The 113,781-nt window shown below is 67.6% G+C and carries 109 protein-coding genes, 1 tRNA gene and 1 riboswitch (2 of these 111 only partly in view); of the genes, 51 read left to right on the plus strand and 59 right to left on the minus strand.

The genetic code is table 11. The annotated features are described in order from the left end of the window. A protein-coding gene (uvrA, locus tag G6N47_RS20475) for an excinuclease ABC subunit UvrA (protein ID WP_083132839.1) crosses the window boundary here: on the minus strand, positions 1-2,298 show its 5' portion. It extends 606 nt beyond the left edge of the window; the window shows 2,298 of its 2,904 coding nt (coding positions 1-2,298); the start codon lies at positions 2,296-2,298; its stop codon lies off the left edge, out of view. A gap of 47 nt (positions 2,299-2,345) precedes the next feature. Between uvrA and G6N47_RS20480 the strand changes: the two genes are divergently transcribed. Genes G6N47_RS20480 through lnt form a run of 3 tightly spaced genes read left to right on the plus strand, consistent with a single transcriptional unit; the run spans position 2,346 to position 6,037 of the window. Further along, complete coding sequence (locus G6N47_RS20480; protein ID WP_083132840.1) at positions 2,346-3,017, plus strand: MBL fold metallo-hydrolase; 672 nt, start codon at positions 2,346-2,348, stop codon at positions 3,015-3,017. A gap of 42 nt (positions 3,018-3,059) precedes the next feature. Further along, on the plus strand, positions 3,060-4,559 hold the full coding sequence (locus tag G6N47_RS20485) for an Hsp70 family protein (protein ID WP_083132841.1): 1,500 nt from the start codon (positions 3,060-3,062) through the stop codon (positions 4,557-4,559). Next, complete coding sequence (gene lnt, locus G6N47_RS20490; RefSeq protein ID WP_083132842.1) at positions 4,556-6,037, plus strand: apolipoprotein N-acyltransferase; 1,482 nt, start codon at positions 4,556-4,558, stop codon at positions 6,035-6,037. The genes G6N47_RS20485 and lnt overlap by 4 nt, the downstream gene beginning before the upstream one ends. Here lnt and G6N47_RS20495 read toward each other — a convergent pair. Beyond that, the gene (locus G6N47_RS20495) at positions 5,990-6,433 is read right to left on the minus strand and encodes a universal stress protein (protein ID WP_045383227.1); all 444 of its coding nucleotides are present in this window, start codon (positions 6,431-6,433) and stop codon (positions 5,990-5,992) included. The two genes, lnt and G6N47_RS20495, sit on opposite strands and share 48 nt — an antisense overlap. 287 nt (positions 6,434-6,720) lie before the next feature. Here G6N47_RS20495 and G6N47_RS20500 point away from each other — a divergent pair, with 287 nt between their 5' ends. After that, entirely contained in the window at positions 6,721-8,286 is a 1,566-nt protein-coding gene (locus G6N47_RS20500) for a mannosyltransferase (protein ID WP_083132843.1), read from the plus strand. Positions 8,287-8,357: 71 nt separating this feature from the next. On the opposite strand, the gene G6N47_RS20505 is transcribed toward G6N47_RS20500, so the two are convergent. The 3 genes from G6N47_RS20505 to uvrB are packed head-to-tail and all read right to left on the minus strand — an operon-like array spanning position 8,358 to position 12,802. Further along, positions 8,358-9,227, minus strand: coding sequence for an SCO6745 family protein (locus tag G6N47_RS20505; RefSeq protein ID WP_083132844.1), 870 nt, complete (start codon positions 9,225-9,227; stop codon positions 8,358-8,360). A 9-nt stretch (positions 9,228-9,236) separates the two neighbouring features. Then, on the minus strand, positions 9,237-10,637 hold the full coding sequence (locus G6N47_RS20510) for an MFS transporter (RefSeq protein WP_083132845.1): 1,401 nt from the start codon (positions 10,635-10,637) through the stop codon (positions 9,237-9,239). Further along, complete coding sequence (uvrB, locus tag G6N47_RS20515) at positions 10,634-12,802, minus strand: excinuclease ABC subunit UvrB (protein ID WP_083132846.1); 2,169 nt, start codon at positions 12,800-12,802, stop codon at positions 10,634-10,636. Before uvrB ends, G6N47_RS20510 begins: the two co-directional genes overlap by 4 nt. A gap of 124 nt (positions 12,803-12,926) precedes the next feature. Here uvrB and G6N47_RS20520 point away from each other — a divergent pair, with 124 nt between their 5' ends. From G6N47_RS20520 to G6N47_RS20545, 6 genes are read left to right on the plus strand one after another with little or no spacing between them, the layout of a single operon-like run. After that, positions 12,927-13,367, plus strand: coding sequence for a DUF402 domain-containing protein (locus G6N47_RS20520; protein WP_083132847.1), 441 nt, complete (start codon positions 12,927-12,929; stop codon positions 13,365-13,367). Between the two features lie 29 nt (positions 13,368-13,396). Continuing rightward, positions 13,397-13,957 (plus strand): DNA polymerase ligase N-terminal domain-containing protein, encoded by a 561-nt coding sequence (locus tag G6N47_RS20525; RefSeq protein ID WP_083132848.1) that lies wholly within the window; start codon positions 13,397-13,399, stop codon positions 13,955-13,957. Continuing rightward, on the plus strand, positions 13,918-14,919 hold the full coding sequence (gene ligD, locus G6N47_RS20530; RefSeq protein ID WP_083132849.1) for a non-homologous end-joining DNA ligase: 1,002 nt from the start codon (positions 13,918-13,920) through the stop codon (positions 14,917-14,919). Before G6N47_RS20525 ends, ligD (G6N47_RS20530) begins: the two co-directional genes overlap by 40 nt. Then, a complete protein-coding gene (gene ligD / locus G6N47_RS20535) occupies positions 14,919-15,818 on the plus strand; it encodes a non-homologous end-joining DNA ligase (RefSeq protein WP_083132850.1) in 900 nt (299 codons plus the stop codon). Before ligD (G6N47_RS20530) ends, ligD (G6N47_RS20535) begins: the two co-directional genes overlap by 1 nt. After that, a complete protein-coding gene (locus G6N47_RS20540; protein WP_083132851.1) occupies positions 15,811-16,590 on the plus strand; it encodes an Fpg/Nei family DNA glycosylase in 780 nt (259 codons plus the stop codon). The genes ligD (G6N47_RS20535) and G6N47_RS20540 overlap by 8 nt, the downstream gene beginning before the upstream one ends. A gap of 49 nt (positions 16,591-16,639) precedes the next feature. Continuing rightward, positions 16,640-17,050: a hypothetical protein gene (locus tag G6N47_RS20545; protein WP_083132852.1), complete on the plus strand. Its 411-nt coding sequence runs from the start codon at positions 16,640-16,642 to the stop codon at positions 17,048-17,050. A 46-nt stretch (positions 17,051-17,096) separates the two neighbouring features. Here G6N47_RS20545 and coaE read toward each other — a convergent pair whose 3' ends face one another. The 5 genes from coaE to polA form a co-directional block, all read right to left on the minus strand. Further along, complete coding sequence (coaE, locus tag G6N47_RS20550; RefSeq protein WP_083132853.1) at positions 17,097-18,200, minus strand: dephospho-CoA kinase; 1,104 nt, start codon at positions 18,198-18,200, stop codon at positions 17,097-17,099. A 6-nt stretch (positions 18,201-18,206) separates the two neighbouring features. After that, positions 18,207-19,652: a 30S ribosomal protein S1 gene (gene rpsA, locus G6N47_RS20555; RefSeq protein ID WP_083132854.1), complete on the minus strand. Its 1,446-nt coding sequence runs from the start codon at positions 19,650-19,652 to the stop codon at positions 18,207-18,209. Between the two features lie 101 nt (positions 19,653-19,753). Continuing rightward, positions 19,754-21,256 carry a carotenoid oxygenase family protein gene (locus G6N47_RS20560; RefSeq protein WP_083132855.1) on the minus strand — a complete coding sequence of 501 codons (1,503 nt, stop codon included), beginning with the start codon at positions 21,254-21,256 and terminating at the stop codon, positions 19,754-19,756. A 17-nt stretch (positions 21,257-21,273) separates the two neighbouring features. Next, complete coding sequence (locus G6N47_RS20565) at positions 21,274-21,903, minus strand: TetR/AcrR family transcriptional regulator (RefSeq protein ID WP_083132856.1); 630 nt, start codon at positions 21,901-21,903, stop codon at positions 21,274-21,276. A 2-nt stretch (positions 21,904-21,905) separates the two neighbouring features. Further along, complete coding sequence (gene polA / locus G6N47_RS20570) at positions 21,906-24,569, minus strand: DNA polymerase I (RefSeq protein ID WP_139799609.1); 2,664 nt, start codon at positions 24,567-24,569, stop codon at positions 21,906-21,908. Between the two features lie 164 nt (positions 24,570-24,733). Here polA and G6N47_RS20575 point away from each other — a divergent pair, with 164 nt between their 5' ends. Together G6N47_RS20575 and G6N47_RS20580 are read left to right on the plus strand one after the other, a co-directional pair. Further along, positions 24,734-25,174 carry a Zn-ribbon domain-containing OB-fold protein gene (locus G6N47_RS20575; protein ID WP_083132858.1) on the plus strand — a complete coding sequence of 147 codons (441 nt, stop codon included), beginning with the start codon at positions 24,734-24,736 and terminating at the stop codon, positions 25,172-25,174. Then, complete coding sequence (locus G6N47_RS20580; RefSeq protein WP_083132859.1) at positions 25,171-26,367, plus strand: lipid-transfer protein; 1,197 nt, start codon at positions 25,171-25,173, stop codon at positions 26,365-26,367. Before G6N47_RS20575 ends, G6N47_RS20580 begins: the two co-directional genes overlap by 4 nt. Here the strand turns inward: G6N47_RS20580 and G6N47_RS20585 are convergent. Next, on the minus strand, positions 26,364-26,993 hold the full coding sequence (locus tag G6N47_RS20585) for an ANTAR domain-containing response regulator (RefSeq protein WP_139799600.1): 630 nt from the start codon (positions 26,991-26,993) through the stop codon (positions 26,364-26,366). The two genes, G6N47_RS20580 and G6N47_RS20585, sit on opposite strands and share 4 nt — an antisense overlap. A gap of 100 nt (positions 26,994-27,093) precedes the next feature. On the opposite strand from G6N47_RS20585, the gene G6N47_RS20590 reads away from it, so the two are divergent. The 9 genes from G6N47_RS20590 to G6N47_RS20630 all read left to right on the plus strand — a co-directional run bounded on the left by G6N47_RS20590 (position 27,094) and on the right by G6N47_RS20630 (position 36,037). Further along, a tRNA-Leu gene (locus tag G6N47_RS20590) sits at positions 27,094-27,167 on the plus strand. A 10-nt stretch (positions 27,168-27,177) separates the two neighbouring features. Continuing rightward, complete coding sequence (locus tag G6N47_RS20595; protein ID WP_083132861.1) at positions 27,178-27,669, plus strand: DUF488 domain-containing protein; 492 nt, start codon at positions 27,178-27,180, stop codon at positions 27,667-27,669. Between the two features lie 9 nt (positions 27,670-27,678). After that, the gene (locus G6N47_RS20600) at positions 27,679-28,998 is read left to right on the plus strand and encodes an adenylate/guanylate cyclase domain-containing protein (RefSeq protein ID WP_083132862.1); all 1,320 of its coding nucleotides are present in this window, start codon (positions 27,679-27,681) and stop codon (positions 28,996-28,998) included. 50 nt (positions 28,999-29,048) lie between these two features. Beyond that, positions 29,049-29,639 carry an HdeD family acid-resistance protein gene (locus G6N47_RS20605; RefSeq protein ID WP_083132863.1) on the plus strand — a complete coding sequence of 197 codons (591 nt, stop codon included), beginning with the start codon at positions 29,049-29,051 and terminating at the stop codon, positions 29,637-29,639. A 103-nt stretch (positions 29,640-29,742) separates the two neighbouring features. After that, positions 29,743-31,188 carry a cytochrome ubiquinol oxidase subunit I gene (locus G6N47_RS20610; protein WP_083132864.1) on the plus strand — a complete coding sequence of 482 codons (1,446 nt, stop codon included), beginning with the start codon at positions 29,743-29,745 and terminating at the stop codon, positions 31,186-31,188. Between the two features lie 20 nt (positions 31,189-31,208). Then, positions 31,209-32,255: a cytochrome d ubiquinol oxidase subunit II gene (cydB, locus tag G6N47_RS20615; RefSeq protein ID WP_083132865.1), complete on the plus strand. Its 1,047-nt coding sequence runs from the start codon at positions 31,209-31,211 to the stop codon at positions 32,253-32,255. A gap of 71 nt (positions 32,256-32,326) precedes the next feature. Further along, on the plus strand, positions 32,327-33,907 hold the full coding sequence (cydD, locus tag G6N47_RS20620; RefSeq protein ID WP_232080373.1) for a thiol reductant ABC exporter subunit CydD: 1,581 nt from the start codon (positions 32,327-32,329) through the stop codon (positions 33,905-33,907). Further along, positions 33,894-35,543, plus strand: a complete 1,650-nt coding sequence (gene cydC / locus G6N47_RS20625) for a thiol reductant ABC exporter subunit CydC (RefSeq protein ID WP_083132867.1) — start codon at positions 33,894-33,896, stop codon at positions 35,541-35,543. Before cydD ends, cydC begins: the two co-directional genes overlap by 14 nt. Beyond that, positions 35,540-36,037, plus strand: a complete 498-nt coding sequence (locus tag G6N47_RS20630) for a DUF4190 domain-containing protein (protein WP_083132868.1) — start codon at positions 35,540-35,542, stop codon at positions 36,035-36,037. The genes cydC and G6N47_RS20630 overlap by 4 nt, the downstream gene beginning before the upstream one ends. Here G6N47_RS20630 and G6N47_RS20635 read toward each other — a convergent pair. From G6N47_RS20635 to G6N47_RS20685, 11 genes are all read right to left on the minus strand, one after another. Continuing rightward, the gene (locus G6N47_RS20635; protein WP_083132939.1) at positions 36,034-37,431 is read right to left on the minus strand and encodes a bifunctional lysylphosphatidylglycerol flippase/synthetase MprF; all 1,398 of its coding nucleotides are present in this window, start codon (positions 37,429-37,431) and stop codon (positions 36,034-36,036) included. The genes G6N47_RS20630 and G6N47_RS20635 overlap by 4 nt on opposite strands. 118 nt (positions 37,432-37,549) lie before the next feature. After that, on the minus strand, positions 37,550-38,392 hold the full coding sequence (locus tag G6N47_RS20640) for an acyl-CoA thioesterase II (RefSeq protein ID WP_083132940.1): 843 nt from the start codon (positions 38,390-38,392) through the stop codon (positions 37,550-37,552). A gap of 28 nt (positions 38,393-38,420) precedes the next feature. Further along, on the minus strand, positions 38,421-39,839 hold the full coding sequence (pyk, locus tag G6N47_RS20645; protein ID WP_083132869.1) for a pyruvate kinase: 1,419 nt from the start codon (positions 39,837-39,839) through the stop codon (positions 38,421-38,423). A gap of 29 nt (positions 39,840-39,868) precedes the next feature. Then, positions 39,869-40,282, minus strand: coding sequence for a DUF2752 domain-containing protein (locus tag G6N47_RS20650; RefSeq protein WP_083132870.1), 414 nt, complete (start codon positions 40,280-40,282; stop codon positions 39,869-39,871). Continuing rightward, positions 40,272-40,616, minus strand: coding sequence for an NINE protein (locus tag G6N47_RS20655; RefSeq protein ID WP_083132871.1), 345 nt, complete (start codon positions 40,614-40,616; stop codon positions 40,272-40,274). Before G6N47_RS20655 ends, G6N47_RS20650 begins: the two co-directional genes overlap by 11 nt. 35 nt (positions 40,617-40,651) lie before the next feature. Beyond that, positions 40,652-42,427: a prolipoprotein diacylglyceryl transferase gene (locus tag G6N47_RS20660; RefSeq protein WP_083132872.1), complete on the minus strand. Its 1,776-nt coding sequence runs from the start codon at positions 42,425-42,427 to the stop codon at positions 40,652-40,654. After that, on the minus strand, positions 42,424-43,236 hold the full coding sequence (gene trpA, locus G6N47_RS20665; protein WP_083132873.1) for a tryptophan synthase subunit alpha: 813 nt from the start codon (positions 43,234-43,236) through the stop codon (positions 42,424-42,426). Before trpA ends, G6N47_RS20660 begins: the two co-directional genes overlap by 4 nt. Continuing rightward, positions 43,233-44,489 (minus strand): tryptophan synthase subunit beta, encoded by a 1,257-nt coding sequence (gene trpB / locus G6N47_RS20670; protein WP_083132874.1) that lies wholly within the window; start codon positions 44,487-44,489, stop codon positions 43,233-43,235. Before trpB ends, trpA begins: the two co-directional genes overlap by 4 nt. A 2-nt stretch (positions 44,490-44,491) precedes the next feature. Continuing rightward, complete coding sequence (gene trpC / locus G6N47_RS20675; protein WP_083132875.1) at positions 44,492-45,310, minus strand: indole-3-glycerol phosphate synthase TrpC; 819 nt, start codon at positions 45,308-45,310, stop codon at positions 44,492-44,494. Positions 45,311-45,400: 90 nt separating this feature from the next. After that, complete coding sequence (locus tag G6N47_RS20680; RefSeq protein WP_083132876.1) at positions 45,401-46,003, minus strand: TIGR02234 family membrane protein; 603 nt, start codon at positions 46,001-46,003, stop codon at positions 45,401-45,403. Beyond that, positions 45,996-47,525 (minus strand): anthranilate synthase component I, encoded by a 1,530-nt coding sequence (locus tag G6N47_RS20685; RefSeq protein WP_083132877.1) that lies wholly within the window; start codon positions 47,523-47,525, stop codon positions 45,996-45,998. Before G6N47_RS20685 ends, G6N47_RS20680 begins: the two co-directional genes overlap by 8 nt. Before the next feature lie 62 nt (positions 47,526-47,587). On the opposite strand from G6N47_RS20685, the gene G6N47_RS20690 reads away from it, so the two are divergent. Continuing rightward, positions 47,588-48,046: a peroxiredoxin gene (locus tag G6N47_RS20690; protein ID WP_083132878.1), complete on the plus strand. Its 459-nt coding sequence runs from the start codon at positions 47,588-47,590 to the stop codon at positions 48,044-48,046. Positions 48,047-48,049: 3 nt separating this feature from the next. Here G6N47_RS20690 and G6N47_RS20695 read toward each other — a convergent pair whose 3' ends face one another. The 9 genes from G6N47_RS20695 to hisD are packed head-to-tail and all read right to left on the minus strand — an operon-like array spanning position 48,050 to position 55,743. Continuing rightward, complete coding sequence (locus G6N47_RS20695; RefSeq protein WP_232080257.1) at positions 48,050-49,324, minus strand: MFS transporter; 1,275 nt, start codon at positions 49,322-49,324, stop codon at positions 48,050-48,052. 47 nt (positions 49,325-49,371) lie between these two features. Beyond that, positions 49,372-49,719 (minus strand): phosphoribosyl-AMP cyclohydrolase, encoded by a 348-nt coding sequence (gene hisI, locus G6N47_RS20700; protein ID WP_083132879.1) that lies wholly within the window; start codon positions 49,717-49,719, stop codon positions 49,372-49,374. Beyond that, positions 49,716-50,489, minus strand: a complete 774-nt coding sequence (gene hisF, locus G6N47_RS20705) for an imidazole glycerol phosphate synthase subunit HisF (protein WP_083132880.1) — start codon at positions 50,487-50,489, stop codon at positions 49,716-49,718. The genes hisI and hisF overlap by 4 nt, the downstream gene beginning before the upstream one ends. A 1-nt stretch (position 50,490) precedes the next feature. Then, a complete protein-coding gene (locus tag G6N47_RS20710) occupies positions 50,491-51,291 on the minus strand; it encodes an inositol monophosphatase family protein (protein ID WP_083132881.1) in 801 nt (266 codons plus the stop codon). Positions 51,292-51,296: 5 nt separating this feature from the next. Beyond that, positions 51,297-52,049, minus strand: a complete 753-nt coding sequence (priA, locus tag G6N47_RS20715; RefSeq protein ID WP_139799601.1) for a bifunctional 1-(5-phosphoribosyl)-5-((5-phosphoribosylamino)methylideneamino)imidazole-4-carboxamide isomerase/phosphoribosylanthranilate isomerase PriA — start codon at positions 52,047-52,049, stop codon at positions 51,297-51,299. A gap of 55 nt (positions 52,050-52,104) precedes the next feature. Next, positions 52,105-52,719 carry an imidazole glycerol phosphate synthase subunit HisH gene (gene hisH, locus G6N47_RS20720; RefSeq protein WP_083132883.1) on the minus strand — a complete coding sequence of 205 codons (615 nt, stop codon included), beginning with the start codon at positions 52,717-52,719 and terminating at the stop codon, positions 52,105-52,107. Next, the gene (gene hisB / locus G6N47_RS20725) at positions 52,716-53,324 is read right to left on the minus strand and encodes an imidazoleglycerol-phosphate dehydratase HisB (protein ID WP_083132884.1); all 609 of its coding nucleotides are present in this window, start codon (positions 53,322-53,324) and stop codon (positions 52,716-52,718) included. Before hisB ends, hisH begins: the two co-directional genes overlap by 4 nt. Beyond that, on the minus strand, positions 53,321-54,445 hold the full coding sequence (locus G6N47_RS20730; protein WP_083132885.1) for a histidinol-phosphate transaminase: 1,125 nt from the start codon (positions 54,443-54,445) through the stop codon (positions 53,321-53,323). Before G6N47_RS20730 ends, hisB begins: the two co-directional genes overlap by 4 nt. Further along, positions 54,442-55,743: a histidinol dehydrogenase gene (gene hisD / locus G6N47_RS20735; RefSeq protein ID WP_163659816.1), complete on the minus strand. Its 1,302-nt coding sequence runs from the start codon at positions 55,741-55,743 to the stop codon at positions 54,442-54,444. The genes G6N47_RS20730 and hisD overlap by 4 nt, the downstream gene beginning before the upstream one ends. Before the next feature lie 62 nt (positions 55,744-55,805). Here hisD and G6N47_RS20740 point away from each other — a divergent pair, with 62 nt between their 5' ends. Further along, on the plus strand, positions 55,806-56,216 hold the full coding sequence (locus G6N47_RS20740) for a nitroreductase family deazaflavin-dependent oxidoreductase (protein WP_083132887.1): 411 nt from the start codon (positions 55,806-55,808) through the stop codon (positions 56,214-56,216). Between the two features lie 42 nt (positions 56,217-56,258). Here G6N47_RS20740 and G6N47_RS20745 read toward each other — a convergent pair whose 3' ends face one another. After that, the gene (locus G6N47_RS20745) at positions 56,259-56,684 is read right to left on the minus strand and encodes an SRPBCC family protein (protein WP_083132888.1); all 426 of its coding nucleotides are present in this window, start codon (positions 56,682-56,684) and stop codon (positions 56,259-56,261) included. A 91-nt stretch (positions 56,685-56,775) separates the two neighbouring features. Between G6N47_RS20745 and G6N47_RS20750 the strand changes: the two genes are divergently transcribed. Further along, entirely contained in the window at positions 56,776-57,615 is an 840-nt protein-coding gene (locus tag G6N47_RS20750) for a helix-turn-helix domain-containing protein (protein WP_083132943.1), read from the plus strand. Here the strand turns inward: G6N47_RS20750 and nadC are convergent. Genes nadC through nadA form a run of 3 tightly spaced genes read right to left on the minus strand, consistent with a single transcriptional unit; the run spans position 57,552 to position 61,026 of the window. Beyond that, a complete protein-coding gene (gene nadC / locus G6N47_RS20755) occupies positions 57,552-58,409 on the minus strand; it encodes a carboxylating nicotinate-nucleotide diphosphorylase (RefSeq protein ID WP_083132942.1) in 858 nt (285 codons plus the stop codon). The two genes, G6N47_RS20750 and nadC, sit on opposite strands and share 64 nt — an antisense overlap. Next, the gene (locus G6N47_RS20760; protein WP_083132889.1) at positions 58,409-59,977 is read right to left on the minus strand and encodes an L-aspartate oxidase; all 1,569 of its coding nucleotides are present in this window, start codon (positions 59,975-59,977) and stop codon (positions 58,409-58,411) included. The genes nadC and G6N47_RS20760 overlap by 1 nt, the downstream gene beginning before the upstream one ends. Continuing rightward, positions 59,974-61,026, minus strand: a complete 1,053-nt coding sequence (gene nadA / locus G6N47_RS20765; RefSeq protein WP_083132890.1) for a quinolinate synthase NadA — start codon at positions 61,024-61,026, stop codon at positions 59,974-59,976. Before nadA ends, G6N47_RS20760 begins: the two co-directional genes overlap by 4 nt. Positions 61,027-61,075: 49 nt before the next feature. Here nadA and G6N47_RS20770 point away from each other — a divergent pair, with 49 nt between their 5' ends. Beyond that, on the plus strand, positions 61,076-61,768 hold the full coding sequence (locus G6N47_RS20770) for an NUDIX hydrolase (RefSeq protein ID WP_083132944.1): 693 nt from the start codon (positions 61,076-61,078) through the stop codon (positions 61,766-61,768). A 42-nt stretch (positions 61,769-61,810) separates the two neighbouring features. Beyond that, positions 61,811-63,148, plus strand: coding sequence for a lipase family protein (locus G6N47_RS20775; RefSeq protein WP_083132891.1), 1,338 nt, complete (start codon positions 61,811-61,813; stop codon positions 63,146-63,148). Here G6N47_RS20775 and G6N47_RS20780 read toward each other — a convergent pair. From G6N47_RS20780 to bioB, 3 genes are read right to left on the minus strand one after another with little or no spacing between them, the layout of a single operon-like run. Further along, positions 63,114-63,740 carry a DUF2567 domain-containing protein gene (locus G6N47_RS20780; protein ID WP_179966403.1) on the minus strand — a complete coding sequence of 209 codons (627 nt, stop codon included), beginning with the start codon at positions 63,738-63,740 and terminating at the stop codon, positions 63,114-63,116. The genes G6N47_RS20775 and G6N47_RS20780 overlap by 35 nt on opposite strands. Beyond that, positions 63,737-63,964: a biotin synthase auxiliary protein BsaP gene (bsaP, locus tag G6N47_RS20785; protein WP_083132945.1), complete on the minus strand. Its 228-nt coding sequence runs from the start codon at positions 63,962-63,964 to the stop codon at positions 63,737-63,739. Before bsaP ends, G6N47_RS20780 begins: the two co-directional genes overlap by 4 nt. 13 nt (positions 63,965-63,977) lie before the next feature. After that, entirely contained in the window at positions 63,978-65,012 is a 1,035-nt protein-coding gene (gene bioB, locus G6N47_RS20790; RefSeq protein ID WP_083132893.1) for a biotin synthase BioB, read from the minus strand. A 43-nt stretch (positions 65,013-65,055) separates the two neighbouring features. Between bioB and G6N47_RS20795 the strand changes: the two genes are divergently transcribed. The 7 genes from G6N47_RS20795 to G6N47_RS20820 all read left to right on the plus strand — a co-directional run bounded on the left by G6N47_RS20795 (position 65,056) and on the right by G6N47_RS20820 (position 73,092). Further along, the gene (locus G6N47_RS20795; protein ID WP_083132894.1) at positions 65,056-65,673 is read left to right on the plus strand and encodes a TetR family transcriptional regulator; all 618 of its coding nucleotides are present in this window, start codon (positions 65,056-65,058) and stop codon (positions 65,671-65,673) included. 17 nt (positions 65,674-65,690) lie between these two features. After that, positions 65,691-65,867, plus strand: coding sequence for a hypothetical protein (locus tag G6N47_RS29225; protein WP_169717271.1), 177 nt, complete (start codon positions 65,691-65,693; stop codon positions 65,865-65,867). Positions 65,868-66,014: 147 nt separating this feature from the next. Then, positions 66,015-67,823, plus strand: a complete 1,809-nt coding sequence (locus G6N47_RS20800; RefSeq protein WP_083132946.1) for a hypothetical protein — start codon at positions 66,015-66,017, stop codon at positions 67,821-67,823. Further along, positions 67,823-68,182 carry a cupredoxin domain-containing protein gene (locus G6N47_RS20805; RefSeq protein ID WP_083132895.1) on the plus strand — a complete coding sequence of 120 codons (360 nt, stop codon included), beginning with the start codon at positions 67,823-67,825 and terminating at the stop codon, positions 68,180-68,182. The genes G6N47_RS20800 and G6N47_RS20805 overlap by 1 nt, the downstream gene beginning before the upstream one ends. Next, on the plus strand, positions 68,179-69,513 hold the full coding sequence (locus tag G6N47_RS20810; protein ID WP_083132896.1) for a hypothetical protein: 1,335 nt from the start codon (positions 68,179-68,181) through the stop codon (positions 69,511-69,513). The genes G6N47_RS20805 and G6N47_RS20810 overlap by 4 nt, the downstream gene beginning before the upstream one ends. Positions 69,514-69,535: 22 nt before the next feature. Beyond that, on the plus strand, positions 69,536-71,701 hold the full coding sequence (locus G6N47_RS20815) for an adenylate/guanylate cyclase domain-containing protein (RefSeq protein ID WP_083132947.1): 2,166 nt from the start codon (positions 69,536-69,538) through the stop codon (positions 71,699-71,701). Further along, on the plus strand, positions 71,698-73,092 hold the full coding sequence (locus G6N47_RS20820; protein WP_179966404.1) for a mechanosensitive ion channel family protein: 1,395 nt from the start codon (positions 71,698-71,700) through the stop codon (positions 73,090-73,092). Before G6N47_RS20815 ends, G6N47_RS20820 begins: the two co-directional genes overlap by 4 nt. On the opposite strand, the gene G6N47_RS20825 is transcribed toward G6N47_RS20820, so the two are convergent. From G6N47_RS20825 to G6N47_RS20840, 4 genes are read right to left on the minus strand one after another with little or no spacing between them, the layout of a single operon-like run. Then, positions 73,089-73,598 (minus strand): 2'-5' RNA ligase family protein, encoded by a 510-nt coding sequence (locus tag G6N47_RS20825; protein ID WP_083132897.1) that lies wholly within the window; start codon positions 73,596-73,598, stop codon positions 73,089-73,091. The genes G6N47_RS20820 and G6N47_RS20825 overlap by 4 nt on opposite strands. Beyond that, positions 73,598-74,278, minus strand: a complete 681-nt coding sequence (gene bioD / locus G6N47_RS20830; RefSeq protein ID WP_083132898.1) for a dethiobiotin synthase — start codon at positions 74,276-74,278, stop codon at positions 73,598-73,600. Before bioD ends, G6N47_RS20825 begins: the two co-directional genes overlap by 1 nt. After that, positions 74,275-75,417, minus strand: a complete 1,143-nt coding sequence (locus G6N47_RS20835) for an 8-amino-7-oxononanoate synthase (RefSeq protein ID WP_083132899.1) — start codon at positions 75,415-75,417, stop codon at positions 74,275-74,277. The genes bioD and G6N47_RS20835 overlap by 4 nt, the downstream gene beginning before the upstream one ends. A 6-nt stretch (positions 75,418-75,423) precedes the next feature. Then, on the minus strand, positions 75,424-76,716 hold the full coding sequence (locus tag G6N47_RS20840; protein WP_083132900.1) for an adenosylmethionine--8-amino-7-oxononanoate transaminase: 1,293 nt from the start codon (positions 76,714-76,716) through the stop codon (positions 75,424-75,426). On the opposite strand from G6N47_RS20840, the gene G6N47_RS20845 reads away from it, so the two are divergent. The 6 genes from G6N47_RS20845 to treZ all read left to right on the plus strand — a co-directional run bounded on the left by G6N47_RS20845 (position 76,715) and on the right by treZ (position 86,357). After that, a complete protein-coding gene (locus G6N47_RS20845; protein ID WP_232080259.1) occupies positions 76,715-77,140 on the plus strand; it encodes a hypothetical protein in 426 nt (141 codons plus the stop codon). The genes G6N47_RS20840 and G6N47_RS20845 overlap by 2 nt on opposite strands. A 189-nt stretch (positions 77,141-77,329) precedes the next feature. Next, positions 77,330-77,911 carry an NlpC/P60 family peptidoglycan-binding protein RipD gene (ripD, locus tag G6N47_RS20850; RefSeq protein ID WP_083132901.1) on the plus strand — a complete coding sequence of 194 codons (582 nt, stop codon included), beginning with the start codon at positions 77,330-77,332 and terminating at the stop codon, positions 77,909-77,911. 57 nt (positions 77,912-77,968) lie between these two features. Continuing rightward, complete coding sequence (locus tag G6N47_RS20855; protein WP_083132902.1) at positions 77,969-80,134, plus strand: acyltransferase family protein; 2,166 nt, start codon at positions 77,969-77,971, stop codon at positions 80,132-80,134. A gap of 30 nt (positions 80,135-80,164) precedes the next feature. Beyond that, positions 80,165-82,342 (plus strand): glycogen debranching protein GlgX, encoded by a 2,178-nt coding sequence (gene glgX / locus G6N47_RS20860; RefSeq protein ID WP_083132903.1) that lies wholly within the window; start codon positions 80,165-80,167, stop codon positions 82,340-82,342. Positions 82,343-82,345: 3 nt separating this feature from the next. Next, entirely contained in the window at positions 82,346-84,643 is a 2,298-nt protein-coding gene (gene treY, locus G6N47_RS20865; protein ID WP_083132904.1) for a malto-oligosyltrehalose synthase, read from the plus strand. After that, positions 84,636-86,357, plus strand: a complete 1,722-nt coding sequence (treZ, locus tag G6N47_RS20870; protein ID WP_083132905.1) for a malto-oligosyltrehalose trehalohydrolase — start codon at positions 84,636-84,638, stop codon at positions 86,355-86,357. Before treY ends, treZ begins: the two co-directional genes overlap by 8 nt. Positions 86,358-86,428: 71 nt before the next feature. Here treZ and ilvA read toward each other — a convergent pair whose 3' ends face one another. Together ilvA and G6N47_RS20880 are read right to left on the minus strand one after the other, a co-directional pair. Further along, positions 86,429-87,718, minus strand: coding sequence for a threonine ammonia-lyase (ilvA, locus tag G6N47_RS20875; RefSeq protein WP_083132906.1), 1,290 nt, complete (start codon positions 87,716-87,718; stop codon positions 86,429-86,431). Positions 87,719-87,746: 28 nt separating this feature from the next. Next, positions 87,747-88,184, minus strand: coding sequence for a nitroreductase family deazaflavin-dependent oxidoreductase (locus G6N47_RS20880; protein WP_083132950.1), 438 nt, complete (start codon positions 88,182-88,184; stop codon positions 87,747-87,749). Between the two features lie 90 nt (positions 88,185-88,274). Here G6N47_RS20880 and G6N47_RS20885 point away from each other — a divergent pair, with 90 nt between their 5' ends. Then, a complete protein-coding gene (locus G6N47_RS20885) occupies positions 88,275-88,466 on the plus strand; it encodes a hypothetical protein (protein WP_179966405.1) in 192 nt (63 codons plus the stop codon). Here the strand turns inward: G6N47_RS20885 and fadD11 are convergent. After that, positions 88,463-90,277 (minus strand): fatty acid--CoA ligase FadD11, encoded by a 1,815-nt coding sequence (gene fadD11, locus G6N47_RS20890; RefSeq protein ID WP_083132908.1) that lies wholly within the window; start codon positions 90,275-90,277, stop codon positions 88,463-88,465. The genes G6N47_RS20885 and fadD11 overlap by 4 nt on opposite strands. Positions 90,278-90,343: 66 nt before the next feature. Here fadD11 and G6N47_RS20895 point away from each other — a divergent pair, with 66 nt between their 5' ends. Next, a complete protein-coding gene (locus tag G6N47_RS20895) occupies positions 90,344-91,582 on the plus strand; it encodes a metal-dependent hydrolase family protein (protein ID WP_083132909.1) in 1,239 nt (412 codons plus the stop codon). Here G6N47_RS20895 and G6N47_RS20900 read toward each other — a convergent pair. Continuing rightward, on the minus strand, positions 91,561-91,944 hold the full coding sequence (locus tag G6N47_RS20900) for a MerR family transcriptional regulator (protein WP_083132910.1): 384 nt from the start codon (positions 91,942-91,944) through the stop codon (positions 91,561-91,563). The genes G6N47_RS20895 and G6N47_RS20900 overlap by 22 nt on opposite strands. A gap of 51 nt (positions 91,945-91,995) precedes the next feature. Between G6N47_RS20900 and G6N47_RS20905 the strand changes: the two genes are divergently transcribed. Continuing rightward, positions 91,996-92,442, plus strand: a complete 447-nt coding sequence (locus G6N47_RS20905; protein ID WP_139799613.1) for a PPOX class F420-dependent oxidoreductase — start codon at positions 91,996-91,998, stop codon at positions 92,440-92,442. Positions 92,443-92,535: 93 nt separating this feature from the next. Here G6N47_RS20905 and dnaE read toward each other — a convergent pair whose 3' ends face one another. After that, positions 92,536-96,123, minus strand: a complete 3,588-nt coding sequence (gene dnaE, locus G6N47_RS20910) for a DNA polymerase III subunit alpha (RefSeq protein ID WP_083132912.1) — start codon at positions 96,121-96,123, stop codon at positions 92,536-92,538. Between the two features lie 110 nt (positions 96,124-96,233). Between dnaE and G6N47_RS20915 the strand changes: the two genes are divergently transcribed. From G6N47_RS20915 to G6N47_RS20925, 3 genes are all read left to right on the plus strand, one after another. Then, positions 96,234-96,449, plus strand: coding sequence for a dodecin family protein (locus tag G6N47_RS20915; protein ID WP_083132913.1), 216 nt, complete (start codon positions 96,234-96,236; stop codon positions 96,447-96,449). A gap of 118 nt (positions 96,450-96,567) precedes the next feature. Continuing rightward, positions 96,568-96,975, plus strand: a complete 408-nt coding sequence (locus tag G6N47_RS20920; protein ID WP_083132914.1) for a group I truncated hemoglobin — start codon at positions 96,568-96,570, stop codon at positions 96,973-96,975. Positions 96,976-97,009: 34 nt separating this feature from the next. Further along, entirely contained in the window at positions 97,010-97,768 is a 759-nt protein-coding gene (locus G6N47_RS20925) for a class I SAM-dependent methyltransferase (protein WP_083132915.1), read from the plus strand. Here the strand turns inward: G6N47_RS20925 and G6N47_RS20930 are convergent, their stop codons facing one another. Beyond that, positions 97,769-98,695 carry an RluA family pseudouridine synthase gene (locus G6N47_RS20930; protein WP_083132916.1) on the minus strand — a complete coding sequence of 309 codons (927 nt, stop codon included), beginning with the start codon at positions 98,693-98,695 and terminating at the stop codon, positions 97,769-97,771. Further along, positions 98,695-99,264, minus strand: coding sequence for a signal peptidase II (lspA, locus tag G6N47_RS20935; RefSeq protein WP_083132917.1), 570 nt, complete (start codon positions 99,262-99,264; stop codon positions 98,695-98,697). The genes G6N47_RS20930 and lspA overlap by 1 nt, the downstream gene beginning before the upstream one ends. Before the next feature lie 17 nt (positions 99,265-99,281). On the opposite strand from lspA, the gene G6N47_RS20940 reads away from it, so the two are divergent. Then, on the plus strand, positions 99,282-100,187 hold the full coding sequence (locus G6N47_RS20940) for an asparaginase (protein WP_083132918.1): 906 nt from the start codon (positions 99,282-99,284) through the stop codon (positions 100,185-100,187). On the opposite strand, the gene G6N47_RS20945 is transcribed toward G6N47_RS20940, so the two are convergent. Further along, complete coding sequence (locus G6N47_RS20945; RefSeq protein ID WP_083132919.1) at positions 100,152-101,528, minus strand: DNA polymerase IV; 1,377 nt, start codon at positions 101,526-101,528, stop codon at positions 100,152-100,154. The genes G6N47_RS20940 and G6N47_RS20945 overlap by 36 nt on opposite strands. A gap of 85 nt (positions 101,529-101,613) precedes the next feature. Between G6N47_RS20945 and G6N47_RS20950 the strand changes: the two genes are divergently transcribed. Continuing rightward, a complete protein-coding gene (locus G6N47_RS20950; RefSeq protein WP_179966406.1) occupies positions 101,614-102,087 on the plus strand; it encodes a hypothetical protein in 474 nt (157 codons plus the stop codon). 1 nt (position 102,088) lies between these two features. Here G6N47_RS20950 and ileS read toward each other — a convergent pair whose 3' ends face one another. Further along, positions 102,089-105,190 (minus strand): isoleucine--tRNA ligase, encoded by a 3,102-nt coding sequence (gene ileS / locus G6N47_RS20955; RefSeq protein WP_139799602.1) that lies wholly within the window; start codon positions 105,188-105,190, stop codon positions 102,089-102,091. A gap of 206 nt (positions 105,191-105,396) precedes the next feature. Continuing rightward, on the minus strand, positions 105,397-105,855 hold the full coding sequence (locus tag G6N47_RS20960; RefSeq protein ID WP_083132920.1) for a winged helix-turn-helix transcriptional regulator: 459 nt from the start codon (positions 105,853-105,855) through the stop codon (positions 105,397-105,399). Positions 105,856-105,916: 61 nt separating this feature from the next. Between G6N47_RS20960 and G6N47_RS20965 the strand changes: the two genes are divergently transcribed. Then, a complete protein-coding gene (locus G6N47_RS20965; protein ID WP_083132921.1) occupies positions 105,917-106,765 on the plus strand; it encodes a class I SAM-dependent methyltransferase in 849 nt (282 codons plus the stop codon). A 6-nt stretch (positions 106,766-106,771) separates the two neighbouring features. Here G6N47_RS20965 and G6N47_RS20970 read toward each other — a convergent pair whose 3' ends face one another. After that, the gene (locus G6N47_RS20970) at positions 106,772-107,146 is read right to left on the minus strand and encodes an amino acid-binding protein (RefSeq protein ID WP_083132922.1); all 375 of its coding nucleotides are present in this window, start codon (positions 107,144-107,146) and stop codon (positions 106,772-106,774) included. Positions 107,147-107,191: 45 nt separating this feature from the next. Between G6N47_RS20970 and G6N47_RS20975 the strand changes: the two genes are divergently transcribed. Next, on the plus strand, positions 107,192-107,953 hold the full coding sequence (locus G6N47_RS20975) for a lipase family protein (protein WP_083132923.1): 762 nt from the start codon (positions 107,192-107,194) through the stop codon (positions 107,951-107,953). Here G6N47_RS20975 and G6N47_RS20980 read toward each other — a convergent pair. After that, a complete protein-coding gene (locus G6N47_RS20980) occupies positions 107,944-108,213 on the minus strand; it encodes a hypothetical protein (RefSeq protein ID WP_139799603.1) in 270 nt (89 codons plus the stop codon). The genes G6N47_RS20975 and G6N47_RS20980 overlap by 10 nt on opposite strands. 74 nt (positions 108,214-108,287) lie before the next feature. Between G6N47_RS20980 and G6N47_RS20985 the strand changes: the two genes are divergently transcribed. After that, entirely contained in the window at positions 108,288-108,989 is a 702-nt protein-coding gene (locus G6N47_RS20985; RefSeq protein ID WP_179966407.1) for a TetR/AcrR family transcriptional regulator, read from the plus strand. 50 nt (positions 108,990-109,039) lie between these two features. Here G6N47_RS20985 and G6N47_RS20990 read toward each other — a convergent pair whose 3' ends face one another. From G6N47_RS20990 to G6N47_RS21005, 4 genes are all read right to left on the minus strand, one after another. Further along, positions 109,040-109,273 carry an Rv1535 family protein gene (locus tag G6N47_RS20990; protein ID WP_083132926.1) on the minus strand — a complete coding sequence of 78 codons (234 nt, stop codon included), beginning with the start codon at positions 109,271-109,273 and terminating at the stop codon, positions 109,040-109,042. A gap of 256 nt (positions 109,274-109,529) precedes the next feature. Continuing rightward, positions 109,530-109,699: riboswitch (M-box (ykoK) riboswitch) on the minus strand. Positions 109,700-109,786: 87 nt separating this feature from the next. Next, positions 109,787-111,226 carry a flavin-containing monooxygenase gene (locus tag G6N47_RS20995; protein ID WP_232080260.1) on the minus strand — a complete coding sequence of 480 codons (1,440 nt, stop codon included), beginning with the start codon at positions 111,224-111,226 and terminating at the stop codon, positions 109,787-109,789. 2 nt (positions 111,227-111,228) lie between these two features. Then, on the minus strand, positions 111,229-111,855 hold the full coding sequence (locus tag G6N47_RS21000) for a TetR/AcrR family transcriptional regulator (RefSeq protein WP_232080261.1): 627 nt from the start codon (positions 111,853-111,855) through the stop codon (positions 111,229-111,231). Beyond that, complete coding sequence (locus G6N47_RS21005; protein ID WP_083132927.1) at positions 111,852-112,967, minus strand: NAD(P)H-dependent flavin oxidoreductase; 1,116 nt, start codon at positions 112,965-112,967, stop codon at positions 111,852-111,854. The genes G6N47_RS21000 and G6N47_RS21005 overlap by 4 nt, the downstream gene beginning before the upstream one ends. A gap of 57 nt (positions 112,968-113,024) precedes the next feature. Here G6N47_RS21005 and G6N47_RS21010 point away from each other — a divergent pair, with 57 nt between their 5' ends. Further along, the gene (locus G6N47_RS21010) at positions 113,025-113,450 is read left to right on the plus strand and encodes a PaaI family thioesterase (RefSeq protein WP_083132955.1); all 426 of its coding nucleotides are present in this window, start codon (positions 113,025-113,027) and stop codon (positions 113,448-113,450) included. 70 nt (positions 113,451-113,520) lie between these two features. Here G6N47_RS21010 and G6N47_RS21015 read toward each other — a convergent pair whose 3' ends face one another. Beyond that, on the minus strand, positions 113,521-113,781 hold the final stretch of the coding sequence (locus G6N47_RS21015) for a carboxymuconolactone decarboxylase family protein (protein WP_083132928.1). The gene runs 303 nt beyond the window's last position; only the last 261 of its 564 coding nucleotides appear in the window; its start codon lies beyond the right edge, outside the window; its stop codon occupies positions 113,521-113,523.

The following is a 113,781-nucleotide window of genomic DNA, read 5'->3' on the forward strand; positions in this document are numbered from 1 at the left end:
GTTCATCTCGATCTTGATGGTGCCGTCACCCGAACAGGCTTCGCAGCGGCCGCCTTTGACGTTGAACGAGAACCGACCCGGCTGGTAACCACGCACCTTGGCCTCGGTGGTGGCGGCGAACAGCGTGCGGATCTTGTCGAACACCCCGGTGTAGGTGGCCGGGTTGGACCGCGGGGTACGCCCGATCGGCGACTGGTCAACCCGCACCAACTTGTCGACGTGGTCGAGGCCGGTGACCCGGGTGTGCCGGCCGGGGACTTGCCGGGCGCCGTTGAGTTTGTTGGCCAGCACCGCGGCCAGGATGTCGTTGACCAGCGTCGACTTTCCGGAACCGGATACCCCGGTAACCGACGTCAGCACCCCGAGCGGGAACGCGACATCGATCTCGCGCAGGTTGTGCTCCCTCGCACCGACGACGGTGAGTTGCCGCTTGCCTCTCTTGTCTACGGGCCGCCGAATTGCCGGTGTCTCAATGCTTTCCCTGCCCGACAAGTAGGCGCCGGTGATCGAGTTCTTGTTCCGCAGCAGTTCGTCGTAGGGCCCGCTGTGCACGATCTGGCCGCCGTGCTCGCCGGCGGCAGGGCCGATGTCGACGATCCAGTCGGCATGCGCGATGGTGTCCTGGTCGTGCTCGACGACGATCAGCGTATTGCCCAGATCCCTGAGCCGCGTGAGGGTTTCGATGAGACGGCGGTTGTCGCGCTGATGCAGTCCGATCGACGGCTCGTCAAGCACGTAGAGCACGCCGACCAGCCCGGAGCCGATCTGCGTGGCCAAGCGGATGCGTTGCGCCTCACCGCCGGACAGCGTGGCCGCGGCCCGCGACAGCGACAGGTATTCCAGCCCGACGTCGAGCAAAAACCCAAGTCGCGACTGGATCTCCTTGAGGACCTGCCCGGCGATGGCCTGCTCGCGCGGGCCCAGCGTCAGCTCCCGAAGGAAATCCGCGCAGTCCGAGATCGACAGCTCGCACACCTCGGCGATGGACTTCTTGCCGTGCTCCCCCGCCGCCAGCGTGACTGCCAAGATCTCCGGCTTGAGCCGTGTCCCGCCGCACTCGGGGCACGGCACGTCGCGCATGAAGCCCTCGTAGCGCTCCTTCATCATCTCGGACTCGGTCTGGTCCATCTTGCGCTGCAGGAACGCCAGCACGCCTTCGAAGTCGGCGTAGTAGGAGCGGGTGCGCCCGTAGCGGTTGCGGTAGCGCACGTGCACCTGCTCGTCGCAGCCTTCCAGGATTGCCTTGCGCGCCTTGGCCGGCAGCTTGCGCCACGGGGTGTCGACGTCGAAGCCCATCGACTCGCCGAGGCCGGCCATCATGCGGGTGAAGTACTCGGCGGTGTGGCCCATCGACCAGGGCGCCACCGCGCCCTCGGCCAGGGTCAGCTCCGGGTCGGGCACCACCAGGTCCGGGTCGACCTCCTTGCGGATGCCCAGCCCGCTGCACTCCGGGCAGGCGCCGTAGGGCGAGTTGAACGAAAACGACCGCGGCTCAAGGTCATCCACGGCCAGCGAGTGTCCATTAGGGCAGGCCAGCTTCTCGGAGAACCGCTGTTCGCGGTTGTGCGCGTCGTGTTCGTGGTCGACGAACTCCAGCACCACGATGCCGTCGGCCAGGTTCAGCGCGGTCTCCACCGAATCGGTGAGACGCTGCTTGGCGCTGGCCTTGACCGTCAGCCGGTCGACCACGACCTCGATGTCGTGCTTCTCCTGCTTTTTCAGCTTCGGCGGGTCGGTCAAAGGGTGCACGACGCCGTCGACGCGGACCCGGCTGTAACCCTGGGCGTTGAGCTTCTCGAACAGGTCGACGAACTCGCCCTTGCGGGTGCGCACCACCGGGGCCAGCACCTGGAATCGGGTGCCCTCCGGCATGGCCAGCACCTGGTCGACGATCTGCTGCGGGGTCTGGCGGGCGATCCGGTGCCCGCAGACCGGGCAGTGCGGGGTGCCGGCGCGGGCGTACAGCAGCCGCAGGTAGTCGTAGACCTCGGTGATGGTGCCCACGGTCGATCGCGGGTTGCGGTTGGTCGACTTCTGGTCGATGGACACCGCCGGGGAGAGCCCCTCGATGAAGTCGACGTCCGGCTTGTCCATCTGGCCCAGGAATTGGCGGGCATAGGCCGACAGCGACTCCACGTAGCGCCGCTGCCCCTCGGCGAAGATGGTGTCGAACGCCAGCGAAGACTTTCCCGACCCGGACAGGCCGGTGAAGACGATCAACGCATCACGCGGCAAATCAAGATCAACGCTGCGCAGGTTGTGCTCACGCGCACCCTTGACGATCAGGCGGTCACTCATCGTTTCCCATGCTAGGTGTCGGTACCGACAGCAGTACGGTGGCGCCTATGACAATCCTGGACGACAACTACACGGGCCACGTCGAACCTGGCACCGCGGCACGTCGCACCCTGCCGGGCGCGACGATCGTGAAGGCGTCAGTCGGACCGATGGACAACAACGCCTACCTGGTGACGTGTTCCCAAACCGGAGAAACCCTGCTGATCGACGCCGCCAACGGCGCCGACGTCCTCATCGACCTGGTACGACGCTACGCACCGAAGGTATCGCTGATCGTCACCAGCCACCAGCACTTCGACCACTGGCAGGCGCTACAAGCCCTGGCCGAAGCCACCGGCGCGCCGACCGCCGCCCACGAGATCGATGCCGACGCGTTGCCGGTCAAACCGGACCGGCTGCTCAAAGGCGGCGACACCGTGCACATCGGCGACCTGACGTTCGACGTCATCCATCTGCGCGGCCACACCCCAGGGTCGGTCGCGCTGGCCCTCGACGGCGCGGACGAAACCACGCACTTGTTCACCGGCGACTGCCTGTTCCCTGGCGGCGTCGGAAAGACATGGCAGCCCGGCGATTTCGAGCAGCTGCTCGACGACGTCACCACCCGGGTGTTCGACGTGTACGACGACTCGACCGTCGTCTATCCCGGCCACGGCGACGACACGACGCTGGGCGCCGAACGGCCTCACCTCGGCGAGTGGAAGACGCGCGGCTGGTAATCAACCACGCGAAACGCGCTGCAGCGCCTAAGCTTAAGCGCGATGAGGGTGGGCATCGATTTCGGCACAACGCACACGGTCGCGGCGGTCGTCGACCGCGGCAACTACCCCGTGGCGTCGTTCGACGGGTCCGACACCTGGCCGTCGCTCATCGCCGCCAACGAGGACGGCGAACTGCGCTTCGGTTTGGATGCGGCCGCGGTGCGCCACCAGCCCGGCTGGTCGGTGCTGCGCTCGTTCAAGCGGCTGCTCGGCGACGCCGGGCCCCGTACCACGGTCGAGCTGGCCGGGCGCCGCTACCGGCTCGCCGACCTGTTCGCGCGCTTTTTGACCCAACTGAAAACCGATCTGGAACAACGCTCCAACGTCGACCTGACGCCGGGCGAGCGGATCGAGGCCGCAATCAGCGTCCCGGCCAACGCGTCGAGCGCCCAACGCTTCTTGACCCTCGATGCATTCGCGCAGGCGGGCTTCGAGGTCATCGCGCTGCTCAACGAGCCGTCGGCGGCGGGCTTCGAGTATGCCCACCGCTACCGCTCGACGATCACCGCCAGGCGCGAGTATGTGCTGATCTACGACCTCGGCGGCGGAACCTTCGACGCGTCGCTGCTGAAGATGACCGGCCGCCACAACGAGGTGATCACCAGCGAGGGCATCCAGCGCCTCGGCGGCGACGACTTCGACGAGGCCATCCTCGAACTCGTCCGCACCGGCGGCAAACTCGGCCCACTCGACCACACCGCCCGGCACCTGCTGCTCGAAGAGTGCACCAGCCGCAAGGAAGCCGTCGGCCCGAACACCCGCCGCTTCCTGGTCGATCTCGACGCGGTCGGCAAGCCGCCGTTCTCCTGCCCGATCGACGACGTCTACGCGGCCTGCGCGCCGCTGGTCGACAAGACCATGACGGCCCTCTCGCACGTGCTGGAGGACCTCGAGTGGTCGGAGGTGGCCGGCATCTATGTGGTGGGCGGCGCGGGCAGCTTCCCGCTGGTCGCGCGGATGCTGCGGGCGTCGTTCGACGAGAAGCGCGTCAAACGCTCACCGCACCCGTTCGCGGCGACCGCCATCGGCCTGGCCGCATTCCTCGACAAAGAAGCGGGATTCGCGCTCTCCGAGCGTCTTTCGCGGCATTTCGGCGTGTTTCGTGAGGCGCACGCCGGCGAGGACGTCAGCTTCGACCCGATCGTGTCCAAGGGCGTGCAGCTGCCCACAGACGGCCAGTCCCCGCTCGTCGTCACGCGAAGCTACCGCGCGGCGCACAACATCGGCCACTTCCGGTTCGTCGAGTGCAGCCGGCTGCGCGACGGCCACCCCGACGGCGACGTCACGCCATACGACCCGGTCTTCTTCCCGTTCGACCCCGAGCTCAACGACGAGCCCGACCTCCGGCGGCGGCCGGTCAGCCGGCGCGACGACGGACCCGACGTCGAAGAGCGCTACGTCGTCACGCCGGGCGGAGCCGTCGAGGTCACCCTCACCACGCGACCCGATCGGTTGACTCGTACGTTCCGGCTCGCGCGCCACGGCCCCGCCAGCGCGTGAGATACCTGCCCGGCTGGGCAGCGGCGCTGGTTGCCGGCGCATTGCCGGCGTTCGCCTTCCCTGCGCCCTCCTGGTGGTGGCTGGCCTGGTTCGTGCTCGTCCCGTTGCTACTCGTCGTGCGCGCCGCGCCGACGCCCGTCGACGCCGCCGTGCGGGCGTGGTGCGGCCTGATCGGCTACGTGCTGAGCACCCAATATTGGCTGCTGCCCGTTAGCGGGCCCGCGCTGGTGCTGATGGCCGTTGGTGTGGGGGCACTGTGGCTGCCGTGGGGCTGGGCGGCGCATCGATTGCTGTCGCGATCGCCACCGGCCGCGCTGCTCGTCCTACCCAGTGCGTGGGTGGCGGGCGAGGCGGTGCGGTCCTTGCCGGGTCTGGGCGGTCCGTGGGCTGCGCTGGGCGCCTCGCAGTGGAACCAGCCCGCGACGGCGGCCTCGGCAGCCGTCGGCGGCATGTGGCTGACAAGCTTCCTGATCGTCGCGGTGAACACGGCGATCGCCAGCGTGATTCTGCAGCGGCGCCGCGCGGTCCCCCTGGTCACGGCGGTGGTGTGCGCAGGCCTCGGCCCAGCCTGGTTGGTGCTGGGGCCGGCGCCTACGGCGGGCGCGACGGCACGGGTGGCGCTGGTGCAGCCGGGTGTCGTCGACGACTCCGCCGCCCGGCAAGCAGCCTCCGAAGCGTTGACCGCGACGCTGGCGGGCCAGCGCCTTGACCTCGTCGTCTGGGGCGAGAGCAGCGTCGGCGCCGACCCGGGCGGCCACCCCGAGGTCGCGCAGCGGCTGTCCGACCTGTCCCGACGGGTCGGTGCCTACCTGCTGGTCAACGTCGACGCGCCCGCCGCGAGCGGCGGGATCTACAAGTCTGCGGTGCTGGTCGGGCCGACCGGATTGCTGGGTTTCTACCGCAAGACTCGGCTGGTGCCGTTCGGCGAATACGTGCCGCTGCGGCCGCTGCTCGGCTGGCTCACCCGGCACACCAAGGCTGCCGCCGAAGACCGCCGCAGCGGCGACGGACCCGTCGTGCTGCACGCCGGCTCACTCGCACTCGGGCCGTTGATCAGTTTCGAAGCGATCTTCCCCGACCTCCCGCGCCGCGAAGTTCAACGCGGCGCCGAGCTGCTTGCCTACCAGACGTCGACGTCGACGTTTCAGGGAAGCTGGGCCCAGCCGCAGTTGGCGGCGGCGGTGGCGATGCGCGCGATCGAAGTGGGCCATCCGGCGGTGCATGCCGGATTGTCCGGCGACAGTTCGGCTTTCGACGCGCGCGGCCGCACACTCGCCTGGCGTTCGTCGAGCTATCGCGGTGTGGTCGTCGTCGACGTTCCGCTCGGATCGAACACCACTGTGTACCAACGGCTGGGTGATTGGCTGCCGGCGTTGGCATTTACGATCCTCGCCGGCGCCGGAGTCGTGGCTATCGTGCGGTCGCGCGGCTCAAGGAGTGGTGTGCACGATCAACACGTCGACCTTGGCCCGCCGTGAGACGTTGGCCGGCACCGATCCCAGGAGCCGGCCGGCGATCGTGCTCAAGCCGACGTTTCCGACCACCAGCAGGTCGGCGTTGACTTCTTCGGCGAGGCCGACCAGCGCGTCGACCGGGGCACCGACGACCGATCGCTCCTCGATGTTCTTGGCGCCTGCGGCGTGCGCCCGGTCTTTGGCCTCGCGCAGGATCGCGTAAATCGGCGCGCTGCCCGACACCTTGTAGCTTTCGTCCTTCAAGACGTCGGCGGCCCGCGGGTCCTCGTGCTGGGGCAGGTACGCCGTCGCGATGATCAGCTTCGCGTCCGCCCCGGCGATGTTGCCTGCCCGGTCGACCGCGCGCAGCGATGAGTCCGAGCCGTCGGTTCCCACCACCACGGTCTTATAGGCGCTCATTTACCCTCCCAGGTGTCGGTTGCTACGCCAACCCAAGACAGTATCGCTTTGCCGGATGCCAGGGTTGGATTTGCGACACACCACGCAGGCGGCCATGACCGGTGTGATCCAGCCCCGCGACTGGCGCTGTGGCGCCTGCCGCGGTCGAAGGGGTCTCGATGTGACTGGGATACCCTGCCCACCAGTGCATTTCACTAGGCAGTGCCGCCACGGGCCAGCGGGCGTGGTTGATCGGCCCCACTATTGGTAATGAGGTTCACCACAGGAGCCTTACAGTGACAGGAATTATGGCTGCCCCGATAGTCGACGAGCCCGCGGCCGCGATCGCCCCCAGCGGTCCGCGCCCGCGGCCCCGCGGCAGGGTCCTCGACCCGTTGCTGATTGCGCTGCTCGCGGCCGTCCTCAGCGGCGCTGCGGCCAGCCGGCCGTCGTTGTGGTTCGACGAGGGGGCGACGATCTCGGCGTCGGCGAGCCGCTCGTTGTCCCAGCTGTGGCGGCTGCTGGGACATATCGACGCCGTGCACGGGCTGTATTACCTGCTGATGCACGGCTGGTTCGCGGTGTTTCCGCCGACGGAATTCTGGTCGCGGGTGCCGAGCGCGCTGGCTGTGGGCGCGGCCGCGGCGGGTGTGGTTGTCTTCGCCAGGCAGTTTTCGCCGCGCAGCACCGCGGTCTGCGCGGGCATCGTGTTCGCGATCTTGCCCCGGGTGACGTGGGCAGGTATCGAAGCTCGCCCCTATGCGCTGGAAGCGACTGCCGCCGTGTGGCTGACGGTCTTGTTCATCGTGTCGGCGCGACGCAACCGGCCGTGGCTGTGGCTGCTCTACATGCTGGCGTTGATGCTGTCGATTCTGTTGAGCATCAACCTGTCGCTGCTGGTGTTGGTCTACGCCGCGGCGCAGCCGCTGCTCGCGCGCGGGAAGCCCGCCGTTATCTGGTGGACGGCCACTTCGTTGGGCGCGCTGGCGCTCATGGCGCCATTCGTGGTGTTCGCCCACAGCCAGGTTTGGCAGGTCAAGTGGATCACGACGCTGAAGCGGAACCTGTTCCTCGATGTCGTGCATCGCCAGTATTTCGACCACAGCGTCCCGTTCGCCATTCTCGCCGGCGTGGTGGTAATCGCGGCCATCACGCTTCGGCTGGCCGGCCGTGCGGCTCCGGCGGGCGATATGCGTCGCCTGCTGATCATCTGCGTCGCCTGGATCGTCCTGCCCACGGGCGTGATCCTGATCTACTCGGTGTTCGGCGAACCGATCTACTACCCGCGCTACCTGATCCTCACCGCGCCTGCTGCCGCCGTCGTGCTGGCCGTCTGCATCGTCACCATCGCCCGCGGGCCGTGGGCGATCGCCGGCGTACTGATCCTGTTCGCGGCGGCCGCGTTCCCGAATTACCTTTTCACCCAACGCGGTCCGTATGCGAAAGAAGGCTGGGACTACAGCCAGGTGGCCGACGTCATCACCGCTCACGCGTCGCCCGGTGACTGCCTGCTGGTCGACAACACCGTGCGCTGGTTGCCCGGGCCGATCCGCGCGCTTCTGGCGACCCGGCCGGCGGCCTTCGCGCCGTTGGCCGACGTCGAACGCGGCGCCTATGGACCCGATCACGGCACGCTGTGGGACGGTCATGTCGCAGTGTGGCTGGTACTGCCCCGGTTGGCCAAATGCACTACAGTGTGGACGATTTCGAGTCGTGACAAGACGCTGCCCGACCACCAGAGCGGCAGGTCGCTTGCCCCTGGGCCGCTGTTGGGACATGCGCCGGCCTATCAATTCGCGGGCGAACTCGGCTTCCACATCGTCGAACGCTGGCAATTCCATTACGCGCAGGTGACGAAATCCATTCGGGGCTAGCGGGTCCGGCCGTACCGCGAGCGTGCACGCTCGCGCTGGGCGATCGCAACCGCGGTGCAGCCGTTGTTGATTTAGCGGGCCTGGCCGTGCCGCGGACCGAATACCCCGGCGGGAAACACTTCCGCGGCCCGGACGGCCTCACGGATCACCGCCGCGAAGCCGATCAGCTCGTCGGCCTCATCCGCCGACAATGCCCGCCACGGCGCATATCCCAACTCGTCGGTCAGATCCTCGATTTTGGAGCGGAGTTCGGTGCCGGCCGGCGACAACTCGCCTGCAGCGCGCATGATCCCGCGCGCAATCAAGTCCTCGGTGACCGCAGTCCACTCGTCGGTGCTCCACCCTCGCAACCGCCTGGCGGATTCGGCGCTGAAGCCGATTCCCGTTGCGGTATGGGTGATTAACGCCTCCAGTCCGCTCAGTCCCTCGGTGACCAGGACAGCGATGTGCCCGTCGCCGCGGTACTCGCGCAACAACGTGATGGCGTGCCACAGCTGCACGACGGGAACGTCCGGCCACGGCAGTTCGGCGTGGCCCGCGTAGAGGGGCCGGCCGTCGGCGTTGGGAATCGACTCGGCGACACGGCGCAGCAGCGACGCGGCGCGCGCCAATTCCCTTGACTCGCTGAGTTGTTCACCGAGCACCCGGGGCAGTGCTGTCGCGACGATCTCGTAGCGAACCCGGGTCACCGTCTGCGGCGACGCCAGCTCCCAGGCGGCCGGTATCGCGCTGGCCACCAGCCGCGGGTTGAAGTTATAAAACGTCGCCGCAACGACATTCGCCGGCACAGCGCCCATCGGCGCGGAGCGGCTGGCGAAATAATGGGTGCGGAAATCCAGGCCGAGGTCGCCGAACTTCTCGTTGGCGTCCGGCACGAAGTAGACCAGCGCGTGCACGGCGTCTAGAGAGCGAGTCAGCCGTCCGGCGGCGAAGGCGTCCACGGCACGACCCTAACTCTGGCCGCGAGTGGCCCGGTAGGAGGCCAGCACACCGAGTGCGGCCAGCACCGCGAACACCGCGAACAGCCATCGGGCCGCCATGACTGCCCCGCCCCCGGCGCTGTTGACCACCACACCGGCCAGTCCGGCGCCGAATGCTCCCGAGATCAGCTGCACGACGTTGATGGCGGCTGCCGCCTCGCCGCCTTCGCCGGGATCGTCGACGCAGTCCATCGCCCACGCCGACAAGTGCGGCCAGGCCACGCCGATCCCGGCCCCGGTGACCAGCAACGCGAACGCCCAGACTGCGACGACGCCGAGCGGCGCATTGTCGACCTGGGTGATCGCGCCCAGCCCCAGGCCGACCGCCATGACCAGCGGGGCGGCCGCGACGACACGGGCAACAACGCGTGGGCTGTTCAGCGATGCGCTGACGATCTCGCTGACGGTCCAGCCGACCGCCAGCGCGGCCCCGAGAAAGCCGGCGACCACCGGAGTCAGGTGGGCCAGTCGCTGACCGAAAAGCGGCACATACATGTCGACCATGGCGGCGGCCATCAGCAACGTCAGGGTCACGTAGATCCACTTCAGCGGCCCCGGACCAAAAGCGCTGGGCGGCAGCACGGCTGAGGACACCCGCCGATCGACGACAAGGAACAGCCCAGCCAGCAGCAGGCTGGCAACGAGCAGTCCGGCGGTCGCGACGTTGTTGTGCGGAACTTCGGCGACGCTGACCGCCAGCGCGGCAGTGCCGAGCAACAGCAGCGACCACACCGGCACCTTGAGCGTCGGCGGCGCGTTGCCCCGGTCGACCCGGCCCGCAGCCAGCACGACCGGGACCAGCAGGCCCATCGCCGCGGTGAGTACCGCCATCGCGCCGAACGCCCAGCGCCACAGGCCGAACTGGGCGAAAAAGCCGCCCATCGCCGGCCCGACCACCGTGGCGACTCCCCACATGGCCGACACCAGCGCCGACGCCCGAGTCCACAGCTCACGCGGCAGCGCGGCGTTGATCACCGCATAGCCCAAACCGGCCAGCAGGCCGCCGGCCGCGCCCTGCAGGGTGCGGCCGGCCACCAGGACTTCCATGCTGGGGGCCGCGGCGCATACCAGGCTGCCGAGCGCGAACACCACCAGTCCCAACAAGTACGACCGGCGGGCCCCGATCCGCTGCAGCGCGGTGTAGACGGTGGTGGCCGCCACCACCGACCCCACCAAATACAGCGTGGTCACCCAGGCGTACAGCCGCTCGCCGCCAATGTCGGCGACGGTGCTGGGCAGCAGGCTGATCGTCAGGAACTCGTTGGTGGCGTACAGCGCCACTCCGCCGGCCAGCAGCGTCGACGTGGCCAGGTATCGGCGGCCTAGCAGTAGCCGCCAACTGCCTGTGCTGGATATCGCGCTGTTGGTCACTTCAAGCCGGCGGCGTCCATCCCGCGCAGTTCCTTCTTCAGGTCGGCGATCTCGTCGCGGAACCGCGCGGCCAGTTCGAACTGCAGATCCCGCGCCGCGGCCATCATCTGCGCGGTCAAATCCTTGATCAGGTCGGCCAATTCGGCCCGCGGCATATTGGTCGTGTCGCGGCCTTCGACGATGCCTGCGCTGACCGCCCGCCCCGGCTCACCCTGCGCCCGCCGGCCGCGCGAAATACTGCGCCCCGAGCCGAGCTCGACGGTCTCGGTGTCGTCGGCTTCGGTGTAGACGCGGTCGAGGATGTCGGCGATCTTCTTGCGCAGCGGCTTCGGATCGATGCCGTGCTCGCGGTTGTAGGCGATCTGCTTGGCCCGCCGCCGCTCGGTCTCGTCGATGGCCTCGCGCATCGAGTCGGTCATGGTGTCGGCGTAGAGGTGCACTTCGCCGGAGACGTTGCGGGCGGCGCGCCCGATCGTCTGGATCAGGCTGCGCGTCGACCGCAGGAAGCCCTCCTTGTCGGCGTCGAGGATCGACACCAGCGACACCTCGGGCAGGTCCAGGCCTTCGCGAAGCAGGTTGATGCCGACCAGCACGTCGAACTCGCCGAGCCGGAGCTGGCGCAGCAGTTCGACCCGGCGCAGCGTGTCGACCTCGGAGTGCAGGTAGCGCACCCGGATGCCCATCTCGAGCAGATAGTCGGTGAGATCCTCGGCCATCTTCTTGGTCAGCGTCGTCACCAGCACCCGCTCGTCGGCCTGGGCGCGTTTGCGGATCTCGCCGATCAGGTCGTCGATCTGGCCCTTGGTCGGCTTGACCACCACCTTGGGATCCACCAGCCCGGTCGGGCGAATCACCTGCTCGACGAACTCGCCGCCGGTCTGGCTGAGCTCGTACGGGCCCGGGGTGGCCGACAGGTACACCGTCTGCCCAATCCGGGACGCGAACTCCTCCCAGGTCAGTGGGCGGTTGTCGCACGCCGACGGCAGCCGGAAGCCGTACTCGACCAGGTTGCGCTTGCGGGACATGTCGCCCTCGTACATGCCGCCGATCTGCGGCACGGTGACGTGCGACTCGTCGATGACGAGCAGGAAATCCTCCGGGAAGTAGTCCAGCAAAGTGGCGGGCGGCGATCCCGGGCCGCGACCGTCGATGTGTCTCGAGTAGTTCTCGATACCCGAGCAGAAGCCGACCTGGCGCATCATCTCGATGTCGTAGTTGGTGCGCATCCGCAGCCGCTGAGCCTCCAGCAGCTTGCCCTGGCCCTCCAGTTCGGCCAGCCGTTCGGCCAGCTCCTGCTCGATCGTGGAGATCGCGTGGGCCATCCGCTCCGGGCCGGCGACGTAGTGCGTGGCCGGGAAGATCCGCAGCGAGTCCACCCGGCGGATCACCTCACCGGTCAGCGGGTGCAGGTAGTACAGCGCCTCGACCTCGTCGCCGAAGTATTCGATGCGGACGGCCAGTTCCTCGTACGACGGGATGATCTCCACGGTGTCGCCGCGGACGCGGAACGAGCCGCGGGTGAACGACAGGTCGTTGCGGGTGTACTGCACGTCGACCAGCAGCCGCAGCAGCGCATCCCGCGGCACCTCCTCGCCCACCCGTAGCTCGACGGACCGGTCCAGGTAGGACTGCGGGGTGCCCAGGCCGTAGATGCACGACACCGAGGCGACGACCACCACGTCGCGCCGCGAAAGCAGCGCCGACGTCGCGGAGTGCCGCAGCCGCTCCACGTCGTCGTTGATCGAGCTGTCCTTCTCGATGTAGGTATCGGTCTGCGCGATATACGCCTCGGGCTGGTAATAGTCGTAGTACGACACGAAGTACTCAACAGCGTTGTGCGGCAACATCTCCCGCAACTCATTGGCCATCTGCGCTGCCAGCGTCTTGTTCGGCTCCATCACCAGGGTGGGCCGCTGCAGCCGCTCGATAAGCCACGCGGTGGTGGCCGACTTGCCGGTGCCCGTGGCGCCGAGCAGCACCACATCCTTCTCCCCCGCCTTGATCCGGCGCTCGAGCTCGTCGATGGCGGCCGGCTGGTCGCCGGCCGGGTCATGCGGGCTGACCACCTCGAAGCGGCCACCGGCGCGCACCAACCCCTCCACGTCCTCTGCGGCAGGGCGGTACTCCGAGTGCGCGACCACCGGGTGTTCGGTAGCGAAAGCCATACCGAAAGCCTAGAACCACACACCGACAGGCACTGTTCCCTGCGGTTATCCTGACGCTATCCATCCGCCGAAGCACGAGACATTCGACCTGGTAGCCCGGACCAACACCGATCCGAAGGGCATCGTGCGGGCCGTCGACGAGTACACGGTGCGCCCCTGGGGCCTGTACATGGCCCGCCCGGCGCCGGGGCGCGCGCAATTCCACTACCTGCAGTCGTGGCTGCTGCCGTCGTTGGGCCTGCGGGCCACCGTCTTCCACTTCAATCCCGGTCACGAACGCGACCACGACTACTACCTCGACGTCGGCGAGTACACACCGGGCCCGACGGCGTGGCGTTCCGAGGACCACTACCTCGACCTGGAGGTCCGCACCGGTATGGGTGCGCAGTTGAGCGATGTCGACGAGCTGCTCGTCGCCGTCCGCCACCATCTGATCAGCCCCGAAGCCGCCGAGCAGGCGGTGCGGCGTGCGGCCACCGCCGTCGACGGCCTGGCCCGGCACGGCTACGACCTGCAACGCTGGCTGGCAACCCAGGGGATGGAACTGACCTGGCGCGCTGCGTAGTGCGCGACGGTCGCGGGTACTTCCCCGATATGGCACTCACCGAATACCGGCAGAAGCGGCGGTCGGGCCGCAGCCCCGAGCCACGGGCGCGACGGCGGACGCGACAGCGCCGCGGTGAACCGCACTTCGTCATCCAGCATCACGCGGCCCGCACCGACCACTACGATTTCCGGCTCGAGATCGACGGCGTGCTCGCATCATGGGCAATACCCAAGGGCCCGTCAACGAACCCGAAGGACAAGCGGATGGCGCGCCGCACCGAGGACCACCCGCTGGATTACGAGGAGTTCGAGGGCATCATCCCCGAAGGGGAATACGGGGCCGGCGGCGTGATCGTCTGGGACCGCGGCACCTACACCAACGCCAGCGACCAGGAGATGGCGGAGGGGCTTGACCGCGGGCACCTGTCGTTTCGGCTGAACGGCGAGAAGTTGCGCGGCGGCTACGCGCTCACCCGGATGCGCGGGGGCGATGACGAGGCGTGGCTGCTGGTCAAACGCAAGGATGACGACGCCGACGCCCGCCGTAACCCGGTGCGCAGCCAGCCCGAATCGGTGCTGTCCGGGCGCACCCTGGACCAGCTGTCGTGACCGGCCTGCCCGACGAGCCGGTGCCCGACTGGCGGGCGCCCATGCTGGCCACTCTGACCGACCGTCGGTTTTCCGACCCGCACTGGATCTTCGAGCGCAAATTCGACGGCGAGCGGTGCCTCGCCTTCCGCGACGGCGACCAACTGCGACTGCTGTCACGGAATCGCCAGCCGCTCAACGGAACCTATCCGGAATTGGCCGACGCTCTCGCGGCGCAACGCACAGCCCAGTTCGTGGTGGATGGCGAGGTGGTGGCATTCCGGGGCCGGCGGACCAGCTTCGCCCGGCTACAGGGACGCCTGGGTATCACCAACCCCAAACAGGCCCGGGCAACGGGGATACCGGTGTTCTACTACATTTTCGACCTGCTGCACGTGGACGGCCATCGCACCACCGAACTGCCGCTGACATTGCGTAAACGACTGCTGCGCAAGGCGTTCCAGTTCGCCGACCCGCTGCGGTTCACAACCCACCGGGTGCGGAACGGCGAGGAGGCTTACCGCGCCGCCTGCGCGCGCGGCGACGAGGGTGTGATCGCCAAGCTGGCCGACGCGCCGTATACGGGTGGCCGGTCGACGAATTGGCTGAAGTTCAAGTGCGTCCGCGACCAGGAGTTCGTGGTTGGCGGCTACACCGCGCCGAAAGGCAGCCGGCTCGAGCTGGGTGCGCTGCTCGTCGGCTACTACAAGGGACGCGACTTCGTCTACGCCGGCAAAGTGGGTACCGGATTCGACGATGCGACGCTGCGCAGCCTGCACAGGCGGCTGTCAACTGTCGAGCAAGACGCGTCGCCCTTTACTCGAGGCGTACCACGTGATCGCGAAACTCGTTGGGTGCGTCCAGAACTCGTTGTCGAGGTGGGGTTCAGCGAGTGGACCCGGGACGGCAAACTGCGCCATCCGCGCTACATCGGCCTGCGGACCGACAAAGAAGCTCGTGAGGTGGTCAGGGAGACACGCTGATGGCTCGCTTGAAGGTCGAGATCACTCACCCGGACCGGGTGTTGTTCCCCGCCGACCGAATTACCAAGGGTGATGTCGTCGACTACTACTCCGAGGTGGCGGACGTGATGGTGCCGCATCTGAAGGGTCGACCGCTGACTGTTCAGCGGTTTCCGCGTGGGATCGACCAGCCGGGCTTCATCCAGCAGGACTTCGCCGGTTCGATGCCGGATTGGATGGACAGTGCGCAGGTCAGCAAGGAGGACGGCACGGTGGTCCATCCGGTGGTCGAACACCGGGAAGCGCTGGTGTGGCTCGCGAATCAGAACTGCATCACGCTGCATTCCTGGCAGTCACGTCGCGGGCGTCTGGACACACCGGACCAGCTGGTCTTCGACCTCGACCCGTCGGGAAGTGAGTTTCCCGCCGTGCGTGCCACAGCTCGCGCACTCGCGGATGTGCTCGACGATCTCGGGCTGGTGCCCTACCTGCAGACGACCGGATCACGCGGACTGCACGTGGTGGTACCAGTGAGCGGCAACACGGACTTCGATACCGTTCGCCAGTTCGCCCGTGACGTCGCGGATTTGGTGGCGGCCGACGATCCCGAGCATCGGACTGTCGAAGCCCGGAAGAACAAGCGCGGTGGCCGGGTCTACCTCGACGTCATGCGAAATGCCTACGCGCAGACCGCGGTCGCGCCGTACTCGATTCGGGCCCGGGACGGCGCGCCGGTGGCCACCCCGCTCGAATGGGACGAGCTGAATACCCGCGGCTTGCGGGCGGACCGGTTCACGATCCGCGACCTGCCGAAGCGGCTCGAGGGACAACGCGATCCGTGGGCGGACATGCACCGGCACGGCCGGTCGCTGACCCGCCCACGCCAGCGGCTGTCGAAATGGCTTGGCGCCCATGCCTGAACTGCCGGACGTGGAAGGCTTCCGCCGCGAGCTGGCCGACACTCTGCCCGGCCGGCGGGTGCGGCACGTCGAGGTGCGCGACGCTGGCGTGCTGCGCAACACCAGTCCCCGGTCGCTCGGACGGGCATTGCGCGGCCGCCGCTTCGACGCCCCACGGCGGCACGGCAAATGGCTGATCCTGCCGACCGACGGCCCGACGCTGCTGGTGCACAGCGGCATGACAGGCCGCCCATACTACACATCCGGTGGCGACGAGCCAGATGGCCCCGTGCGGCTGGCGGTGGCGCTGGATCGCGGCGAGCTTCGCTACGCCGACCTTCGCAAGCTGCGCGGGGTGTGGCTCGCCACCGGCGACGACGACGTGGCCCGCGTGACGGACCCGCAGGGACCCGACGCCCTGGACATCGACCTGCCGACGTTCCGGGATGTGCTTTCTGGCCGACGCGGCGGGCTGAAGGCGACACTGATGGACCAGTCGGTGATCGCGGGGCTGGGCAACTTGCTCACCGACGAAATCTGCTGGCAGGCAAGGCTGCATCCATCCCGCGCGATCGCCGGCCTGGACGCCGACGAAATCAAGCGGATGCACGCCACCATGCGGCGGGTGCTGCGCACCGCGGTCCGCCACGGCTGTGTCCCCGCGCTGCCGCGGTGGCTCACCGGCGCGCGAGACGAGCCGGACCCCAGTTGCCCGCGCTGCGGTGCGCGGTTGAAGCGCGGGCGGGTCGGCGGGCGCACCTCGGTGTGGTGCCCACGCTGCCAGCCTGCCTAGCCGGCAAAAGCATGGCCGTCACGCAATACGTGGCGGTAATCTGGCAGACATGAACTCCGCCAAGCGCAGATGGATGGCGGTCGCCGCGTTGACTGCCGCCGCCATCGGCCCACAGTTAACTCCCCCGATCGCGTCCGCCGACCTGCACAACGTCACCTACATCGCCCGCATCGACGGGGTCGCGCCTGGTGGGCAGGCCACCTTCCGCATCCACGACAACGAGACCAGCAGCACCGGGCTGAGCTCGTTGCCCGGAAACGCCTTCGAAGCCAACACCGTCCTGACCGATCCGAGCAGGGCGGGCATGCAGGTGTCAGTCCCGTGGCCGTATTCGGCGAATGTCCATTGCGAGATCGACGTCGACGACAACGTTGCCGCGCAGGTCGACCAGTCTGTTGCGCTGACGCTGGCCAACAACGACCCCAACAGGGTGGTGTCCTGCGGCGCACCATTGACGTAGCGGCGATCGCAAGCGCGGCGCAGCGGGTCGCCGCGCATGTTCAGCGTTAGGGCCGCCAGCCCGTCGCCTCAGCCCATTCCCACGCGCGGCGATAGGTGTCCTGAAAGTAGTCCGGCATATCGGGATTGGCGCGCAGCCAGTCCACCAGTAGCAGGGCATACTGCTGATTGGGCCAGCCGTCGACCCGAAGGTGCACGCTGGTCGGCCGACCGGGGTCCGCGGAGCCGTGAATTCGCTTGCGCCATAGGACAGGATCGTCGGTGAGCGGCGCGTCCGCAGTGATGTCGTCGATGCGCGGATAACCCGCTGACACTAATACCTCAGCGAGTTCGTCTGCAGTAGTGAGAGATTCGACAGTGATCTGGATGTCGACGACGTCCTTTGCGGCAAGGCCTGGCACGGCCGTGGGGCCGGTGTGATCGACTCGCAACGCTTTTGCGCCGCAGGCGGCTTGGAGCCTCGCCACAATGCGCCGGCCCTGCTCGGCCCAGGCCGGATCGGCCGGCACGGGTTCTTCTGTCGGCGGACGGGTCACCCGGCCCGCGCTGAGATTGTGTGCGAACGGCGCGATCCGGTGATTCCACACCTCGCGGGCCCGCTCCACCAGCTCCTCCGGTGTGCCGGAGTTGTCCAGCCACACATCGGCGACGGCGCGACGTGCTTGGTCGTCGGCCTGCGCGGCGATGCGGGCGCGGGCGTCGTCTTCGGCCATGCCGCGTTGTTCTACGAGTCGGCGCACCCGCACTTCGGCGTCGGCGTGCACGACGACGACGAGCGGGAATAGCGGCGCCATCTGCGACTCCACCAGCAGCGGAATGTCTTCGACGATCACGGCGTCGTCGGGTACAGAAGCGATGATCTCGGCGCGCCGCTTGCCGACTAGCGGATGCACGATCCCGTTGAGCGTCTTGCGACGTTCCTCGTCGCCGAATGCCTTGGCCGCCAACGCTGGTCGATCCAACGCCCCGTCGGGCAGCAGAATGTCGTCGCCGAACGCGTCGACGAGCGCCGCCAGCCCCTCGGTGCCCGGTTCGACCACTTCGCGGGCGATCACGTCAGCGTCGACGACGATCCCACCGCATTCCGCGAAAGTCGCGGTTACCGACGACTTTCCGGCGCCGATGCCGCCGGTCAGACCGATGCGCAGCATCGGCAGTTATGCGCTGCCGGCGAGCTTCTCCCGCAGCGCGGCCAGTTGCGCGTCGCTGGCCAGCGAACCGCCGCTGGACTGATCGTCGTCTGACGACCCGTTGGCCGGGCCTGAACCGTGCTCGGCCTCGGCGTGCTCGGCGGCGGCGAACTTCTCCATCTGCGCGGTGTGCATCTTGTGCCGGCGCTCGGCCTCGGCGTAGCGGGCCTCCCATTCGGCGCGCTGCTTTTCGAAACCTTCGAGCCACTCGTTGGTTTCGGGGTCGAAGCCCTCGGGGAAGATGTAGTTGCCCTGCTCGTCGTAGGAATCGGCCATGCCGTACTTGGCGGGGTCGAACTCCTCGGTGTAGTCCTCGTTGGCCTGCTTGAGGCTCAACGAGATCCGGCGCCGCTCCAGGTCGATGTCGATGACCTTGACCATCGCGTCGTCGCCGACGGCGACCACCTGATCGGGTACCTCGACGTGCCGCTCAGCCAGCTCCGAGATGTGCACCAGGCCCTCGATGCCCTCCTCGACGCGCACGAACGCGCCGAACGGCACCAGCTTGGTGACCTTGCCCGGCACGATCTGGCCGATGGCGTGCGTGCGGGCGAAGTGCCGCCACGGGTCTTCCTGGGTTGCCTTGAGCGACAACGAAACCCGCTCGCGGTCCATGTCGACGTCGAGCACCTCGACGGTGACCTCGTCACCGACCTGCACCACCTCGGACGGGTGGTCGATGTGCTTCCAACTCAGCTCGGAGACGTGCACCAGACCGTCCACCCCGCCGAGATCGACGAACGCGCCGAAGTTGACGATCGAGGACACCACACCCTTGCGGATGGCGCCCTTCTGCAGCTGGTTGAGGAACTCGCTGCGCACCTCGGACTGGGTCTGCTCGAGCCACGCCCGGCGGCTCAGCACCACGTTGTTGCGGTTCTTGTCCAGCTCGATGATCTTGGCCTCGATCTCCTTGCCGATGTACGGCTGCAGATCACGCACCCGGCGCATCTCGACCAATGACGCGGGCAAGAAGCCGCGCAACCCGATGTCGAGGATCAGGCCGCCCTTGACGACCTCGATGACGGTGCCCTTGACGGCCTCGTCCTTCTCCTTGAGCGCCTCGATCGTGCCCCACGCGCGCTCGTACTGCGCGCGCTTCTTGGACAGGATCAGCCGGCCTTCTTTGTCCTCCTTGGTGAGAACCAGCGCCTCGACCTTGTCGCCGACGGACACCACCTCGTTGGGGTCGACGTCGTGCTTGATGGACAACTCGCGGGAGGGAATGACCCCTTCGGTCTTGTAGCCGATGTCGAGCAGGACCTCGTCCCGGTCAACCTTGACTATGGTCCCTTCGACGATGTCGCCATCGTTGAAGTATTTGATTGTTTTGTCGATGGCGGCGAGAAAGTCCTCGCTCGAGCCGATGTCGTTGACGGCTACTTGGGGCGAGGTGACGGTGGGACTCGGCATATGGGGGGTTGCTCCGGACAGGTTGAGGTCGTAGGGACAGTTGTGATACCCGTCGAGGCTACTCGACGGTGCTCACGCAGGCCAAACCCAACCCGGCGCGTTCAGCCCGCACGGCGTGCGACTCGGCTGGTGAACGCCCCGTGATAGCTCATCGGGACGTGGAACGGCAGCCACGCCTCACCGATCGGCCCGTCGTCGACATGGGCCGCGTCAAGCACCATCAACCTGCTGCGATGCTGCGATTCGTCATATCCGACGGTGAGCAGCCAGCCGTCGTCCTCCGCGGTGCCGCCCGGTCGGGGCACGAACGTCGGCTCCACCAGCATTTGCCCGGCCGGGCAGTAGGCCTGAACCGCGCCGGTGCCGTGATCGACCCGAGCGACGCCTTGGCCCTCAAATCGGCCCGGGTCCTGCACCGCCACGTAGGACACCGTGTGCGGCATCGTCGAGCGCCGCTGGTCGATCTGCGGAAACTCGCAGCCGAAGCCGGCCAGCGGCTCACGGGTGATCGCGTCCGACGGCGTGATCCGGAACCGGGTCAGTACCACCGCGTCCTCGATCGTTCCGTAGCCGTCGAGTTGCGCGATGTCCGAGCGAATGTGCGCGGTGTAGTTCTTCATGCCGTCGTAGGTCTGCGGTGCGAACCGCGGCAGTTCGACGACGACGTCGTCGCCGTCGTCGTAGGCGTTGGTGAAATGCCAGTGGTAGAACGGTTCGGTCTCGACCACCCGGACCCGGCTTCCGTCGCGCGGGGCCAACACGAAGTACGACGGCGTATCGGGCTTGAAACGCATGGAATCCCAATAGGATTGGTAGCCCGTCAATGCCCACGGATTGATCCGCAGCGGCGACACCACGAAGATCGCGTAGCGCTGAGTCAGCGCCATGTCGTGCACGACGCCCATCGCCGGCAACGGCACCGCCCGAAGATAACGGGTCACGCCGTCCGCGCCGGTCTCGTACAGCCGCAAGCGCACCCGGGGCACCGCCTCGGCGAGCAGGTCGCGCAGCCGCATCCCGCGGATGTCGATGCGCGGGAAGTACGGGTCGAAGCCGAAGTTGACCTTGGTGCCCGCGATCGGGTCGTAGGTGTAGTGCGCCGAATACGCCCGAACCGGCCCTTTGAGGACCCCGCCAAGGTCGCACGGGCCGCGGGTGTCGAGGGTGTCGAGATCCAGCGCATGCGGCGGCCCGCCCTCCCACAGCGCCAGCAACTGGCCGGGGTTGACCATGACGCTGGTGTTGGCGGTGTTGGCCGGCAGTCGCAGCGCATTGCCCAGCACGCCTCCGCGTCGCTGGTGGGCGAAGCCGCGATCCACCACGCGCCCAGCCGCGGTCGACCTCAGGTAGTGCTTGGTGCGCACGAACCGGTTGCGAAACCGCACGGTTGAGCCGTCCAGGATGAACGCACTGACCATGCCGTCGGCGTCGAAAACGCTTTCCACCTGCGAAGACCCGACGTTCCAGCGGCCGGATCCGTTGCGGTACAGGGTGCCGACGAGGCCGTCGGGCAGCGCGCCGGTGATTTCTGTCACGTCGACGTCGCACTCGCCGACGATGCTCTCCCAGTAGCGCGAGGGGGTATGAACGTCTGCCAGAACCATAAAAGACAGTCTGTCTATTATGGCTGGCCGCTGTCAATACTCTTGATGTCGTCCGCTTTGAACGGCAGCGCGGCGCCGCCGTCCCAGCACAACGCCGTGAGGTGCTCGACGAGTGCGTCGCGCGACATGGCCCCGGTGCGGCACCACCATTCGGCGGCGGCCACCGCGGATCCCACGATGGCCCGCGACCAGGGGGCGGCCGCCAGGCGGGCATGGTCGGAGTCGAACACCGTCGCCAGCATCTGCTCCACCGCAGTGGCAAGTTGCTCGAAGACACTGCTCGACGGGTCGCCGCTGAGCGCGCGGTACAGGTTGGGCTCGGCGTGCATCCACGCGCAGATGACGTCGAAGAACAACGCCATCCGCTGCCGAAGATCCGTGGAACCGGCTGCGCGCGTGGTGATTTCACCGAGCAGACGCTGCGCGGTGCGTTGGCTCAGCGCCGCCAGCAGCGCGTCGCGGTTGGGGTACATGGCATACACCGCGGACCGGACGAAGCCGGCCTCGCCGGCGACGTCGCCCAGGCCCACCGACGGCCCCTTGGCACGGATTGCCCGCTCGGCCGCGTCGAGCAGCGCGGCGCGCCGCTCGTCGGGATCCACTCGGGAGCCGGCCGGACGGCCACGACGGCGCTTGACCGGGCGCATGGTCAGTGCGCCGCTGCGTCCCAGGTGCGGCCGTAGCCCAGCGACACCTCGAGCGGCACGTCGAGCGGGTAGGCGCCGCACATCTTGTCGCGCACCAGCGCCTCGAGCTGTTCGCGCTCCCCGTCGGCCACCTCGAACAGCAGCTCGTCGTGGACCTGCAGCAGCATGCGCGACGTGAGCCGGGACGCTTTGAGCGCCTTGTCCACCTCGATCATCGCCACCTTGATGATGTCGGCGGCGCTGCCCTGGATCGGGGCGTTGAGCGCGGCCCGCTCGGCGGCCTCGCGGACTTGGCGGTTGCTGCTGTCGAGCTCGGGCAGGTAGCGTCGCCGGCCCAGCACGGTCGAGGTGTAGCCGTCCTTGCGGGCCTGCTCGACGACGGCATGCAGGTAGTCGCGGACGCCGCCGAACCGGGCGAAGTAGGCGTCCATTTGCTCCTTGGCTTCTTCGGTGGAGATCTTCAGCTGCTGCGACAGGCCGTAGGCGCTCAGCCCGTAGGCCAGCCCGTAGGACATCGCCTTGACTCGGCGCCGCAGCTCGCCGGTCACCTCGTCGATCGGCACGCCGAAGGCGCGCGAGGCGACGAAGGAGTGCAGATCCTCGCCGGTGCGGAACGCCTCGATCAGCCCTTCGTCGCCGGAAAGGTGGGCCATGATCCGCATCTCGATCTGGCTGTAGTCGGCGGTCATCAGCTCGCCGTAGCCCGCGCCCACCACGAACGCGTCGCGGATCTGGCGGCCCGCGTCGGTGCGGATCGGGATGTTCTGCAGGTTCGGTTCGGTCGACGACAACCGGCCGGTGGCCGCGATGGTCTGGTTGAACGTGGTGTGGATACGGCCATCGGCGGCAACGGAATTCAGAAGTCCGTCGACAGTGACCTTGAGCCGGGTGACGTCGCGATGAGCCAGCAGATGCTGCAGGAACGGGTGACCGGTCTTGTCGAACAACGACTGCAGGGCGTCCGCGTCGGTGGTGTATCCGGTTTTGGTGCGCTTGGTTTTCGGCATCTCCAGCTCGTCGAACAGCACCACTTGCAGTTGCTTGGGTGAGCCGAGGTTGATCTGCTTGCCGATCACCGCGTAGGCGGCCTCGGCGGCGTCGCGGATCGCGTCGCCGAATTGGCTTTGCAGCGAGGACAATTGGTCGAGATCGACGGCGATGCCGGCGGCTTCCATGCCCGCCAGCACACCTTGCACCGGCAGTTCCATGTCGGCCAGCAAGGCCTGCGAGTCGATGCGGGCCAGCTCGGCGTCCAGCGCGTCGGCTAAGTCGGCGACGGCCTGCGCCCGCAGAATTGTGGTCTGCACCGCCTGGTCGTCGACGCCATCGGTGTCGTCGAGTAGCGAAAGTTGCTGCTGCTCAGGGGTTTCCGCACGTAGCTCGCGGCGCAGGTAGCGCAGCGACAGGTCGTCAAGGGTGAAGCTGCGCTGGCCCGGCCGGACCAGGTAGGCGGCCAGCGCGGTGTCGGACGTGATGCCGTTTAGGGTCCAGCCGCGCCCGGCCAGGTCGTGGATGGCCAGCTTGGCCTCGTGCAGCGCCTTCGGCTTGTCGTGGTCGGCGAGCCAGGCGGCGAGCGCGGCCTCGTCGTCGGGGGTCAGCGTGGCGGTGTCGACGTAGGCGCCGTCACCGTCGGCGGCGGCGACGGCCAGCGCGGTGGTGTCGCCGTCGTAGGGAACGTTCGTACCGACCACCGCCAGCCCGCAGCGCCTCCCGTCGCCGGCATGCTCGGCCAGCCACTGCCCGACCGTGCCGGGCTCCAGCGCGCCGCCGCGCACGTCGAATCCCTCGTCGACCTCGGGCTCGACGGCGGCCAGCGTCTCGAACAGCCGGTCCCGCAGCACCCGGAACTCCAGGTGGTCGAACAGCCGATGGATCTGGTCGCGGTCCCACGGCTGCATACGCAGCGTGTCGGGAGTCTGCGCCAGCGGCACCTCGCGGATGAGCTCGGTGAGCTCGCGGTTGCGCACCACGCCGGCCAGATGCGCGCGGAGCGCGTCGCCCACCTTGCCCTTGACGGTGTCGACGTTGTCCACCAGCGCCTGCAGTGAGCCGTATTCGGCGATCCACTTGGTCGCCGTCTTCTCCCCCACCCCGGGGATGCCGGGCAGGTTGTCACTGGGATCGCCACGCAGGGCGGCGAAGTCGGGATACTGCTTGGGCGTCAGCCCGTACTTTTCGACGACGGCGTCCGGGGTGAACCGGGTCAACTCGCTCACACCCTTACGCGGATAAAGCACCGTCACGTCCTCGCTGACGAGTTGCAGCGAGTCGCGGTCGCCGGTGACCACCAGCACCCGGTAGCCCTCTTTTTCGGCCTGGGTGGCCAGGGTGGCAATGATGTCGTCGGCCTCGAAACCGGGTTCGGCGAGCACCGTAATGCCCAGGGCGGCAAGGACTTCCTTGGTGACGTCGATCTGGCCGTGAAACTCGTCAGGGGTCGACGTGCGGTTGGCCTTGTACTCCGGGTAGCGATCGGAGCGAAACGTCTGCCGCGACACGTCGAACGCGGCGGCCACATGCGTCGGCGACTCGTCGCGCAGCAGGTTGATTAACATCGCGGTGAACCCGTACACCGCGTTGGTGGTCAGTCCGCCCGCGGTCTTGAAGTTCTCCGCCGGCAGTGCGTAGAACGCCCGGAACGCCAGCGAATTGCCGTCCAGCAGCATCAACGTCGGCTTGCCGTCAGCGGCCTGGCCGGCTTGCGTCTTGGCGCTTGCGGTCTTCGCTGGGCTCACGGCTTTCACTCTAGGCATCGGGTCCGACGCTGAGTCCACGGCCGCGAAACTGGAACACGTTTCAGTTTTGCTGTCGTTCTCGGTACGCTGGCCGCGTGTCAGCAGCTATCCGCCAGGAACCGGCCGTCGACGGCTGGTTCGCGACCGACGACTCCGGCGCGCCGCATCTGATCGGCGCGAAATGCCCGCAGTGCGGCACCTATGTGTTTCCGCCGCGGGCCAACAATTGCCCGAACCCGGCCTGCGACGGCGACCAGTTGGAGCAGGTGCCGCTGTCGCGGCGCGGCACGGTGTGGAGCTACACCGAGAACCGGTACGCCCCGCCGCCGCCGTATCCGTCGCCGGATCCGTTCGAGCCGTTCGCGGTCGCCGCGGTGCAATTGGCCGACGAAGGCCTGATCGTGCTGGGCAAGGTGGTCGACGGCACGTTGGCCGCTGACCTCGAGGTCGGCATGGAGATGGAGCTGACCACCATGCCGCTGTTCACCGACGACGACGGCGTCGAGCGGATCACGTACGGCTGGAGGCGCGCATGAGCGAGCCGGTCTACATCCTCGGTGCGGGCATGCATCCGTGGGGCAAATGGGGCCGCGACTTCACCGAATACGGCGTGGTGGCCGCGCGCGCGGCGCTGGCCGAGGCCGGTTTGGACTGGCGGCAGATCCAGCTGGTGGCCGGAGCGGACACCATCCGCAACGGCTACCCCGGGTTCGTCGCCGGGTCGACGTTCGCGCAGAAGCTCGGATGGAACGGCGTGCCGGTGTCGTCGTCGTATGCGGCGTGCGCCAGCGGCTCGCAGGCGCTGCAGAGCGCCCGCGCGCAGATCCTGGCCGGCTTCTGCGACGTCGCGCTGGTGATCGGCGCCGACACCACGCCGAAGGGGTTCTTTGCGCCGGTCGGCGGCGAGCGCAAGAACGACCCGGACTGGCAGCGGTTCCATCTGATCGGCGCCACCAACCCGGTGTACTTCGCGCTGCTGGCGCGACGCCGGATGGACCTCTACGGCGCCACGCTCGAAGACTTCGCTCAGGTGAAAGTCAAGAACGCTCGCCACGGCTTGCAGAACCCGAATGCCCGCTACCGCAAGGAAGTATCGATCGACGACGTGCTGGCCAGCGCGGTGGTGGCCGACCCGCTGCGACTGCTGGACATCTGCGCCACCTCGGACGGGGCGGCGGCGCTGATCGTGGCCAGCAAGTCCTTCGCCGAGAAGCACCTCGGTTCAGTCGCAGGGGTGCCGTCGGTGCGGGCGGTCAGCACGGTCACTCCGCGCTACCCGCAGCACCTGCCCGAATTGCCTGACATCGCAACGGATTCCACCGCTGTCGTGCCCGCGCCCGAGCGGGTGTTCAAAGATCAGATCCTCGACGCCGCCTACGCCGAGGCCGGTATCGGGCCGGAGGACCTCAGCCTGGCCGAGGTCTACGACCTGTCCACCGCGCTCGAGCTGGACTGGTACGAGCACCTCGGACTGTGTCCCAAGGGCGAGGCCGAGGGCCTGCTGCGCAGCGGCGCGACGACGATCGGCGGCCGCATCCCGGTCAACCCGTCCGGCGGGCTGGCCTGCTTCGGTGAGGCCATCCCCGCGCAGGCGATTGCTCAGGTCTGCGAGCTGACCTGGCAGTTGCGGGGCCAGGCCACCGGCCGTCAGGTCGAGGGCGCCAAGGTCGGGGTCACCGCAAACCAGGGTTTGTTCGGCCACGGCTCGTCGGTGATCGTCGCCCGCTAACCCGACGACGGCGCGTCTTTTGGCGTGTCGAGCGTCTCCAGCACGACTTCAGCGACCCGCTTCATCGTGGTGCGGCGGTCCATCGCGGCCCGCTGGATCCACTTGAACGCCTCGGGCTCGGTCATGCCCTGCTTGGCCTGTAGCAGGCCCTTGGCCCGTTCGACGAGCTTGCGGGTTTCCAGCCGGTCGGACAGTGTCTCCACTTCGCGTTCGAGCGCGCTGATCTCGCTGAACCTGCTGAGGGCCAATTCAATGGCCGGCACCAGATCGCTGGCGGTGAACGGCTTGACCAGGTAGGCCATGGCGCCGGCGTCGCGGGCCCGCTCCACCAGATCTCGCTGGCTGAACGCGGTCAACACCACGATCGGCGCGATGCGTTTGGTCGCGATCTCCGACGCGGCGTCGATGCCGTCGCGTCGCGGCATCTTCACGTCCATGATCACCAGGTCGGGCTTGAGCTGTTCGGCCAGTTCGACGGCCTCCTGGCCGTCGCCGGCCTCGCCGACGATGTCGTAGCCCTCTTCGCGCAGCATCTCGGAGAGGTCCATCCGGATGAGGGCCTCGTCCTCGGCGATCAGTACCCGGCGCGGGGCGGGAGCAGCCGCATCGGTCGTTGAGCCGGTCATGCCCGCCATTGTGTCAGCGGGTCACCGCGTTCCGTGAGCGCGGGGTTGAGACGCGGCGCCGTCGCACGCATCCTCTATGGTGGGAGGCCGTAGAAACCACGCCCTCGTATCCCAACTGGCAGAGGAAACGGATTCAAAACCCGTACAGTGTGAGTTCGAATCTCACCGAGGGCACTCACCGACAGTGCTGTACACCATCGGCCACGGCGCCAAAACCTCAGACGAGCTCACCGCCGCACTTCGCCGGCACGACATCGACCTCTTGGTCGACGTGCGCAGCTTCCCCGGCTCCCGGCGCAACCCCGACGTCTCCAAACAGGTCATGCCCGACTGGCTGGCCAAGGCGGGCATCGACTACCGCCACGAACCCGGCCTCGGCGGTCGTCGCAAACCGCCGGACCAGCCGATACCCCAGGATCTGTGGTGGGAAAACCAGCAGTTCGCCAACTACGCCGCCCACACCCGCACGCCCGAATTCGAGGCCGCCTACCAGCGACTCTTGCGGGACGCCGGCGCCCGCAATGTCGCCATCATGTGCGGGGAGCCGACTTGGTGGCGTTGCCATCGCCGGATGATCGCCGACCTGGCCACCCGCGACGGCCACCCGGTGCAGCACATCATGCCCAACGGATCGCTATCCGAACATCGCATGTCGGAGTGGCTGACCGGCAGTTAGGCTTTTGCTGTGGCGGCTAAGAGGCGCGGTGCGCCGCCCGAACGTTCACGAACGCCGGACTGTGTCGCCGCGGTGCGGACTCAATCGCGCGCCCGCACCCAGCACTACGTCGACAGCGTCGCACGACGACTGCGGGTGCTCAAGATCACCGCGTGGATCGGCGCGGCCGTGCTCGTGGGCTTCGCAGTCCTCGAGCTCTTCTCGGTTCACACCGCTACCTGGATCCCCATCTTCCAACTCGTCGTCGCTGCGATCTACGTGATGACCCCGATGCTGTACCGCTTCGGCGAACTCGTCGCGCCGCTGACTTTCGTGGGCTTCGGATACGCGACGATCTTTCTTCTCTGTTGGACCGTAGGCACGGGTTCGGGCCTGCAGTACTACTTTCTGGTCGCCGCGACGCTGGTGGTACTCACGCTCGGCATCGAACACATCATTTTGGCGGCGACGTTGGCCGGCATCGGCGCCGCGCTGGCGATCACCGTCGAGTTCTTGGTGCCGTATGACACCGGCGTACAGCCGCGCTGGGCGCAGACAACGGGATTCGTCGTCACGATTGCTTCCGCGTGCATCATGGTCGTCGCGACGGTGTGGTACGCGCTACGCGAAATCGCCCGCGCCGAAGCCGTCATGGAAGCCGAATACGAAAGATCCGAGACACTGCTGGCCAACATCATGCCGGCCAGCATCGCGGCCCGGCTGAAGGACCCGGCCCGCACCGTGATCGCCGACAAGTACGACGAAGCCTCCGTGTTGTTCGCCGACATCGCCGGGTTCACCGAGCGGGCCAGCGACACGAATCCCGATGAGCTGGTTCGGTTTTTGGACCGGCTCTACACCGAATTCGACGCGCTGGTCGACAAATACAGACTGGAGAAGATCAAAGTCAGCGGCGACTCCTACATGGTGGTCAGCGGTGTGCCGTGGCCGCGGCGCGACCACGTCGAGGCGCTCGCCCAGCTTGCGCTGGACATGAACGACGCGGTGGCCGACCTGAAAGACGCGCAGGGACGCCCGATTCCGCTGCGCATCGGCCTGGCCACCGGGCCCGTCGTCGCCGGCGTCGTGGGTTCTCGCCGGTTCTTTTACGACGTGTGGGGCGACGCCGTCAACGTCGCGTCACGAATGGAATCCACCGACGCGGTCGGACGCATCCAGGTGCCCGAGCCGGTGTACGAGCGGCTGAAAGACGACTTCCTGCTCGAGGAGCGCGGCGACGTCGCGGTCAAAGGCAAGGGTGTGATGCGCACCTGGTATCTCGTCGGCCGCAGACCCGACGGCGATTCCGGTGGGCGGCGCGCGGCGGCGTCGCAGCCGGCCGGTGTCTGACAGTTCCGGCAATTCCCCCATCGCCATCCGATTTGTGGGAAACTTCGCGCATGCAACCTAACGTTGTTCCGAATTTGTTGCCGCATCTGTGGAAATCGACTCTGGTCTCGGGCATTTTGGCGTTGGCCCTTGGCATTCTCGTGTTGGTGTGGCCGGGAGTCAGCATTCTGGTGGCCGCCATCATCTTCGGGGCTTACCTGCTGGTGACCGGGATTGCGCAGGTTTTCTTCGCGTTCAGCCTGCATGTCTCCGCCGGCGGCCGGGTGCTGTTGTTCATCAGCGGCGCCGCATCGCTGATTTTGGCGGTGCTGTGTTTCCGCAGCCTCTACGATTCAATTCTGCTGCTGGCCATCTGGATCGGCGTCGGCTTCATCTTTCGCGGTGTCGCGACGGCGATTTCGGCGATCAGCGATCCCGCTTTGCCTGGCCGCGGCTGGGAGATTTTCCTCGGTGTCATCAGCCTGTTGGCCGGCATCGTGCTGATCGCGTCGCCGTTCGAGTCCATCGGGATTCTTGCTCTGGTCGTCGGCATCTGGCTCGTGGTCATCGGCGTGTTCGAGATCGTGTCGGCGTTCGGCATCCGCCGAGCCTCCAAAGACCTCACCAAAGCGATCTCGGGTGAGGCACCCGGCGCGATCTGACAGCATCCGTGATCTCCGCGACATCGCGGTAGATCGGCACTGACTCCTCTACTACACTGCGTCGTAGTAAGTAGCGCACCCCCGCAGTCCCGGGAGATGGCCGATGGACGTCGTCGACGTGTCGCGGTGGCAGTTCGGTATCACCACCGTCTACCACTTCATCTTCGTGCCCCTCACGATCGGCCTGGCACCGCTCATCGCCGTCATGCAAACCGTGTGGGTCCTCACCGACAACGACGCCTGGTATCGGCTCACCAAGTTCTTCGGCAAGCTGTTTTTGATCAACTTCGCGATCGGGGTGGCCACCGGGATCGTGCAGGAATTCCAATTCGGCATGAATTGGAGCGAGTATTCGCGGTTCGTCGGCGACGTCTTCGGCGCCCCGCTGGCCATGGAGGGCCTGGCCGCGTTCTTCTTCGAGTCGACGTTCATCGGACTGTGGATCTTCGGTTGGAGTCGGCTGCCACGACTTGTTCACCTGGCCTGCATCTGGATCGTGGCGATCTCGGTGAACGTGTCAGCGTTTTTCATCATCGCGGCGAACTCGTTCATGCAGCATCCGGTCGGTGCGCATTACAACCCGCACACCAAGCGTGCCGAACTGACCAGCATCATGGCGTTGTTCACCAACAACACTGCGCAGGCGGCGGTTTCGCATGCGGTTGCCGGCGCGTTGTTGACGGGCGGGACGTTCATCGCGGGGGTTTGCGCCTGGTGGATGGTGCGGTCGACGGACGACGATGCGCGACGCATGTATCGCCCGGCGACCATCCTGGGATGCCTGGTGGCGCTGGCCGCGGCGGTCGGATTGTTCTTCACCGGCGACGCGCAGGGCAAGCTGATGTTTCACCAGCAGCCGATGAAAATGGCGTCGGCGGAATCGCTCTGCGACACCCAGACCGATCCGGATTTTTCCATCCTGACCGTCGGCCGGCAGAACAACTGCGACGCGCTGACCCGGGTGATCGAGGTCCCCTATGTGCTGCCGTTTTTGGCCGAGGGCCGTGTCAACGGCGTGACGCTGCAAGGTGTTCGGGACATCCAGCGGGATTACCAGCAGCGGTTCGGGCCCAACGACTACCGGCCCAACCTGTTCGTCACCTACTGGTCGTTCCGCGCGATGATCGGACTCCTGGCCATTCCCTTGCTGTTTGCGGTGACCGCCTTGTGGTTAACCCGCGGCGGCCGGGTTCCCCGTCAGCGGTGGTTCGCCTGGCTGGCGCTGCTGACCATTCCCGCGCCGTTCCTGGCCAACAGCGCCGGCTGGGTCTTCACCGAAATGGGCCGCCAGCCCTGGATCGTCGTGCCCAACCCCACCGGCGATCAGCAGGTTCGCCTCACTGTCGCCGAGGGCGTATCACATCACGCGCCCGGCATGGTGGTCGGCTCGCTGCTCACATTCACTGCGGTTTACGCAGTACTGGCAGTCATTTGGTTCTGGTTGCTCAAACGCTATGTCGCCGAAGGACCACTGGAACACGACGCAGAACCGGTACCGCCCGCAACGCCCACCGATAACGAGGTGGCACCGCTGTCGTTCGCATACTGAGACCCGAAAGGAGTTGACCCGTGGCGCTTCACCAGTTGTGGTTCGGGGTGCTCGCCGTACTGTTCCTCGGGTTTTTCATCCTGGAAGGCTTCGACTTCGGCGTGGGCATGCTGATGGAGCCGCTGGCACGCATCGGCGCCGGCGATCCGGAAACACAGCGCCGCACCGCGCTCAACACGATCGGGCCGGTATGGGACGGCAACGAGGTCTGGCTGATCACCGCGGGCGGCGCGATGTTCGCGGCGTTCCCGGGCTGGTACGCAACGGTGTTCTCCACGCTCTACCTCCCGCTGCTGGTGATCCTGTTCGGGATGATCCTGCGTGCGGTCGCCATCGAATGGCGCGGCAAGATCGACGACACGACGTGGCGTGGCTGGGCCGATGTCGGTATTGCGGCCGGATCGTGGCTTCCGGCGCTGTTGTGGGGTGTAGCGTTCGCCATTCTGGTCCGCGGTCTTCCGGTGGACGCCGACCATCAGGTCAGGCTGTCTCTCACCGATGTGCTCAACCCCTACACGGTGTTGGGTGGCCTGACCACCACAGGGCTCTTCTTGTTCTACGGCGCGGTGTTCATTGCGCTGAAGACATCCGGTTCGATCCGAGACGACGCCCTGGGGGTTGCTCGGTGGTTGTCACCGCCGGTGACGGGACTTGTGGCGGGCTTTGGCATTTGGACACAGTTGGCTCACGGCAAAAGCTGGACCTGGCTGGTGCTTGCGGCTGCGGTGGTTGCGCAAGGTGTGGCCGTGGCGCTGGTGGCCACACGCAGGCGGGAGGGCTGGGCGTTCTGCTGTGTAGCGCTGGTTGTGGCCGCGGTGGTGGTGTTGCTGTTCGGCGCGCTGTATCCCAATCTGGTGCCGTCGACCCTGGATCCGTCGTGGAGCCTGACCATCGACAGCGCTTCGTCGACGCCGTACACGTTGAAGATCATGACGTGGGCGGCGGTGACCTTTGCTCCGCTGGCGATGGCCTATCAGGCGTGGACGTATTGGGTGTTCCGGCAACGGATCTCGGCTGATCGCGTACCTCCGCCGACCGGCCTGGCGCGGCGAGCGTCCGAAGCATGAGCAGTCGCGCGCCGCTGGATCCACGGCTGTGGCGGGGTTCTGTGGCGCTGCGCCGCTTCCTGTTCGCCACCGTGACCTGCGGTCTGGTGATCTCCGGCTGTGCGATCGCCTCGGCGATCGTGCTGGCGCACATCGTTTCCCGGGTTATCACCGATCCCGGCGCGCGTGGCCTTCGGCAGTGGGCACCCATGCTGTCGATTCTGTTGGCGCTGTGGGCTGTTCGCAGCGCCGCGCATTGGCTGCAAGCGCGGCTGGGCCAGCGGGGCGCGAGCGCGGTGATCGCCGACCTCAGCGGGCAGGTGCTCGCCGCGGTGACGGCCCGAGCACCCCGGCAGCTGGCGGCCCAGCGCGACGCCGCCGCAACGGTGGTGACCCGCGGCCTCGACGGGCTGCGGCCGTATTTCACCGCCTATCTTCCCGCGTTACTGCTGGCCGCGATCCTGACCCCGGCCAGTGTCGGCGTGGTCGCGCTGTACGACGTGAGATCCGCCGTGATCGTGTTGATCACGTTGCCGCTCATCCCGATCTTCATGGTACTGATCGGATTGGCAACCGCGCAGCGCTCTGCGGCGGCGCTGGACGCGATGACCACGCTGCAGGCCCGGCTGCTGGATCTGATCGCCGGCATCCCCACGCTGCGGGCGTTGGGCCGAGCCGCCGGCCCCGAGCGTCGTATCGCGGAACTGGCTGCGGCACACCGGCGTTCGACAATGGCGACGCTGCGCATCGCATTTCTCTCGGCGCTGGTGCTGGAACTGCTGGCCACGCTGGGCGTGGCAGTGGTCGCAGTCAGCATCGGTTTGCGGCTGGTGTTCGGCGGAATCAGCCTGACCGCCGGTCTGACGGTGTTGTTGCTGGCGCCTGACATCTACTGGCCGCTGCGCCGCATCGGGGTGGAATTCCACGCTGCCCAGGACGGCCGGGCCGCCGCCGACAAGGCATTCGCGCTGATGGAGGGTTCGAAAACCCTGCCGGCCGGCACCCGCACCGTCGCAGCGCACGGCGCGCCCATCCGCATCGAGAACCTCAGCGTGACCGGCCGCGACGGCAGCTGTCCGTGCGAGCTCAGCGCGGTGATCGAGCCTGGCCGAGTCACGGTACTTACCGGCCCCAACGGCGCGGGAAAAAGCACTACGTTGCAAGTGATTGCCGGTATCACGACACCGACCGCGGGCCGCGTCACCGTAGCAGGCGTCGACGTCACCGATCTCGATCCGGCCGCGTGGTGGCGGCAGCTTGCCTGGTTGCCCCAGCGCCCGGTGCTGGTCCCCGGAACCGTTGCCGAGAACCTCGCCTTGTTCGGCAGCCTCGCCGACATTGACGCTGCTTGTGCCGCAGCGTGTTTCGACACGGTGCTGGCCGGCCTCCCCCACGGCCTGCGCACGCAGATCGGGCGTGGCGGGGTTGGACTGTCGCTGGGTCAGCGGCAACGCCTGGGCCTGGCCCGCGCGCTCGGCACACCGGCGCCGGTGCTGCTGCTCGACGAGCCCACCGCACATCTGGACGCCGCAGCCGAAACCGCTGTGCTGCGGGCGATTGTCGAGCGGGCCCGCGCAGGCACAACCGTCGTGGTCGTGGGCCACCGCGAACAGGTCGTCGGGATCGGTGACCGAGTCGTCCAGGTCGGCAGGCAGTGCCATGCCCAGGTCTGACCTCTTGCTGGCTGCACTGGCGCTGCTGCGGCCGCGGCTGCCGCGCCTGCTGTTGGCCGTTGCGCTGGGCGCGCTGTCACTCGGCAGTGCGCTGGCACTGGCCGGGGTCTCGGCCTGGCTGATCACCCGGGCCTGGCAGATGCCGCCGGTGCTCGACCTGTCGGTCGCGGTGGTGGCGGTGCGAACGTTCGCAATTTCCCGTGGCGTGCTGCATTATTGCGAGCGACTGGCCAGCCACGACACCGCGTTGCGTGCCGCTGGCAGGGCCCGCGCAGAAATCTACTCGCGCCTGGCGCATGGCCCGGCGGACGTCGCCACCCGGCTGCACAGCGGTGATCTGGTGGCCCGCGTCGGCGCTGACGTCGACCAGTTGGCCGATGTGTTGGTCCGTGCCCTGCTCCCGATCTGTGTCGCGGCGGTACTGGGGGTCTCGGCGACCACCGTCGTCGCTGTCATCTCGGCGCCGGCGGCCGCGATCATGGCCGTCTGCCTGCTGCTCGCCGGCGTCATAGGCCCATGGCTGGCCGCACGGGCAGCGACAAGGCAGGAAGCCGTTGCACGGCAACTGCATTCCGAACGCGACGTGTCCGCCATGCTGGCCCTCGAGCACGCGGCGGAGCTGCGGGTCGGCGGACGACTGCCGGAGGTGATCGCCGACTCACAACGCCGGCAACGTGATTGGGGGGATGCCATCGACGCCGCGGCCAGGCCGGCCGCCGTCGCCGAGGCCATCCCCACCGCCGCGATCGGAATCAGCGTGTTGGGCGCCGCGGTGGCGGGCATCGGGATGGCTACCGCTGTTGCACCGACCACATTGGCCATCCTGATGTTGTTGCCGCTGTCGGCATTCGAGGCGATCGGTCCGCTTCCGGCTGCCGCGGTCCAGTTGACCCGGTCACGGCTCGCGGCGCGGCGGCTTCTCGGCCTGATACCTGCCAAGCCGCCCGCAGCGATTCAATCGCCGCAACCGGTTACGAGCTGGCGGCTGCGAGCCGGCGACATCGATCTGCCGCCCGGTTCCAGGCTGGCGGTGACCGGTCCCAGCGGCTCCGGCAAGACCACGTTGCTGATGACTCTTGCGGGGCTGCTGCCGCCGATGAACGGCGCGGTCACACTCGGTGCCACGGCAGTGGGCCGGCTCAATGAAAGCGAATTACGCAGCGTTGTAACATTTTTCGCGGAGGATGCGCACATATTCGCGACCACCGTTCGGGACAATTTGCTGGTAGCTCGCGGCGACTGCAGCGACGACGAGCTGGTGGCGGCGCTGCGGCGGGTGGGTCTCGGCGAGTGGCTGGCCGGTCTTCCCGACGGCCTGGCAACGGTGTTGTCCGGCGGCGCGCACGCACTGTCGGCCGGTCAGCGCAGACGCCTGCTGCTGGCGCGGGCGATGATCTCCCCTGCGCGGATCGTGCTGCTCGACGAACCGACCGAGCACCTCGATGCCGCTGATGCCGAGCCCATTTTGCGCGCTCTGCTCGACCCCGACGGTGGGCTGATCAGTGCCGAGCGAACGGTCGTGGTGGCTACCCATCACCTGCCCAACGACATTCGCTGTCGACAACTGCGTATCGAGGCAGGCAGGTACCCTGGCTGGCAGGCGTCCACGGCGCCCGATCTGGAGAGCAACCCATGACTGAATCCCCCGACAAACCGCCTGAAAACCCCCCACCGCCATACCCGTATCCATACCCCGGCTATCCACCGCCTGCTCCTCCGCACTACTACGGTTATCCCCCGCCAGCCGCCATCCCCAGGAACGGGATCGGCATCGCGTCGCTGGTACTGGCGATCGTTGGTCTGCTGTTCGTGTGGTCGGTAGCCGGCGGCGTCGTCATCGGAATCGTCGCGATCGTGCTGGGGTTCGTCGGGTGGGCGCGAGTCAAACGCGGCGAAGCCAACAACGGTGGGGTGGCCATCGCCGGCATCGTGCTGGGCATCGTGGCCATCCTCGTCGGGCTTGCGTTCGCCGCCATATGGATAGCGCTGTGGAAAGACGTCGGCGGCGACAACTATTTCGACTGCCTGGACCGGGCCGGCTCGAACCGCATCCGCCAGCAGCAGTGCGCGGATCAGTTCCGCGAAAACGTCCAGGACCGATTAAGCGTCACGCTGACGCCCACACCTTAGAGCCGGCGACGCCGCGGCATGAATTCCAGCGTCAACAGCACGTACAGTAGAGGAACCACCTGGGTCAATCTGACCAGCACGTAGCGCCGGTCGCCCAGCGCGTGGAACTTACGCAGATAGCGATACAGCGACTCGAGCGCAATCAGCGGATCGCCCAAGTGGATCAGCCGGTAGAAGACACTCTGCATCCGCCCCCGATGCTTTTCGTCGAAAATCTCCGGGAACGCTGCGAATGCCAGTGACAAACGCTGTGCCCCAGCATCTTTGGCGGCGTAGACCATGTCGACACTGAGTCGCTCGTCGATCCCGTTGGGGGATCCGCGACGACGCCAGGGCACGTCGAGGCTGATGTCCTTGCCCCCGCCAGCGACTGCATACCGGTGAAAGCCCTGCACCCGGCCGGAGGCGTCCCTGGCCAGGATCAGCTGCACACCCGGATAGCGGCCTTCCAGAGCGCCGTCCAGGGCCATCGAGAACCCGCGTTCGGTGTGCGCACCTTTGGGAGATGCCCGCAGTGCCTCGGTCAGCTCGGCGAGCAGCTCCTCGTCGAGTTCCTGTTCGGCCACGATCTCGGTGGTGATGCCGAAATTGTGGGTGCGTTTGACGGCTTGACGCAGGTTGCGGAACTTGCGGCCGACCATCTCGAAATTCCGCACATCGATGACGACGTCGCGACCGATCGGCACAGCCCGCAGCGACTGGCCCAGCACCGCCGGGTCACTCCAGAGCGCAAGCCTTCGCTCACTGCAACACAACACGACGATCCGCCAGCCGCGGGTGTGACACATGGCCGCGAAATCGGCTACCAGTTGCGGGAATTGGCGTTCGTTACCGATTGGATCTCCGCTGACGACCGCATACCCCATCCGGGTGCAGTAGGCCAGCGCCGCGGTGCCGTCGTCGCTGAAGTGATAGCACTTGTTGACCTGCATGGCGAACGGCGCCAACGGATCGCCTTCGGTGGCGTTGATCAGCGCCCACACTCTGGGCAGATCCTCGGGACTCGAGCGCGCCGACGTCGGCCACATCAGCGCCAGCCCTGTCCCCGCGATCAGCAGGTCGCCCAACAGATCGAAGGACAAGACGTGTGCGGCTATCCCGGCGAACAGCACGAGAGCCGCGACGATCGCATGCTTGGCCGTAACCGGGCGGCCCAGGAAGATGCCGCGCGCAATCAACGCCACCGCGGCCAGCACCGTCAGCGACCATGCCAGCCTGCCGGCCGGCTCCCAGTCGGGGTGCCGGTGGTCGCGCGCGACAAGGCTGATCAGCCAGCATGCCGCACACAGCAGGGCCAGCGCGCTGATCCACCGGGCCGCCGGGGAATTGACGTGGACGACGACCCGCTCGCTGGCCCGGAGTCTGGGTTGGACGTCGACCGACGACTCGCTCACACCCACCTCCGGTTTGCTCTCTCGTCGTCGTTCCGTTCTTCGTTCTCCGGTACCCAGAAGATTACGCTTCGACCCTGGGCGCTGTGTTGCTGTCGCGCGCGTCGCAACCGGATCGTTGCTATGGCCGTGAGCTGGGAAAATACTTGACGACGCCTTCTTGGACCACGGTGGCGACCGGTCGGCCGGAACGGTCGAAGAAATGGCCGGTGCCCAGCCCGCGGGAATCCGCCGCCACCGGCGACGACGTCGAGTACAGCACCCAGTCGTCGAAGCCGACCTGGCGGTGAAACCACACCGAGTGATTGACGGTGGCGGCGAAGATCCGGTCGAAACCCCACGACAGCCCGTGTGTGGTGATGATCGAGTCCAACACTGTGGTGTCCGAGCAGTACAACATCGTCGCGGTGTGCAGCACGGGATCGTCGGGCAGCACACCATCGGCTTTCACCCACACCCGGTTGTAGTCCAGCCGCTCGCCTTTGTCCCGCATCACCCAGGAGGGGTCGTTCGTGTAGCGCCACTCGATCGGTTGCAGCGCGCTGACGAACAACGGGACGGTGTCCTCGTAGCCGCGCAGGAGCTCCTTGATGGGCGGCAACGTGTCCGGGTCGGCGACGTCGGGCGGTTCGATGTTGTGCTCGAGTCCGCGACCGCCGGCCAGATACGAGATCATCCCTGTGGCCAACAGCGTTCCGTCCTGCATCACGTCGATCCGCCGATTGGCGAAGCGACGTTCGTCGCGCAACCGCACCACGCGGAATTCGATGTCTTTGGCAGTGTCACCGCCGTTGATGAAATGCACGGAGAACGCGTTGGGCGGCAGGTCGCGAGTCAGGGTGCGGCTGCCCGCGACAAACGATTGCGCCATCATCAGTCCGCCGAACGTGCGCGGCGGGTTCTTGCTGGGATGGGATCCGATGAAGACGTCGTCGCCCATGGGATGAAGGTCGAGCACTTTCATCAGCTCGTCGAAATCGGACACTGGGTGCTTAGACGTCTTCCTCGCCGATGCGGTGCACGTGAATCAGGTTGGTCGACCCGACTGTCCCGGGCGGTGCACCGGCCACGATGACGACCAGATCGCCGCGCTTGTAGCGGCCAAGCTCCAACAGCGATTTGTCGACTTGGCGGATCATGCCGTCGGTGGACTGCATGTGCGGAACGATGAACGTCTCGGTACCCCACGTCATCGCCAGCTGGCTACGCACTTCCGGCAGATCGGTGAAGGCCAGCAGCGGCAGCGGCGTATGCAGGCGCGCCAGACGCCGCACGGTGTCACCGGATTGGGTGAACGCGACCAGCGCCTTGGCGTCGAGCCGTTCGCCGATGTCGCGGGCGGCGTAGGAGATTACGCCCCGCTTTGTGCGGGGCACATGGGTCAGCGGCGGAGCGGCCGTCGAATTCTCTTCCACCGCACAGATGATTCGCGACATCGTCTGAACGGCCGCCAATGCGTGTTTTCCGACCGCGGTTTCCCCCGACAGCATCAGCGCGTCGGCGCCGTCGAGCACCGCGTTGGCGACGTCGGAGGCCTCGGCACGCGTCGGTCGCGAGTTCTCGATCATCGAGTCGAGCATCTGGGTCGCGACGATGACGGGTTTGGCGTTCTCCCGGGCCATTTGGATGGCCCGCTTCTGCACCAGCGGAACCTCTTCCAGCGGAAGCTCGACGCCCAGATCGCCGCGAGCCACCATCACGGCGTCGAAGGCCAGCACGACCGCTTCGAGATTGTCGATCGCTTCGGGTTTCTCGAGTTTCGCGATCACCGGAACCCGGCGGCCAACCCGATCCATCACCTCGTGGACCAGCTCCACGTCGGACGGCGATCGCACGAACGAAAGCGCCACCATGTCGACGCCCAAATCCAGTGCGAATTCGAGGTCCTCGATGTCCTTGTCCGACAAGGCCGGAGCCGACACGTTCATGCCCGGCAGCGACATTCCCTTGTTGTTGCTGACCGGACCACCCTCGGTGACGGTGCACACCACGTCGTCGCCTTCGATCTCTTCGACCACCAGACCGATGTTGCCGTCGTCGACAAGAACACGGTCACCGGGCGCGGCATCCTTGGACAACTGCTTGTAGGTGGTCGACACCCGGTCATGGGTGCCTGCGCAGTCGGCGACGGTGATCCGCACCGTTTCGCCGTTGGCCCAATAGGTGGGGCCGTCGGCGAAGCGTCCCAATCTGATCTTGGGGCCCTGCAGATCGGCGAGCACGCCCACAGCGCGACCGGTGGCGTCCGAGGCGGCACGGACGCGTTCGTAGGCGGCTTTGTGGTCGCTGTAGTCGCCGTGGCTGAAGTTCATTCTGGCGACGTCCATTCCGGCCTCGACCAGCGCCCTGACTTGCTCGTCGGTGTTACTGGCCGGGCCGAGAGTACAGACAATCTTGCCGCGTCTCGCCACGACGACAAAGCATAGTCGTGGTGCCTGAGCTACCCGGTGAATAGCGTCGGAACCAGTGGGAAACCGGGCAGATTCCGCAGCACCGTCCAGGCCAGTGTTGTGCTGACGATCGTGAGGATCGCCGGCCAGGGCATCAAGGCTTCTCGGCGTGCTCGGCGCGCCAGGATCCATGCCGCGAGGATCGGGATCCCGACAAGCAGGAACACGTTGTCGGTGACGGCCTGGACGAGGTTGCCGTGCAGTAGGTCATGGGTCATGCGAAGCCCGCCGCATGCGGGGCAGTTCCAGCCGGTCAGCAGCCGGAACGGGCAGGCGGGGAAGACGGAGTTTTCGTTGTGCGGGTCGACCAGTCCGACGTAGCCAATAGCACCCGCCAGCAGTACGCCCGCGCCCATCGCGACGTAGATGCGGCGCCGCTTCGGCAGCGCCGGGCTATGTTCCATCGCGTAACGGGCGGCCCTGCGGGTCACGCACTTTGTCGGTGAGTATCAGCACGGCATCGACGACACCCCAGACCGCGGCGCCAAGCCCGAAGGTGACCAAACCCACAAGCAACTGCGCGATTCCGAGGCCAACCTGGCCAAGGTAGATGCGGCCGATTCCGGCGATCCCGAGCAGGCCGATCAGCTGGAGAAGACCGGCAACCACCTTCGACTTGTCCGACAGCGGCTCGCCGGTGACGGGGTGTCGACCGTAGGGCGCTGCTGGGTCCACGTAGTAAGCCGGCGGATACGGGGGTTGCGCTCCGGCAGATGGATCGGTCACGCCCTTCAGCATGCCAGTTGTGCACGCGAGCTGGCCGGTTACCGCTCCTACCTGCGCCGAAGCCTGTTCAGCCGTGACCGCCAGCCCCGCGCGGTCGGCTCAGCCACTTGCGGCTGCGGTTTCTCGGCTTCGGACTCGTCCGCCTCAGCCTCCGGCTCGGGTTCTTCGGCCTCGGGTTCTTCGGCCTCGACGTCCTCGGCCTCGACGTCCTCGGCCTGAGCCTCGGGTTCCTCAGGCTCTTCGGCTTCTTGTTCCTCCGCCGCAGCCTCTTCGGCTTCGTGTTCCTCAGGCTCTTCCTCTACGGCAGTCTCGGGCGCTGCAGGCTCCGTTTCCTCAGGCTCTTCGGCTTCTTGTTCCTCCGCCACAGCCTCTTCGGCTTCGTGTTCCTCAGGCTCTTCCTCTACGGCAGTCTCGGGCGCTGCAGCCTCCGGTTCCTCGGCCTCAGCCTCAGGCTCCTCAAGTTCCGGTTCTTCAGCCTCAGGCTCTTCCTCTACGGCAGCCTCGGACGCTGCAGCCTCGGGCTCCTCGGCTTCCTCCTCAGGCTCGCCCGGCTCAGCCTCAGGCTCCTCTACTGCCGATTCCTCAGCCTCTGGCTCCTCCGCCTCGGCAGGCGCTTCTGGCTCGGACTCCTCGACCTCAGCGCCGGCTGTCTCGAGCTCGGATTCCTCGGCTGCTTCCTCCGCCACTTCTGGCTCAACCTCACCCGACTCGACTTCGGGCTCCACCACTTCTGCTTCCGGCTCAGCTTCAGCCTCGGGTCCTACCGGGACCACTTCGGTTTCCGCGTCGGCCGTCTCCTCGGTCGACACCTCCGGCTCCGCCACTGCTTCGGCCTCGGCGGCCAGCGACGGCTCGCCGGAATCAACAGCCGCGGCTGTTGTGTCTTCGTCGGCGGCGGACACCGCACCAACCGGAGCGAGCTCCGGTGCCGGCTCCGGCTCGACCTCGCGGACAGCCGTCCCGCCGAGCGTCGCCGGGTCTTCACGACCCTTGGGAGCCAGGATGAGATAGACCACCGCGCCGATGAAGACGAAAGTCGATGTGAATGAGTTGATTCGGATCCCTGCAATATGGGTGGCGGCGTCGTCGCGCAGCAACTCGATGCAGAACCGCCCGACGCAATAGCCGGCGACGTACAGCGCGAACAGCCGCCCGTGCCCGATCCTGAAGCGTCGGTCCAGCCAGATCAGCGCCACGAATACCAGGACATCCCAAAGCAATTCGTACAGGAACGTCGGCTGTACAACCATTGCGAGCTGCCCGGTCGACACCCCGTCCAGAGAATGCACGTCGACGAATCCGGCTGGGTCACGCCGGTAGAAAATCTCCAGGCCCCAGGGCATCGTCGTCTCACGGCCGAAAAGCTCTTGGTTGAAGTAGTTCCCGAGCCGCCCGATCCCCTGCGCCAGCACGATCCCGGGAGCGACGGCGTCACCGAAGGCGGGAAGTGGGATCCCGCGACGGCGGCAGCCCAGCCATGCACCGACACCGCCGAGGGCGACGGCGCCCCAGATCCCCAAACCGCCGTCCCAGATGCGCAGCGCCGCGCCGAGTCCCGCACCGCCCTCGCCGAAATACGTCCGCCAATCGGTGGCCAGGTGATACAGCCGTCCGCCGAGAAGACCGAACGGCACGGCCCACAGCGCGATGTCATAGATGACCCCGCGCTCGCCGCCGCGGGCCTCCCAGCGTCGATCACCGATGACCAGCGCGACCACGATGCCGATGATGATGAACAACGCGTAGGCGCGGATCGGGACAGGCCCGAGGTGCCACACCCCACGTGGCGGGCTGGGAAAGTAGGCGAGCACAGTCGTCGTCATGGCGAGGAAATCCTTTGCCGCACACCGGCGGCGAGTTCTTCGGTGAGGGCACGCAGCGCGGGGATGCCGTCGGTCAGCGTCGAGACCAGCGCCGAGCCGACGATGACGCCGTCGGCGTAGCCGGCAATCTGTGCCGCCTGGTCGCGCGAGCGCACACCCAGACCGACCCCAACCGGGATGTCGGAAACTGCCCGAATCCGACCCACCAGCTCCGGCGCAGCCCGTGACACCACGTCACGCGCACCGGTGACCCCCATGATCGATGCGGCGTAGACGAACCCACGCGACGCCTCGACTGTCGCCGCCAGCCGCTGCGGGGTCGACGACGGCGCGACCAGAAAGATGCGGTCCAGCCGGTGCTTGTCGGAGGCCGCCAGCCACTCCTCGGCCTCGTCGGGAATGAGGTCGGGCGTGATCAGGCCATGCCCCCCGGCCGCCGCGAGGTCTCGCGCGAATGCGTCAACTCCGTAGTGCAGCACCGGATTCCAGTAGGTCATCACGACAGCACGGCCGCCCGCCGCGCTGATCGCCTCGACGGCAGCCAGCGTGTCGCGGACGCGGACCCCGCCGCGCAGCGCGGCCTCCGAGGCGGTCGCGATAGTCGGCCCGTCCATCCCCGGGTCTGAATACGGAATGCCGACTTCGATGAGGTCACAACCGGATTCGACGAGTGCGGTCATCGCATTCACCGAAGTGGGCACATCCGGGTATCCGGTCGGCAGGTAACCGATCAAGGCCGCCCGATTGTCCTGCCTGCACGAGCCGAAGAGATCGGCCAGCCGGCTTGTTTCGCTCTGCTCCACGATCATGCGTGGTCCTTGTCATCGAGCAGGCCGAACCACTTCGCCGCGGTTTCGACGTCCTTGTCACCACGACCGGACAAATTCACGACTATCACTGCGCCACTGCCTATCTCGATACCCAGCTGGAGGGCGCCGGCCACCGCGTGCGCCGACTCGATGGCCGGGATGATGCCCTCCGTGCGGCACAGCAGGCGGAACGCGTCCATCGCCTCGGCATCGGTGATCGGCCGGTACTCGGCGCGCCCGGTCTCTCTGAGCCAGGCATGCTCCGGGCCGACGCCGGGATAGTCCAGGCCGGCCGAAATCGAATGTGACTCGATGGTCTGGCCGTCCTCGTCTTGCAGCAGATACGAGAACGAGCCTTGGAATGCGCCGGGCGACCCGCCGGTGAATGTCGCTGCATGCCGGCCGGTTTCGACGCCGTCACCGGCCGCCTCGAATCCGACCAGCCGAACACCGGGGTCGTCGAGGAACGCATGGAATATCCCGATGGCGTTGGATCCTCCGCCGATGCACGCGGTGACGGCGTCGGGCAGCCGTCCCGCCTGATCCTGGATCTGCACCCGGGTTTCGAGTCCGATGACCCGCTGAAAGTCGCGCACCATGGTCGGGAACGGATGCGGTCCGGCGGCCGTGCCGAAGCAGTAGTAGGTGTTGTCGGCGTTGGTGACCCAATCCCGGAATGCCTCGTTGATGGCGTCTTTGAGTGTTCTCGAACCGGACTCGACTGAAACCACCTCGGCGCCGAGGAGCTGCATGCGGGCGACGTTGAGCGCCTGTCGCGCGGTGTCCACAGCACCCATGTAGACGACGCAGTCCAGTCCCAGCAGCGCACAGGCGGTCGCGGTGGCCACCCCGTGCTGGCCGGCGCCGGTCTCGGCGATCACGCGCGTCTTGCCCATCTGCCGGGCCAACAGTGCTTGGCCGAGCACATTGTTGATCTTGTGAGAACCGGTGTGATTCAGGTCTTCTCGCTTGAGGAAGATCCGCGCGCCGCCCGCGTGCTCACGCAGTCGCGCCGCCTCGTACAACGGAGATGGCCGACCGGTGTAGCGGGCCTGCAGCTTGTCGAGAGTGTCCAGGAAACCCTGATCGTTGCGGATCTTGTCGTAGGCGGTGGTGACCTCTTCGATCACCGCCATCAGCGCCTCGGCGACGAACCGGCCGCCGTACGCCCCGAAGTGGCCGCGCGAATCAGGGTCGTAACGGGTCGGTTCGGCGATGGCCGCGCTGGAACGGGGAAGTTCCGGGCCGTGCATACCTAGCGGGCTGGCTTGGGACAAGACGGATGCCTCCCCGCGGTGACAAGGTCGGCGACGGCCGCGCGAGGATCACCGCTGGTGACCAGGCCCTCACCCACCAGCACCGCGTCAGCGCCGGCACCGGCGTAGGCGAGCAGATCAGCGGTGCCGCGCACTCCGGACTCGGCGATCCTGATCACGTCGGTCGGAAGCCCAGGTGCGATGCGCGCAAAGCAATCCCGGTCGACTTTCAGCGTTTTGAGATCGCGGGCGTTGACACCGATGACCCGCGCGCCCGCTTTCAGGGCCCGGTCGGCTTCTTCCTCGGTGTGCACCTCGACCAGGGCGGTCATGCCAAGCGACTCGATGCGCTCCAACATCGACTCCAGCACCGGCTGGTCGAGCGCCGCAACGATCAGCAGCAGCATGTCGGCGCCGTGCGCGCGGGCCTCGTGGATCTGATACGGCCCCACCACAAAGTCTTTGCGCAACACCGGCACATTGACTGCGGCGCGCACCGAGTCGAGATCGTCGAGTGTGCCGTTGAAACGCCGCTGCTCGGTGACCACGCTGATGATGCGCGCGCCGCCGTCTTCGTAGGCGCGGGCCAATTTCGCCGGGTCCGAAATCGACGCCAGCCGGCCCGCCGACGGACTGGCTCGCTTGACTTCGGCGATGACGCCGATTCCGGGCTCGCGCAGCGCCGCCATTACATCCAGCGGCGCCGGCATCGCCTCGGCGGCGGCCTTCACTTTGGCCAGTGGAACGACGGCTTCACGGGCGGCAACATCGGCGCGAACTCCCTCGATGATGGAGTCGAGCACGGTTGCCGAACTCATCCTTGCCGGTTCCTTCCCGCGTTTGCCCCCGCCGTGACCGTCAATTTGACGATGTCCATCGAAGGGTAGCGACCGTCGGCGCGCGCTTCGTCACCGACCCTCGGTGTCGGACTCGGATTGTGATCGATCCGTTGGATCGCGGCCTTCGTCGAGCGCATCCCAGATCATCCGCTCGGACGTGGCGCCGTCTTCGGCGTGGGCTTGCGCCCGTCGGGCCGCGGGTGCGACGTATTTAGTGGCGTCGCCAGACGCGGCCGATCGCATCAGCAGCACGGCGCCGACGAGCGTGCACACGGCGGCCACCAGGGCGATCGCGGCGCCGGCGTGATACCGCTGACTGCCGACCAGCGTCAGCAGCGACACATGCGCCAGGTCGGCCCCTCGGACCGCGACGTCCCGGACCACCCACAGGCTGACGGCCAGATATCCAATCGCCAGGCTGACGGCCGCCACCAGGACCGCCAACAGGCGCAGCGGCCACCCGCGGACCGCCACCGCTGCGACGGCTGCGGCCAGCAGCAAGATCGCCAGCGGCAGCAGCGCCGTCGACCAGGACGCGCCGGAGAGGGTGACGGTCTTCGGCTGGCCCAGCCCGTCGAACGACTGGATCGCAACCCACGGCAACCGGGACGCGGCCCATAGGCCGGCCACGGCAACTACCAGCAGAACTTGAGCCAGTCGCCGCTTAACCATGGGTTTCCGGGGCGCCCAGGGTCTCGGCGGCGGCAATTGCGTTGAGCACGGCGCGAGCCTTGTTCGTCGCCTCGGTGTGCTCGTAGGGACCGTTGGAGTCGGCCACTACCCCGCCGCCGGCCTGTACGTAGGCGGTGCCGTCGCGCATCAATGCGGTGCGGATCGCGATCGCAAAATCGGCGTTGCCGGCGAAGTCGAGGTAGCCGATCACGCCGCCGTAGAGGCCGCGCCGGGTCATTTCCACCTCTTCGATCAGCTCCATCGCCCGCACCTTCGGCGCGCCGGACAACGTGCCGGCCGGAAAACACGCCGTCACCGCGTCCAGTGCGGTGCGGCCCTCGGCGAGCATCCCGGTCACTGTGGACACCAAATGCATGACGTGGCTGTAGCGCTCGATGTGGCTGTAGTCCTCGACGCGCACGGTGCCCGGCACGCAGACCCGGCCAAGGTCGTTGCGGCCCAAGTCGACCAGCATCAGGTGCTCGGCGCGTTCCTTCTCGTCGTGCATCAGTTCCTTTTCCAGCAAGACGTCTTCTTCGTCGGTCTGCCCGCGCCACCGCGTCCCGGCGATCGGATGCGTTGTGGCCCACTGGTCGTGCACCGTGACCAGCGCCTCAGGACTGGAGCCGACAATCGAAAAGGCCGTTCCCCCAGCATCGTTCGGGACGTGCAACAGATACATGTACGGGCTCGGGTTCGACACCCGCAGCATGCGGTAGACGTCGATCGGTTCGACGTCGGTGTCCATCTCGAAACGCTGCGACGGCACCACCTGAAACGCTTCGCCGCGCTCGATTTCGTGGACCAGACGCTCGACGATCGCACCGTATTCCTCGACGGTGCGCTGAGCGCGGTGCTTGGGTTCGGGACGGCTGAAGGTGGCCACGGTCGACGGCAGCGGCTGGCTCAGCGCGGTGGTCATCACGTCAAGCCGGGCGACGGCGTCGTCGTAAGCCTCGTCGACTCGCTCGTCGGTGCCGTTCCAGTTCACCGCGTTGGCAATCAGCGTGATGGTGCCCTCGTGGTGGTCGACGGCCGCCAAGTCGGTGGCCAGCAGCAGCAGCATGTCAGGCAATTGCAGGTCGTCGATGGCCAATTCGGGCAGCCGCTCCAGCCGTCGCACCAGGTCGTAGGCGAAGAAGCCGACCATGCCGCCCGACAACGGCGGAAGGTCCGGGAGCGCCGCGGTGGCCAGCAGGTCCAGCGTGTCACGCAGCGCTTGCAGCGGGTCGCCGCCGGTGGGCGCGTCCTGCGGCACGGTGCCGAGCCACGCCGCCTGGCCGTCGCGCACGGTCAGCGCCGACGGCGCGCCGGCGCCGATGAACGACCACCGTGACCACGAACGACCGTTTTCGGCCGACTCCAGCAGGAAGGTGCCGGGCCGGTTGGCAGCCAGCTTGCGGTAGGCCGACAGCGGAGTCTCGGCGTCGGCCAATACCTTGCGCGTGACCGGGACGACCCGGTGCTCGGCGGCAAGCACGCGGAAGTCCTCGCGCGAGGTGGTGGCGAGGCCGGCGGGCATCCCTCCATCTTCCAAGGCATCTTCTCCGGCGCCGCATCGACCCCCGGCGTAGCGTGACGCCCATGAAAACCGGTGACACCGCGCCTGACTTCGAGCTTCCCGACCAGAACGGAACGCCACGCAAGCTGAGCACGCTGCTGGCCGACGGCCCGGTCGCGCTGTTCTTCTACCCGGCGGCGATGACGCCCGGCTGTACGCGCGAGGCGTGCCACTTCCGCGATGTCGCCGGCGAGTTCGCCGCCGTCGGCGCGCAACGCGTGGGTATCAGCACCGATGCCGTGGACAAGCAGGCCAAGTTCGCCAGCATGAACAGCTTCGACTACCCGTTGCTGTCCGACGCCGACGGGACCGTTGCCGCGCAGTTCGGAGTCAAACGCGGACTGCTCGGCAAGCTGATGCCGGTCAAGCGCACGACGTTCGTGATCGACACCGACCGCAAGGTGCTCGACGTGATCGGCAGCGAGTTCAACTTCAACTCGCACGCGGACAAGGCGTTGGCGACGTTGCGGGCGCGGTCGTAGGTCTTACACGGCTACCGATTCAGCGCGCCGTGCGCGGATGGGCAGCATTGCCAGCAGTCCCGCCGTCAGTACGACCAACAGGCCGCCCAGGCCGGCCCGGTCGGCGCCGAAGAGATCGATGAACGCGAAGAACATCGACGGCGCGAGGAAGGCGGCGGCTCGCCCGGTTGTGGTGTAAAGCCCGAAGGCCAACCCCTCCTTGCCGTCGGCGGTCATCTGCAGCAGCAGAGCGCGCGCCGACGACTGCGTGGGGCCGATGAACAGGCACAGCAGCAGGCCGCACACCCAAAACGCCAGCGGCCCAGACAGTGTGAGCAGTGTCAGCCCGACGGCGATCATCGACCCAAGTGAGCCGAGGATGACGGCCTTGGAACCAATACGCTGATCGAGCAGACCACCGAGCACTGCGCCGACGGCGGCGACAGTGCAGGCCATCACACCGAACAGCAGCACATTAGCCGCCGAGATGCGATACACGTTGACACCCAACACTGCCCCGAACGCGAACACACCTGACAGCCCGTCCCGGAACACGGCGCTGGCCAGCAGGTAGTAGACGACATTGCGGTCTCGGCGCCATTCGGCGACCAGGTCGGCCCAGAGCTGGCGAGCGGCGCCCATCGCCGCCGGGCGGCCAGGCATGGCGGGTGGTTTCGGCGCCCAGATCAGCAAAGGGAGCGCGAAAAACAGGAACCAGGCTGCGGTCAGCAGCATCGCCATCCGCACATTCAGCCCGTCGGCGGTCGAAATGCCCAGCGCACCCGCGGTGGATCCGCCGCCTGCGATGAAGCCGACATAGACGGCCAACAGCAACGCCACGCTTCCGACATAGCCTGAGGCCAAGCCGAACCCGGAGATTCTGCCGGACGTCTCCGGAGTGGAGATCAGTCGCAGCGTCGCGTTGTAGGGGACGGATGCCAGGTCGCCACAGGCCGCCGTGGCGGCCAGCAGTACCAGGCCCGGCAACAGGTAGCGGGGGTTGTCGCGGATCAAACTCATCGTCGCGGTCAGCACCACGACCGTCACGGTGAGGGCGGTCAGCACGTGGCGGCGTCGCCGCGGGTCGGTGATCCAGCTTCCGGTCATCGGTGCGCACAAGGCGACGATGATGCCGGCAACCGTCATCGCCCGGCCCAGCCAACTCGTCGGCGACGTGTCGCCCCCGGCTCCCACCGAAGCCGTCAAGTACACCGGGAAAACGAACGTGATGACAAGCGCATTCAGGCCCGTCGCCCCGCAATCCCAGAGCGCCCATGCCAGCAACGGGGACTTTCGCACGGGCACAACCCTATAGTTGCCGCACTAGGCGGCTAGAAGGGTGGCGGTCAGTCCTCTGGTTGCAGCAACACGTCGGCGTCGAAGCAGCTGTGATCACCGGTGTGGCACGCGCCGCCGACCTGGTCGACCACCAGCAGCACGGTGTCGCCGTCGCAGTCCAGGCGCACCGAGTGCACGTGCTGGGTGTGGCCCGAGGTGGCGCCCTTGATCCACTGCTCACCACGGGAGCGCGAAAAGTATGTCGCCTCACGGGTTTCCAGCGTCCGGGCCAGCGCGTCGTCGTCCATCCAGGCGACCATCAACACGTCGCCACTGCCGCGCTCCTGCACGACGGCGGTGAACAATCCGTCGGCGTTGCGCTTCAACCGCGCGGCGATCTTCGGGTCGAGGCTCATCGCACGGTGATCCCTTCGGCGGCCATCGCCGCCTTCACCTGCCCGATGGTCAACTGCCGGAAGTGAAAGACGCTGGCCGCCAACACCGCATCGGCGCCTGCCAAAACCGCCGGCGCGAAGTGCTCGGCCGCACCCGCGCCGCCGCTGGCGATCACCGGCACCGTCACCGCCGCGCGCACTGCCCGCAGCATCGCCAGGTCGAAACCCGCTTGCGTGCCGTCGGCGTCCATCGAATTCAGCAGGATCTCCCCCACGCCCAATTCGGCGCCGCGGACGGCCCATTCGACGGCGTCGATGCCAGTGCCGCGCCGCCCGCCATGTGTGGTAACCTCCCAGCCCGACGGCGTGGGGGGCGAACCGGGGGGCACGGTGCGCGCGTCGACGGACAACACGATGCATTGCGATCCGAAAGCCCGTGCCATTTCGGCCAGCAAGTCGGGTCGCGCTATCGCTGCGGTGTTGACCGACACCTTGTCGGCGCCCGCCCGAAGCAGCACGTCGACGTCGGCTACCGAACGCACTCCGCCGCCGACCGTGAGCGGGATGAATACCTGTTCGGCGGTGCGGCGCACCACATCCAGCATGGTGGCGCGCCCTGACGACGACGCGGTCACGTCGAGAAAGGTCAGCTCGTCGGCGCCCTCGGTGTCGTAGGCCGCTGCCAGTTCGACGGGATCACCGGCGTCCCTGAGATTCTCGAAGTTGACCCCCTTGACCACTCGGCCGTCGTCGACGTCCAGACAGGGAATCACGCGGACCGCCAAGCTCATCTCAGTAGTCCTCGGGATTGCCGGTGCGGCGCAGGATGTCGAGCATCTCGGCGTGCACGCCGGGTGCTGCTGCGAGCGCCGAGCGCGATTCGGGCGTCCACTGCTCGCCGGCCAGGTTGGTGACGATTCCGCCGGCGGCACGCACCAGGGCCACGCCGGCGGCGTGGTCCCACACATGGTCGCCGAAACTGATTGCACCGCCGAGGATTCCGTCGGCCACATAGGCCAGGTCGATGCCGGTGGCGCCGTGCATGCGCAACCGCGACGACACCCGGCTCAGGTTCTCCAGCACCGCCAACCGGTAGCGGCCAGGGAATCTTCCCCGCGAGTCGATGTTGAAGGTGCCGATGCCGATGACCGACTCCGCTAGCTCCGTGTGCTCCAGCGGCGGCTGCGGCACACCGTTTTTCATCAACGGACCGCCCGCCACCGCGGTGTAGCGCTGGCCGGTGAACGGCAGCCAGGTGAGCCCCGCAACCGGATCGCCGTCGTGCAACAGCCCCAGCAGGATCGCGGCCAACGGGGATCCGGCCGCGTAGTTGAATGTCCCGTCGACCGGGTCGAGCACCCACACCCACGGCGAATCGACGTCCGCGCCGCCGAATTCCTCGCCGTGTACCTCGATTCCGGTGGCTTTAGTCAGCGCGTCGACGACCTGCCGCTCGATGGCCAGGTCCACCTTGGTGGCGAAGTCGTCGCCCTTCTTGCTGACCGCCGAATCGGCGCGATGCCCCTCGAGGAAAGGCTCGGCAGCGGCATCGAGGATCTCCGATGCCTGAGCCACCAACGCGTCGAGGTCCATCGCCGCTACTCCGCCACCGCCGCCAGCGCCTGCGGCAGGCTGAATCGTCCCGCGTAGAGGGCTTTTCCGACGATGGCTCCCTCGACGCATCCCAGGCCGGCGATCGCACGCAGGTCGTCCAGGCTGGACACCCCCCCGGACGCGATCACCGGCGCATCGGTGCGCTCGGTGACCGCTCGCAGCAAGTCCAGATTGGGACCCATCAACGTGCCGTCCTTGGTGACATCGGTGACGACGAATCGCGAACACCCTTGACTGTCAAGGCGTTCCAGAACATCCCAGAGGTCGCCGCCGTCGGTTTCCCAGCCGCGGCCGCGCAGCCGGTGTTCGCCGTCGATGATCTGCACGTCCAGCCCGACGGCCACCCGCTCGCCGTACTCGGCGATCGCTGCGGCGCACCACTGCGGATTTTCCAGCGCCGCGGTGCCGAGGTTGACCCGGGCACATCCGGTTGCCAGCGCGGCGGCCAACGAATCGTCGTCGCGGATCCCGCCGGACAGTTCGACGTTCACGTCGAGCTTGCCGACCACCTCGGCGAGCAATTCGCGGTTGGAGCCACGGCCGAATGCCGCGTCGAGATCGACCAGGTGTACCCATTCGGCGCCGTCGCGCTGCCAGCCCAGCGCGGCATCAAGCGCCGAGCCGTATTCGGTCTCACTGCCGGCACGGCCCTGCACCAGTCGCACGGCGCGCCCGTCGACTACGTCGACGGCGGGCAACAAAATCAACACAGTCCCTCCTGCGCCGCGAAAGTGCATCTACCGACACCGGCACTCGGCGTTTGTGTAGTGGAATGCACTTTCGCGGAACTCCTCATAGCCCCTCAACCCAATTGCTCAAGACGGCCGCCCCGGCGTCCCCGCTCTTCTCCGGGTGGAATTGGGTGGCGGCCAGGGCTCCGTCCTCCACAGCGGCCAAAAACGGCACCTGATGGGTGGCCCACGTCAGCAGCGCATCGGACCCGCCTTCCCACTGCTGTGCGGCATAGGAGTGCACGAAATAAAAACGGGCGTCGGCACTCAGCCCCTTGAACAGCGCCGTACCGGGCGCGGCGGTTACCACGTTCCAGCCCATGTGCGGGATCACCGGCGCATCCAGACGGGTGACGGCCCCCGGCCATTGCCCGCAGCCCGCCGACTCCACCCCGAATTCCACGCCGCGAGCGAACAGGATCTGCATCCCCACACAAACACCCAGCACCGGCCGGCCGGCGGCGACGCGGTCGGCGATCACCCGATCGCCGCCAATTCCCCGCAATCCGGACATGCATGCCTCGAACGCACCCACGCCGGGGACGACCAAGCCGTCGGCCGTCGCGGCGGCGCCCAGATCGCTCGTGACCTCTACTGCGGCACCGACTCGCTCAAGGGCACGCTGCGCCGATCGCAGGTTGCCCGAGCCATAGTCAAGGACCACAACCGATTTCACAGGGCGCCTTTGGTGGACGGCACCCCCGATACCCGGGCGTCGAGTTCGACGGCCTGGCGCAACGCGCGTGCGACGGCCTTGTATTCGGCCTCGGTGATGTGGTGCGGGTCGCGGCCGTATAGCACCCGCACGTGTAACGCGATGCGGGCGTTGTTCGCCAGCGTTTCGAAGACGTGCCGGTTGACGACGGTGTGATATGGCACCGTGTTGCCGGCAATAGTGAAGTGCCGCAGATGATCTGGCTCGCCCGTGTGTACGCAGTAGGGCCGGCCGGACACGTCGACGATCGCGTGCGCCAAAGCCTCGTCCATCGGGATGAAGGCGTCCCCGAACCGCCGGATGCCCTTCTTGTCGCCCAGAGCCTGGCCCAGCGCCTGCCCGAGCACGATCGCGGTGTCCTCGATCGTGTGGTGCGCTTCGATCTCGACATCGCCCTTGGCGCGCACGCTCAGATCGAAGCTCGCGTGGCTGCCGAGGGCGGTCAGCATGTGGTCGTAGAACGGGATGCCGGTGTCGATTTCGACCTGCCCGGTGCCGTCGAGGTCGAGCTCGACCACGATGTCGCATTCCTTGGTGCTGCGCTCCACGCGCGCGTGACGACTCATGACGCTCCTAGAGACTGGGCCAATTCGGTGACGGCGATCTGCTTGCTGGCCGCCAGGAACGCGTCGTTCTCCTCGGCCAGTCCGGTGGTCACCCGCAGGTAACCGGGGATGCCGACGTCGCGGATCAGCACGCCAGCGTCGAGGTAGCGCTGCCAGGCCGTTGGAGCATCGGCGAACTGGCCGAACAGCACGAAGTTGGCGTCGCTGGGCACAACACGAAAACCCATGTCGCTCAATGCTGCCGATACCCGCTCGCGTTCGGCGATCAGCGCGGCGACACTGCCCAAGGTGTCGTCGGCGTGCCGCAGCGCGGCGCGCGCGGCGGCCTGGGTGATCGACGACAGGTGGTAGGGCAACCGCACGAGCAGCATCGCGTCGATCACCGCGGGCGTGGCGATCAGATAGCCCAGCCTGCCGCCGGCGAACGCGAACGCCTTGCTCATCGTGCGGGTGACGATCAGCTTGGTCGGGTATTCGTGCACCAGTTGCACGGCGCTGGGCCGCGACGAGAACTCGCCGTAGGCTTCGTCCAGGATCAAAATTCCCGGTGTCACATCCAACAGGCGCCGCAAATCGGGCAACGAAACGCTTTGTCCGGACGGGTTGTTGGGGCTGGCGACGAACACCACGTCGGGCTGTCGCTGGGTAACGGCGGCGACGGCCGACTTGACGTCGAGGCTGAAGTCGTCGGCGCGCACCGTCTGGATCCATTCCGTGCGGGTGCCGTCGGCGATGATCGGGTGCATCGAATACGACGGGACGAATCCGATCGCGCTGCGGCCGGGGCCGCCGAACGCCTGCAGTAGCTGTTGCAGGATTTCGTTGGAACCGTTGGCGGCCCAGAGGTTTTCGACGCCGAGCTGGACAGCGGTCTGCGCGGTCAAATACCTGGCCAGGTCGGCGCGCAGGGCTACCGCGTCGCGGTCGGGATATCGGTGCAAGTCACCGGCCACATCCCGCACCGACTGCACGACGTCGTCGACCAGCGCCTGGGTGGGCGGGTGCGGGTTCTCATTGGTGTTGAGCCGCACCGGGACCGCCAACTGCGGTGCGCCGTATGGTGATTTCCCGCGCAGGTCGTCGCGCAGCGGCAGGTCGGCCAACGTGATGCGGTCGGTCATCGCTCGAACCTCCGCCGTACCGCCTCGCCGTGTGCGGGCAGATCCTCCGCCTTTGCCAACGTGATCACATGTCCGGACACGTCTTTGAGTGCGGCCTCGGTGTAGTCGACGACGTGGATGCCGCGCAAGAACGTTTGCACCGACAGGCCGCTGGAGTGCCGGGCGCAGCCTGCGGTCGGCAAGACGTGGTTGGAGCCGGCGCAGTAGTCGCCAAGGCTCACCGGCGAAAACGGGCCGACGAAAATCGCACCGGCCGAAGTGATCCGGGCGGCCACAGCCGCTGCGTCGACGGTCTGGATCTCCAGATGTTCTGCGGCGTAAGCGTTGACGACCCGGACGCCGGCGTCGAGGTCGTCGACCAGGATGGTCGCCGACTGTGGTCCGCGCAGCGCGGCCTCCACCCGCTTACGGTGCACGGTGGTCTCCAGCTGAAGAGCCAGCGCGGCCTCAGTGGCGTCGGCCAGCGACAGGCTGGGCGTTACCAGCACGCTGGCGGCCATCTCGTCGTGTTCGGCCTGGCTGATCAAGTCGGCGGCGACGTGCGCCGGATCGGCGGTGTGGTCGGCGAGGATGGCGATCTCGGTGGGCCCGGCCTCGGCGTCGATGCCGACCCGGGAGCGGCACAGCCGCTTGGCCGCGGTGACGTAGATGTTGCCCGGCCCGGTGATCATGTCGACCGGGTCCAATTCGGCGTCGCCGTAGGCCAGCAGCGCCACCGCCTGCGCGCCGCCGACGGCCCACACCTCCTCGACACCCAGCAGCCGGGCCGCGGCCAGGATCGTCGGGTGCGGCAGGCCGTCATACGCGGCCTGCGGCGGGCTGGCCACCACCAGCGATTCGACACCGGCGACCTGCGCCGGCACCACGTTCATCACCACGCTCGACGGGTACACCGCGTTGCCGCCCGGCACATACAAGCCGACCCGCGCGACGGGAACCCAGCGTTCGCTGACCGTCGCGCCGGGACCGAGCACCGTCGTTGAGTCGGCGCGCCGCTGGTCGGCGTGCACTGCACGCGCGCGCTCGATGGCCACCTCCAGGGCGGCCCGCACGTCGCGGTCCAGCGCGGCCAGTGCGGTGTCCAGCTCGGCGGCCGGCACCCGCACGGCCGCCGGCCGCACGCCGTCGAACGCCTCACCGAACTCGAGCGCGGCCTCGGCACCCCGCTCGGCGACCGCCTCGACGATGGGCCGCACCGCCGCCAGCACCGCGTCGACGTCGGCGCCGCCGCGCCTCAGCGCCGCCCGCAGCCGAGCAGTCGACAGCTCGCTGCCGCGCAGGTCGATGCGAGCCATCACGTTCACGCGGACCATTGTCCCAGAGCAGGCCAAATGGTTATTGGACCGGTACAGTGACGCCCATGTCCGTACAGGATCGCCCCAACAGTGCGCCGGGCGTGCCGATGATCTTCCCGCCCTGGCTGGAACGTTTTCAGGTCAAGTACTTCAACCCCGCCATCAGGCCGTTCGCCCGCTATCTGCCGGGCATGGCGACCATCACCCACCGGGGCCGCAAGTCGGGTAAGCCGTACGAGACGATCGTGACCGCTTACCGCAAAGGCAACGTGCTGGTGATCGTGCTCGGGCACGGCAAGACCGACTGGGTCAAGAACGTGCTGGCCGCCGGCGAGGCCGACGTGCGGTTCATCCGCAAAACGGTGCACATCACCAATCCGCGGATCGTGCCCGCCGGCTCCAATGCTGAGCACTTGCCGTGGGCGGCGCGGTTGCAGGCCCGCCGAGTCGGCGTCTTCGTCGCCGACATCGCTTAAGGAGGCCGCGAAACCGAAGCTAGGGCTGTTGTCCGCGCTAGATCACGACCCTAGCTTCTGACTCGCGACGTCGCTTTCCAGCGTGCGCTTGATGATCGGCGCGGCGTTCGTCATCGCGGCTTGTAGCGGCGCGGCCAGTTCGTCGGGCAGCACGTCGCGCGACCAGACGAACCGGCAACGCCCGTCGCCGTCCGGCACGATCTGCATGACGGCGTTGTCGTGCTCTGGCCGCATGGTGTCGCCAATCAGGGAGTAGACGATCCGGCGCGCGGTGTCGTCGCGCGCGACCAGACGCTCCCGGGCCACGGTGCCGCTGGCGAACGTGACCACCCGCAGCCCGCCATCGGCCTTCGATGAGACGACGTGCCCGCGCGCCATGCGAACCGGGCCGTCGGCCCAGTCGCCGATCACCTCCCAGGCCCGGTCGGCGTCGACGTCGAGGTCGATCTGGGTGTGTATCGATGCCATGGGCCCAGTCTCTGGCCACGCAGCCGCCGAGTCTTGAAGATTCTTGCGTTCTGTTGTCGGACCGGCGCGTTAACCTCGCGCCGTGCTGTCGATGGTGACTCTCGTGGCCCGGCCGCAGTTCAGCCTGCACACCTGGACCTGCCGGCCCGACGGTGCAGGCTGGTCACCGATGGAGTCACCGGTTGACGGGCGGCTGGTGTTGGTGCGATCGGGCCGGTTCCGGCGGCGTGGCGCCGACGGGCCGGCCGACCTCGACGCGACGGTCGGATATCTCGGTGCGCCTGGAGAAGCCGACCAATTCGCCCATCCACACGGCGGCGATGTCTGCACCTCGGTGCAATTGAGCCCGCCGTTGTGGTGCGCGTTAGTCGGTGAGCCCGCGCGGCCGCGCCGCTCGACGATCTACGTCGACGCTCGGTTGGAACTCGCGCATCGACGGCTGTTGGCTTCTCCACGCCAGGACGTCGACTACCAGCTCGCCGAGGAACTCCTGGCGTTGACGGCTGCCGCGCTGCGGCAGACGACCGACGGCCCGGCGCCCGCCGATGCGCGTCTGGTGGAGCAAGCGCGCGCGGCCATCCACGACGACCATCCCGCCGCAGATGGGTTGTTTCCGCTCGCGACGCTGCTCGGCGCGTCACCCTATCGATTGAGCAGAGCCTTTCCCCGGCAGCTGGGCGTGTCGCTGACCCGATATCGCAACCGCGTGCGGGTCGGCCGAGCTCTGCAGCTTCTGCAGCGTGACGCGGGCTCGCTGGCCGACGTGGCCGCGTGGCTCGGTTTCGCCGATCAGGCGCACTTCACCCGTGTGGTGCGCGAGCACGTCGGCCAGACGCCCAGGGCGCTGCGCGCCGCGCTGCAGTCGGCTCACACGTCCAACCCGATGTCGAGCACGCGCACCGAATGCGTGAGCGCACCGACCGCCAAGTAGTCCACACCGGTACCGGCGTAGGCGGCCGCGTTCTCCAGCGACAGCCCGCCCGACGATTCCAGCTTGGTTTCGGGTGCGCGAGAATCCCTGCGCTGCACGGCAATTTGCGTCTGCCAGACCGGGAAGTTGTCCAGCAGCACCAATTCGGCCTTCTCGTCCAGCACGTCGTCGAGCTGTTCGAGGGAGTCGACCTCGACCTCGCAGGGCAGATCCGGTGCCGCGGCGCGCACCGCTCGCAACGCCGCCACCACCGAGCCTGCCGCCGCGACGTGGTTGTCCTTGATCAGTGCCGCGTCGCCCAGGCCGAGCCGGTGGTTGGCCCCTCCGCCGACGCGGACCGCGTACTTCTGCAGCGCGCGCAGGCCCGGCAGCGTCTTGCGGGTGTCACGGATCTTGGCGTTGGTGCCGTGTACGGCGTCGACCCACGCAGCGGTCGCGGTGGCTATGCCGGACAGGTGGCACACCAGGTTGAGCATGGTGCGCTCGGCGGTCAGCAGGCCGCGGGTGTCGGCCTTCAGCGTCAGCAGCGGCGCGCCCGGTTGCAGCCGCACGCCGTCGTCGACGCGGTCGAGCACCTGGTAGCCGTCGGCGCCGAGCACCTCGTCGAGCACCAGCAGCGCGACGTCGACGCCGGCGATCACGCCCGGTTCCCGGGTCACCAGCGCGGCGGTGGTGGTTGCGCCCGCCGGCACCGTCGCCGACGTCGTGACATCCGGGCCGTAGCGCAGGTCCTCGTCGAGCGCGCGGACGATCGTGGCGCGGGCCTCGGTGAGCTCAGCGTCGGAAAGCCTCATCAGCACACCGGCACCGGTGTCTCGACAGACACGGTGTTGTCCTCGCTGGCGCGGACGACGATGCTGCGCGCCTGGGCCGGGTCGGTGTCGGGGCACTCCGCGCGGTGATGGCAGCCGCGGCTTTCGTCGCGGGCCAGCGCAGCCGCAGCCACCGCCCGCGCGGTCATGGTCAGCGCGACGTCTTCGAGGTCCGCCCGACGCGCCACGTTCCGCACCGGCGCCGTCGAGAGCGCGCAGGTCAGCAGCCGCAGGCCCTCGGCGTCGCGGACCACCGACGCGTCGCGGGTCATGCGATACTGTAAGTCGTTGCGCGCCAAGGCCGTAGCGGGCAGCAGGGCGGGAAGCGTAGCGTGCGGATATCCGGCCGCGGCCGCGTGCGCGGCTGCGGCCTTTCCGGCACGGCCCCCGACCACCAACCCTTCCAGCAGGCTGTTGGACGCCAACCGGTTGGCGCCGTGCATTCCCGTGCGCGCCACCTCGCCCGCCGCGTACAGCCCGGGCAGATCGGTCTGCCCTTCGACATCGGTGACGACGCCACCGCAGCTGTAGTGTGCGCCCGGTACAACCGGAATCGGTTGGCGCACAGGGTCAATTCCGGCATCCCGACATGCCGCGGTGACCGTCGGGAACCGGGTCGCCAAGTCGCTGACGCCGCGGGCATCGAGGTAGACGCAGGGGTCGCCGGTCAGCCGCAGCCGCGCGTCGATGGCAGCCGCGACGACGTCGCGCGGAGCCAGATCGCCCATCGGGTGCACACCTGCGGTCACCGAATCGCCTTGTGCGTCAACCAGAACGGCGCCCTCGCCGCGAAGCGCCTCGGTCACCAGCGGGCGTCGTCCCCCGGCCTGGCCGTTGAACAGCATCGTGGGATGGAACTGGATGAATTCGATGTCGCTCACCGCGACGCCGGCCCACAGCGCCAGGGCAATACCGTCACCGGTGGAGCCGTCGGGGTTGGTGGTCGCGCTGTAGAGATGCCCCAGCCCGCCGGTCGCCAGAATCACCGACGGCGCATGAATGACGCCGGGGCCGTCGGCATTGCTCGCCAGCACACCGGTGACCGCAACCCCGTCGTGCAGCACCCGCAGCGCGACGTGGTTGGTGCGGATGTCCAGCGCGGCCGCCGCGTGGTCGAGCACTCGCTGCACCTCGGCGCCGGTGGCGTCGCCGCCGGCGTGCACGATCCGCCGCCGCGAGTGCCCGCCCTCCCGCGTCAGCGCCCATCGACCGGGCTGTGATTCGTCGAATCGTGCTCCGTCGCCGACCAATTCGGCCACCGCGCGATAGCCGTCAGCGACGATCGAAGCGACCGCGTCGGGATCGCACAGGCCCGCCCCGGCGGCCAGCGTGTCGGCGACGTGCGCGTCCACCGAGTCGTCGGTGTCGGGCAGCACCACCGCGATGCCGCCCTGCGCGTAGTGGGTGGCCGTCACGCCGGGTCTGCGATCGGCCTTGCTCAGCACCACAACCCGGCGCCCGGCCCGATGGACGGCCAAAGCGGCGGCCAGCCCGGCCACCCCGGTGCCGACGACGACGACGTCGGCCCGCTGCTGCCAGAGCGCCGTCATTCGCCGCCGCCCGGCTGTCCGATCGCGATCATCCGCTGCACACTGCGCCGCGCCGCCGCGGCCGTTTCCGGGTCGACGTCGACTTCGTCGGCGCCCTCGACGAGGCACCGCAGCAGCGCCGCCGGAGTGATCATCTTCATGAACTTGCACGACGCCCGATCGTTGACCGCCTGAAAGTCGGTGCCGGGCGCCGCATTACGCAGCTGATAGAGCATCCCGACCTCGGTGGCCACCAGCACCTCGCGCGCGCGGGTGGCACGGGCGGCGTCGAGCATCCCGCCGGTGGACAAGATCTTCACCCGGTCCGCCGGGAACGCGCCCTCGCCGGCGAGATACAGAGCCGAAGTGGCGCAACCACATTCGGGGTGGACGAACAGTTCGGCGTCGGGATGTGCGCGGGCCTGCTCGGCCAGCTCGTCGCCGTTGATCCCGGCGTGCACATGGCATTCGCCGGCCCACACGTGCAGGTTTTCGCGACCGGTCACTCGTCGCACGTGTGCGCCGAGAAACTGGTCGGGGCAGAACAACACCTCGCGGTCCTCGGGAATCGATGCGACGACGTCGACGGCGTTCGACGACGTACAGCAGATATCGGTGAGCGCCTTCACCGCCGCGGTGGTGTTGACGTAGGAGACCACGACGGCGCCGGGGTGTTCGTCCTTCCAGGCCTGCAGGTCCGCAGGGGTGATCGAGTCGGCCAGCGAGCAGCCGGCCCGCTGGTCCGGGATCAGCACGGTCTTGTCCGGGCTCAGGATTTTGGCGGTCTCGGCCATGAAGTGCACGCCGCAGAACACGATGGTGTCCTCGGGCGCGGCGGCGGCGATTCGCGACAGCGCCAGCGAGTCGCCGACGTGGTCGGCGACGTCCTGAATCGCGGGCAGCTGGTAGTTGTGCGCCAGGATGGTTGCGCCACGCAACTCGGCGAGCCGGCGGATTTCCGCCGCCCACTGCTCGTCGCCATCGACGCCGGTGTAACCCGTGGATGAGTCGCTGATACGCGCGATCAGATCGTCCGCCGGCGCATCCGTGCGATTCAGGACTTCGGTCATGAGCGCCGTTCCTTTCGCCCCGGAGGGTTTTCGACTTACAATCGAAAACGTGATTCATGGTAGCACCGCTCACGAGGTGCTCGCCGTCGTGTTCCAGGTTCGCGAGCTCGAGAGCGGAAAACCGCAGCTCAGCGTGCTGTTGTGGCAGCGCGCCCGCGATCCGTTCCGCGACGCCTGGTCGCTGCCGGGCGGACGGCTGCGCCACGACGAGGACATGACCACCTCGGTTCGGCGGCAGCTGGCCGAGAAGGTGGACCTGCGTGAGGTCGCTCACCTCGAGCAGCTCGCTGTGTTCTCCGACCCGGCGCGCGTGCCCGGCATCCGCACGATCGCCTCGACCTTCCTGGGGCTGGTGCCCTCCCCCGCCACCCCCGAGCTACCGCCCGACACGCGCTGGCATCCGGTGACCGCACTGCCAGCGATGGCCTTCGACCACGGCCCGATGGTGACACATGCCCGGACCCGGCTGGTCGCCAAGATGTCCTACACCAACATCGGATTCGCGCTTGCGCCAAGGGAATTCGCTGTGTCGACGCTGCGCGACATCTACAGCGCCACACTCGGCTACCAGGTCGACGCGACCAATCTGCAGCGGGTGCTGGCCCGTCGCCGCGTCATCACCCAGACCGGCACCATTGCGCAATCCGGGCGCAGCGGCGGGCGCCCGGCGGCGCTGTACCGCTTCACCGACTCGCAGCTGCGGGTCACCGACGAGTTCGCCGCGCTGCGACCGCCCGGGTGAGTCGACTGGATTCTTAGGGCCCTCTTAAGTAACAATGCCCCGATGGACGTTGCCAGCCTCGCGAGTACCAGAACCGGCGCCGAGTGGATCGGTCGCCCACCTCATGAGGAACTGCAACGCAAGGCCCGCCCCGTCCTGCCGTCGGAGGATCCGTTCTATCAACCGCCGCCCGGCTTCGAGCACGCCGTCCCGGGAACCGTGCTGCGGTCCCGCGACGTCGAGCTGGCATACCTGGGCCTGGTCCCCCAACGAGTCACCGCGACGCAGCTGCTGTACCGCACGACGGACATGAACGGGCAGCCCGAGGCGACGGTGACGACGGTGATCGTGCCGCCAGACGCGGACCCTAAGGCGTGTCCACTGCTGTCGTACCAGTGCGCCATCGATGCCGTCGCATCCCGCTGCTTCCCGTCCTACGCGCTGCGGCGCGGCGCAAAGGCCGTCGGCGCACTGGCCCAGCTGGAGTTCCTGCTGGTCAACGCTGCCCTCGCCGAAGGCTGGGCGGTCTCGGTGCCCGACCACGAAGGCCCGCACGGCATCTGGGGCGCCCCGTACCAGCCCGGCTACTGCATCCTCGACGGCGTCCGGGCAGCGTTGAACTCCGAGCGCCTCGGGTTGTCCTCGTCGACCCCGGTCGGGCTGTGGGGCTATTCCGGCGGCGGGCTCGCCAGCGCGTGGGCCGCCGAGGTGTGCGCCGACTACGCACCCGAGCTGGACGTCGTCGGCGCGGTGCTCGGCTCACCCGTGGGCGACCTGGGCAGTACCTTCCGCAAGCTCAACGGCAGTTTGTTCTCCGGTTTGCCCGCGCTGGTGGTGGCCGCCCTGGCACACCTCTACCCCGACCTGGACCGGGTGATCAAACAGCACACCAACGACGAGGGCCGCGCGCTGCTGTGCGAGCTGGAGACCATGACGACCGCGGGCGCGGTGATCCGGATGGCCCGCAAAGACATGGGCGACTATCTCGACCGCCCGCTGGACGAAGTCCTGGCGATGCCGGAGGTCCAGTACGTCTTCGACAACATCAAGCTGGGCACCACGGTGCCGACTCCGCCGGTCCTGATCGTCCAGGCGGTCCATGACTACCTGATCGCCGTCGAGGACATCGACGAGCTGGCTGACGCCTATTCGGCCGGCGGCGCCGATGTCACCTATCACCGCGACGCGTTCTGCGAGCACCTGCTGCTGCATCCGCTCTCGGCGCCGATGACGCTGCGCTGGCTTCAGGACCGGTTTGCGGGTCGCCCGCTGAGCACGCGTCGGGCCAGGACCAAATGGCCGACCATGTTCAACCCAGCGACCTACACCGGCATGGCCCGGCTTGCCGTGATCGCGGCAAAGGTGATCACCGGGCGGACGGTGCACCGACGTCCGCTGTGACCGACTCGGACGCAGGCGGTTCGACAGTGGGATGCCCGCCGAGATCGTCGCGCGCGGTTGCCGCCGCCAGGACCGCGTAGACCAGCGCAGCGGTGCCAACCGGCAGCAGAAGAGTGCAGGCAGCCTGCAGCGGCGCCTGACCGAAGAAGACCGGCGGCGCCTCGGTGAAGTAGTACACCCGGTTCTGCTCGGTCACCGGTGCCGCATCGAAATCCACTGTGCCGTAATGCCAATGCACCAATAGTGCGCCCACCACCGCGGCGACGCACGCGGCGCCCGCGATACCGATGCAGATCCCCACAACCACGGCCGGCCCGCGGTGGGCGCGCCACTGCCACACGAGAACCGCCCCCACCACGGCAACCACATTCAGCAAGCCCAGCATCAGGAACGCGGCGACGAAGAAGTGCTCGGATTCGTTGCCGAGGTAGTCGTGCACCCGGTCGCCGTCGCGGGTCAGCGCCACCACGCCGTGTACCGCCGGCGCCAGCCACGCCCACAGTGCGCCCACCGGCACGCCCGTGGCGACCAGGCCCGCGATCACCGCGATGGTCGCCCGTCCGCGGGAGAAGCGCGGGGTGTCCGCGGTCATCGCTGCGCCTCCAGATCGGCCGAATCCACCCGCCCGTGTCGGGAACATTTGGCCCACCAGCCGTCCGGGCGGACCTGCACCACCATGCGGCGGCCGCATTCGGCACAGAACCGCGGCGGCTCGAGACCCAACTGGGCAGCCGTCGGCGACGACGAGCCCGCCGGCGCGCCGGTGTAGACGTTGTACACAGCGGCTCCGATCGGGGCCGGCAGGTCGGCGACCATCACACCAGTGTTTCTACAGGCTGGCGTTGAGCGCCTTGATCGGCATCTGCAGATCGTCGAGCAATTCCAGGTCCACCTCGGCCGGGCGGCCCAGCGTGGTCAGGTAGTTGCCGACGATCACGGCGTTGATCCCGCCCAGGATGCCCTGTTTTGCCCCCAGGTCGCCCAGCGTGATCTCCCGGCCACCGGCGAAGCGAAGCATGGTGCGCGGCAACGCCAGCCGGAACGCAGCGACTGCCTTGAGCGCCTCGCTGGCCGGCAGCACCTCCAGATCACCGAACGGTGTGCCCGGCCGCGGGTTCAGGAAATTCAGCGGCACCTCGTCCGGATTCAGCTCGGCTAGGTTGGCGGCGAATTCCGCCCGCTGCTCGAGGGTTTCGCCCATCCCGAGGATGCCGCCGCAGCACACCTCCATCCCGGCGTCGCGCACCATCGACAACGTCTCCCAGCGCTCCTCCCAGGTGTGGGTAGTGACCACGTTGGGGAAGAACGAACGCGCGGTCTCCAGGTTGTGGTTGTAGCGGTGCACCCCCATCGCCGAGAGCCGCTCCACCTGCTCGGCGGTCAGCATGCCCAGCGAGCAGGCGATCTGGATGTCGACCTCGTCGCGGATGGCCTCGATGCCCGCCGCGACCTGGGCCAGCAACCGCTCGTCGGGCCCGCGCACCGCGGCCACGATGCAGAACTCGGTGGCGCCGGTCTTGGCGGTCTGCTTGGCCGCCTCCACCAGGCTGGGAATGTCGAGCCAGGCGCTGCGCACGGGCGAGGCGAACAGCCCCGACTGCGAACAGAAGTGGCAGTCCTCCGGACAGCCGCCCGTTTTGAGGCTGATGATGCCCTCGACCTCGACCTCGGGCCCACACCAGGCCATCCGCACCTCGTGGGCAAGCGCCAATAGTTCCTCGAGCCGGTCGTCGGGCAGCTGCAGCACAGCCAGCACCTGGTCCTGGTTCAGTCCCTCGCCGCGCTCCAGCACCTGCTGACGGGCGACGGCCAGGATGTCCGTGCTGTCCGTGTCGGTGCTGGGCCGAGTCGCCGCCTGAGTCACGTGGTGCTCCCTTCTTGAACGGTGTTCAGGTTAGGGTAACGGCGTGCAACTGCACAAACCGGACATCGTCGAAGCGGCCGCCGCGATCCTGGACCAATACGGGATCGCCGACCTGACCATGCGCCGGCTCGCGCGCGAGCTGGGAATCACGCCCGGCGCGCTGTACTGGCATTTCCCGAACAAACAAGAGCTGCTCGGGGCCGTCGCCGACCGGGTATTGCAGCCGACCGGCACCGACGCGGGGCCCGAAGTCGGGTGGCCGCTGCGCGTGCGCACGATCTGCGCACGCCTGCGCGACGCTCTCCTGTCGCACACCGACGGGGCCGAACTGGTCTCGGCGAGTTTCGCCGCCGGGCAATCCCGCGCGGTTACTCACATCTTGACGTCGCTGGCCGCGGCGGCCGCCGAAGCCGGGCTGCCCCCGCAACAGTCGGAGCTGGCGGCCCGCACGATCGTCTACTACGTGCTGGGCGCCACCGTGGACGAGCAGTCCCGCATGCAGTGGGACGCCGCGGGCGCGATACCCGAAAGGCAGTCGGTGATCGAGCCGTCCGCCGACCCCGGCAGCGGATTCCACTTCGGACTGCAGTTGCTCATCGACGGCATAGCAGCCCAATCGGCCCGCCCGCGTCAGCCAGGCCGGGTACGGGTGTCGGGGTAGCTTGAGTGGTAGCGGACATGACCACACTCAGCACGGCACACATCGACTATGTGGCGCACCACTATCTACTACTGGCGCTGCCGGCGTTCTTGCCGGCTGTGATCGTCGCCGCAGTCGTCTTCTACGTCGCAGTGCGGGACCGGCGTAGCGCCGCCCAGGGCGAGCACACGCCGGTCGGTGATAAGCGGGATTGACAGTTCCGCAACGAATTCAGGCGAAGTTTCAACTCGTCCCCGATCGGCAACCTACTGTGAAGTAAGTTGACGCTCGCGTCTCCCGGCTGGGAGGGGATAACTGTGGGACTGTCGGTTGTTGCGGAGCCCCCGGCGCGTGGTGCCGGGCTGGGCCAGGTGATCGGCCTGTCGATCGCCGCAGCGGTAATCGCCCTGCTCATGCTGTGGGTGGGCTATGCGCATCGCACGCATCGGATCAGTTGGCTGACCCGGGTCTCGGACCGGTTGGCCGACAAGTTCAACCGGCCGTCGTGGGTGGCGTTGCCGGTGTTGGTGTTCACCACATCGATCATCTGTGCGTTGTTCGGGTTCATCTGGGATGTCAGCTGGCATATCGGCAACGGCCGCGACCCCGGCCCGCTGGCCAACCCCGCGCACTACTTCATCGTGATCGGCCTGTTCGGCATCTTCTTGGCCGGCGCGATCGCCGTGGTCCTGCCGTTCGACAAACCCGGTCCGGCAGCGGTGCGCATCACCCGCGACTGGTATGCGCCGGTCGGCGGGGTGCTGATGGCCGGCTGCGGGCTGTATGCGCTTATCGGTTTCCCGCTCGACGACATCTGGCATCGCATCTTCGGCCAAGACGTAACACTGTGGGGCCCAACGCATCTGATGATGATCGGCGGCGCCGGGTTCTCCCTGTTCGCGGTGTTGATGCTGGAGTACGAAGGCGGACGGGCGTTGCCGGACACGCCGGCCGAAGGTACCTACGCGCGAGATGAGCGCCCGCTGATCAACTTGCTGCGGTATTTGTCCTTCGGCGGGTTGTTGATCGGGATGTCGGTGTGGCAGATCGAGTTCGACTTCGGTGTGCCGCAATTCCGGCTGGTGTTTCAGCCGATGCTGATCGCGGCGGCGGCAGCGGTCGGTACCGTGGCCGCGCGGTTGACGATGGGCCGGGGCGCGGCGATCATCGCGGCGCTGTTCGCCATTGCGCTGCGCGGTACGGTGGCGCTGCTGGTCGGCCCGATTCTGGGTGCGCCGATCAACTGGTTCCCGCTGTATCTGGGTCCGGCAGTGATAGTCGAATTGCTCGCCCTCACCCCGCTTCTGCGCCGCCCGATGCTGTTCGGCGCCGTCGGCGGTGCGCTGGTGGCCACCATCGGGCTGTGGCTGGAGTCCCTGTGGATCGGCGCGGTCTACCACTACCCGTGGCCGGTCAGCCTGTGGGGCCAAGCCCTGGCGATGGCGTTGCCGGCGACGGTGCTGACGGGAATCTGCGGAGCCATGTTGGGCATGGTGCTGACCGGCCAACGCCTGCCCGGGCGTGGAATCGGCATCGCGGTGGTGGCGCTGACCGTGCTGGTGATCGGCGGTGCGGTGGCCAACGGGCTGCATATCCGGGTGCCCAAACACGACACGGCCACCATCACGTTGACCGATGTGCCCAGCCCGCCCGGACAACGCATGGTGGCCGCCGACGTGCAGATCAATCCGCCCACCCTCGTCAGCGACCACCCGGATTGGCTGACGATCCTGTCCTGGCAGGGGCGCATGCAACACCACCGCGGCCTGTACATCGACCGGCTCGACAAAGTCGGGCCCGGGCACTACACCACCACCGAGCCCGTCCCGGTGTGGGGCAGCTGGAAAACCCTGCTGCGCGTGCAGGACGGCTACACCATGACCGCGGTGCCGATCTACGCCCCGGCCGACGACGCCATCCCCGCACCGGAAATTCCGGCGCTGGCATCCAGTACGCGGCCATTCGTGCTCGAGGTGTCGATCCTGCAGCGCGAACGCGACCCCAACGTACCGGCGTGGCTGTTCACCGCCGGCGGCATCGTCGTGCTGATCTTCACCCTGATGGTCATCTCGGCGCTGACCTGGGGTGCGGGGCGCATCAACGCTGCCGACACCGCCCCCACCCATCCCGAAGAAGCGGCAGCCGACCGCTCCCCACCGCAAGCCGCGTAATGGTTCGTTGCACGCTGATCGCGGCTGCAGCGGTGCTGACCTGCGGTCTCGTCGGCTGCGGCGGTTCTCCGGACAAGGGCGCCTCGACGAACGCCCTCGTCGTCGACGTCACGATCGCCCACGGCCAGGTCACCCCGGCTAACGCCACACTGCAGGCCAAGGTCCACCAGCCGATCACGTTCCGGGTCACCAGCGACTCCGCCGACGAGTTGCACGTGCACTCGGTGCCGGACCACGAGTTCCAGGTTGCGGCCTCGCCCAACCAGACGTTCCAGTTCAGCGTCGACGTCCCCGGCAACGTCGACGTGGAGCTACATCACCTGGACCGGACGATCGCGACCATCCAAGTTCGGCCGTGACGTCCTCGGTCCTGGCGCACGGCCTCGGCGGCTCGAGCGACCTGCCGGTCCCCTACGCCTATGCGATGGTCGGCGCCGCCTGGGCGTTGACGTTCACCTTCGCGTTGGTCGCATTCGCCTGGCGCAAACCAAGATTCGATCCGGACAAGCCCGGACACCCGTTGCCGGAAGTGCTCACCGCGCTGGTGGATGCCCGGGTGACGCGGGCGTTAGCGGCCGGGGCGGCGCTGCTGTTCACCGCCTGGGTGGTGATGGCCGGGCTGTGGGGGCCACAAAACCCCAACAACGCGCTGCTCGGGGTGTTTTACGTGCTGCTGTGGGTCGGCTTGGTGGCGGTTTCGCTGCTGTTCGGTCCGGTGTGGCGAGTGATCTCGCCGGTGCGCACGCTGTATCTACTGCTGCGGCGTGTCACGCCGGAACGGCTCGGCCGACCGCGGCTGTCCTATCCCGAAAGCTGGGGTTATCGGCTCGCCGCGGCCGGGTTGTTCGCGTTCGTCTGGATGGAATTGGCCAGCCCTAACCCAGCCTCGCTGCCGTGGGTCCGGCGGTGGCTGCTGATCTATGCCGTGGTGTTGCTGGGCGGCGCCTGGGTGTGCGGCCAGCGCTGGCTGGCCCGGGTCGACCCGTTCGGGGTGTACAGCATGGCGGTGTCGCGGCTTTCGCCGTTTCGCCGAAACACGGTCTCGGGGCAGATCGTGATCGGCAACCCGTTCGACCATCTGCCGTCGCTGCCGGTTCGGCCCGGCGTGGTCGCCATGGTGGCGGTGCTGCTCGGATCGACGGCGTTCGACAGCTACTCGGCGTCGCCGACGTGGCGCAATTTCGCCGACCGGCTCGCGCCGACGGTGCCGTCACCGGCGTTGCGAACCCTCGGGCTTGTAGTCTTCATCTGCGTTGTGGCGCTGACATTTTCGCTCGCCGCGAGGGCAACCGGAGGGGTCGACCGTGACCAGCGACGCGCGCTGCCCGGCCAGATGGCGCACTCGCTGATCCCGATCGTGGTGGGCTACATCTTCGCCCACTACCTGTCCTATCTCGTGGAGCGCGGCCAGCAGGCTGTCTTCGCGCTAGCGGACCCACTTGGCCGGGGCTGGAACTTGTTGGGGCTGGCCCATTTACACGTGGCCTACGTGCTGTCGATGCATCCCTCGGTGCTGGCTGCGGTCAAGGTGATCTGCGTGGTGACCGGCCACATCGTTGCGGTGATCGCGGCCCACGACAAAGCGTTGCGGCTGCTGCCGGCCGGCCATCAGCTCACCGGGCAGCTCACCATGATGCTGGTCATGGTTGGCTATACGTTCACCGGTCTATATCTGCTGTTCGGCGGGTAGGCGTAGCCGCCGGCACGCGGACCTGGCGAAAGGAAGCGAATTGACGTCGCATTCGACCGAACCGGCCCGCAAGCGTAAGCGTCCACGGACGCTGTCTCGGATCAGCATCCAGTCCAAGATCATGCTGATGCTGCTGGTGGCCAGCCTCGCGTCATTGGGTGTGATCGGAGTGGTCGAGTACGTCGCCGCCCGTAACGCACTGCTGCCCACCGCCTCCGAGCGGATGACGCAATTGCGCGAGGCGCAAAAGCGAGCGGTGGAGACGCTGTTCGCCGACCTGACCAATTCATTGGTCGTTTACAGCCGCGGGTCCACCGCACTGGACGCCGTCCGGGCGTTCACCGCCGGCTTCGACCAACTGTCCAACGCGACGATCGATCCAGGGCAACAGCAGGCGCTGGTGAACTATTACACCGACAAGGTGATCAAACCCGTCGAACGCGACACCGGCACCACGCTCGATCTCAATGCGCTGTTGCCCAACAGTAATTCGCAGAAATACCTGCAGGCGCACTACACCGTCACGGGCGCGTCATCCCCACCGGACGACGCCGGCGACGGCAGCGCTTGGTCGGCAGCAAACGCCCGATTCGACGACTACTTCCGCGAGATCGCGGTCCGCTTCGAATATCGCGACGCCCTGCTCCTCGACACCCGCGGCAACGTGGTGTACAGCGTGCGCAAAAGCCCCTCGCTGGGCACCAACATCCTCACCGGCCCCTACCGACAGTCCAACCTGCGTGACGCCTACCAGAAGGCGATGGCCACGAACTCTACAGATTTCGTGTGGATCACCGACTTTCAGCCGTACCAGCCTCAGCTCGGCGCGCCCGTCGCATGGCTGGTCGCACCGATCGGCCCGCCCGGCAAAGTAGCCGGAGTCCTGGCACTGCCGTTGCCGATCGCCAAGGTCAACCGCATCATGACGGCCGACCGGCGCTGGGAGGCCGCCGGTATGGGCCGGACCGCCGAGACTTATCTGGCCGGACCCGACAATCTGATGCGTTCCGATTCGCGACTGTTCCTCGAAGACCCACAGCGATACAAGCGTGAGGCGGTCGCGGCGGGCACCCGGCCCGATACCGCCGACAAGGCGATCAAGTGGGGCGGCACCACGCTGGTGCAGCCTGTCGCGACCGCAGCGGTGGGCGCCGCGCAACGCGGCCACACCGGAACCGTCATCGACACCAGCTATCTCGGCCGTCGCGAGCTGGTGGCTTACGCTCCGCTGAGCGTGCCGAATTCCGACCTGCACTGGTCGATCGTGGCGACCAGGGAAACGGACGAGGCCAATGCCCGGATAGACGCACTCACCCGGACACTCGTGGTGACCACTACGGCAATGGTTTTCCTCATCTGCGTGGGCGCGTTGCTGGTGGCGCAGATATTCGTGCGGCCCATCCGGCGGCTACAGGCCGGCACGCACCAGATCAGCGCCGGAAACTACGACGTCACGATCCCGGTGACCTCACGCGATGAAATCGGTGAACTGACCACCGCTTTCAACGAGATGAGCCGCAATCTGCAGATCAAAGAAGATCTGCTGACCGAACAGCGCAAGGAAAACGACCGGTTGCTTGCGTCGTTGATGCCCGAGCCGGTCGCGCAGCGTTACCGCGAGGGCGAGCAGATTGCCCAGGAACACCAAGACGTCACCGTCATCTTCGCCGACATCGTGGGCCTGGACGAGATGTCGAACCGGCTAGCGGGCCACGAACTGGTAGGGATCGTCGACGAGCTGATCCAGGAACTCGATTCCGCCGCGGAAGCGCTTGGCGTCGAGCCGGTTCGCACACTGCACAACGGTTACCTCGCCAGCTGCGGGCTGAACGTGCCGCGCCTGGACAGCATCCACCGCACCGTCGAATTCGCCGTGGAGATGCAGGGAATCATCAGCCGTTTCAACAGCCGCACGGGCTATCACCTGGCCGTCCGGGCGGGTATCAACACCGGCAACGTGATCAGCGGCCTGGTCGGACGGACCAGCATGGTCTACGACATGTGGGGCGCAGCGGTCAATTTGGCAAACCAGATGTGTAGCGGCACAACACAATCGGGGCAGTCAGGGATTTATGTCACCGCCGGGGTCTACGAGGCGATGCGCGACATCCGCCAATTCGTGCCGGCGGGCACCGTCGCCGTCGGCGGCACGGAACAGCAGATCTGGCGTTTGTCGGAGGAACAGTGAACGGCATTGGCGCGTCGACGCTTTACTGGGCCGCGAGCGTGGTATTCGGCTTGCCGCTGCTGCTGATCGGCCTCACCGAGTGGCACCAGAGCCTCGTCCGCAAGAACAGTCATCTCGCTCGGCCCGTCATGCTGCTGCGCAGTTACCTGGTGCCGCTTGGTGCACTTCTGGTGCTGCTCGTGCAGGTGGCGAAGATGCCCGCCGCGTTCACGTCGGTGCGCGTTCTTGCGACGGTGTTCGGCTTTGTGGTGCTTGTGCTGTTGCTGTCCGGGCTGAACGCAACGGTGTTCGAGGGCGCGCCGCAGGGGTCCTGGCGGCAGCGGATTCCCGGCATCTTCCTCGACGTGACCCGGTTCTTGCTGATCGGCGTGGGACTGGCGGTCATCTTGTCATACGTCTGGGGTGTGCGGGTCGGCGGCCTTTTCACCGCGCTGGGCGTCACCTCGGTGGTCATCGGCTTGATGCTGCAAAACTCCGTGGGCCAGATCGTCTCGGGCCTGTTCATGTTGTTCGAGCAGCCGTTCCGGATCGGAGACTGGCTGGACACGCCGGCAGCCCGGGGTCAGATCGTGGAGGCGAACTGGCGTTCCGTGCATATCCAGACGGGCCGCGGACTGCAGATCACCCCGAACTCGGTGCTGGCCACCACCTCGTTCACGAATCTCAGCCGTCCCCCCGGTGGGCACCACCTGGTGATCACGACCACGTTCTCCGAAGCCGACCCGCCCGACCGAGTGTGCGCGCTGCTGGACCGCGTCGCTGATGCGTTGCCGCAGCGCAGAACCGACGTAGCAGCCACGTCGATGCCGGTGGGAGGCGCCGAATATCGCGTCACCGTCGGGTTGAAGTCGCCGGCGGACGACTCCGCCGCGCAGGCCACGTTTCTGCGGTGGCTCTGGTATGCCTCACGCCGGGAGGGCCTCCATCTCGACGGCGCCGACGACGACATCTCGACGACCGAGCGCATCGAACAGGCGCTGCGCACAGTGGTGGCTCCGGCGTTGCGGCTCAACCAAACTGATCAGCAGGCGCTGCGGTCGCACGCGAAAGTCGTCCGCTACGGAGAAGGTGAGATCGTCGAGCAGGCCGGTCGCGTGCCCGCCAAGATGACGTTCTTGATCGCCGGAAGCGTCCGGTTGACCGCGGTCGCTCAGGACGAATCGGTCGTCGTGGTCGGCACTTTGGACGACGGCTCGTTCCTCGGCGTGACGGCGCTGACCCGCCAACCCAACCTGGCCGATGCGCATGCAGTGGTTGAGGTGACGGCGCTCGAAATCGACCGCGATCACCTCGTCGAGTTGGTCATGCACAAACCGCTGCTGTTGCAGGACCTGGGTCGCACGATCGACGAGCGCCGCGCCTGGGTGCAACAGGCGCGAGTGCCCGCTTAGCCGATCAGATATTCGGCGCGTTGCTTGCCGTCCCAGCGGCGCAGCGCGACGAAGCGGCCGTCGAATTGCGCCGGGCGCCCCGCGATGCGCAGGGCCCGGCCCAGTTGATGCCCGCCGACCCGGCGGGCCAGCGTGGTGTGCGCGGTCCACTGCCCGGGCAGGCAGTTGGGCATGGGCGCCGGCGCCATGTGCGGAAGGCAGCGCCGGTACACCTCGGCATGCAGGGCCAGCAGCTCGGCTGTCGGCACGACGAGCCGCGTCAGAATCGCATTGCTCTTGCCGAACAGCAGCGACGCCCCAACGGTGCACGCGAGCGGGAGCCGCTGCGCGAGAGGCGCTAGTAGCGCGTCGACGTCCGGCGCGATGTGGTCGGCCACCACCAGCGTCACGTGCGGGCGCGACGCTGGCGCCTGGCTGGGTATCCCGGCGTGCGCCAACTCTTCCCAGATCCGGCGGATGGCCGTCTCGCTGTCGGGGTCGAAGACCAGCTCGATCGAATGAACCATCAGCCGACCAACGACGTCACCCAGTGAGGGTCGAACGCCTGCACGCTCATTGCGGAGAATTCCGGTGGCTTCATGGATCCGGCCCCCGCGGGCAGCGCCGCCCGCACCGTGGCCAACCGTTCCAGCGCTTGCCGGTTCGACGCCTCCACCACGCCGGGTTGCGCCGGCCAGCTGCCGATCACCAGCCCGGCACACGAAACGCCATGTGTGGCAAGGGCTTCCAGCGTGAGTGCGGTGTGGTTGAGGGTGCCCAGCTCGGCGGTCGCCACCACGAGCACCGCCGCGTCGAGGCCAACGGCGATGTCGCGCAACGTGGTTCCGTCTTGCGCCAACTCGACCAGTAAACCGCCCGCGCCCTCGACGAGCGTCAATCGGCCCGCCCGGTCGATGCAACGGATCGCGCCCACCACGTCGTCACGGGTGGGCAGGCTCATCCCGGCCAGCTCGGCGGCGGCCACCGGCGCCATCGGCTGCGGATAGCGCGCCAGCCCAACGACTTTGGCGACTCCCGACAACCGGGCCACGTCGGCGAGGTCGTCGTCGCCGGCGTCGGTGCCGGTCTGCACCGGTTTGCACACCGCGACGTCCAGGCCGGCCTGGCGGGCATGGCAGGCCAGCGCCGCGGTGGCGATCGTCTTGCCTACTCCGGTCCCGGTGCCGGTGACGACCAGGACCGTCAACGGCCCGACAGCACGTCGGTCAGCACTTTGCGGGCCAGCTCGAGCTCGTCGGCGTCCAGCGACGCCCGCGCGGTCAGCCGCAGCCGCGAGGTGCCGGCGGGCACCGTCGGCGGGCGGAAACAGCCGACCCGCACGCCGGCGTCCAGGCAGGCGGTGGCGGCCGCCAGCGCCACCTCGGGGTCGCCGAGGATCACCGAGACGACGGCCGACTCGGGCACCTCGGGAACGTCGCAGATCTGCGCCAGCGTGCCCGCGTGCTGCAGCACCGCCTTCGGCCGCCACGGCTCGGCGGCCAGCACCCGCAGCGCCGCCAGCGCCGCGCCCACCGCCGCGGGCGCCAGACCGGTGTCGAAGATGAACGGCCGGGCGGCGTCGATCAGGTGGTCGCGCACGGCGGTCGAGCCGAGCACCGCGCCGCCCTGGCTGCCGAGCGCCTTGGACAGCGTCGTCGTCATCACCACGTCCGGGGCGCCGGCCAGGCCGAGCTCGTGCAGCAGCCCGCGGCCGTCGCCGCCGCGCACGCCGAGGCCGTGCGCCTCGTCGACGATCAGCAGCGCACGGTGCCGCCGGCACGCCTCGTGCAACTGCCGCAGCGGAGCCAGCGCGCCGTCTGCAGAGAACACCGAGTCGGTGACGACGACGGCGCGCTCCTCGTCGCGCGCCGCCAACGCCGCCTCGACGGCGTCGACGTCGCGGTGCGGAGTGACCACCACCCGGGCCCGCGACAGCCGGCACGCGTCGACCAGCGACGCGTGCGAGTAGGCGTCCGACACCAAGAGCGATCCCGGACCGGACAGCCCGACCACGGCACCGAGGTTGGCGGTGTATCCCGACGAAAACACCAAACCCGCTGCGGCGCCGACGAATTCGGCAAGCGTTGCCTCGAATTCCTGGTGCAGCTCGGTGTCGCCGGTCACCAACCGCGACCCGGTGGCGCCGGTTCCCCAGGTCCGCAGCGCGTCCACGCCGCCCTCGATGACGTCGGGATGCTGAGACAGACCCAGATAGTCGTTGGACGCCAGGTCCAGTTCGGTGGCCACCGGCGGGCGCGGCCGCAGCGAGCGCCGCAACCCGGCCGCGCGGCGCTGCTGTTCCACCGCCTCCAGCCACGCCAGCGGCGACACGTCGATCTGCGTCATCGGCGTTCAGCCTACGAGGCCCGCGACGTCGACCATCGCCGAGGTGACCTGCGCGATCTCGTCGGGTGTGCAGATGAACGGGGGCATGGCGTAGATCAGGTTGCGAAACGGCCGCAGCCACACCCCGCGGTCCAGCGCGGCCGGGGTGGCCACGGCCAGGTCGACGGGCCGGTCGCATTCGATGACGCCGATCGCGCCGCACACCCGGACGTCGGTCACCGCGGGCAAACCGCGGGCGGCCTCCAAGCCCGCCCCGAGCCCGGCACTGATGTCGGCCACCGTGCCCTGCCAGTCCTGCCCGAGCAGCAGTTCGACGCTGGCCACCGACACCGCACACGCCAGCGCGTTGGCCATGAACGTCGGCCCATGCATCAGTGCGCCGGCCGCCCCGGAGCTGACCGTCTGTGCGATCTCGGCGGTGCACAGCGTGGCCGCCAGGCTGAGGTAGCCGCCGGTCAGCGCCTTGCCGACGCACATGATGTCCGGGCTGACCCCGGCGTGGTCGGCCGCGAACAACTCGCCGGTGCGGCCGAAGCCGGTGGCGATCTCGTCGAAAACCAACAACACCCCGTGCCGGTTGCAGATGTCGCGCAGGTCGGTCAGGTAGCGCGGGTCGTGGAAGCGCATCCCGCCGGCGCCCTGCACGACGGGCTCGACGACGACTGCGGCCAGCTCGGCCGCGTGCTCGGCCAATTGGGCCTCGAACGCGGCGCTGTAGTCCGGGTGGTAGTCGCGGGGCACCTGCGGGGCGAACACCTGGCTGGCCAGCACGTCGGTCCACAGCGAATGCATGCCGCCGTCGGGGTCGCAGATGCTCATCGGGGTGAAGGTGTCGCCGTGGTAGCCGCCGCGCCAGGTCATCAGCCGCCGTTTGGCGTACTCGCCGCGGCTGCGCCAGTACTGCAACGCCATCTTGACCGCGACCTCCACCGACACCGACCCCGAGTCGGAAAAGAACACCGTCTCCAGCCCGGCCGGGGTCAGGTCGACCAGCAGCTGGGCCAGTCGGGCGGCGGGCTCGTGGGTCAGCCCGCCGAACATGACGTGGTTCATCGTGTCCAGCTGGGTGGCGAGCGCCTTGTCCAGCACGGGGTGGCCGTGGCCGTGGATCGCGGTCCACCAGGAGCTCATCGCGTCCAGCGCTTCGACCGGCCCCTCGTCGCGGATGAGTGTCAACCATGCCCCGCGGGCCCCGACCGCCACCACCGGGGCCACCGCTTCCGCGCCGATCGTGCTGTAGGGATGCCACAGATGCGCGGCGTCGATCGCGCTGATCTGCTGAGGCGTCAACGCGGGCATGGTGACCGAGAGTAACTCCGGTCGCCGGATCCTCGGCTATCCGGGAGCATGGGACACCATGACATCGCCGAGGCCCCGGGTGCGCCTGGCCGTCTGGGACCTGCTCTGCACCGCCGCGATATGGGTGGTTGTCGTGGTCGTGGCCGTCACGACGGATTTGCCGTCCGTTCTGTTCGGCTTCCTCGCACAGGTGTGTCCGGCCGACAATTGCCCGCCGGTGCCATTCGGGATCGACCAGTGGATCTACCCGGTGGTGTGGGGCGGAATCGGCGCGGCGGCGGCCGCGGCGGTGATCGGCCCGTTCGTGTCCCTCGTCAAGGGCTGGTACCTGTTCTTCTGGCCGCTGCTGGCGGTTGCCATCGTCATGCTCAGCTCGCTGGCCGGCTCGGCGATAACCGCCTTCAGCGAACCCTATTGGCGCTGACGCACTGAGAGCCAAATCACAACGGGCCGCACAGGATTCGGGTTTCGGCGCCGAGCGGTCACCGTTGGGTCACGGTCCGACAAATTTCTCCCCGCCGGCTTAGCCGGCACGTCCGCTGGCGGTACCCTCTGTTACAAGAGTGACTTAAGTGACTGCTGTGAATACAGTGGTCGAGAGGGGTGGAATCCCATGAAACGCGTCTACGCCGTCGCGGCCAGCCTGGCAGTGTTGGCTGCGCCCGCGGTCGTCAACCCGGGCGTCGCGGCCGCCGACCAGCGAACAGGGTATGGGCAACCCATCGATGTCGTGATCCAGCGCGCCCTGTCCCAGCGCGGAGTGCCATACGTCTACGGCGGTGGCAACGCGTCCGGGCCCACCAACGGCGTCCGCCAGAGCGCAAACTCCGTCCCGGGTGTCAGCACCGTTCCACGTGCCGGCACCTACCCGGGTACGCCCACCCTGCCGGGCGCTGCGACCGTCCCCAACGCGGGAACCGTCGGGTTCGACGCCTCCGGTCTGGTCCAGTACGCCTTCGCCGGCGCCGGGATCAAGATGCCCCGGACCTCCGGCCAGCAATGCAACGTCGGGCGCAAGGTCCCGCCCGCGCAGGCCCGTCGCGGCGACCTGATCTGCTACGGGCCCGGCGGCAGCCAGAGCGTCGCGATCTACCTGGGCAACGGGCAGATGATCGAAGCGACCGAGCCCGCCGTCACAGTCTCGGCCGCCCGTACCACCAACATGACGCCCTATCTGACCCGGATCATCGAGTAATCGGCGCTACGAGCGCGCCGGGAGCGGTCGAGCAGTTAGGTAAATTGACTGTCGACCATGATTGCCCTGTCCCCTACCCGCCCGGCGCCCGCAGCCCGCGCGGATTCTGCACCGGCCGCGATGGGAACCCGCAAGACAGGCTTCTACCGGCACGACCTCGACGGCTTGCGCGGCATTGCGATCGCCTTGGTCGCGATGTTCCACGTCTGGTTCGGACGGGTCTCCGGCGGCGTCGACGTTTTCCTTGCCCTGTCCGGATTCTTCTTCGGCGGCAAGGTACTTCGCACGGCGCTGAACCCGGCGTCGTCGCTGTCGCTGCTGCCCGAAATCACCCGGCTGGTCCGCCGGCTGCTGCCGGCGCTGGTGGTGGTGCTCGCCGGATGCGCGGTGCTGACCATTCTGGTGCAGCCGCAGACCCGCTGGGAGACATTCGCCAACCAGAGCCTGGCCAGCCTGGGCTACTACCAGAACTGGGAACTGGCCCACACCGTGGCCGACTATCTGCGCGCCGGCGAGGCGGTCAGCCCGCTGCAGCACATCTGGTCGATGTCGGTGCAGGGCCAGTTCTACATCGCGTTTCTGGCGCTGGTGTTCGGCGTGGCGTCTGTGTGCCGGCGCCGGTTCGGTCACCGGCTGCGGTCCGTGTTCATCGTGGTGCTGAGCGCGTTGACGACGGCGTCGTTCGTGTTCGCGATCTTCGCGCACCAGGCCAACCAGGCGACGGCCTACTACAACAGCTTCGCCCGCGGCTGGGAACTGCTCCTGGGGGCGCTGGCCGGCGCGCTGGTCCCCTACATCCGCTGGCCGATGTGGCTGCGGACGCTCGTCGCAACCGTCGCCCTGGCGGCGATCGTGTCGTGCGGTGCGCTCATCGACGGCGTCCGCGAGTTCCCGGGGCCGTGGACGCTGGTTCCGGTCGGCGCGACGGTCCTGTTCATCCTGGCCGGGGCCAACCGCCAGTCGGATCCGGGCACGCGCGACCGGCTGCCGCTGCCCAACCGGATTCTGGCGACGGGCCCGCTGGTGACCCTCGGGGCGATGGCCTACTCGCTGTACCTCTGGCACTGGCCGCTGCTCATCTTCTGGCTGTCCTATACCGGCCACCGGCGGGCCAACTTCCTCGAGGGCAGCGCGGTGTTGCTGATCTCCGGCGTGCTGGCCTACCTGACCATGCGGCATGTCGAGGATCCGCTGCGATACCGGGCGCCCGCCAACCCCGCGCCGCAGCCCGTGATTCCGTGGCGGCAACGGCTGCGCCGGCCGACGATCGCGCTGGGCTCGGTGGTGGCACTACTCGGCGTGACGCTGACCGCCACATCGTTCACGTGGCGCGAGCATGTCACCGTGCAGCGCGCGGACGGCAAGGAGCTCAGCGGGCTTTCCTCGCGCGACTATCCGGGGGCGCGGGCGCTGGTCAAGCACGTGCGGGTGCCCAAGCTGCGGATGCGGCCGACGGTGTTGGAGGCCGAGAACGACCTGCCGCCGTCGACGCGGGACGGCTGCATCAGTGACTTCAACAACCCCGCGCTGATCAACTGCACCTACGGCGACCACGACGCCACCCGCACCATCGCACTGGCCGGCGGCTCGCACGCCGAACACTGGCTCACCGCGCTCGACTTGCTGGGCCGCATGCACCACTTCAAGGTGGTGACCTATCTGAAGATGGGTTGCCCGCTGTCCACCGAGGAAGTCCCGTTGATCATGGGCAACAACGAGGCGTACCCGCAGTGCCATGAGTGGGTACAAAAGACCATGGCCAAGGTGATCGCGGACCGTCCCGACTACGTATTCACCACATCCACCCGGCCGTGGAACATCAAACCCGGCGACGTGATGCCGGGAACCTACATCGGCATCTGGCAGGCGTTCTCCGACAACAACATTCCGGTTCTGGCCATGCGGGACACGCCGTGGCTGGTCAAGGACGGCAACCCGTTCCAGCCGGCCGACTGCCTGGCCAAGGGCGGCAATGCACAGTCGTGCGGGATCAAGCGCTCCGAAGTGCTCTCCGACCGCAACCCGACGCTCGATTTCGTCGGCCAGTTTCCGATCCTCAAGCCACTGGACTTAAGCGATGCGATCTGCCGGGCCGACATGTGCCGTGCGGTCGAGGGAAACGTGCTGATCTACCACGACGCCCATCACATTTCCGCCACCTACATGCGCACGCTGGCGGGCGAGCTCGGCCGGCAGATCGCCGCGGCGACCGGCTGGTGGTGACCTCGTCTGCGGCACGGATAGGTTTGACTGATGGCATCGAATAGCTCAGGCCTGCAATCGGACAACGTGCTCACCTTGACCACGGTGTGGCCGGGCAACAGCTATCCGCTCGGGGCCACCTACGACGGTGGCGGGACGAACTTCGCGTTGTTCTCCGAGGTCGCCGAAAAGGTCGAGCTGTGCCTGATCGACGAGGACGGTGCCGAGACCCGCGTCAACCTCGAAGAGGTCGACGGATACGTGTGGCACGCCTACCTGCCGAACGTCGGCCCCGGTCAGCGTTACGGCTTTCGGGTGCACGGGCCGTTCGAGCCGGCCGCCGGGCATCGCTGTGACTCGAGCAAGCTGTTGCTCGACCCGTACGGCAAGGCGTTCGACGGGGACTTCAAATTCGGCCAGGCGCTGTTCTCCTACGACATGGCGGCCGCCGCCAAGGACCCGGCCGACACCGGCACTCCGCCGAGGATCGACTCGCTCGGGCACACGATGACTTCCGTGGTGATCAACCCGTATTTCGACTGGGCTTCGGACCGGGCGCCGCGCACCCCCTACAACGAAACGATCATCTACGAAGCGCACGTGAAGGGGATGACGCAGACCCATCCCGGTGTCCCCGAAGAATTGCGCGGCACCTACGCCGGTCTGGCTCATCCGGCGATCATCGAACACCTCAAGTCGCTGAATGTCACTGCGATCGAACTGATGCCGGTACACCAGTTCCTGCACGACCACCGGCTGGTCGAGCTGGGGCTGCGAAACTACTGGGGCTACAACACCTTCGGCTTCTTCGCCCCGCACAACCAGTACGCGGCCAACCGGCAGGCCGGTGCGGCGGTGCCGGAATTCAAGACCATGGTCCGCACTTTCCACGAGGCCGGCATCGAGGTGATCCTCGACGTGGTCTACAACCACACCGCCGAGGGCAACCACCTGGGTCCCACGATCAACTTCCGCGGCATCGACAACGCCGCCTACTACCGGTTGGAAGACGACGACCCGAGGTTCTACAAGGATTTCACCGGCACCGGCAACAGCCTCAACGCCCGCAACCCGCACACCCTGCAGCTGATCATGGACTCGCTGCGGTACTGGGTGACCGAGATGCACGTCGACGGATTCCGCTTCGACCTGGCCTCCACGCTGGCCCGCGAGTTCTACGACGTCGACCGATTGAGCGCGTTCTTCGATCTGGTGCAGCAGGACCCGGTGGTCAGCCAGGTCAAGCTGATCGCCGAGCCGTGGGATGTCGGCGAGGGCGGTTACCAGGTCGGCAACTTCCCAGGTTTGTGGACCGAATGGAACGGGAAATATCGGGACACCGTGCGTGACTACTGGCGGGGCGAGCCCGCAACCCTGGGCGAGTTCGCGTCCCGGCTGACCGGGTCGAGCGACCTCTATGAAGCAACCGGGCGGCGACCGTCCGCCAGCATCAACTTCGTCGTCGCCCACGACGGGTTCACGCTGCATGACCTGGTGTCCTACAACGAGAAACACAACGAAGCCAACGGCGAGGACAACCGCGACGGGGAAAGCTACAACCGGTCGTGGAACTGCGGCGTCGAGGGACCCACCGACGACCCCGACATCCTGGCACTGCGGGCGCGGCAAATGCGCAACATCATGGCCACGCTGATGGTGTCGCAGGGCACGCCGATGATCGCGCACGGCGACGAGATGGCCCGCACGCAACAGGGCAACAACAACGTCTACTGCCAGGACTCCGAATTGTCTTGGATGGACTGGTCATTGGCCGACAAGAACGCCGACCTGCTGGCCTTCACCCGCAAGGTGACCGGTCTGCGCGCCGAGCACCCGGTGTTCCGCCGCCGCCGGTTCTTCGCCGGCCAACCGATTCGCCGCGGCGAGGAGGTCCGCGACATCGCCTGGCTGACACCGGCCGGCCAAGAGATGACGCCCGAAGACTGGGACAGCGACTTCGGCAGGGGGATCGCCGTCTTCCTCAACGGCGACGCGATCCCCGAACCCGACCGCCGCGGCGAGCGAATTGTCGACGACTCGTTTTTGTTGTGCTTCAACGCCCACGACCACGAAGTCGACTTCGTGATGCCTCCCGACGACTACGCCCACGAGTGGACGGCAGTGCTCGACACCACCGATCCGACCGGTGAAGTAGAACTGGTGGTCAACGACGGCGACGAGATTTCGCTGCCTGCCCGCGCTCTGCTCGTGTTGCGTAAGACGTTGTAACGCATGGCTTATCCGGTACTGGCGACCTACCGGTTGCAGCTGCGCGGTGCATCCAGTGGGTTCGGGTTCACGTTCGCCGACGCCGAGAACCTGCTGGACTACCTCGACGACCTCGGGGTGTCGCACGTGTACCTCTCGCCGATCATGACCGCCGTCAGCGGGTCCACGCACGGGTACGACGTCACCGATCCGACGACAGTGTCCGCAGAACTCGGCGGCGCGGAAGGGTTGGCCCGGCTCTCGGCGGCGGCGCGCAAGCGTGGCATGGGCCTGGTTGTGGACATCGTGCCCAACCACGTCGGCATCGACCAGCCGCAGCAGAACCCGTGGTGGTGGGATGTGCTGCGGCATGGCCGGTCGTCGGCCTACGCGTCGTTCTTCGACATCGACTGGGATCTGGGTGACGGCCGAATCATCTTGCCGGTCTTGGGTTCCGACGACGACGTCGCCGACCTGACCGTGGACGGCGACGTGCTGCGACTCGGCGACCTGGCGTTCCCGATTGCCCCGGGCACGGGCACCGGTACCGGGACCGAGGTGCACGACCGCCAGCATTACCGGCTGGTTGGCTGGCGCAACGGCGTCTGCGGCTACCGCCGGTTCTTTTCGATCACCTCGCTGGCCGGGCTTCGTCAGGAAGACCGTACGGTGTTCGACGCGTGGCACGCCGAAGTGGCCCGCTGGGTGTCGGACGGGCTCGTCGACGGCATTCGGATCGACCACCCCGACGGATTGTCCGATCCGAGCGGCTATTTGGAATGGCTGCGCGAGCTGCTGGGCCCGCAGCCGTGGATCGTGATCGAGAAGATTCTGGCCGTCGACGAGGCACTGGAGCCGACCCTGCCGGTGGCCGGCACCACCGGCTACGACGTATTGCGGGAAATCGGCGGGCTTTTCGTGGATCCCTCCGGGGCGCCGGCGTTGACGGCGTTGTTCGAATCCGCCGGCGTCGACTACCAGGCGATGCCGGCGCTGTTGCGTGAACTCAAAGGTGTCGCGACCACCGTCACACTGGCCAGCGAGCTTGCCCGGCTGCGGCGCTGCATTGTCGCGGCCGCCGGCGCCGACCATCCGGCACTGCCCGAGGCGGTGGCGGCGCTGCTCGGCCACATCGGCGTATACCGCAGCGACTACCGCGGGCTGGCCGCGTTGTTGCCGGCAGCTTTCGCCGAAACCCAGGCCGGCGCACCGGAACTCGGTCCGCCGCTGCAGCTGATCGCCGCCGCAGTGGCCGGTGGCGGCGAGCCGGCGGTGCGGCTGCAGCAGCTGTGCGGCGCGGTGACGGCCAAGGCGGTCGAGGACTGCCTGTTCTACCGCGATGCCCGGCTGGTGTCGCTCAACGAGGTCGGCGGCGACCCGCAGCGGTTCGGCGTCGGCGCGGCGGAGTTCCACCACAGCGCCGCCACCCGGGCCCGGCTGTGGCCGCACACGATGACGACCCTGACCACCCATGACACCAAACGCGGCGAAGACGTGCGCGCGCGTATCGGGGTGCTCTCGCAGGTGCCGTCGCTGTGGGCCGAATTCGTCGCCCGCTGGGAAACCAGAACGCCCTCGCCTGACCCGGCAACCGGATTGTTCCTGTGGCAGAACATCTTCGGCGTCTGGCCGCTCGACGGTGAGGTCACCGCTGAGTTGCGCGAGCGACTGCACGGCTACGCCGAAAAGGCAATCCGCGAAGCGGCATGGCACACCTCGTGGCACGACCCGGACAGCGACTTCGAGGGCGCCGTACATCGCTGGCTCGACACGGTGCTCGACGGGCCGGCGGCCCGCGAGCTGACCAATCTGGTGGCCCAACTGAATCCGCATGCCGAAAGCGACGCGCTCGGCCAGAAGCTCCTGGCGTTGACAGTCCCGGGCATCCCGGACATCTATCAGGGCACCGAGCTGTGGGACGACAGCCTGGTGGACCCGGACAACCGGCGCCCGGTCGACTACACCGTCCGCCGCGAGGCGCTGAAAACGGTGCAGCACCCCAAGATCCGGGTGGTTGCGGCGGCGCTGCGGCTGCGTCGCGCCCACCCCGATACCTTCCTGCACGGCGGTTATCATCCTGTGCTCGCCACCGGCAACGGGGCCGATCACGTGGTGGCGTTCCAACGCGGCGGCGACGTCGTGGTAGCGGTCACCCGGTGGACCGTGCATCTGCAGGACAGCGGCTGGGGCGACACCGCGGTACCGCTGCCTGCCGGCTCGTGGACCGACACGCTGACCGGCAAACGCTGGAGCGCGTCGACGGCCGCGGCCGACTTGTTCGCCGAGTTGCCCGTCGTGTTGCTGGAACGCGCCGATGACTGAATTCGCAGTGTGGGCGCCGAAGCCCGAACAGGTACGCCTCGACGTCGACGGGACGGTGCACGCGATGACCCGCTCGGCCGACGGGTGGTGGCGCGCCACCGTCGACACCGCACCAAACGCCCGCTACGGATACCTGCTCGACGACGACCCGAAGGTGCTGCCGGACCCCCGCTCGGCCCGCCAGCCCGAAGGCGTACACGAACGCTCGCAACTGTGGGACCCGTCGGCGGCGGCTTGGACCGACGGAGACTGGGCCGGCCGGTCGGTCGAGGGTGCGGTGATCTATGAACTGCATCTCGGAACCTTCACGCCGGGCGGCACTTTCGACTCGGCCGTCGAAAAACTGGACTATTTGGTCGATCTCGGGGTCGACTTCGTCGAGCTGATGCCGGTGAACGCGTTCTCCGGGACGCACGGCTGGGGTTACGACGGCGTGCTGTGGTATGCGGTGCACGAGCCTTACGGCGGGCCGGACGGGCTGGTGCGGTTCGTCGACGCCTGCCATCGTCGCGGTCTTGGGGTGTTGATCGATGCGGTGTTCAATCACCTCGGGCCGTCGGGCAACTACCTGCCGCGGTTCGGCCCATACTTGTCGTCGGGCAGCAACCCGTGGGGTGAGGGCATCAACATCGCCGACGCCGACTCCGACGAGGTGCGACGCTACATCATCGGCTGCGCGCTGCGCTGGATGCGCGACTTCCACGCCGACGGGCTGCGGCTCGACGCCGTGCACGCCCTGGTGGACACCACCGCGATCCACATCCTCGAGGAGCTTGCATCCGAAACCGATGCGCTCGCAGCGCAACTCGGCCGACCGCTGTCGCTGGTTGCCGAAAGCGATCTGAACGACCCGCGTCTGATCACGCCCCGCGACCAAGGCGGTTACGGGCTCACCGCACAGTGGGACGACGACATCCACCACGCAATCCACACCGCGGTCTCGGGCGAACGGCAGGGCTACTACGCCGATTTCGGCTCGATGGCCACCTTGGCCACGACACTGCGCAATGGTTTCTTCCACGCCGGCACCTATTCGTCGTTTCGGCGCCGCCGCCACGGCCGGCCACTGGACACGTCGAAAATTCCGGCCACCCGGCTGCTGGCCTACACCTGCACTCACGACCAAGTCGGCAACCGAGCCGTCGGGGATCGCCCGTCGCAGAACCTCTCTCCCGGTCAGCTCGCCGTCAAAGCCGCACTGGTGCTCGGATCACCTTACACTGCAATGCTTTTCATGGGAGAGGAGTGGGGAGCGTCCACCCCGTTCCAGTTCTTCAGCTCGCATCCCGAACCCGAACTGGCCCGCGCCACCGCCGAGGGCCGCAAGCGCGAGTTCGCCGAGCACGGCTGGGACGCCGAGGACATCCCCGACCCGCAGGATCCGCAGACCTTCGCCCGCTCAAAACTCGACTGGGACGAGGCTGACACCAACGAACACGCGCGACTGCTCGAGGCGTATCGAGACCTGATCACGTTGCGGCGCAACGAGCCTGACTTGGCCGACCCGTGGCTTGACGACCTGGGCATCGACTACGACGAAGACCAGCGCTGGATTGTGCTGCGCCGCGGCGGGATCGCCATCGCCTGCAACCTGGGCGCCGACGCCACACGGATTCCGGCCGGCGGCGAGGTGGTGCTGGCATGGGACCCGCCGCACGTCGGCGACACGTCGACCGAACTGCCCGGCCATTCTTTCGCGATCCTGCGGGCCTGACCGCGAGCGTGTGTGTTGCACGCCGACACGCCGCAAATCGTGTCCAACTGTGCACGCTCGCGGAGTGACGGCTACAGCAAATAGCGGTAGGCGGGCGAGCCCGGCTCCAGAGCCTCGACATGAATCTCGGTGGCGCGCATTCGCTCCAGCAGGCCGTCCAGATCGGCCGCCGAGCCCAGCTCGATGCCCACCAGCGCTTCGCCCGTCTCGCGGTTGTTGCGTTTGACGTATTCGAACAGCGTGATGTCGTCGTTGGGTCCGAGCACGTCGTCGAGGAATCGGCGCAATGCGCCCGGCTCCTGCGGGAAGTCGACGAGGAAATAGTGCTTGAGGCCGAGATGAACCAGCGACCGCTCCAGCACTTCCCCGTAGCGGGACACGTCGTTGTTGCCGCCCGAAATCAGGCAAACCACAGTCGAATCCGGCTCAACGTCGGTCTCCAGCAGTCCGGCCACCGACAGCGCGCCGGCCGGCTCGGCGATGATGCCCTCGTGCTGGTACAGGTCGAGCATCGCGGTGCAGACCGCGCCCTCGTCGACCGCTGTGATCGACACCATGTCCCCGGCGGCGGCCAGCGCCGCGTACGTCAGCGTCCCGGCCCGGTTCACCGCGGCGCCGTCGACGAACTGGTCGACGTAGTCCAGCGTGACCGGCTCGCCGGCGGCCAGCGCGGCCATCATCGCCGCCGCGCCCGCGGGTTCGACGCCCAGCACCGAGGTGTTCGTCGTCCGCTCGGCCAGATAGGTGGTGATACCTGCGATGCAGCCGCCGCCGCCGACCGGCACCACCACCAGATCCGGCTCGGCGCCGAGCTGGTCGAGCAGTTCGACGGCGATGGTGCCCTGCCCGGCAATGGTCCGCACGTCGTCGAACGGTGGGACCAGGGTGGCGCCGGACCTGGCCACATCGTCGAGCGCCGCCTGGGCGGCCAGGTCGTAGGTCGTGCCGCCCACGATCAGCTCGATGAAGTCCCCGCCGTGGTAGCGGATGCGATCACGTTTCTGCTTGGGCGTCTTGGCCGGCACGTAGACCCGCCCGTGGATTCCCAGTGCGCGGCAGGCGAACGCGAAGCCCTGCGCATGGTTGCCAGCCGACGAGCACACCACGCCCGCGGCGACCTCTTCCGGCGACAGCTGCACCAGCAGGTTGTAGGCGCCGCGCAGCTTGTAGGAACGAACCGACTGCAGGTCTTCTCGTTTGAGGTAGACCCGGGCGCCGGTGATCGCCGACAGCCGGTCACAGAGCTGCAGCGGTGTCGGCGTGACCACCCCGGCAATTCGGTCGGCCGCCGCGTCGATGTCGGCCGCGGTCAGCGGCCCGGTGACCGGGGTGCTCGGCGTCTGGCTCGGTTCGGCGGACACCGATCAATGGTGCCACCCAACAGGCAGTTCAGTGCACAGGGGTCAGCACGAACACCGGAATTTGCCGGTCGGTCTTGGCCTGGTATTTGGCGTAGTCCGGCCACGCCTCGACGGCCCGCTGCCACCAGACGGCTTTCTCGTCGCCGAAGACCTCGCGCGCCTCGTAGTCCCCGCTGACCGGGCCGTCCTGCAACTCGACCCGCGGGTTCTTCTTGACGTTGTAGTACCAGACCGGGTTTTTCGGGGCGCCGCCCAACGACGCGACGATCGCGTACTCGCCGTTGTGCTCGACCCGCATCAGCGGCGTCTTGCGGAGTTTGCCGGTTTTGGCTCCCACCGTGGTCAGCAGGATGACGGGTTTTCCCTGCATCTCGGTGCCCTCGGTCCCGCCGGAGGCGGCGTACTTCTCGGCCTGCTCACGAGACCACTCCAGCGGACTGGGCGCGTATTCACCTGATAGCGGCATGCCACCCACCTTAGAAGGCACCCAACCCAGGCGGCCCGGATCCGATGTTTCGGCTGGCCGAAAACTCGAGTGCCCGGTATCCTGAACCTCGTGACAGCGCCGCAACCCGTACTGCTCGCCGGTGTGCCGTGGCCGCGCTACAAGCTGGTCGCGTTGCTCGCCGGCCTGGTCACTTTCACGGTCGTCGGGCTGCTGACCACCAGCGCCGCGCCGTCGGTTCTCGCCGCCGCGGCGGTGGCAGTCGTGTCCGGGCTGACGTTCAAGACGCTTTCCCGCAACTAAGCCGGTTGCGCCGTCGTGGCGGCCCTGGGTTCGTGCACGTCGGGTCCCGGCTCGCTGGCGTAAAGCTCTTCGATCTCAGCGGCGTACTTCTCGGCGATCGGACGTCGTTTGAGCTTCATCGTCAGCGTGATCTCGTCGCCGCCCGGCTCCCACAACGTCGGCAGGATCCGGAACCGCTTGATCTGCTCGACCCGCGACAGTTTGGCGTTGCCCTCGGCCACTCCCGCCGCGATCCGCGCGATCACCTCCGGGTCGGCCGCCAGCGCCGCCGCCGACGGGTCGAGACCGTGCTGGGCGGCATACGGCGCCACCGAGTCGGCGTCGAAGACCAGCAACGCGGTGTTGAACGGCCGGCCGTCACCGATCGTGACCATGGCACCGATCATCGGGCAGGCCGCCATGATCGCGTTCTCGATGTTGGCCGGGGACATGTTCTTGCCGGCCGCGTTGATGATCAGTTCCTTCTTGCGGTCGACCACCCGCAGGTAGCCGTCTTCGTCGACGTCGAGGATGTCGCCGGTGTGCAGCCAGCCGTCGGGGTCGATCGCGTCGGCCGTCTTCGCCGGCTCCTTGCGGTAGCCCTTCATCACCAGCGGCCCGCGCACCAAAAACTCGCCGTCGTCGGCGATTTTGCACTCCAGGCCGGGCAGCAATTTTCCGACCGTCCCGAGCCGTCCCTCGCGTGGATGGACCACGCTGGCAACGCAACTGAGCTCCGACATGCCCCACACCTCGGAGATCGGGATACCGATGCCGGCGAAGAAGCCGAGAGTTTCCTTGGGAATCGGGGCCGCCCCGGACACCGCCCACCGCAGCTGGTCCAGCCCCAGCCTGGCGCGGAGCTTGGACAGCACCAGCTCGTCCGCCGTCGCCCATTCCGCCGCCACGTCGTCGGGCGCCGGCTCGCCGGCGATCAACGCGTCGGCGCGTTTCCTTGCGAGCGTCAGCGCCCACTGCAACGCGAGACGACGCTCCTCGTCCGGCTCGTTCGCCACCGCGAATTCGATTGCAGCCTTGAGCTTTTCCCACACCCGGGGTACCGCACCCCAAATGGTGGGCCGCACGTCGGGCAACGCAGCCGCGATGGCACGCGCGTCTGACACCACCGTAACCTGCGTTCCGAAGACTTCCTGGTTGTACAACGCCATCATCCGGTCGGCGATGTGCGCCGAGGGAAGGAAAGAGGTTATCCGGTCGCCGAATTCGACGCCGAGGACGGCGTCGAGAGCTTCCGCCTCGAACAGCAGGTTGGCGTGCGTCATCTCCACACCCTTGGGGTTACCGGTGGTACCCGACGTGTAGATGAGCGTGACGACGTCATCGGGTTGCACTGCGCGCCAAGTGGATTCGAAGTCGAAGTCGTCGTGGGCGGCGGCATACAGATCCTCAACCGAGAGCGTGCCCGGCGGTGAACCGTCGATGCACACGATGTGCTCGATCGGCGCACCGCTTGCGCGGATCCGGTCGACGTAGGCGGCCTCGCACATCACCACCTTGGTGCCGGCATTGCCGAACAGGTAGGTCAGTTGCTCGGCGGGCAGCGTGTTGTACACGGAGAACGACGTGGCGCCGACGTGTTGTGCGCCCACCTCGAGTGGGTAGAACTCGATCCGGTTGGCCATCATCAGCGACACGGTGTCGCCGCGACGCACCCCGAGCCCGGCCAGCCCGGCTGCGACCCGGTGCACTTGCGCCGCGTAGTCGCGCCACGTCAGCGTCTGCGTGTCGCCGGGCGTGCGCAGCGCCACGGCGTCCGGATCGATCGCCGCGGTGCGCTGGAATGCCTCGGGCAAGGTTCGGGCGGTGGTCATGTCCGTCTCCCTTCGGTACTCCGATCAGAGCACAAACGGGATCGTCGCAGGAGTAGGTTCGCCGACATGGCGGCGACGCTGATCACCGGTGCCAACGTATGGGACGGGATGTCGGACTTCGCCGCTCCGCGGCAAGTGCTCGTCGTCGACGACCGGATCCAGCGGATCGGCACCGCCATCGAGCCGCCAGCCGACGCGCGGGTCGTCGATCTGTCCGGACACACGGTGACGCCGGGGTTCATCGATTGCCACACCCATGTGACGGTGGCGCCGCCGCTGGGCCCGCAACTGGCCAGGCACTCGAGCACCGCCAAGGCGCTGATGTCCCTGCCGGTGTTGCGGGCCTTGCTCAGCAACGGGTTCACCACTATCCGCGACTTGGGTTGCGGCGACGTCGACTACCCGACGATCGACCTGCGCGACGCGGTGGCGGCCCGCCTGATCGAGGGACCGCGAATGGTGGTGGCGCCGCACATGATTTCCGCGCGTGGCGGGCACGGCGACTTCAGCGGATTCCTCGCCGACGAATATCAGGGAGCGACGCGGCCGCTCGAGCTGGCCGCGGCCGACGGCGGTGACGAGATCCGCTCGCGCGTCAGGCAGGAGATCCGGGCCGGCGCCGACTGGATCAAGTTCGCGGCGACCGGCGGGTTCGCCTCGCCGTCCGACGATCCCGGCCGCCCCACCTACAGCCAGGAGGAGATGGACATCCTGGTCGCCACGGCCACCGACCTCGACATCCCGGTCACCCCGCACAGCTACGGCGACGAAGGCATCCAGCGCGCCGTGCGCGCCGGCGTGCGCAGCATCGAGCACGGCAACCTCGCCTCTGCCGAGACATTGCGAATGATGGAGGACGCCGGGGTTTTCATGGTCCCGACGCAGTACGCCATCCTCTCCGGCGCCCGGCGCCCCGCCGACGACCCGTTTCTGGCCGACGTTCCCGAGTACGCGCTGCGCAAGTTCCGCAAGTACCGCGGGCCGTTGCTGGACGCCGCCGAGCGGCTGGCCGACAGCAACGTGCGCATCGCGTTCGGCACCGACGCAGGCATGTTTCCCCATCACGAGAATTGGCGCGAATTCCCGATGATGGTGTCCACCGGCATCAGCCCGTTGCGGGCCCTGCAAGCCGCCACCAGCGTGGCCGCCGAACTGCTGCGGCTCGACGACCTCGGCGTGATTGCCGAGGGCAAGGTCGCCGATCTGGTCGCGATGCCCGGTGATCCGTTCGCCGACATCGAGGTCACCGGACAGGTGGACTTCGTGATGAAAGAGGGCGTCGTCTACAAGGGCAAGGCGGCATGAATGCCACACGTGCAGGCGTCGATTGACGGACAGGTGCAGCGCATTCCCCACTCGATCACCGCGCGGGCGCGCGCCAGCGACGCCATCTGGGCGTCGATCTCGGCGAGTTTGGCCTCGGCGAGGGCCCGGCTGACCGGGCGCCCAGGCGCGTCGTCGGCGAACAACACCTGGATTTCGTCCAGCGCGAAGCCGGCCGATTTGCAGAGCCGGATGACTTCCAGCCGGGCCAGCACGGCGTCGTCGTAGCGGCGCTGACCGCCGATCCTCGCCGGCGCCGGCACCAGGCCGATCTTCTCGTAGTAGCGCAGCGCGGTCGGGGCGACGCCCGATTCGCGGGCAACGTCACCGATCGTCAGGGCCATCGCAACCTCCCCGCTTGACTTAGAGCCAACTCTAAGTCGTTGACTGTGGCCATGCACGTGTTCCCCGACCTGAGCCGTTCTCGCTATGCCCTGCTCCGAACATTCCGGCGCGATGGCACGCCGGTTGACACGCCGATCTGGTTCGCCCTCGACCGAAACGCGCTGCTATTTCGAACCAAGGTGGGCCCGAAGACACGCCGCCTGACGGCGCACCCCCACGTCGAGCTCACCGCCTGCGACTACCGCGGCCGGATCCGTCCGGGCGCGACGACGGTCACCGGCCATGCCGCCGTCTTGTCCGGTGCCGACGCGGAAGCCGGCAACCGCGTACTGCATCAGCGGTATGGCTGGCAGTGGAACACCGTGCCGATGATCAAAGTCCCGGGCGTCACCAACGTGCACCAGGATCTGTGCTGGCGTGAGAAACTACGGCGCAGTCGCCAGCGCACCGTGTGGCCCGACAGTGTCATCGTCCGGGTGGAGTTGTCTCATGCCTGATCTGATCCGCTCACCAACTATTGCCGTGAGATTGCGTTGAGGGTCGTGATCCCGTCAAAATCACAACCCTGAGCGCAATCTCAATGCAAAAGTTCAGCCGCCCAGGCAGCCGGGGCCCAATAGCGCCTTGAGATCGCCCATCAGCGCCGGCGACGGCGTCACCCGCAGCGACGAGTCGAGTTCCAGGGTGGTGATCCTGTCGCCGCTGATCAGCCGCAGGTGTACTTGCGACGTGCCGGGGTGCCGGGCCAGTACCTGCTTGAGCGCGGTGACCTTGTCGATAGTGCATTGCCGGGTGGGCAGGCTGACCGCCAGCGGCCGGTCCACCTGGGCGCCGGAAAAGTCCGGCACCACAAGCTCGTTGGCTATCAGGCAGATCCTGTCGTCGGAGATCTTCACCCGCGCGCCGACTAGCACCACCGCGTCGTCGACGATGTCGGCGCCGTACGCGGAATAGGTCTGCGGGAAGAACATCACCTCGATCCCACCGGTGAGGTCTTCCAATTGCGCTGACGCCCACGGCATCCCGTTCTTGTTGACCCGGCGGTTGACCGAGGCCAGGATCCCGCCCACCTTGACCGGAGCGTCGTTGGGAATGTCGCCGTCGAGGATCGCCGGGATGGGCGTGTCGACCTGGGTGGCCAGCAGATGGGCCACGCCGTTGAGCGGGTGCCCGGACACGTACAGGCCCAGCATCTCGCGCTCCAGGGCGAGCTTGTGCTTGTCGTCCCACTCCTCGTCGGGCACCTTGATCGTGAAAACCGCGTTGGCGCCGGCATCTTCGCCGCCGAACAGGTCGAACTGGCCCATCGCCTCGGCCTTCTTGGTGCCCAGCACCGAGTCCACGGCGTCGGTGTGCACCAGGAACAGCCCCTTGCGCGGATGGCCCAGCGAGTCGAACGCGCCGGCTTTGATCAGCGACTCGGTGACCCTCCTGTTGCAGGCCGCGATGTCGATTTTGTTCAGGTAGTCGGAGAAGTCGGTGAACTTTCCCTTCTCGGTACGGGTATTGATCAGCGACGCAACGACGTTGGCGCCGACGTTGCGCACCGCGCCAAGCCCGTAGCGGATGTCGGCGCCGACGGAGGCGAAGTTGAGCCCGGACTCGTTGACGTCAGGCGGCAACACGGTGATGCCGAGCTTGCGGCAGTCGGCCAGGTACACCGCGGCCTTGTCCTTGTCGTCGCCCACCGACGTCAAAAGCCCCGCCATGTATTCGGCGGGATAGTTCGCCTTCAGGTACGCGGTCCAGTACGACACCATGCCGTAGCCGGCGGCGTGCGACTTGTTGAACGCATAGTCGGCGAACGGCAGGATGGTGTTCCACAGCGCCTTGATGGCAGCGGCCGAGAAACCGTTGGATTGCATTCCCGCCGAAAAGCTTTCGTACTCGGCGGCCAGCACGTCGGCCTTTTTCTTACCCATCGCCTTGCGCAGAATGTCGGCTTGGGCCAGCGAGTAGCCGGCCACCTTCTGGGCAATGCGCATGATCTGCTCTTGGTAGACGATCAGGCCGTAGGTCTCGGCGAGGATCTCCTCGAGCGGCTCGGCCAGCTCGGGGTGGATCGGCTTGATCGGTTGGCGGCCGTTCTTGCGGTCGGCGTACTCGTTGTGGGCGTTCTGTCCCATCGGCCCGGGCCGGTACAGCGCGATGACCGCGACGACGTCTTCGAATCCGGTGGGCTGCATGCGGCGCAGCAGGTCGCGCATCGGCCCGCCGTCGAGCTGGAACACCCCGAGCGTGTCGCCGCGGCCCAGCAGCTCGTAGGTCGCTTTGTCGTCCAGCGGCACCGATTCAAGGTCGAGGTCAATTCCCCTGTTGGCCTTGATGTTTTCGATCGCGTCGCCGATGATCGTCAGGTTGCGCAGGCCCAGGAAGTCCATCTTCAGCAGGCCGATGGCCTCACAGGCCGGGTAGTCCCAGCCGGTGATGATGGCGCCGTCCTGCGGCCGCTTCCACAGCGGAATGGCCTCCGTCAACGGCTCGCTGCTCATGATCACCGCGCAGGCGTGCACGCCCGCGTTGCGGATCAGGCCCTCCAGGCCGCGGGCAGTCTGGTAGATGGTGCGCACATCGGGGTCGGTGTCGATCAGGCCGCGGACCTCGGCGGCTTCCTTGTAGCGCTCGTGGTTGGGGTCGGTGATGCCGGCCAGCGGAATGTCTTTGGCCATGATCGCCGGCGGCAGCGCCTTGGTGATCCGGTCGGCGATCGCAAAGCCCGGCTGCCCGTAGTGGATGCGTGCCGAATCCTTCAGCGCCGCTTTGGTTTTGATGGTGCCGAAGGTGATGACCTGGGCGACCCGGTCCTGCCCCCATTTCTCGGCGGCGTAGCGGACCATCTCACCGCGGCGGCGGTCGTCGAAGTCGATGTCGATGTCGGGCATCGAGGTGCGTTCCGGGTTGAGGAAGCGCTCGAACAGCAGCCCGTGCGGGATGGGGTCGATGTCGGTGATGCCGAGCGCGTAGGCCACCAGCGAGCCGGCCGCCGAGCCGCGGCCCGGCCCGACCCGGATGTCGACCGAGCGGGCGTAGTTGATCAGGTCGGCGACGATCAGGAAGTACGACGGAAATCCCTTGTCGCAGATGACTTCGATCTCGTAGGCGGCGCGCTGCGCGTAGCCGTCGGGCAGCCCGTCGGGGAAGCGTCGCCGCAGCCCGGCGTCCACCTCGTGACGCAGCCAGGACGCCTGGTCGTGGCCTTCGGGCACCGGGAAGACCGGCATCCGGTTGCGCGGCGCCCACACGTCGGCGTAAGAGCCCACCCGCTCGGCGATCAGCAGCGTCGCGTCACACGCGCCGGGCACCTCGCCGTCCCAGATCTCGCGCATCTCGGCCGCGGACTTGAGGTAGTAGCCGTCGCCGTCGAACTTGAACCGGTTGGGGTCCGACAGCGTCTTGCCGGTCTGCACGCACAGCAGCGCCTCGTGGTTGTGGGCGGCGTCGCGGGTGACGTAGTGGCAGTCGTTGGTGGCCAGCGGCGGGATGTTCAGCGTGCGGCCGATCTCGAGCAGCCCGTCGCGGACCCGGCGTTCGATATCGAGACCATGGTCCATCAGCTCGAGGAAGTAGTTCTCCGGGCCGAAGATCTCGCGCCACTTGGCGGCCGCTTCCAGCGCTTCGCGGCGTTGCCCGAGCCGCAGCCGGGTCTGCACCTCACCGGACGGGCAGCCGGTGGTGGCGATGATGCCGGCAGCGTGCTCGGCGACCAGTTCGGCATCCATCCGCGACCACTTGCCCAGCTGGCCTTCGAAGGACGCCAGCGACGACAGCTTGAACAAATTGCGCAGGCCGGTGGCGTTCTCGGCGACCATGGTCAGGTGGGTGTAGGAGCCCGAGCCGGAGACGTCGTCGCTCTTCTGGCCCGGGTCGCCCCAGAGGATGCGCCGGGTATCGAACCGCGAGCCGGGCGCGATATACGCCTCGACGCCGATGATCGGCTTGATCCCCGCCTTGGTGGCCGCGTTGTAGAACTCGCTGGCCCCGAACATGTTTCCGTGGTCGGTCATCCCGATCGCGGGCATTTCCAGCCGCTCGGCCTCGGCGAGCATCGGCGTGATCTTCGCGGCACCGTCCAACATCGAATACTCGGTGTGGTTATGCAGGTGCACGAAGGACGCGCGGTGTGGGGGCACCTCCCGCTTGCGGGGGACGCTTGCGCGAAGAGCGGACGGATCGGTCATAGAGACGCCAGTCTATGACCGGGCACCGACGGGTCTCGGCGTGTCGCAACCCGTGTCTGAAAAGTCCCGTTTTCGCCACAGTTGCCGGTGCCTGCTCTAGCTTGACAGGCATGAGCGTGTACCGGGTCACCGACTTGATCGGGACGAGCACCGTGTCTTGGGAGGACGCCGCGGCGGAAGCGGTGCGCCGGGCGCAGGAGACCATCGACGACATCCGGGTCGCCGAGGTCGTCGAGCAGGACCTGGCCCTGGACTCCAGTGGGGGGATCACCTACCGCACGAAGCTCCGGATCTCGTTCAAGATCAGGCCGCGCCAGAAGGCCTAGCGACGATCTGTGCTGCACCACAGTGGGTGAATCGCGGGCAATCGGCTTGTTACATCGAGTAATCCGTCCGTGACGACGGTCTAACTGACGTGCAACCGGCCAATGATGCGCTAGACGCATGGGAATGCTTTCACTGTTTCGCAAGAGCAAAGCGACCAGCATCTACGACAAGATCGGCGGCCACGAGGCGCTCGAAATGGTTGTCGAGGACTTCTACATGCGGGTGCTCGACGATGACGAACTGGCGGGCTTCTTCGCTGGAACGAACATGCACCGGCTCAAGGGCAAGCAGGCCGCGTTCCTGGCCGCGGCGCTGGGCGGCCCCGAGCCGTACACCGGCGCGTCGATGAAGCAGGTGCATCAGGGCCGCGGCATCACCATGCACCACTTCAACCTGGTGGCCGGGCATCTGACGGACTCCCTGGCAGCCGCCGGAGTGCCGTCCGAGACGATCGACGAGATACTCGCCGTGGTGGCGCCGCTCGCCGGCGACATCGCATCGGACGCCGAGACAGCGCGAGTCTGACGCGCCACGTGACGTCGAACGCGACAATGCATGCATGTCGCGCACGTTCGACGAGCTCGTCGCAGAAGCCGCCGCCGCACCCGTCGACGGCTGGGACTTCTCCTGGCTGGACGGCAGGGCTACCGAGGAACGCCCGTCGTGGGGCTATCAGCGGCTGATGAGCCAACGCCTGGCGGAGGCGTCGGCCGCCTGCGACATCGATACCGGCGGCGGTGAGGTACTGGCCGAGGCCCCGACGTTTCCGCCCACGATGGCCGCGACGGAGTCCTGGCCGCCCAATGCGGCGTTGGCGACCAAGCTGTTGCATCCGCGCGGCGTGGTGGTCGTCGCGACCACCGACGAGGCGCGGTTGCCGTTCGCTGATGCGGCGTTCGACCTGGTGACCAGCCGCCATGCCGTGCCGGTGCGATGGGGTGAGATTGCCCGGGTGCTGCGGCCGGGCGGCACCTACTTCGCCCAACAGATCGGCCCCGCAACCATGTGCGAGCTCTACGAGTACTTCATGGGGCCGCAGCCGCAGAAATGGGACGAGTTTCACCCCGACGTCCAGCGCGCGCAGGCACAAGCCGCCGGGTTGGACATCGTGGATATCCGGATGGAACGGCTACGGGCCGAATTCTTCGACGTCGGTGCGGTTATCTACTTCTTGCGCAAGGTGATTTGGACGGTGCCCGATTTCACGGTCGAGCGCTACCGGGAGCGGTTGCACGAGCTGCATGAACAGATCACGCGCGACGGGCCCTTCGTCGCCCACGCCACCCGGGTCCTCGTCGAGGCCCGCAAGCCGGCATGATCAGCCCTCGGCCCGCAGCACATCCAGCGCGTGCTGCAGATCCTCGGGGTACGGGCTGACGATCTCGATGCGCCGGCCGTCCGCCGGATGAGCGAATGCCAGCGACCGCGCATGCAGCCATTGCCGTTCCAGCCCAAGCTTTTTCGCCAGTTTCGGGTTGGCGCCATAGGTGAGGTCACCGCAGCAGGGGTGGTGCAGCGCGGCGAAATGCACCCGAATCTGGTGCGTGCGACCGGTTTCCAGGTGCACGTCGAGCAGGCTGGCCGCCACGAACGCCTCGATGGTGTCGTAATGGGTCAAGCTGTGCCGGCCATTCGCGGTGACGGCAAACTTCCAGTCGTGGCCCCGATGGCGGCCGATCGGCGCGTCGATGGTGCCGCTGGAGGGATCCGGATGTCCTTGCACCAGCGCGTGATACCGCTTGTCGACGGTGCGCTGCTTGAATGCCCGCTTGAGGACGGTGTAGGCCCGCTCGGAGATGGCCACCACCATCACCCCGGACGTTCCGACGTCCAGACGGTGCACGATGCCCTGGCGCTCGTGCACACCCGACGTGGTGATCCGGAAGCCGGCGCCGGCCAGTCCGCCCAGCACCGTCGGCCCGGTCCAGCCCACCGATGCGTGCGCGGCCACCCCGGCGGGCTTGTCGACCGCGACGATGTCGTCGTCGGCGTAGAGCACCGTCATGCCCTCGATCTCGACGGGCGTGTTCTCCAGCGGGGCCGGCGCATCGGGCAGCCGCACATGCAGCAGGGCACCGGGGGTCAGTCGATCGGACTTGCCGGCCGGCGCGCCGTCCAGCTCGACGTCGCCGCCTTCGGCCAGCGCCGCGGCGGCGGTGCGCGACAGGCCCAGTAGCCGCGCCAGCCCCGCGTCCACGCGCATGCCCGCCAAGCCCTCTGGGACAGGCATCGAACGGTCGGGCATCAGCGCTCGGGCTTGCCGGCGGTCTCCACCAGTTCGCCGCCTGGTTTCCGCCGGCCGACGGTGTCGAAGTCGAAGCCGAACACCGACAGCGCAACCAGCAGGATCGCCCCGCCCACCACCGACGGGTCGGCGACATTGAACACCGGCCACCAGCCGATCGAGAGGAAGTCGACGACATGCCCGCGCAGCGGACCCGGCGACCGGAAGAACCGGTCGACCAGGTTGCCCATCGCGCCGCCCAGGATCATGCCCAGCCCGATCGCCCACCACGGCGACACCAGACGGCGACCCATCCAGAAGATCCCGACCACCACGCCGGTCGCGATCAGGGTCAGCAGCCAGGTGTATCCGGTCGCCATCGAAAACGCGGCACCGGAGTTGCGCACCAGGGTCCAGGTCACGGTGTCGCCGATGATCGACACCGGCTGGCCGGGCGTCAGCAGCTTGACCGCGAGGACCTTGGTGACGATGTCGAGCGCCAGCACCACCGCCGCCACCGAGAGCAGCAGGCGCAGCCGTCGCGGCGGCGCAGGAGCTTGCGGCGTCCCCGCAGGGGATTCGTCAGTCACGCCCCTATCATCCCAGCATGAGCCGCCTCACGGTGATCAGCACCGGTGGAACGATCGCCACCAGCACCGACGCCGACGGGGTGCGCCGGCCGACCCGCAGCGGCGCCGAGCTGACCGCGGGTCTCGACGTGGATGTCGTCGACGTCCTATCGCTGGACAGCTCGCAGCTGACGCCGCCCGACTGGGACGTGATCGGTGCGGCGGTACGCGCGGCGGTAAACGGTGGCGCGCGCGGCGTGGTCGTCACGCACGGCACTGACACCCTCGAGGAGACCGCGCTGTGGCTCGACCTCACCTACGACGGCGCCGCTCCGGTCGTGATCACCGGCGCCCTGCGCAGCGCCGACGCGCCCGACGCCGACGGTCCGGCCAACCTGCGCGACGCGCTGTCCGTCGCTGGCAGCGCCGACGCCCGCGACCTGGGCGTGCTGGTGTGTTTCGGCGGTCGGCTGTTGCAGCCGCTGGGCCTGCGGAAGGTGGTAACCGGCTTGGCGGGTGAGCCGCTGGGGACCGTCGACGAGGTCGTCCGGGACAAAGCCCGGCCGTACCTGGGCGAGCTGAGCGCGGCCGGCGCCCCGCGCGTCGACATCGTTGCGACCTATCCGGGCGGCGACGCGACAGCGCTGGATGCCTGCGTGGCGGCCGGCGCACGCGGCGTGGTGCTGGAGGCGCTGGGCTCGGGCAACGCGGGAGCGGCAGTGATCGACGGCGTGCGCCGGCATTGCGCCGACGGCGTGGTGGTCGCGGTGTCCAGCCGGGTCGCCGGGGCCAGGGTCGGTCCGGGCTACGGCCCCGGCCGTGACCTGGTTGACGCAGGCGCGGTGATGGTGCCGCTGCTGCCGCCGAGCCAGGTCCGTGTGCTGCTGATGGCGGCGCTGGCGGCCGGTCTACCTTTCCGCGACGTCGTCGACCGCTGGGGCTGATTCGACAAGCGCGGCAACATAATCCGGCCAGTCGAGGCTGTCGACCGGGTTGGCGGCGGCGAGGTCGCCGGTGTCGGTCGCGAACGTGCGTGCCGGCCCGGGCCCGGTGCTGCGGGTTTCGAACCGCACGGTGACCACGCCGTGGCCGGCGCCCTGCACCCAGCCGTGGCCGAAGTCGTGGTGGGTGACGTCGTCGCCGATCCGCCATGTCGTGGTGTCCGGCTGTGCCGGCGTGTCCGCGGCGTGGTCGGCGTGCGATGTCTCGGCAGCAGGCTCAAGGTCGGGGAACAACGGCTCCTGAAGCACATCGGACAAGCCCGAAAACCCCACGCCGAGTAGGCGAATCGGCCCGATGTGGCGTGGGTCGAGCAGCAACCGGCGGGCCAGCGCGATCAGCGCGGCGGCGTCGGCGGTGGCGTAGGGCAGGGTCGCCGAGCGGGTCAGCGTGCTCATGTCGGACTTCTTCAACTTCACCGTGACGGTGCGGGCGCCGCGGCCGTCGCGGGTCAGTCGCCGATGGGCGTGCTCGGCGATCGGGCCGACGGCCTCCTGCAGCTCCTCGAGCGTAGTCAGGTCGGCGGGGAAGGTGGACTCGGCGCTGATCTGCTTGGCTTCGGCCCGTTCGGCGACCGGGCGCTCGTCGATGCCGCGGGCCAGCCGGTGCAACGCGGGCCCGATCGTGGCACCGAGAATGCTCGCCACCTCGGCTTCGTTCAGCGCCGCGAGCTGCCCGATGGTCTCGATGCCGAGTCGATGCAGCTTTTCCTCGGCGACCGGGCCTATCCCCCACAGCCGTCGCACCGGAAGGCCAGCGAGCAGCTGTGTTTCCTCGGCGCGGCGGACCACCCGGATGCCGTCGGGTTTGGCCATGCCCGAGGCGATCTTGGCGATCTGCTTGCCCGACCCGGCGCCGACGGAGGCCACCAAGCCCGTCTCGTCGCGCACCCGTCGCCGCAGCTGCTCGCAGAACTGCTCGACGTCGCCCGGCGAGGCTCCTGCCAGCTCCGCCGGCTCCGCGAATCCCTCGTCGAACGACAGCTGTTCGACGACCGGCACCACACCGCGGATGACGTCGAAAACCCGGCGGCTGGCCACCCCGTAGACGACGCCGCGTGGCGGCAGCACCACCGCATGGATGCCGACCAGTCGGCGCGCCTGATGCATCGGCATCGCTGACCGGGCGCCGAAAACTCGCGCTTCATAGCTGGCACCGGCCACCACCCCGCGCCCGCCCAGCCCGCCCACCAGCACGGGGCGGCCCCGCAACGTGGGCCGGGTCAGCTGCTCGACGGACGCGAAGAACGCGTCCATGTCGAAATGCAGCACCCACCGCGAGTCCACACTCGCAGATGCTATTGCGCTAACGTCTTGATTCGTGGCGATGAACCTGTGTCACCGCCGCAGTGAAGCCCGGTTGAGGAGCGACATGTCGACGGCCTGGTTGCGGCTGCGTCAGGAATGGCTGCAGCGTCTGGAATCCGACGAACGCTCCGCCGTGCTGGCCTGGGCGGCGTTTACCGTCACGTTCACCGGGCTGCGAGCACTGACCCACTGGATCCACGCCGGTCACGGCCCCTCGGGCGGCGGGATAAAGCTGGGCAACCGGCATTTTCACCACTACAACATCGGGATTGCGTTGCTGTCGGCGGTGGGTGCAGTGGGCCTGCGTGGATCGGACAGACAGCGGCGCCACCCTGTCGCGGCGGTGGCGTTCGGGGCGGCCAACGCGATGATCGTCGACGAGCTGGCGTTGCTGCTCGACCTCGAGGACGTCTACTGGAAGGCCGACGGACGCCAGAGTGTCGACGCCGCAATCGGTCTCATCGCCGCCGGCGCCACCGTCCTTGCGGGTATGCCGTTCTGGCCGTATGCGCGGCAGGCGTTACGACCAGACCGCTGATTCACACCTTCGCAATGCCCACCCGCACGCCGTCGCCGATTTCGACACCATCGGCGGGTGCACCGAATTCGAAACTGGTAGCCAGGATCTCGCCGGCGATGAGGTCGCGGTGCGCTTCTGCCCACTCGGCGCGTTCGGGGGGCACCGACATCACCACGCTGATCCGGTCGGACACGTCGAGACCGGTCGACTTGCGCAGCTCCTGCAATTCGCGGATGCGGTCCTTGGCCCATCCTTCGGCCTCCAGCTCGGGAGTCACGGTGCCGTCGAGCACCACCAGGCCGGCGCCGTCGGGCAGCGCCGCAGTGTAATCGGGGTCAGCGGCTACCAGCCGGGAGCTGTACTCGTCGGGTTGCAGCACCACAGGGCCGGCCGTCAGTGTGCCGTCGTCGTTCACGACGCCCTCGCCGGCCTTGACCGCCTTGATGGCTGCCTGCACGTCCTTGCCCAGGCGCGGCCCCGCGACGCGGGCGTTGACCGTCAGCTCGAAACGGCCGTAGCGGGCGATGTCGTCGGTGAGCTCGACGTGCTTGACGTTGAGCTCGTCGGCGATCAGATCGGTGAACCGCTCCAGCCGCGACGGGTTCTCCACTGCGACAGTGAGTTTCGGTAGAGGGAGGCGCACTCGCAGCCGCTTGGCTTTGCGCAGCGACGACCCCGCCGAGCACACCTCGCGAACCTGGTCCATTGCGGCGACGAGGCCCGGATCGGCCGGCAGGTCGTCTGACGGCCAGTCGGTCAGGTGCACCGAACGCTCGCCGGTGACGCCGCGCCAGATGATCTCGGTGGTCAGCGGAAGCAGCGGCGCGGCCAGCCGGGCCGTCACTTCCAGCACGGTGTGCAGGGTGTCGATCGCGTCGGCGTCCTCCTCCCAGAACCGTTGGCGAGAACGTCGCACATACCAATTGGTCAGCGCCTCGGTGAACTGGCGCAGTTGCTCGCAGGCACCCGAGATGTCGCAGACGTCCATCTCGGCAGTGAGGTCCTCGCGCAGCGCGGCCAGCTTGGCCAGAACGTAGCGGTCCAGCACATGCGACGAATCCGTGCGCCACGTACCGACTTTCGGCGCATACAGCGCCAAAAAACTGTAGGCGTTCCAGAACGGCAACATGACCTGGCGAACACCCTCGCGGATGCCGGGCTCGGTGACGATCAGGTTGCCGCCCCGCAGGATCGGCGAGGCCATCAGAAACCAGCGCATGGCGTCGGAGCCGTCGCGGTCGAACACCTCGGTCACGTCAGGGTAGTTGCGCAGCGACTTGCTCATCTTCTGCCCGTCGCTGCCCAGCACAATGCCATGTGCCACACAGGTTTTGAAAGCCGGCCGGTCGAACAACGCAGTGGCCAGCACGTGCAGGGTGTAGAACCAGCCGCGAGTCTGCCCGATGTATTCGACGATGAAATCGCCCGGGTAGTGGGTGTCGAACCACTCGCGGTTCTCGAACGGATAATGCACCTGCGCGTAGGGCATCGAGCCGGAGTCGAACCACACGTCGAACACGTCGGGGATGCGCCGCATCGTCGCCCGGCCGGTGGGGTCGTCGGGATTCGGCCGGGTGAGCTCGTCGATGTAGGGCCGGTGCAGGTTGTCCGGCCGCACGCCGAAGTCGCGCTCCAACTCGTCGAGACTGCCGTACACGTCGATCCGCGGATACGCCGGGTCGTCGGAGACCCACACCGGAATCGGCGTGCCCCAGTAGCGGTTTCGCGAGATCGACCAGTCGCGCGCATTGGCCAGCCATTTGCCGAACTGACCGTCCTTGACATGTTCGGGATACCAGGTGATCTGCTGGTTGAGTTCGACCATCCGGTCGCGGAATTCGGTGACCTTGACAAACCACGACGACACCGCCCGGTAGATCAACGGGTTTCGGCAGCGCCAGCAGTGCGGGTAGGGGTGCTCGTAGGTTTCATGGCGCAGCAGCACCGCGCCGTTGGCCGCCGCGGGACCGGTGCCGTTCTTCAGGTCGCGGATGATGTGCGGGTTGGCGTCGAAGACGTGCTGGCCCGCATAGTCCGGGACGGTGGCGTCGAAGCGGCCCTTGGCGTCGACGGGCGTCACCGGCACGATGCCCGCCCGATCCCCGGTGTCCTTGTCGTCCTCGCCGTAGGCCGGCGCCATGTGCACGATCCCGGTACCGTCCTCGGTTGTCACGAACTCGCCGGGCAGTACCTGAAATGCGTTGGGCGAGTCCATGAAGTACGGGAACGGCGGCAGATACCGCGTACCTAGGAGATCGGCGCCGCTATAGGTCCCAAGCAGTTCTTGTGCGATGTCGAATTCGCGGGCGTATGCGCCCAACCTCGCCTTCGCTAACACATAACGCCGGTCCCCTACCCGCACCTGCACGTACTCCACGTCCGGATTGACCGCGACCGCCTGGTTGGACGGCAGCGTCCACGGCGTCGTCGTCCACACCAACAGATACGCGCCGGCCAATTCCCCTTCGGGCACCAGGAATCCGACGGTGATCGCCGGATCCTGGCGGCTCTGGTAGATGTCGTCGTCCATCCGCAGCTCGTGGTTGGACAACGGGGTTTCGTCGCGCCAGCAATACGGCAGTACCCGGTAACCCTCGTACGCTAAGCCCTTGTCCCACAACTGCTTGAACGCCCAGATCACCGACTCCATGTACGGCAAGTCGAGGGTCTTGTAGTCGTGCTCGAAGTCCACCCAACGGGCCTGACGGGTGACATAGGCCTGCCATTCGTCGGTGTAGCGCAACACCGATTCGCGGCAGGCCTCGTTGAACGCGGCGATGCCCATCGCGTCGATCTGGGATTTGTCGGTGATGCCGAGCTGCCGCTCGACTTCGAGTTCGGCGGGCAGGCCGTGGGTGTCCCAGCCGAAGCGGCGCTCCACCTTGTAGCCGCGCATCGTGCGATACCGCGGCACGATGTCTTTGACGTAACCGGTGAGCAGATGCCCATAGTGCGGTAGGCCGTTGGCGAACGGCGGCCCGTCGTAGAACACGTACTCCGGCGCGTCGGCGCGGCGGGCGATGCTGGCGCGGAAGGTGTCGTCGCGGCCCCAGTAGTCGAGGACCGCGAGTTCGGCCGCCGGAAAGTCGGGCGCCCCGCCGGCCAGCTTCGGGTAAGTCAAAACGTCGTCTCCCTGTGCCACTGTTTGGCCGGGGACGACGAACGCGCTGTAGCGCGAGCGCCGCGGTACCACCCCGCTTGCCACACCGAGGCGTGGCCGCTCATTGCAGGCTGTGACGGGCCATCCCGTTCGGTTCTACTGAGCCTGACTGGCCGTTCTTCCGAAGGCTCCCCGGTGATGGCCGGATCGACGCCGCTGGGTCGATTCTACGGGCGGCGCGCAAATCGAGCCGGGCGAGCCCGCACCTCGTCGACTGTGAGCGCGGCGCCGCACCGGTCGCAGTGCAGACGGCCCTCGGGATGTCCGCCGCAGTCGTGGTGTTCCAGCACCATCGGCGGCCCGCCCGGTTCGCCGTAGTACCGGTCACCCCACAACATCAGCTGCGTGAGCACCGGCCACAACGCGCGGCCCTTCTCGGTGAGGTGGTATTCGAATCGCTCGGGCCGGCTCTGGTAGCGCCGCCGTTCCAGCACGCCCTCGTCGACCAGGTGCGCCAGCCTCGCGGCAAGCATGCTGCGGGTGATGCCGGTGCCGGCGCACAGCTCGTCGAACCGGTGCCGGCCGAGGAAGACGTCGCGGATGATGAGCACGGACCACCGTTGTCCGATCACCTCGAGGGTGCGCGCGATCGAGCAGACCTGGTCGGGGTACTCGCGGTCCAACATGATCAACCCATGCTAACCGAGTCAGTTGTGTGATGCGACTTATCACCGTAGGGTCAGTTGCATGACACGACCCGACGCTGGCGCCGACACCCTCATCGCGAACGTTTCCGACACGGCACGCTGGATCGCGGCCTACCGCGCCACCGAGTCCGCCCGGCCCGACGCGCTGTTCGACGACCACCTCGCCGAGCGGCTCGCCGGTGAGCGCGGCCATGCCATCGTCGCCGCAGCCCCGCGGGTCAGCTGGGCGCTGGTGACCCGCACCAAGCTGATAGACGACATCGTCGTCAAGGCCATCGGCGAGGGCTGCGATCGGGTGCTCAATCTGGCCGCCGGTTTGGACACCCGGCCGTATCGGCTGGACCTGCCACCGGATTTCACCTGGATCGAAGCGGACCTGCCGGCGCTGTTGGCGGAAAAGGAGCAAGCACTCGCGGACCAGACGCCGCGATGCCAATTGAGTCGGTGGGCCGTCGACCTCGCCGACCCGGCGGCCCGCGACGCGTTCTTGACGGAGGCGCTAAGCGGTGCCCGCAAGGCGCTGGTCCTGACCGAGGGGCTTTTGATGTACCTCGACCCCGACGACGTCGCCGCCCTGGCGCAGGCCTTCAGACGTCCAGAGGTCGCCTGGTGGGTGCTCGAATTCTGGGGCGCCGGGCTGAAGAAATGGATGGGCAAGAAGACCAAAGGCATCATGGCCAACGCGCCGTTCAAATTCGGGCCGGGGAACGGGCTGGCCTACTTCGAAGATCTCGGCTGGAAACCCGTCGAGACCGAGGCGATATTGCAGGCCGCCCATCGCTTCGGCAGGCTGCCTTTTCCGTATCGCTTCGCCGCGTACCTACCCGAGCCGGACCCCCGCAATCCGGGAAACAAACGGTGGAGCGCCGTCACCCGGCTGACCCCGTAGAGCCGCTCAGCCCAACGCGGCCTTGGCGCCGGCCAGGTCGTCGGCGGCCAGCACCAGCCGGGTGTTAGTCGCCAGATATACGGTCTCCAGGTTGACCTGCGCGGCGCCCAACTTGTGCACGACCTCCGCGAGTCCGCCGGGGCGGTCCTCCACGTCGAGCACGATCACCTCTTGCTCCTCGGCGATTTCGATCCCCGCACCCTGCAGCGCTTCGAACGCGGGCGTCGCATCGGTCACCAAGATGTGGATCTTGGCCTGTCCCCCGCCGCTGGTGACGGCGCACAGACCGGCGATGTTCACGCCTGCGTCGCCCAGCACGTCGCCGACCCGGGCGAGCTCCCCGGGGTCGTCGTCGACGTACACCGTCAGATCGGTCGCCATGCGTAAACGCTACTGCGCATCACCGCAACCTCCTACACTTCGGCGGTGGCATTCGATGCGTCGTTCGCGCGCGACGTAGTCCTGCCGCTGGCGACGGCGGCCTACTCCGTCATGGACGGCAGCCCCGCCGTGCTGCCGTCGGGTTTCACTCAGACCGCACTGATCCAAGTGCAGACCGCGGTGCTTGCCGCGATGAGCGACCCGCATCCCGCCGTCGCGGCAATGACCAAGGACACCAACATCTTTGGGTTGATGGGCCACAGTGCTGCCACTCGCACCGCGTTCGTGTCGTTTCGGGGCAGCTCCGATCTGGCCGACTGGGTGGCCGACTTCGACGCGGTTCCCGAGGACTACCGCCCCGTCAGCGGGTTCGGGCAGGTGCACAGCGGGTTTCAAGAGGTCTACGAGCTTGTCCGCGCCAGCATTGCCGCAAACCTCGCGGCCGCGAGCACCGGCTGCGATCAGATCCTGATCACCGGGCACAGCCTCGGCGCGGCGCTGGCCGTACTCGCCGCGCCCGACATCTTCCGCGGGATGCCGCCGAACACGATCGAACCGCGGCTCATCACGTTCGCGGGCCCGCGGGTCGGGTTGTCCGACTTCGCGGCCGCGTTCAACGCGGCCATCGAAAGCTGTTTTCGGGTAGTCAATTTCCTCGACATCGTGCCGCATGTACCGCCGTCGCCCTACGTGCACGTCGGCGCCGAAATCTTGGTCGACAGCGGCGGCCCGGTCGACGTGGGCTGGCGGCACAGCCTCGCCGCCTACAAAGACGGGCTATCCGCGCTGATCGCGGCTCAGGCGTGACGCAGCCACCCGACGCCGGCCCTCGCGACGTCTTCCGCCAGCGTCAGCAGCGCCTGAATGCCTTGCATGCCAAGGTAACCCACGTCCGAGAGGTCCTGAACCAAGGCGCTGCCGTCGCACCGGTGCACGTATGCACCGTCGGTGTCGGTCATCACCGCGACACCCGGACCCTGAAGGTGCATCCTTGCCACCACGTCGGCGCCGGTACGCTCACCGATGTCGGAGGCGAGCAACGAACACAGTGTCGGCTTCTGGTCCACCAAAACCCCCTGGTACACGGCGTACCCGGTAGAATAGGGGTACATCATGTCCCATGTAAAGGGTGGGCTCCAAAGTGAGCCGTTCAGTGTCTGAAGCCGTCGACGGCCGGGCGGTTCGCTGGGCCGGCCAACGCGAACGGCGTCGCGCCGATTTCGTCGAGGCCGCACTGCAGACCATCGCCGAATGCGGGCCCACGACGTCCATCGAGCAGATCGCCGCGCAGGTGGGGGTCACCCGGACCAAGCTGTACCGCTACTTCGACGGCGCGGCCGACCTGCATCGCGAGGTGGCGCGCCGGGCGGCCGGGATGCTGATCACCGAGCTGGAGCCGGTGTGGAAGCCCACCGGCAGCCCCCTGGAAATGGTCACGATCGGCGTCGGCGCGCATATCCGCTGGCTGACCGCCCATACCAACTTGTATCTGTACCTGGCATGCCATTCGTTGACCGCGGAGCCCGACGCGCCCGACGCGATCACCTACATCCGAGACACCGCCGGCGCCCTGTTGGCTCAGCTGCTGGCCGATTACCTGAATGCTTTCGGGCTGGACCCGCAACCGGCCCAGCCGCTGGGGTTCGGCATCTTCGGTTTCGTCGATTCCGCGGCACGCCAGTGGTTGCGGCAGCCGGGCGGGTATTCGGAGGAGGAGTTCATCGACCAGCTAGCCGAGTGGGTCTGGCTGCTGCTGGACACCACGCTGAAGGCCGGCGGAGTGCACCTCGACCCCCATGAGCCGCTGGCGAAACCGGAAGAGATCGCCGCAGCCCGGACATAAAAGCGCTCCCGGCACCGAGGTGAAATCTCGGCACCGGGAGCGACGGACTTTCAGGCGCTGACTTCCAGGATCCCTGCCCGCCACAGCGCGGCGTAGAGCTGCCGCAGCGGAACACAGAGCAGCCGGGCAGCCCCGTCGACCAGCGGGTCGCCGCCGAACGGGCGATCCGGCCGCCTGGAGGTCTGCTTCGACGCCGGCGCAGCCGCCGGCTTGGGGGCAGGAACTACCCGCAGCTTCGGCGTCGGCGTCGCGGTTACCACGTCGTCGTACAGTACAGCGGTCATGGTCGCCTCCTAGGCGGAAATCAAACGGGCACAACAGGGTTCGTATGTCCCGTCCGAAACGGACCGTCGAGGCGTACGCGCTGGCTCAGCGAAGAGCGGCGTGCCGGAGGCCGGATCGGGACGAAACGGAGCCCGGATATCGGTCCGGACTGTCACTGGAACTCATGCGTCCCTCACCTCCTCACGGCTACGTCGCGCGCGGTCATCCGCGCGGGTTGCACGCAAGCAGGAGTACAGAACCCGAATAGATCGGGAAGCCGCACCCCACTCGTCAGAGCTTCGGCACTACACGGCGTATCCGGAATCCCGGAAGCCACTTGGGCTCAACCCTTAAGCCGGGAGGAGCTGTCCTGACCCTGGGCGTCTCTCGACGTTCGGGGTCAGTGGCCTATATCCGTGTAGACGCCTCGCCTAACGAGGTGCTTACGAAACCGATGATGCACGAAGAACTGGAACGGGTCAATTCACCACACCTGTGAATTCACTGAATGGCCGCTGCAGGTTTACCAGGGCTTATACCAGCTCGTAGTCGTTCAGCGCAGGTGACGCCATGACCTCCCGGAAGCGGGTGAAAGTCCACGGCCAGGCGACCGGAACGCCGCGATCGTCGAGGTACCAACTCCGGCAGCCGGTCACCCAGACGGTCTTTTTGGCCGCTTGCACGCGCGCGGCCTCGAAGCGGGCGGTGGCTTGCCGGCTGGCGCTGATCTGGCGGCAGCCGCCGTCGCCCAGCAGCTCGATGAGCTGCATCAGATATCCGAACTGTGCCTCGGCGACGTCGATCAGCGAGAAGTTGCCGACCGGGCCGTTGGGTCCGTTGAGCATGAACAGGTTGGGAAAATCCGGGACCGACACCGACAGGTAGGCGAACGGCCGCTGGCCCCACAGCTCGTCGAGACGTATCCCGCCGCGCCCGATCACCTCGATCGGGCGCAGGAAACGGTCGACCCGAAATCCGGTCGCCAGCACCAGCACGTCGAGCCGATGCAGCCGGCCGTCGGCGGTGCGCACGCCGTCGGGCTCGACCCGGGCGATGCGCTCGGTGACCAGGTGGGCGCCCCGCCGCTGGATGGCCTCGTAGAAATTCGGCGAGATGATCAGCCGCTTGCACCCCGCCCGGTAGTCGGGCCGCAGCTTCTCGCGGAGCTCCGGGTCGGCGACGTTGTCCTCGAGGTTGGCGCGGGCCAGGCTTTGCAGCTGATGCAGCGCGGCCGAGTCGGCGTCGACGACGGCGTTGGCGAAGTTCTGGATGAAGCCGCTGTTGAGTTCGTCGCGCAGCGCAGGCAGCAGCGTCGGGTCGGCCCGGTAGCGCGCCCTGTCGGCGGCGTCGATCGGCGGGTTCTGCACGGGCAGCACCCACTGCGGGGTGCGCTGGAACAGCCGCAGCTCGCCGACGAGATCGGTGACCGCGCCGACGATTTGCACCGCTGACGAACCCGTGCCGATCACCCCGAGCCGCGCGTCCGCCAACGGCACCCGGTGATCCCAGCGGGCGCTGTGGAAAACGGACCCGGCGAAGTCGTCGAGCCCGTCGATGTCGGGATAGCGCGGGTGGTGCAACACGCCGGTGGCGGCGACGACGACGTCAGCCTCATCCCGCTCGCCAGTGGAAGTCGTTATCTGCCAACGTTTTCCGTCGTATTCGAGCCGGCGGACCTCGGTGCCGTAGCGGATCAGGCTGTCGACGCCGTGGCGGTGCGCCACGTCGTGGAAGTAGGCCAGGATTTCCGGGCCGGGCGCGAACACGTGGCTCCAGTCCGGATTCGGCGCGAAGGTGTAGCTGTACAGGTGGGCCGGGACGTCGCACGCGATGCCCGGATACGTGTTCTCCCGCCAGGTGCCGCCGAGTTGGTCGGCCTTCTCGTAGACGACGACGTCGGTGAACCCCGCCTCGCGCAACTTGATCGCGGACAGGATCCCGGCCATCCCGGCGCCGACGACGACGAAGCGCACGGCTAGCGCGGGCGCAGCCCGTCAAGGACAAGCGAGACAACGAAATCCGCGACCTCGGCCGCGGTGACACCGTCGTCGGTGGAGAGCCGCCGGTGCGCCAGTTGACCGATCAGCGCCGCCAGCGTGTAGGCCACCATTCGCGGCGGGGCGGCCACCACCTCGCCGCGGTGCTGGGCGTTGACGATGAAGGTTTCGATGTCGTCGATGAACCGCTCGTAGATGCCGCCAAGGTGCTTTTCGAAGCGGTCGCCCAGCGCGTAGGCGTCGCGGAACAGCAGTTTGACGGTGGCCTTGTCGGCTTCGAAGAACTCCAGCGTTGCCTGGACGGCGGTGCGAAACGGCTCCGCCCCGTCGGCCGGCGCCGACACCGCGCCCAAGACGCACGCGCGCAGCGCCTGTTCCTCGACGGCCATCAACGCGTGGAACAGCTCGTCTTTTGAGTCGAAGTACCAGTAGACCGACCCGTACGCCAGTCCCGCTTCCTTGGCGATGTCGGCGATCGTAGTGGCGTGAAAACCCTTGCGTGCGAAGACTTTTTTGGCTGCGGCCATGATCTCGTCGCGACGGGCCGACTTGTCCTCGTCGCTGACCGCGCGGCGCCGGCGGGTGCGGGTGCCGGCTGGGCTCACCGTTCGACCAACTCGTCGAGGCGCGCGACGACGTCGATGAATTCCGAGACCATGTCGAGCACCACCGACCGCGTCGGCCGCACTTTGTCCAGCGAGCCGACGACCTGACCGACGAAATAGGTGGCCAGTTCGTTCGCGCCGGGTTGGCCGGCAGCCCGGTTGATCCGCAGCTGCGGCTCGGCGACCAGCGCGCTCTGCAACGGCATGCCAAGGGGCGCAGGGCTTTCCGGCCGCTCCCATTCGTCGGTCCACGCGGTGCGCAGCATCCGCGCGGGCTTGCCGGTCAGCGACCGCGACCGCACGGTGTCCGACGACGACGCGGCCAGGAACTTGTCTTTGACCACCGGCGGCGTCTCGGCCTCCTCGGTGGTCAGCCACACCGACCCGCACCACACTCCCTCGGCGCCCAGGGCCAGCGCCGCGGCGATCTGCCGTCCGCGGGCGATCCCGCCCGCGGCCAAGACGGGAACCGGACGTACGGCATCTACGACCTCAGGCACCAGCACCATCGTCGCCACCTCGCCGGTATGGCCACCGGCCTCGGTGCCCTGCGCGACGATCAGGTCGACCCCGGCGGCGGCGTGCCGCCGGGCGTGCTCGGTGGTGCCGGCCAGCGCGGCCACCAGCACGTCGTTGTCGTGGGCGCGGGTAACCAGATCGGCGGGCGGCGGGCCCAGTGCGCTGGCGATCAGGCGGATGTCGTGGTCGAAGGCGACGTCGAGCAGCGGCTGGTACCCCTTCGGCGACACGTTGAGCCCCGCGGTCGGCGGCAAAGACCCTGCGGGGCCGTGGATTCCGTAGCGGTCCAGGAGCTCGTCGAGGAAGGCGCGATGTTCCTCGGGAAGCAGCTCCCGCACCTGCTGAGCATCGATGCCGCCCGACTCGGCGCCGACATATTTGGGCGGCAGCAGCAGGTCGACGCCGTAGGGCTTGCCGCCGGTCTGTTCTTCGATCCACGACAACTCGGTGTCGAGGCGCTGCGGGCTGTGCGCGACGGCGCCAAGGACGCCGAAACCACCGGCGTTGGTCACCGCGGCCACCACGTCGCGGCAGTGACTGAATGCGCAGATCGGGAACTCCACGCCGAGCAGTTCGGCGGCTCTGGTTCGCACGGCGATGACGCTACCGAGTTATTGATTGACGTGTCAATCACACGTAGGGTGCGGATCATGTTGACCGACGAGCAGCAGCACAAGCACCGCTTGGCGGTGCGGGATCTGATGCCGACGACGCCGTTCCTGGCCGGGCTCGGCATTGTCTTCGACCGCTACGAGCCCGACGACGTCACTGTCCGGCTGCCGTTCCGCGAGGACCTCACCAACGACGGCGTCTACTTTCACGGCGGCGTGATCGCGTCGGTGATGGACACCGCCGGCGCGGCCGCGGCCTGGTCCAACCACGACTTCGACAAGGGCATGCGGGCGTCCACCGTCGCGATGAGCATCCAATACACCGGCGCGGCCAAACGTTGCGATCTGCTGTGCCACGCCCGTACCACGCGGCGGCGCAAGGAGCTCACGTTCACCGAGATCACCGCCACCGACCCCGACGGGAACGTCGTCGCGCACGCCGTGCAGACCTACCGGATCGTTTAACTCCCGCCGAATGTGGGCTTGTGCCACGCTTTTTCGACGGACGCGTACCTTAAGCCCACACTCGACGCATCTATGGCGCTTGGCCGTCGGGCGGCCAGCCGGCGACGCCGTCCTCCAGCGGGACCTGCAGGCTGCGCAGGATCGATGCGACCATTCGCCACGCGCCGATCGCGGTGACCAGTTCGATGAGCACCGCCCGATCGGCGCCGAGTTCGCGTTCGCACGCCGCCCAGCTCTCGGCGCTCACCGCGCCGTCGCGCACGACGTCGTCGGTGGCGGCCAGCACTGCCCGCTCCGCAGCGCCAAACCCCTTGTAGGACTGCCACTCCCG

This window comes from Mycobacterium branderi (assembly GCF_010728725.1).
Taxonomy (GTDB): Bacteria; Actinomycetota; Actinomycetes; order Mycobacteriales; family Mycobacteriaceae; genus Mycobacterium; species Mycobacterium branderi.

What these genes read in the sequence shown, in the direction of transcription:
- G6N47_RS20585 (WP_139799600.1), bottom strand. Translation starts at nt 26,993, where the DNA reads ATGACCGGCTCAACGACCGATGCGGCTGCTCCCGCCCCGCGCCGGGTA.
- G6N47_RS20680 (WP_083132876.1), bottom strand. Translation starts at nt 46,003, where the DNA reads ATGGTTAAGCGGCGACTGGCTCAAGTTCTGCTGGTAGTTGCCGTGGCC.
- G6N47_RS20545 (WP_083132852.1), top strand. Translation starts at nt 16,640, where the DNA reads ATGAACTCCGCCAAGCGCAGATGGATGGCGGTCGCCGCGTTGACTGCC.
- G6N47_RS20745 (WP_083132888.1), bottom strand. Translation starts at nt 56,684, where the DNA reads ATGGCATCGATACACACCCAGATCGACCTCGACGTCGACGCCGACCGG.
- dnaE (WP_083132912.1), bottom strand. Translation starts at nt 96,123, where the DNA reads ATGACCGATCCGTCCGCTCTTCGCGCAAGCGTCCCCCGCAAGCGGGAG.
- G6N47_RS20605 (WP_083132863.1), top strand. Translation starts at nt 29,049, where the DNA reads ATGCAACCTAACGTTGTTCCGAATTTGTTGCCGCATCTGTGGAAATCG.
- G6N47_RS20495 (WP_045383227.1), bottom strand. Translation starts at nt 6,433, where the DNA reads ATGAGCGCCTATAAGACCGTGGTGGTGGGAACCGACGGCTCGGACTCA.
- hisF (WP_083132880.1), bottom strand. Translation starts at nt 50,489, where the DNA reads ATGAGCTTGGCGGTCCGCGTGATTCCCTGTCTGGACGTCGACGACGGC.
- G6N47_RS20805 (WP_083132895.1), top strand. Translation starts at nt 67,823, where the DNA reads ATGGTTCGTTGCACGCTGATCGCGGCTGCAGCGGTGCTGACCTGCGGT.
- G6N47_RS20825 (WP_083132897.1), bottom strand. Translation starts at nt 73,598, where the DNA reads ATGGTTCATTCGATCGAGCTGGTCTTCGACCCCGACAGCGAGACGGCC.
- G6N47_RS20930 (WP_083132916.1), bottom strand. Translation starts at nt 98,695, where the DNA reads ATGCCCGACCGTTCGATGCCTGTCCCAGAGGGCTTGGCGGGCATGCGC.
- treZ (WP_083132905.1), top strand. Translation starts at nt 84,636, where the DNA reads ATGACTGAATTCGCAGTGTGGGCGCCGAAGCCCGAACAGGTACGCCTC.
- rpsA (WP_083132854.1), bottom strand. Translation starts at nt 19,652, where the DNA reads ATGCCGAGTCCCACCGTCACCTCGCCCCAAGTAGCCGTCAACGACATC.
- G6N47_RS20925 (WP_083132915.1), top strand. Translation starts at nt 97,010, where the DNA reads ATGTCGCGCACGTTCGACGAGCTCGTCGCAGAAGCCGCCGCCGCACCC.
- G6N47_RS20710 (WP_083132881.1), bottom strand. Translation starts at nt 51,291, where the DNA reads ATGGACCTCGACGCGTTGGTGGCTCAGGCATCGGAGATCCTCGATGCC.
- G6N47_RS21010 (WP_083132955.1), top strand. Translation starts at nt 113,025, where the DNA reads ATGTTGACCGACGAGCAGCAGCACAAGCACCGCTTGGCGGTGCGGGAT.
- G6N47_RS20835 (WP_083132899.1), bottom strand. Translation starts at nt 75,417, where the DNA reads ATGACGCAGATCGACGTGTCGCCGCTGGCGTGGCTGGAGGCGGTGGAA.
- G6N47_RS20840 (WP_083132900.1), bottom strand. Translation starts at nt 76,716, where the DNA reads ATGCCCGCGTTGACGCCTCAGCAGATCAGCGCGATCGACGCCGCGCAT.
- G6N47_RS20565 (WP_083132856.1), bottom strand. Translation starts at nt 21,903, where the DNA reads ATGCGCCCGGTCAAGCGCCGTCGTGGCCGTCCGGCCGGCTCCCGAGTG.
- G6N47_RS20895 (WP_083132909.1), top strand. Translation starts at nt 90,344, where the DNA reads ATGGCGGCGACGCTGATCACCGGTGCCAACGTATGGGACGGGATGTCG.
- cydC (WP_083132867.1), top strand. Translation starts at nt 33,894, where the DNA reads ATGCCCAGGTCTGACCTCTTGCTGGCTGCACTGGCGCTGCTGCGGCCG.
- G6N47_RS20485 (WP_083132841.1), top strand. Translation starts at nt 3,060, where the DNA reads ATGAGGGTGGGCATCGATTTCGGCACAACGCACACGGTCGCGGCGGTC.
- G6N47_RS20660 (WP_083132872.1), bottom strand. Translation starts at nt 42,427, where the DNA reads ATGACGACGACTGTGCTCGCCTACTTTCCCAGCCCGCCACGTGGGGTG.
- nadC (WP_083132942.1), bottom strand. Translation starts at nt 58,409, where the DNA reads ATGAGGCTTTCCGACGCTGAGCTCACCGAGGCCCGCGCCACGATCGTC.
- G6N47_RS20610 (WP_083132864.1), top strand. Translation starts at nt 29,743, where the DNA reads ATGGACGTCGTCGACGTGTCGCGGTGGCAGTTCGGTATCACCACCGTC.
- hisI (WP_083132879.1), bottom strand. Translation starts at nt 49,719, where the DNA reads ATGAGCCTCGACCCGAAGATCGCCGCGCGGTTGAAGCGCAACGCCGAC.
- nadA (WP_083132890.1), bottom strand. Translation starts at nt 61,026, where the DNA reads ATGACCGAAGTCCTGAATCGCACGGATGCGCCGGCGGACGATCTGATC.
- G6N47_RS20940 (WP_083132918.1), top strand. Translation starts at nt 99,282, where the DNA reads ATGAGCCGCCTCACGGTGATCAGCACCGGTGGAACGATCGCCACCAGC.
- G6N47_RS20740 (WP_083132887.1), top strand. Translation starts at nt 55,806, where the DNA reads ATGTCCGTACAGGATCGCCCCAACAGTGCGCCGGGCGTGCCGATGATC.
- G6N47_RS20630 (WP_083132868.1), top strand. Translation starts at nt 35,540, where the DNA reads ATGACTGAATCCCCCGACAAACCGCCTGAAAACCCCCCACCGCCATAC.
- G6N47_RS20685 (WP_083132877.1), bottom strand. Translation starts at nt 47,525, where the DNA reads ATGCCCGCCGGCCTCGCCACCACCTCGCGCGAGGACTTCCGCGTGCTT.
- G6N47_RS20880 (WP_083132950.1), bottom strand. Translation starts at nt 88,184, where the DNA reads ATGCCGCTATCAGGTGAATACGCGCCCAGTCCGCTGGAGTGGTCTCGT.
- uvrB (WP_083132846.1), bottom strand. Translation starts at nt 12,802, where the DNA reads ATGGCTTTCGCTACCGAACACCCGGTGGTCGCGCACTCGGAGTACCGC.
- G6N47_RS20560 (WP_083132855.1), bottom strand. Translation starts at nt 21,256, where the DNA reads ATGGTTCTGGCAGACGTTCATACCCCCTCGCGCTACTGGGAGAGCATC.
- G6N47_RS20580 (WP_083132859.1), top strand. Translation starts at nt 25,171, where the DNA reads ATGAGCGAGCCGGTCTACATCCTCGGTGCGGGCATGCATCCGTGGGGC.
- G6N47_RS20780 (WP_179966403.1), bottom strand. Translation starts at nt 63,740, where the DNA reads ATGACCGCGGACACCCCGCGCTTCTCCCGCGGACGGGCGACCATCGCG.
- trpB (WP_083132874.1), bottom strand. Translation starts at nt 44,489, where the DNA reads ATGCACGGCCCGGAACTTCCCCGTTCCAGCGCGGCCATCGCCGAACCG.
- G6N47_RS20960 (WP_083132920.1), bottom strand. Translation starts at nt 105,855, where the DNA reads ATGTTGGACCGCGAGTACCCCGACCAGGTCTGCTCGATCGCGCGCACC.
- G6N47_RS20750 (WP_083132943.1), top strand. Translation starts at nt 56,776, where the DNA reads ATGGTGACTCTCGTGGCCCGGCCGCAGTTCAGCCTGCACACCTGGACC.
- G6N47_RS20905 (WP_139799613.1), top strand. Translation starts at nt 91,996, where the DNA reads ATGCACGTGTTCCCCGACCTGAGCCGTTCTCGCTATGCCCTGCTCCGA.
- bsaP (WP_083132945.1), bottom strand. Translation starts at nt 63,964, where the DNA reads ATGGTCGCCGACCTGCCGGCCCCGATCGGAGCCGCTGTGTACAACGTC.
- G6N47_RS20480 (WP_083132840.1), top strand. Translation starts at nt 2,346, where the DNA reads ATGACAATCCTGGACGACAACTACACGGGCCACGTCGAACCTGGCACC.
- G6N47_RS20965 (WP_083132921.1), top strand. Translation starts at nt 105,917, where the DNA reads ATGACACGACCCGACGCTGGCGCCGACACCCTCATCGCGAACGTTTCC.
- G6N47_RS20845 (WP_232080259.1), top strand. Translation starts at nt 76,715, where the DNA reads ATGGTGACCGAGAGTAACTCCGGTCGCCGGATCCTCGGCTATCCGGGA.
- G6N47_RS20690 (WP_083132878.1), top strand. Translation starts at nt 47,588, where the DNA reads ATGAAAACCGGTGACACCGCGCCTGACTTCGAGCTTCCCGACCAGAAC.
- ligD (WP_083132850.1), top strand. Translation starts at nt 14,919, where the DNA reads ATGGCTCGCTTGAAGGTCGAGATCACTCACCCGGACCGGGTGTTGTTC.
- G6N47_RS20500 (WP_083132843.1), top strand. Translation starts at nt 6,721, where the DNA reads ATGGCTGCCCCGATAGTCGACGAGCCCGCGGCCGCGATCGCCCCCAGC.
- G6N47_RS20950 (WP_179966406.1), top strand. Translation starts at nt 101,614, where the DNA reads ATGTCGACGGCCTGGTTGCGGCTGCGTCAGGAATGGCTGCAGCGTCTG.
- G6N47_RS20640 (WP_083132940.1), bottom strand. Translation starts at nt 38,392, where the DNA reads ATGAAAGTGCTCGACCTTCATCCCATGGGCGACGACGTCTTCATCGGA.
- G6N47_RS20900 (WP_083132910.1), bottom strand. Translation starts at nt 91,944, where the DNA reads ATGGCCCTGACGATCGGTGACGTTGCCCGCGAATCGGGCGTCGCCCCG.
- G6N47_RS20655 (WP_083132871.1), bottom strand. Translation starts at nt 40,616, where the DNA reads ATGCTGAAGGGCGTGACCGATCCATCTGCCGGAGCGCAACCCCCGTAT.
- polA (WP_139799609.1), bottom strand. Translation starts at nt 24,569, where the DNA reads ATGCTGCTGGACGGCAATTCGCTGGCGTTCCGGGCGTTCTACGCACTG.
- G6N47_RS20650 (WP_083132870.1), bottom strand. Translation starts at nt 40,282, where the DNA reads ATGGAACATAGCCCGGCGCTGCCGAAGCGGCGCCGCATCTACGTCGCG.
- trpC (WP_083132875.1), bottom strand. Translation starts at nt 45,310, where the DNA reads ATGAGTTCGGCAACCGTGCTCGACTCCATCATCGAGGGAGTTCGCGCC.
- priA (WP_139799601.1), bottom strand. Translation starts at nt 52,049, where the DNA reads ATGCACTTTCGCGGCGCAGGAGGGACTGTGTTGATTTTGTTGCCCGCC.
- G6N47_RS20730 (WP_083132885.1), bottom strand. Translation starts at nt 54,445, where the DNA reads ATGACCGACCGCATCACGTTGGCCGACCTGCCGCTGCGCGACGACCTG.
- G6N47_RS20915 (WP_083132913.1), top strand. Translation starts at nt 96,234, where the DNA reads ATGAGCGTGTACCGGGTCACCGACTTGATCGGGACGAGCACCGTGTCT.
- G6N47_RS20540 (WP_083132851.1), top strand. Translation starts at nt 15,811, where the DNA reads ATGCCTGAACTGCCGGACGTGGAAGGCTTCCGCCGCGAGCTGGCCGAC.
- G6N47_RS20990 (WP_083132926.1), bottom strand. Translation starts at nt 109,273, where the DNA reads ATGACCGCTGTACTGTACGACGACGTGGTAACCGCGACGCCGACGCCG.
- coaE (WP_083132853.1), bottom strand. Translation starts at nt 18,200, where the DNA reads ATGCTGCGCATCGGTCTGACCGGCGGCATCGGCGCCGGAAAGTCGTCG.
- G6N47_RS20760 (WP_083132889.1), bottom strand. Translation starts at nt 59,977, where the DNA reads ATGACGGCGCTCTGGCAGCAGCGGGCCGACGTCGTCGTCGTCGGCACC.
- hisB (WP_083132884.1), bottom strand. Translation starts at nt 53,324, where the DNA reads ATGAGTCGTCACGCGCGCGTGGAGCGCAGCACCAAGGAATGCGACATC.
- treY (WP_083132904.1), top strand. Translation starts at nt 82,346, where the DNA reads ATGGCTTATCCGGTACTGGCGACCTACCGGTTGCAGCTGCGCGGTGCA.
- G6N47_RS20920 (WP_083132914.1), top strand. Translation starts at nt 96,568, where the DNA reads ATGGGAATGCTTTCACTGTTTCGCAAGAGCAAAGCGACCAGCATCTAC.
- G6N47_RS20525 (WP_083132848.1), top strand. Translation starts at nt 13,397, where the DNA reads ATGGCACTCACCGAATACCGGCAGAAGCGGCGGTCGGGCCGCAGCCCC.
- G6N47_RS20775 (WP_083132891.1), top strand. Translation starts at nt 61,811, where the DNA reads ATGGACGTTGCCAGCCTCGCGAGTACCAGAACCGGCGCCGAGTGGATC.
- fadD11 (WP_083132908.1), bottom strand. Translation starts at nt 90,277, where the DNA reads ATGACCACCGCCCGAACCTTGCCCGAGGCATTCCAGCGCACCGCGGCG.
- G6N47_RS20855 (WP_083132902.1), top strand. Translation starts at nt 77,969, where the DNA reads ATGATTGCCCTGTCCCCTACCCGCCCGGCGCCCGCAGCCCGCGCGGAT.
- G6N47_RS29225 (WP_169717271.1), top strand. Translation starts at nt 65,691, where the DNA reads ATGACCACACTCAGCACGGCACACATCGACTATGTGGCGCACCACTAT.
- ripD (WP_083132901.1), top strand. Translation starts at nt 77,330, where the DNA reads ATGAAACGCGTCTACGCCGTCGCGGCCAGCCTGGCAGTGTTGGCTGCG.
- glgX (WP_083132903.1), top strand. Translation starts at nt 80,165, where the DNA reads ATGGCATCGAATAGCTCAGGCCTGCAATCGGACAACGTGCTCACCTTG.
- trpA (WP_083132873.1), bottom strand. Translation starts at nt 43,236, where the DNA reads ATGATCGTGGAGCAGAGCGAAACAAGCCGGCTGGCCGATCTCTTCGGC.
- G6N47_RS20970 (WP_083132922.1), bottom strand. Translation starts at nt 107,146, where the DNA reads ATGGCGACCGATCTGACGGTGTACGTCGACGACGACCCCGGGGAGCTC.